Here is a 115343-nt window from a genome sequence, read left to right as displayed (position 1 = left end):
CCATTCCAGCTTTTGATATCGCAGCGGCGTGTTCAGGCTTTGTTTATGCTTTATCTGTTGCCGATCAATTTGTAAAAACGGGCGCGGCTAAAAAAGTATTAGTGATTGGTGCCGATGTACTGTCTCGCTTATGTGAGCCAGAAGATCGTTCAACGATTATTTTATTTGGTGATGGTGCGGGCGCGGTTGTGATAGGCGCATCCGAAACGCCAGGGATCATTTCGACCCACATTTATGCCGACGGTCGCCAAGGTGACTTATTGAAATGCGCTTTCCCACCACGCCAAGGCGAAACCTCTGAAGCGGTCGGTTTTATGACCATGAAAGGCAACGATGTCTTTAAAGTGGCTGTGACTCAATTGTCCCATGTGGTGACTGAGACGTTACGCATTAACAATATCGATAAGTCAGAAATTGACTGGTTAGTGCCACATCAAGCCAACTTCCGAATTATCAATGCTACCGCTAAAAAGCTCGATATGAGTCTTGATAAAGTCGTATTGACCTTAGCTAAACACGGTAATACTTCTGCCGCGTCAGTGCCCATTGCATTGGATGAAGCCGTACGTGATGGCCGTATCCAGCGCGGACAACTACTGCTGCTTGAGGCCTTTGGTGCTGGGTTTGCGTGGGGCAGTGCGCTCATTCGTTTCTAAGTTCTACATGTGTGTTCCACATGATTTTTCAATAAATTAAGTTAGCCATAGGTAATTTGAATATGGAAAATGTTGCTTTTGTATTTCCGGGTCAAGGTTCACAAGCCCTAGGCATGTTAGCCGAGCTTGCCGAATCTCATGCTGTTGTTGGACAAACCTTTGCTGAGGCGAGTGACGTCTTAGGTTATGATCTGTGGGCATTGGTTCAGCAAGGTCCTGTTGAAAGCTTAAATGAAACCGATAAAACTCAACCAGCCCTATTAGCTGCGAGCGTGGCGATTTGGCGTACCTACGTGGCTTCAGGCAAACCTATGCCTGCTATACTCGCGGGTCACAGCTTAGGCGAGTATTCTGCTTTAGTTTGCGCCGGTGTGATGGATTTTAAAGACGCGATTAAGTTGGTGGAATTACGTGGTCAACTGATGCAGCAAGCGGTTCCAGCTGGCACGGGTGCTATGTATGCGATTATCGGTTTGGACAACGAGAGTATCGCTAATGCCTGCGCCGAAGTGGCTCAAGGTGACGTGGTGAGTCCAGTTAACTTTAACAGTCCTGGTCAAGTGGTCATTGCAGGTCAAAAAGACGCAGTTGAGCGCGCTGCAGCAGCTTGTAAAGCAGCGGGCGCTAAAATGGCGGTGGCTCTACCTGTCAGCGTGCCATCACACTGCGCATTAATGAAACCTGCGGCGGATAAACTGGCCGTGGCATTAAACGATGTACAGTTTAATACCCCAACAATTACAGTGATTAATAACGTTGATGTGGCATCACCCACCTCTGCTGATGACATTAAAGATGCGTTAGTGCGTCAGTTATATTGTCCTGTCCGCTGGAGCGAAACGGTTGAGCTAATGGCCCAAAAAGGCATTACCCAACTGGTGGAATGTGGTCCTGGTAAAGTATTGACAGGATTAGCAAAACGAATTAATAAATCACTATCAGCCCAAGCGGTTAATGATGTTGCTTCATTAGCAGCATTAACTGAGTAAGGAGTTTATATGAGTTTCAACCTGAATTTAACAGGCAAAGTGGCTTTAGTGACAGGTGCGAGCCGCGGTATTGGCCGTGCGATCGCAGAGACACTGGTCGAAGCGGGCGCCGTGGTTATTGGAACCGCAACCAGTGAGAAGGGCGCTGCGGCAATCCAAGAATATCTGGGTGACAAAGGTTTTGGTTTAGTGCTTAATGTCACAGATAGTGAATCTGTTACACATTTATTCGCTTCGATCAAAGAAAAAGCGGGTGATGTTGATATTCTAGTCAACAACGCGGGTATAACCCGTGATAATCTGCTGATGCGGATGAAAGATGATGAATGGCAGGATATTATCGACACCAACCTGACATCGTTATTTAGACTGTCAAAACCTGTGATGCGTACCATGATGAAAAAGCGCTTTGGCCGAATCATCAATATCGGTTCAGTGGTAGGCGCCATGGGCAATGCAGGTCAAGTTAACTACTCGGCAGCAAAGGCGGGTTTGATTGGATTTACAAAATCTCTTGCAAGAGAGGTTGCATCTCGTCAAATTACAGTTAATGCTATCGCTCCTGGATTTATCCAGACCGATATGACAGATGAGCTGACCGAAGAGCAGCAAAAAGCTATCATGTCACAGGTTCCGATGGAACGATTAGGGCAAGCGCAAGAAATTGCCAATGCAGTGCTCTTTTTGGCCTCGGACTCAGCCGCTTACATCACAGGCGAAACTTTGCATGTGAATGGCGGCATGTACATGGTTTAAGGGCGAATGGCAGGGATTTCTGTCGCAACTGAGTAGTGATCTGTATCAATTGATAGTGAAATTTCGTGGTTAGACCACGAAAACTAAGCTTGCATTGTCAGCCAAATCTAATAAACTACTCGCAATCTTACGCAAGTGCGTAATTTGAATAGGAAAGAAAACTAATGAGCAACATCGAAGAACGTGTAAAGAAAATCATTGTAGAGCAACTGGGCGTTAAAGAAGAAGACGTTAAGCCAGCGGCATCTTTCGTTGACGATCTGGGTGCAGATTCTCTGGACACTGTTGAGTTGGTTATGGCTCTGGAAGAAGAGTTTGATACCGAGATCCCTGATGAAGAAGCTGAAAAGATCACTACTGTTCAAGCAGCGATCGACTACGTTTCTAAGAATCAGTAATTCTGAATTCTTGAAGACAGGCGGCATTTTTGCCGCCTGTTTTTGTTTTACCCCCGTCAAATTCTGCCTCCGTGCCATTCAATCGTCTCTGGATCGTGTTTTAATTGTTATCCACGAGATGCTCGCCGCAGATTGGCGAATTTTTCTAAATAAAAATTATTTAAGCAATTGTCTAATGATAGAAAACCCTGTGTCCTCTATCTGAATTAACAAATTAGCATTTAAAGGTGACTGCCGTGTCTAAACGTCGTGTAGTGGTAACCGGTTTGGGGTTAGTAACTCCAGTGGGCAATACTGTCGATACTACTTGGAAGGCTTTGCTTTCGGGTAAGAGTGGTATTGCACCGATAACCAAATTTGATGCCAGTGAATTTACCACTCGTTTCAGTGGTTCAGTAAAAGATTTCGATGTTGAGCAATACGTAACGAAAAAAGACGCCCGTAAGATGGACCTCTTTATTCAATACGGTATGGCGGCTGGCATCCAAGCTATCCAAGACTCAGGTCTGGACATGAGTAAAGAAAACCCTGGTCGTGTCGGTACTGCTATTGGTGCGGGTATGGGCGGTATGTGGTTGATTGAACAAGGTCACAGCGCATTGATGAATGGTGGCCCGCGTAAGGTTTCTCCTTTCTTCGTACCTAGTACCATCATCAATATGATTTCGGGTCACTTGTCGATCATGTTTGGCATGAAAGGGCCAAATTTCGCCGTGACGACCGCTTGTACTACGGGCGTGCATAATATCGGTTTCGCGGCGCGTACCATTGCCTATGGTGATGCAGACGTGATGGTTGCGGGCGGTGCTGAGGATGTCACTTCTCCTTTAGGCGTGGCAGGTTTTGGTGCAGCGAAAGCATTATCGACACGCAATGACGATCCGACTGCGGCGAGCCGTCCATGGGATAAAGACCGTGATGGTTTTGTGATCGGTGATGGCGCTGGTGTGATGGTGATGGAAGAGTACGAACACGCAAAAGCGCGCGGTGCGACCATTTACGGCGAATTAGTCGGTTTTGGTATGAGCGGTGATGCGTTCCACATGACATCGCCTCCAAGCGACGGAGCAGGCGCTGCGGCGGCTATGGTCAATGCTATTAATGACGCTAAGTTATCACTGGAGCAAATTGGTTATATCAATGCCCACGGTACGTCGACGCCAGCAGGTGATAAAGCGGAAGCGGCAGCGGTTAAGTCAGTATTTGGCGACCACGCTTATAAAGTACTGGTTAGCTCGACTAAATCGATGACGGGTCACCTATTAGGTGCTGCGGGTGCGGTTGAAGCGATTTTCACTTTGCTAGCACTGCGCGACCAAGCCGTACCGCCAACCATCAACTTGGATAATCCAGATGAAGGTTGTGACTTAGATTTTGTTGCCCATACAGCCCGTGACGTGAAGATGGATTACGCTCTGTGTAACTCCTTCGGTTTTGGTGGGACTAACGGTTCATTACTGTTCAAGAAAGTGTAAAACACGCATTTATGGTGTAAAACACAGTGAAAAAATGCGCCTGAGGGCGCATTTTTTATGGGTCAAATTCATTGCTCATGTGAGTTGAACTCCGTTATCTTATGGCTTTATTGTGATAGATGTCACTTTCTAACAGTATGATATCCATAGTGTTAACATTTGTTCATCAAGCTTGTTTAATTCTAGTGACCACAGATAATGACAGACATATTCAATCTTAATGGAGTGTGTCATGTTAAATCCCGCGGTGATCCCGCTTGTTCCCCTCATTGGCGCATTAACTGCCAATCTGACCGAATTGATCCGTGGTGAGTTTAAAGTGTGGCATCCAAACATGGACATTGGGATCAAGACTTTTACCTTAGCAATCGCTGCTTACGTGGTGGTTTGGTTTGCCTTATTGGTGACGGCGATTAACGTCGGTGGCGATAGCAATATGTCCTCGGGCCTCGAAGTGCTGGGTTTCTTTATGTTTGGCTTAGGCGTTTACACTTTTGCAAAGGGTACGCGTTTCGTCAGTAGTGAATTTCAGCTATGGATTTATCGTTTAGCGTTGCCGAGTTTATTGCTTTGCTGCGTGCTTATTAGCCACTTTGGTTAAATCGAATTTTTTGACGAGGTCAATCGTAATTATTTTTACGCTAATGGCGCTTTCTATCGTAAACTCAGCCTATTGCACGAAACATTGAGCCACAGTGGCTGAATAAGTTGAGGTTATATGGCTGGTATAGATAGACAAAGTACCCTGAGATTTTTGTCAGAGCCTGCGGATGTGAATTTTGGTGGTAAAGTTCACGGCGGCGCTGTGATGAAGTGGATCGATCTCGCAGCCTATGCCTGTGCAGCGGGCTGGAGCGGTAAATATTGTATTACTGCTTATGCGGGCGGTATTCGTTTTGTGCAACCCATTTTGGTGGGCAATATCGTTGAAGTCAGCGCAAAAGTGATTTATACGGGTAAAACTTCTATGCATATCGGTATCGATGTGCGAGCAGGCGATCCTAAAGTTTCTGAGCGCCATCTCACCACCCATTGTATTGTGATCATGGTAGCAGTTGATGAAGATGGCCTACCTACGCCAGTGCCTGAGTGGATACCACAGACGGAACATGATATTCATTTGCGGGATTCAGCACTGCGCTTGATGGAAATGCGTAAAAAGATTGGCGCCGAAATGGAAGCCCATGTGGTGAAATAGCCCCATAAATTAAATCAGCAAAGGCGCTTAAGGCGCCTTTGTTGTTTCTAGCGAAAAGTGCGTTTATCACTCGCTCCGATTTCACTCTGACGTTACCGTTGATGGATGTTAAACTGCGGCCACTATTTTGAATCGATTCACTTGTTTATCTATTTAAGGATCAGCTCATGGCAAAAGTCGCATTTATTGGTTTAGGCGTAATGGGATATCCCATGGCGAGGCATTTACTGAACAAAGGCCATGAGGTCACTGTTTATAATCGCACTTTTGCCAAGGCACAAACTTGGGTCGACACCTATGGTGGTCGCTGCTGTCCAACACCAAAGGAAGCGGCAGAGGGTCAAGATATTGTGTTTACTTGCGTGGGCAATGACAATGACCTGCGGGAAGTGGTATTAGGCAGTGATGGCGTTATTCATGGGATGGACAAGGGCACTGTGCTGGTTGACCATACTACGGCTTCGGCCGATGTCGCCCGTGAGCTTGCCAAAGTCTTAGCCGAAAAAGGCATTGATTTCCTCGATGCGCCTGTGTCTGGCGGTCAAGCAGGCGCCGAAAATGGCGCCTTGACTGTGATGGTAGGCGGCGATGACGCGGTATTTGTGCGTGTTAAACCCGTGATTGAAGCCTTTGCCCGCTGCGCCGAACGTTTAGGTGAGGTTGGTGCAGGTCAGTTAACTAAGATGGTGAACCAAATTTGTATCGCGGGTGTGGTGCAAGGTTTGGCGGAAGCGCTGCAATTTGCCCGTAAAGCGGGACTCGATGGCGAGAAAGTCATTGAAGTGATCAGCAAAGGCGCGGCGCAAAGCTGGCAGATGGAAAATCGCTACAAGACGATGTGGGGCCAGAGCTATGATTTTGGTTTTGCCGTCGATTGGATGCGTAAAGACTTAGGCATAGCCTTAGAAGAAGCCCGCCGCAATGGTTCACACTTGCCATTGACCGCTTTGGTGGATCAATTCTATTCAGAAGTGCAGGGCATGGGCGGTAACCGTTGGGATACGTCTAGCCTGTTGGCACGCTTAGAAAAAACGGCGAAATAAGCTTTACCTTAAGTTTTATCGTTATAAAAACTTAGGTTATCGTAGTGATAAAACTCTGGTTTCGCAGTGATAGGTTTTGCAGTGATAAAAATGCCCAGTCCCGATTGCGTTGGCAAATAGGACTGGGCATTTTTGTGTGTATCGTTTTTTGACTAGGATATTAAGAGCTAGGATATTTAATCGTTAGTCTTTCCAGCGAATATGGGTCACTAAACTGTGGGTTTCACCTGCCGCGAGCACGACTTTATCTTCTAATACATTGGCCGCTTCTAGGCAGACCATGGTCAGATAATCTTCTGGATTAAATCGGCCAAGGCGTTGTGACTTTTCAATCCATGGATTCCATAATACCGCTGATTGGCTGTTTTCACGGCTGACTTCGATTGTCCCCTGCGGCGTATGCAATAACTGCACTGGGCCCAGATCGGTATAGACACGATCTGTCTCGCGATCAAACAGCACTTCATCCGTGGTTTGCGGGTAAGGCCCTTGTGCAAATTCGATGTATTTTGACCCACTAAAACCGCTGGCTTTGAGTTGGTGGATATCCTCAATCGGGAAATAGCTGTGCAGCGCTTGGGTAAGCGTGACGGTTTCATCGCCTAAGTTGGTATTCACAAGGCTAATGCTTAGAGTGTCGCCTAGGGTAAATAACACGCAGACCTCAGTGTTATGCGGCCAATAGATTTTATCTTGCTCACTGATTTTTAAGCTAAAACGTAAATCCACTAACTGATTACGCATTTCTACCGATTCCAGCGCCCAAATGCGGGTACGGGCGAAACCGTGTTGGGGAAAGTTCGCTTCACTACTCATGCCAAACCAAGGCCAGCATACGGGTACTCCGCCACGGATCCCATTACCGGGTTGATAATCGTCAGCCGATGAAACCCACAGCAAAGGTGGTTTGCCTACGGGTTGAAAATAGTCTATTTGCGCGCCCTGCAAAAAAATTCTTGCCTGACATAACGCCGTATTCACTTCGACATAATCGAGCCCATTGGCGTGCTTTTTAGTAGTGACAGAACCCATAGTAACAATATCCTTAACTCTGCTGACATATCAGAAAAACAGGCAGTTAGCTTACAAAGTTTTCCGCGATAACATAAGGCTTTGTTGCGATCAATTTACGGTTTCGCTGTTCGTTTGTGTAAACAAAAGTCTGTGGCGGATACTGAGGTGCTTTCTTTTTCGGCAGATTTAGCTAAAGTGGTCAGAGCACCAAAGTGGTCAGATCACTTAGTTGAGTTGCAGTCTAACAAGAAAAGGGAAGCGATTATGCCAGTTTATCAAGCGCCGCTGCGCGACTATCAATTTATCCTCGATGAAATGTTACATATTTATCAGCAAGATGCACTTAAGGGGTTCGATGAAATCGATCCAGATCTTGTCGATGCGATCCTGCAAGGTATGGCCGACTTTAGTACTGAAGTTATGTTACCGCTCAATAGTGTCGGCGATCTGCAAGGCTGTAAGTTGGTCGATGGTAAGGTGATTACACCGGAAGGATTTGATAACGCCTATCGGCAGTTTGTTGATAATGGCTGGCCGACGCTGACCTGCGATCCTGAATATGGCGGCCAAGGTTTACCCGAAGTGGTGGGGATTTTTGCCACTGAGATACAAACGGCAACTAACATGGCTTTTGCCATGTATCCTGGTTTGACCCATGGCGCCTATGCCGCCATCCATGCCCACGGCAGTGATGCGCTCAAGCAAAAATATTTGAGTAAACTGGTCAGCGGTGAATGGACTGGGACCATGAACTTGACCGAGTCCCACGCGGGTACTGATTTAGCCTTATTACGCACGAAAGCCGTGCCAGTATCCGAAGGCGTTTTTGCCATTACTGGCGAGAAGATTTTTATCTCCTCAGGCGATCACCAACTCACCGACAACATAGTGCACCTCGTATTAGCCCGTTTGCTCGATGCACCTGAAGGCGTGAAGGGCATATCTTTGTTCGCCGTGCCTAAAGTATTAGTGAATAACGATGGTAGTTTAGGCGCACCGAACACTTTATATGCCAGTGGCCTTGAACATAAGATGGGCATTCACGGTAACTCAACTTGTGTGATGGTATTTGAAGCTGCGCTGGGCGAGCTTGTCGGCGAGCCACACCAAGGACTGCGAGCCATGTTTACTATGATGAACCAAGCGCGTTTAGGGGTTGGCGTGCAAGGTCTGGGTGTCTCTGAAATCGCCTATCAAAATGCGCTGGCCTATGCCAAAGACAGATTACAGAGCCGCGCCTTAAGCGGTGCCAAAGCACCCGAAAAAGCCGCCGATCCGATTTTGGTTCACGGCGATGTGCGCCGCATGTTGCTGTCGCAAAAAGCCTTCAATGAAGGCGCAAGAGCCTTAGTTGGACAACAAGCTTTATGGCTCGATGAAGCTGAGCGTCATAGCGATCCCGCAAAAGCCAAAGTTGCCTCCCAATTAGCGGCACTGTTCACGCCAGTGGTGAAAGGTTTTATCACTAACCGTGGTTTTAATGCCTGTGTCGATGCACAGCAAGTGTTTGGCGGACATGGTTATATTCATGAGTGGGGTATGGAGCAATTTGTGCGTGATAGCCGTATTGCACTGATTTATGAAGGCACTAACGGTATTCAGGCATTGGATTTAGTGGGACGTAAGTTGCTTAGCGACCGCGGCGCGGCGATGCAGCAATGGTCGGCGTTAGTGACAGAGTTTATTAAGTCACATAGCACGAATGCGGCGATGCAACCTTACGTGAGTGGTTTAATGGATTGTGCGGGTGATTTGCAAAAGGCTAGTGGTTATTTAGCTTCGCAGGCAGCGACCAACCCTGACATTATCGGCGCAGCGTCTATGGCTTATCTGGAGTTATTCGGCGTGACTGCACTGGCGTGGATGTGGGCCAGAAGTGCCGCGGTGGCATTAGCGGCGTTGGAGCAGGGCACCGAAGAAACCGCGTTTTACCAAGCTAAATTGAAAACCGCCGATTTCTATATGGCTTACTGGGCGGTACAAGGTCGCAGTTTGCGTAAGCAAATTGAGCAGGCGAGTGAAATGCTAACGCAATTAGATGAAGCTATCTTTTAAGCATTCATCTTATATGCTGAGTTAAGCCCTTGCTTAACAACAGTTCGAGAACAACCTAAAACCAGCGCACTGTCGCTGGTTTTTATTTTTATCCCACATTAACACTTCTATCTAAGGTCTTTGCGACTGAACCTCTGTTTCGTTTAAGTCATAACCAAATATCACAAGGATAATGTGAGCTGACGCTAGGGATTTACCTAACAGATTTCACATTCATGTAAATCCAAATGATAATCGTTGTCATTCGTAAATCATTCTTTATAATGACGGCCAATTCGTTTGAATACATTTGTAAACCCTTTGGTTTATTCCATTTTTATGCGCTCGCGCTGGGGACATTCTGTGAAGACTCGTTTCGCCTACTCATTAATTGCACTTGCACTCGCTCAACATCAGTCGACATTCGCCGCTGAAACTGTACTCGATAAAGAGGCTCCACAGCAGACCTTGTCTACGAGTTCATCTGTTGCAAGTCCTGCACCGACTCAAGCCACGACCGATGAGGAGATAAAACTCGCAGCACCTGAGCGTATTGCCGTCCATGGCCGCGCGATGCAAATGTACGTCGATAAAGAAACCACGATTGGCACTAAGACGGCGATTAATGTGATGGAATTGCCGCAGTCGGTGCAAGTGCTGACCGAGCAGTTAATCGTTGACCAAGCGGCACGCAATATTACCGATTTATACCGCTCAATCGCGGGTGTGAGTGAGTTTAGTTATTCCGGCGTGACCTTTCGCGGTTTCCGCGACGATGCCAACGTTTTTTATGATGGGGTAAGGGGCGATCCCTATTCGGGATTTTCTGTGCCACAACTCTTTAATGTGCAGCGGGTTGAAGTGTTAAAAGGCCCTGCATCGGCACTCTATGGCGGCGGTGAACCTGGCGGCATGATTAACTATGTCACTAAAAAACCGACGTTTGTCGAGAGCAAAGAGCTGACCTTAAGCACGGGCAGCGAGGACATGATGGGGGGCTCGCTGGATTTCACTGGCGGCTTAACCCAAAATCTTGCCTATCGTTTTGGCGCCTATTATCAGCAGGAAGATAGCTTTCGCAATAATGCAGATAGCCAAAATGCCGAAGTGGCGGGTGGGTTACTCTACGAAATCAGTGATGATACTAAGCTCACCACCACTTTCGATATTATTAAGCAGGATTTAGGCGGCAATCGATTGCGCGGCGTGCCTGTCGATAATGACGGTAACTTCCTCGTTGCGCCATCCTATAATGCCAATGAGAAGAGTGACTTCCAGAAGATGGATGCGCTGGTGCTGCAATCGATTCTCGATCATCAATTTACCGATAATTTCTCGGTCAAGACGCAGATCCGCTATCTGAATAATGATTCCACGCAGCAATATCATGAATCGAGAGGTTGGGTCGATGTAAATGGTGATGGTAAAGCCAATAGTGCAGATGGCACCATTAAGCGTGAATACCGAGTGCAAGCACGGGCAAATGATGAAATCAGTTTAACCAATGATTTTGTTTATGCATTCGATGCCTTAGGTTTTGAACATGAGTTCCTGTTCGGTGGCGATTATCACTATGTGGAAACCGAGTACCATTACAAGCTCGCGACCAGCAAGGAAGGCGTGGGTAACCTAAATATTTTTGACCTTAACTATGGTGAGACGGATCCTAGTACCTATCAATTAAAAGACATGGATACCGACGGTACCCGTGCTAACCGTTTTGGCCTTTATGTGCAGGAACACTTGCACTTTAATGAACAGTGGTCATTGATTGCCGGTCTGCGTTTCAGCCAGTTTGACGATTATGATAAAAAGACCGGTTTCTCCTTCAGCGATAACGCGATAACGCCAAGGGCAGGGCTTAATTATCGCCCAATCGATTCAATGTCCTTTTATTTGAATTACTCAGAGAGCTTCAATCCAGCATCTTTAACCGATCAAGCACAAGATATTGCTGACGGTTTCCTCGATCCAGAAACGGGTAATCAAATTGAACTTGGGATGAAAAATGAGTGGCTTGATGGCCAGTTTATGACCACGCTCGCCGTATATCGCATTGAAAAACAAAATGTCGCTCAAGCTAACCCTTTAAATACTGGCGATGACGATGGCATTCCCGCTTTACTTAATTTGGGTGAAGTACACAGTCAAGGCCTTGAATGGACGCTGGTGGGGGATTTAACCGATAACCTGACCGTCACGGCAAACTATGCCTATAACGAGACTGAAGTGGTTAAAGGGGTGACGAACGACAATTTAACCAATACCTTCGACAGTAAGCACTTTGCCAATGCGCCGCGTCATCAAGCGGGAATATGGACTCGTTACGATATCAATGCAATCGATTCGGCGATTGCCTTTGGTATGGATTACGTGGGTGAACAGTTCAGCCTCGATGGCCAAACGGTGAAGCCCCATACGATTTTTGATATGAGCTGGACGACCCAGTGGGATCAAACTCAAGTTCGCTTAAATCTTAAAAATATCTTCGATAAAGAATATGCCGTCAGTGGTTTTAGCGAGCGTAATGGCCATTTCCCGGGTGAGCCGCGTAATATCACGCTTGAACTGAGTCATAAGTTTTAATGCATTGATGTAAAAATAGCTTGTTCGTTAAGGATGATAAGCAAGCTGGAGCGAATGGGTTAATCTTGCGCGAATAACCGCCGTAGCTCTCTGTCTGTATTCGTGCCTTGAGCATGGATTAACCTTGTGTGACTTATCATCTTAATAGTGTTTACCTATTAAGATGATAGTTTCTATCCGTTATCCTTTCTGATTCAGCTTGTTTAGACTCGCCTTATATGAATTATTCGATAAGGTTTTCCTATGCACGCCGTCAGCCACTTAGCCTCCAAAGACCCTCAATCTAACGCTAGCCCACAGGTGGCCCTGATTGCAGAAGGTGGTGGTCAGCGAGGTATATTCACCGCAGGCGTACTCGATGCTTGGCTTGATGGCGGATTCGATCCCTTTGATTTATTTATCGGTACCTCAGCAGGTTCACAGAATCTCAGCAGTTTTTTGGCCCGCCAAAAGGGGTATGCCAAACGCTTAATCCGCGGTTTATCGCGCCATAAACGCTTCTATCGACTCGGTCGCGGGTTAGTCGGCGGCAATGTAGTCGATTTAGATTGGTATTTTGAGCAGACGCGACAAGGGATGTTTAAATTAGATCTTAACGCGGCGACAGCTTCACTCGGTCATCGGCAGTTACTGATCACAACTACGAATGCCAGTGATCGCAAGGGTTATTTTTTAAGTCCAAGCAGTAAAAGCCAGTGGCGCGAATTGCTTAAAGCTTCTAGCGCATTACCATTTCTGTATAAACAAGGGGTGAAACTCACGCCTTGGCTAAATGATAATGCCTGTAATAGTGACAACGCCTGTAATAGCGACAAGGCTTCTAATAACGGCGCGGCTAATCATAGCGCCTCTGGTCACGGCACAGCATTAAACGAAGGTATTGATAGTGATTTTTATCTCGACGGCGGTTTAGCTGCGCCTTTACCTGTGCGTGAGGCCTATCGTCGTGGTGCCCGCAAAATTGTGGTGATCCGTACTGTGAGCGAGGATTTTCAGGCGCAATCGGCTTGGGTTCACAAATTAAAATCTTGGATTTGTGTTTCTGGCTTTTGCCCGAAAACCATAGATTACTTAGTGCAGCACGAACAAGCCTATCAGGATGAATTGGACTTTATCGCTAATCCGCCAGAGGATGTGGAGATAGTGCAGATTTTTGCAGCTGAAAATTTGCAAAGTAAATTGCTGGGCAGTACCGATGCGGATTTACGCCATGATTATCATGCGGGGCTGAGTGCCGGAAAGCAGTTTTTAAGCTTAGATCCGATGGCGTTGACGCAGATGAATGTTCATTTTCAAACTCAAGTGCAAATCAACGCTCACACTCAAACCCACACTCAAACTCACTCTCAAATCAAGCCATTCAGTGCGTTGTCGGCCTAGTTTGGTATTTTAGCTAAGTCACCATTTTGTACGTGAGTAAGCAATAAAAGTAAAAAACATTAAAATACAAGCGCCACCCTAGGGTGGCGCTTGTGGTTGGCTGTATTAACCGGTTCATCAATCTAATTAATTTATATGATTAATCTAGCTCATCAGCTCAGTTTACTAACCTAGTTCTTCAAGGTTAGGCTATTAATAACTTGAGGTGTGTACAGAGCGTACTGCTCGGCCTGATGGGTCGATAATGCCGCGTAAGCTTTCGTCCCAAGCCAATGCTTCTGGCGTTGAACAGGCGACGGATTTACCACCTGGAACCGTTTCTGCAGCGCCGCTTAGTGGATAATGTTCCTCAAAGAAGCAGCGATAGAAATAGGCTTCTTTGGTTTCTGGTGTGTTGTATGGGAAACGGAATTTCGCGTTCGCCAATTGTAAATCATCCACACGCGCTGCCGCTTGTTCTTTCAAACCGTCAATCCAAGAGTAGCCCACACCGTCACTGAATTGTTCCTTCTGACGCCACGCCACTTCTTTTGGCAATTTATGCTCAAAGGCTTTACGCAGAATGTGTTTCTCAATACGGCCATCCTTAGACATTTTCGCTTCAGGGTTGATACGCATTGCCACATCCATAAACTCTTTATCGAGGAAGGGCACGCGAGCTTCTAATCCCCAAGCGGCCATGGCTTTGTTGGCTCGCAGACAATCGAACAGATGCAGTTTATCGAGTTTGCGGACTAATTCCTCGTGGAATGCCTGTGCGTTTGGCGCTTTATGGAAGTATAAATAGCCGCCAAATAGTTCGTCAGCACCTTCACCCGATAACACCATTTTAATGCCCATCGCTTTGATTTTACGCGCCATTAAATACATTGGCGTGGCAGCACGTATGGTGGTGACATCGTAGGTTTCTAAGTGATAGATCACTTCTTTAATCGCATCTAAGCCTTCTTGGAAGGTGAAATGGATCTCATGGTGAATCGTACCAATCGCTTCGGCGACCTTTTTGGCGGCGATTAAATCCGGCGCACCTTCAAGGCCGACGGCAAAGGAATGTAACTGTGGCCACCAAGCGTTGGTTTCGCCATCGTCTTCAATGCGGCGTTTAGCAAAGGTTTGCGTCACGGCGGAAATGATCGATGAATCTAAGCCGCCCGACAGCAACACACCATAGGGCACGTCTGACATTAATTGACGTTTGACCGCCGCTTCTAATGCGTCACGCAATTCTTCTTGGCTGGCTGGATTATCTTTAACCGCATCATAGCTTTGCCAATCGCGAGTGTAGTATTTCACCGCAGCGGCATCGCTTGAGTACAAATATTGGCCCGGTAAGAATTCCTCTACCGTTTTACACACTGGCATCAAGGCTTTCATTTCGGAGGCAACATAGAAGTTACCCGCAGCGTCACGGCCTGTATATAGCGGGATGATACCCATGTGATCGCGGCCGATAAGGTATCTGTCTTGGGCTTTGTCATATAACACAAAGGCGAAGATACCGTTTAATTTATCAAGAAATTCAGTGCCGTATTCTTGATACAGCGCCAAGATTACTTCGCAGTCAGAGTTGGTTTGATAGCTGTACTTATCGCCTAGCTGGGCTTTCAATTCTTTGTGGTTATAGATTTCGCCGTTGACCGCGAGGATCAAACTGCCATCTTCAGTCAGCAGCGGCTGAGCACCGTGTTCAATGTCAACAATCGCTAAACGTTCGTGGGCAAGAATTGCCTTATCACTGGCATAAATACCTGACCAGTCAGGGCCACGGTGGCGCATTAGCTTAGACATTTCTAGCGCGACTTGGCGCAGTTCTTTGGCATCAGATTGGATATCTAAAATCGAAAAGATTGAACACATAGTACAACTCCCACACTGTCTGTCATTTGAGGATGTCTCAATTGAGGTTTAATGTGCCAGCAATTTAGGTATTTGCCAAACACTATTTTTGACGTTTTATCTGTTTATTGGTGTTTTTGTTGATTTAGATGTTTATGTTTAATGATTTTATTTGAGAATAATTCATTTAATTTGCGTTATTTTTGATGATTTGTTTTTATTATCTGATTTGGCATGAGGGGTTTTGGGGAATTCACAATGTGTTTTAAAAAAGTATCGATGATAGAAAAACCGCTAAAAAAGACCATAAATAATGAGTTGGCTTGTTTAAGTGTTTTATTTTTAATCAATTAATGCGCCGAGTTTGACATCAACCAATGGCATAAGCCTATTCAGAATGGTGTTGTGGGATGGATATTTTGCGATAACGGCATTTTTTATGAGCTGAAAACAAAAAAGCACGTGAATGGTTCACGTGCTTGTAGGTCTTGTTTGGCGCTTTGGCTGGCGGAGGAGGCGCTCTATTCAGCTGGCGCTTTATTTCGCAGGTGCGACTAGCAGGCGGCAATAAGAGACGACTAACCCAGCTGTCTCTCGCAAGAAGCCAAAGACTTAGCCTGTTATTTTGTGTCCGTTACCAGCGTCGTTTTGGCTGGGCGCAGGCTATTGAATTCTGTGCCTTGATAGTATCCCGGCCAATCTTGGCTGTTGCCCAATGTGCGCGTGACTTGGTAGTAGATTTGCAAGTCTTGCAGCGCGCCGCTTAAATCCCAGTCTTCACGGTATTCATCGCAGACATTGTGATAACAGCCTTTCATTGTAGCTTGCATCTGAGTTTTATAAGCAGCCGTGGCTTCATCAACGGGGTCGCTACCGCCGCCGGCAAAGACGGCGGGCACGCCTAGTTTGGCAAAGCTGAAATGATCTGAACGGAAGAAACCGCCCGAAGCGGGATTTTTCTCACCCATGGCGATGCGGTTTTGTTGTTTAGCCGCATCGATAAGATAAGTTTCTAACTCAGATTTACCTTTGCCGACGATGGTAAAGTCTTTGGTTTTGCCATAGATATTAGTGCTGTCGAGGTTTAACACTGCCACGGTTTTGTCGATAGGATAAAGTGGATTAGCGGCGTAATAGCGTGAACCGAGTAAGCCCTGTTCTTCACCTGTGGTGGCAATAAAGGTGACCGAGCGCGCTAAACCATGGCCTTGTTTCGCATTGTCGGCTAATTGTCTGGCGATTTCGAGAATACCGGCAGTGCCTGAGGCGTTGTCCATGGCACCGTTGTAAATCTGATCGCCTGCTTTCGTCTCGTCTTTACCTATGTGATCCCAATGGGCGGTGTAGAGGATTTGCTCGTTGGCTTGTGTGCTGCCGGGAAGTGTGGCGACCACATTGTAGCTATTCGCGTATTCGGCTTTATTTTTAAAGGCGATGTTGGCCGTTTGCTCAAGGGGTAAATTGATTGAGCTGTCGGCGGCGCGTGCCATTAAATTAGGCAGTGATAAACCGGCTTTATCGAACAGTTGTGTAGCCGCGTCCAATGTAAGCCAGCCTTCGACTTGGATACGGCTATCTTGTTCTGCTTTACTGAGGACCAGATCTTGCTGTGGTCCAGTCCAACTATTTTCTATCACGGACCAAGGGTAAGAGGCGGGCTCGGTATCATGGATAATCAGTGCGCCGAGTGCGCCTTGACGACTGGCCTCTTCAAATTTGTAGCTCCAACGGCCGTAATAGGTCATGGCTTTGCCGTTGAATTTCCCCGAGTCAGGGCGAGCAAAGCCGGGATCGTTCACTAAGATCACCGCGATTTTGCCTTTCATGTCGAGATCTTGGTAATCATTCCAACCATATTCGGGTGCGTTCACTCCATAGCCGACGAAGACTAATGGTGCGTTCTCAATACTAATACCACCGTTATCGTGGCGACTGCTGAGCACTAGATCTTTTCGGTATTTAAAGGGTAATCCTGCCAGCGTAACTTGCTGCGCTTCATCTGCTGTATAGCTCACCATAGGCACTGGTTGTAAAAAGCTGCCTTGGTACGCGCCCTTGAGTCCCATCTCTGTAAAGGCTTTGGTCAAATAATCCAAGGTGAGTTTTTCACCGTGAGTGGTGGGCGCGCGGCCTTCAAATTCATCGGATGACAGGGCTTTAATATCATTTCTAAAGCGCGCTTCATTAAACTGCACTGGTTTGAGTTCAGCCAAAGTGCTGTTGTCATCGGGCTCTGGTGCATTAGGACTACAGGCACTGAGCATGGCCAGCGTACAGAGTGGATACAGACGTCGCATAGGTTAATCCTACTGTTGTTTTAATTAAGGTATTTTAGATTTATGTTAATCAATCAGAAGCGAGGCTTATCATGAAGCAAGCCGCTGTGAGCCACAAGGCTGAGAAGAAGGCGAATATGTTACTTAATGTTGCTTTACCCTATGCAATACGCCTTTGGGCGAGGCGTGTTACATAGGTAATGTTTAAAGGTCTGGCAAGGATGAATTGCTAGACGTAGGATTAGACATCTGTTTAGACCATTGTTTAAACAACATCTATATCGCCCGCGCAGGCAAACACATGGTTCGGGCGGAAGGGCTCTTTGTCGATATCTTCGAGCTTACTCACACCACTGGTGACCAGAATGGTTTCAAGCCCTGCTTGGAAGCCCGCCAAAATATCGGTACGCATATTGTCACCTATGATGACAGTGTCTTCCGAGTGTCCATCAATATGATTAAGTGCAGAGCGAATAATCCATGCGCTCGGTTTGCCCACGTAGAAAGGTTTTTTACCGGTAATACGTTCGATGGGTGAGCAGAGTGCGCCACAGGCAGGGCTGTAAGCTGGGCCGTGGGTATCGGGGTTAGTGGCAATAAAGCGCGCGCCGCGTGCGATGAAGCCTGCGGCTTTATGGATCATCTCCCAGTTGTAGGAGCGGGTTTCACCGACAATCACAAAATCGGGGTTAATATCGGTAATGGTAAAGCCTGCTTTGTAGAGTTCGTGGGTGAGGGCGCCTTCGCCAATGACATAGGCCTTGCTGCCTTCTTGGTGTTTTAAAAAGTCGGCGGTGGCCATGGCTGAGGTGTAAAAGCATTCTTCAGGAATATCAATACCGGCGGCACTTAAACGGTTTTGCAGATCCTTACCCGTTTGTACGGGATAGTTAGTCAATATCACTAACGGATTGCCTTGCTCTAAAATGCGCTGGATAAATTTGTCGCTGCCGGGGATCAGTTTATTGTCGTGCAGTAGTACACCATCGATATCGCAGATAATATTTTTCATCTAATAGTCTCTTGTCATGCCGAGCAAAAATCACTTTTCGTTAAGTTATCTAATGCCACATTGCCCCAGAAAACAATGCTTTTGTGGAAAATAGTTAAAAAAATAGAGACCCTAAGGTCTCTATTTTTTGATTGATACAACTTACGGTCAAGTGGAACTAATCGGGCGCGTAACCGCTTGGGCCGATAAGGTTGCCATCGAGATAGGCTTGGCCATTTTGCATGTTAAGACGTTGCTGACTAAACCATTTCACCACGAGTGGATAAATAGCATGTTCTTGCTCATGCACGCGGGCGGCGAGCATATCAGCGGTATCTTCTTCATAAACAGGCACTTTGGCCTGTAATATCACCGGGCCAGCATCCAGCTCAGGCGTGACAAAATGCACGCTGGCACCATGTTCGCTGTCGTTCGCGTCTATGGCACGTTGATGGGTGTTTAAGCCAGTGTATTTCGGTAGCAGCGAAGGATGAATATTGATCATGCGACCTAGGTAATGATTCACGAAATCATCGGTTAAGATCCGCATAAATCCCGCCAACACGATTAAATCGGGCTGGTACTTTTCAATCACTGTCATTAAACGTGCATCGTATTCAGAGCGAGATTCACCTTGGTGAGCTATCACGCAGCTGGTATCAATTTCGCCATGATGGGCGCGCACTAGGCCATAGGCATCGGGTTTATTACTGATGACTCCGACAACTTCGGCCTGCAGATTATCGTCGCAACCGTCGATAACCGCTTGCAGGTTACTGCCATTTCCGGAAATTAATACAACTACACGACAGCTCTGGGGCATTACAGGATCTCCACTTGCTCTTCATTGCCTTCACGATGTGCGATAGCACCGATAAGCCATGCTTGTTCGCCTTCTGCAGCCAGTAATGCAAGTGCTGCATCCACTTTATCGGCTGGCAGCGCGACTAACATGCCGACGCCACAGTTGAAGGTGCGATACATTTCGTATTCTGCAATGTTGCCATTTTCCATTAACCAACTGAAAACAGCGGGCCATTGCCATGAATCGCCTTGTATAACCGCTTTTAAATTATCTGGCAGTACGCGCGGGATGTTTTCCCAGAAGCCGCCGCCAGTAATGTGCGCCATCGCATGGACATCAGATGCTTCAATCAGTTTTAGCAATGATTTTACATAAATTTTGGTTGGCTCAAGTAGATGTTCAATCAGCGGTTTGCCGTTGAGATCTTGTTGAGGGTCTGCTTGGCTCACTTCTAATACTTTACGTACTAAAGAGTAACCATTTGAATGAGGGCCGCTTGAGGCTAATGCAATAAGTGCATCACCCGCTGCCACTTTGCTACCGTCAATAATGTCGGCTTTTTCAACTACACCCACGCAGAAACCCGCTAGGTCGTAATCTTCACCTTCATACATGCCTGGCATTTCAGCGGTTTCACCGCCAATTAACGCACAACCAGATTGGAAACAACCTTCGCCGATGCCGTTGACGACGGACGTTGCCGTTTCAACATCGAGTTTGCCTGTTGCGTAGTAATCGAGGAAAAACAGTGGCTCAGCACCTTGAACGATTAAATCGTTCACACACATGGCGACTAAGTCTATGCCGACTGTGTCATGTTTTTTATAGTCGATAGCTAAACGTAATTTAGTCCCAACACCGTCGGTGCCAGACACTAAAACTGGTTGCTTGTATTTAGTGGGGATTTCACACAGGGCGCCAAAACCACCTAAGTTGCCCATAACTTCTGGACGACGGGTACGTTTAACTGCTGCTTTAATGTTACTTACCAGTGCATTACCTGCATCAATATCAACGCCGGCATCTTTATAGCTCAGTGGGGTAGGTGTGCTCACGGAGGGATCCTCTCGGGTACATCGTTATTGGATTTTATGCGGCGGTATTCTACCAGCTTGTGCTAGGGGTCGAAAGTCATGATTTGGATTTATGCCCCTTGGCGCAGTATTTTTGGCCGAGTAAAACTGTATTTCAGCTTCTGAGGTCTTGAGATTGGTCACAAAATAGTAAATTAAGGTACGTATCTTAGACGATTGGGGATTATTCTTGGGAGATAGCTCACGATTAGACCGAATGGCAAAACTTTCTGTTTTACCTAGTAAACAAATCAACTAGAATCTGAAAAATTTGCCTAAAATAATACGCCGAAAAATAAGCAGGAGAGAAAAATGAAAGTTGTCGAGGTTAAACATCCTTTAGTGCGTCACAAAATCGGTTTAATGCGCGAAGGTGACATTAGCACTAAACGTTTCCGTGAACTAGCCGCCGAAGTGGGCAGTTTATTAACCTATGAAGCTACCGCAGATTTCGAAACTGAAACGGTGACGATTGAAGGCTGGAATGGTCCGGTTGAAGTCGATCAAATCAAAGGTAAGAAAGTCACTGTTGTGCCAATTTTACGTGCGGGTTTGGGCATGATGGACGGCGTACTCGAGCACATTCCAAGTGCGCGTATCTCAGTTGTCGGTATTTACCGTGATGAAGAGACCCTTGAGCCAGTGCCTTATTTTGAGAAGCTGGCCAGCGACATGAACGAGCGTATCGCCTTAGTTGTCGACCCAATGCTCGCGACTGGTGGTTCTATGATTGCGACCGTAGACTTATTGAAGAAACGCGGTTGTACTTCAATCAAAGCCTTAGTGTTAGTGGCTGCGCCTGAAGGGATCAAAGCGTTAGAAGCGGCGCATCCTGATATCGAGTTATATACCGCTGCTATCGATAAGTGCCTCAATGAGAAGGGCTATATCCTGCCAGGTCTGGGTGATGCGGGCGATAAAATCTTTGGTACTAAATAGCCAAAGTTGCTAAAGAATTAGAGTTGCTGATGCTCAATTGAGCGGATGTAGTCAGTAAGGGAGCCTAGGCTCCCTTTTTGTTCTTGTTCAATACAGTAATAACAACTTTATCTTAAGCTGCTAAAGTTTAGGATAAGGTAAATAATAATTATCTATTGAAGTTGTTTTTATTGGCTTATTTTGCAATTTTATTGATCGCACTTTACGTTTTGTGCAAGGTATATTGTCGGTAGAACAGGGATTAAGAGGAATTATGGGAAATTCGGCTCTCAACTGGTTATTATTGCGTCGATCATTTGAATTTGCGACCCTTTTGTTTGTCGTACTCCTACTTATTCTATTACCGTTTAAAATCGATAGAGAGCATAAATCCTTTGTGTCTTTTGTAAAAAACGAGCAACTTACACCGAGTTATATTGAACTGCTTGGTAAAAGCTTATCTCTGCACGATATTATTGATTTCAATAAATCCTCTTTAGCGCTTTTTCAGCTTGACCCTTCTAGATTAATGCTGCCGCAAGGGGGAGTGCTTTCCGCAGAAGAAGAACAAGTCTTACGCTACTTTGATTATCTCTATTCCAGTAAAAAGACCAATGCCGAAGATATATTCCTGTATGTGGGACTTTATCGCAGTGATGCCATGTATTTTGCCACCCCAATTCCTGAGGACGTAAAAGCGCGGCTGATTAAAGACCGTACTTCAACGAATGAGTTTTGTCAGAGTCTGCACTATTGCGCGAAAGACGCGACCCCAGAGTCCTTAGCCGATGGAATCGTATTATCCATTCCTTATCAAGATGAAGTCAGTGGAAAAGTCATTTTATCGATGGCATCACCGATTTCATCATCTAATGATCCTAATCATTTCATCGGTGATGTTATTGCCGACACGGCTCTAATGACGTCGGTTTTTATGCGTAATAAACATGTTGAATTGCAGAAAACGGATTATGGTACTGAGTTGGTGATCACGACAGATAGCCTTTGGGCTGAACTGACGCCGGAGTTCTTGTTTTATTCGATGACAAATCATTTAGATAACATGACTTCACTGACATATAAAATCAGTATATTTCGTTTCATTGTGTGGAATTTGCCCCTGTGGTTTTTGTTATCTATCGTGATCTTCTTCGTTCAAATTAATATCAATCGTTTTAGGAAACTTCATACTGAGCGCCAACGGTTTAGTGAAGCGATATTATTGGATGCTTTTACTCGAACCTATAATAAGAAAGTCTATGAGACCACAGTGTTTGATGTCGCGACTAAGGGGCATTATGCGGTGATTTGCGTGGATGGCGACAAAATCAAAACCATTAATGATACCTATGGGCATAAACTCGGGGATATGGCGATCATGCAAATTGTTGATGCGATGCGCAGTGTATTTCGAGAAAATGATTTGTTAATCAGAACCGGCGGTGATGAGTTTGTCGTTATCTTAGCCAATTGTACTTTTGAACGGGCCTTATTGTTGGCTGAACACTTACGTCAGGCGGTCGCAGAGCGGCAGTTTTTAAATGTGCTGACAGTCTCCTGCGGTGTAGCTGATTCGCAAGATTATGCTTCCTTTGAGGCAGTACTACAAGCGGCGGATAAAGCGTTATATGAAGATAAAAAGAATAAGCAAGGGAATCGCAAGCTTGACCCGACATCTTAATTATCACGTTCATTATTACGTTCATTATTACGTGAGTTATCGAGTGAATCAGTGAGTTAACCTGCTGCCCGCAATAAAGTGAATACCGAGATAAAAAACAGCGCGGAGAATGCCACGCTGTTGTTACTTTCTAATACGGTAATGTAAACATCTGCGATAACACTTACAACACCATTGCTGCAATCCAACCAAACACTAATAGTGGAATATTGTAGTGGATAAATGTTGGTATCACGCTGTCACGAATGTGATCATGTTGACCATCGGCATTCAAACCTGCAGTGGGACCTAAGGTGGAATCTGATGCTGGCGAGCCCGCATCACCCAGCGCGGCTGCAGTGCCAACTAACGCGATTGTGGCCGCTACTGAAAAACCAAAACTTAATGCCAATGGTACATATATCGTCGCGATAATTGGAATGGTGGAGAAAGACGAACCAATTCCCATAGTGATCAGTAGCCCAACCAGTAGCATCAAAAAGGCTGCGAGGGCTTTATTATCCCCAATAATCTCACTAAGCGAGGCCACAAGCGTACCCACTTCACCGGTTTCTTTCACTACAGCGGCAAAGCCTGCGGCTGAAATCATGATAAAGCCGATATTGGCCATCATTCGCACACCTTGGTTGAAGATATCTTGGTCGGCGACATGCTTCAAGGCACCCGAAAAACTGAAAATCATGAAGCCGACTAAGGCACCAAAAATCATAGAGTCAGTTTCGAGTTGTACGACGAGAGTGGCTAATATCGCCAGTGCAGCAATGATGATATTGCGTTTGTTGAGATTTTCTTCAGGTTCAGCGACCAACACTTTTGCCTCGTCGTAAGTCCGAGGTTTACGGTAACTGATGAATACTGCAGTGAGTAACCCTACGACCATACCCGCGGCAGGGATTAACATGGCTGGCGGAATTTGCTCGCGAGCAGCGGCTAAGCCATTGCTGGTTAAGTTAGAAAGCAGAATATCATTTAAGAAAATGCCACCAAAACCAATCGGTAAAATCATATAGGTGGTGACTAGGCCGAAGGTTAGAACACAAGCCACAAGGCGGCGGTCGATGTTCAGTTTGGTCATCACATGTAATAGTGGTGGCACTAAAATCGGAATGAAGGCGATATGGATCGGTAAAATATTCTGTGAAGCCATCGACATGACGAGTAGCGATAACAGCAGTAACCAGCGTACCCAGTTAGTGTTTGTGGGATTAGGATCTTGTCCAAGGCTACTAATGATGCTTCTAGAAATCAGCGTCGTTAAGCCTGAATGCGATAGTGCGACAGCGAAGGCGCCTAATAATGCATAACTGAGCGCAATTTGTGCGCCGCCACCTAAGCCTGTATTAAAGGCATCTATAGTTTGGTGCAGATCCATTCCGCCTACCAATCCCGCCACGAGGGCGCTCACGGTCAGGGCAATAACCACATTCACCCTAGCTAAACTGAGTGCTAACATTAAGCACACTGCAATTACGACTGCATTCATTATCAATTTTCTTAATTCTTTAAGCCAAAGGAGCTATTTTCGACTGCAAAGGCAGTGGATGTCCAGTTTGCCGAGGGCTTATCTGAAAAATATCTGAAAATGTGATCATGCTGGGTTTTGTCTGTTAGCCGAATGTGGATTGCTCCGCACACTGGATACGCAGATTGCTCTATCCTTAGTCAGGCAAAACGGAAATACCCTTGAAAAATGTGATATTGGTCTTAAATAGGTTGTAAGGCACAGCACACGACTTATAATGCCTAAGGATTTGATTGGTAAGAACACCTTTTAATCAGTAAGGATTTAACTTGACCTAGGTTGAGAACATACTGGCTAGAAGGCATCTTGCCTTACACTTAGTTCAACTCATAGATGGAGATATAAAATGAGCGTATTAGTAGGCCGTCAGGCTCCTGATTTTACTGCTGCAGCTGTATTAGGTTCTGGCGAAATCGTTGATAGCTTTAACTTGACTGCAGCCATCAAAGGCAAACCAGCCGTCGTATTCTTCTATCCACTTGACTTCACTTTCGTTTGCCCATCAGAGTTGATCGCTTTTGATCACCGTATGGAAGAGTTCACTAAGCGTGGCGTAGAAGTGATTGGTGTGTCTATCGATTCTCAGTTTACCCACAATGCATGGCGTAACACCCCAGTTGAAAAAGGCGGTATTGGCCAAGTTAAATACACGCTAGTGGCTGATGTTAAACATGAAATCTGCAAAGCATACGATGTTGAGCATCCAGAAGCGGGTGTGGCTTTCCGTGGTTCATTCTTGATCGACAAAGAAGGCATGGTTCGTCACCAAGTCGTTAACGATCTGCCATTAGGCCGTAACGTTGATGAAATGCTACGTATGATCGATGCACTGCAATTCCATGAAGAGCACGGTGATGTTTGTCCTGCTGGCTGGGAAAAAGGCGATAAAGGTATGAATGCAAGCACTGAAGGTGTTGCTGCTTACCTGTCTGAAAACGCAAGCTCACTGTAATTAGTCCTTTTCTAATCATAGTCGCCTGTTAAATGAAAAAAGCTGCCAATGGCAGCTTTTTTGTTTTTCATTGCTGAAGATCTATTGTTAACTGTTCAATTTATTCCACAGTACCGCTTTCTGCATCCTGCGCATCCACGGCCAGTAACGGCCAGCCACCTAATGATTTCCAACGATTCACTATGTTACAAAAAAGCTCCGCAGTACGTTCGGTATCATATAGCGCCGAATGGGCTTCTTTATTATCGAAGGGAATACCCGCCATAATGCATGCCTTGGCAAGTACGGTATGACCAATGGCGAGTCCGGCAAGCGTAGCTGTGTCAAAGGTGGCAAAAGGATGAAACGGCGAGCGTTTTAAGTCGCAACGTTCTATCGCCTTACTCACAAAACCATGATCGAATGCCGCATTGTGCGCCACTATGATACTGCGATGGCAGTCGGAGGCTTTTTGGGCTTTCTTCACGGCTTTAAAGATTTCTAAAAAGGCTTCTTTCTCGCTCACCGCTCCCCGTAACGGATTAGTGGGATCAATACCGTTGAATGCTAACGCTTCGGGTTCTAAATTTGCGCCTTCAAAGGGCTCAATGTGGAAGTGTAGGGTTTTATCGATTCCTATCACACCTTCATTGTCCATTTTTAGTAGGGTGACGGCAATTTCTAGCAACGCATCGGTTTGAGAGTTGAAGCCCGCAGTTTCGACATCAATAACTACGGGAAAGTAGCCTCGAAATCGGTATTTCAATTTGTTCGCGTCGCAAATGTCACTCATAAAGTACTCAAGAAAATTCACAGGGCGCTATTATGCTAAATGTGTTGGGGTGTGTCATGCTTGATTGGTGGTTTTATGAGCTAAAGGAACTAAATAGTTTGCCGATAAAGCCATGTAACCGATTAAACATGAGTAAAGGCTATGTGGCGAAAACTGATATTAGTATCAATTTTATGCGTTCCAGCAACTGCAATGGCAGAGTTGCGCCATTATGTCGCCTCTTTAAGTGATTCCCAGTGGCGAGTGAGTGAAAATACTCCCATCGTCTGTCGCCTTGAGCATGATATTCCTTCTTACGGTAAAGCAATTTTTACCAGTGAAGCGGGTAAACAGCAGAATATGACTTTTACCTTAGATATGTGGGTAAAACCTGATCAAGTGACGCAGGCGAAATTAATTAGCCGCGCGCCGCAGTGGCGTCCTGGTGTGGTATCGAAAGAGATCACTTCATTACATTATCAAAAGTACTTTAACGGGGAAGTGCCTAAGCGCGCAGCTTGGTCTATGTTAGCAGAGTTGAGTCGCGGTATGGAACCAACGTTCTACTATGCTGATTGGTATAATGAGTCGAATAAGATAGCTGTGGGTTTGTCTTCAGCTAATTTTGGCCGTAAATATACTGAGTTTAAAGCTTGTCTAGCGCATTTATTGCCCTATAGCTTTGAAGATATTGCTTTTACTGTATTAAATTACGATGAAGGCGGTACCGATTTAACTCGTTTCTCCCAGCAACAACTGTCTCGGGTGCAAGAATATTTAGCCTATGATCCCTTGGTAGAGTTAGTGCTGGTGGATGCGTATACCGACAGTTATGGTGGCCGTTCAGTAAACCAGAAAGTGTCGGATACACGAGCTGCGTCGGTAAAAGAGTTCTTTGTTGCCAGTGGTATTCCTCAAGATCGTATTGTCACATTCGGGCATGGTGAGCGTCGTCACGTGGCCTCCAATGATGATATGGATGAAAGGGCGCGTAACCGTCGTGTTGTTATACGGATCAGTAAACCTTTGTAGTGTTTGTTTTACCTAGGTTTTAAGTATTTTTCAATGCCAAGTTTATGACTTGGCATTGTCGTTTTTAAAAGAAGGAGAGTTCAGGCAGTATGCCACTTTAATCGAATGATTCGCTCAATTTGCGCGTATGGGTAAAAATAATGAGATTTTTTAATTTGTAGATATGACATATCCACCTCAACAAGTACTGCAGAAAGCGAGAGTGGGATAAGTACGAGTAATATAGATGAACTATAAAACTTGGCCGTTGCAATAATCAGGATAGTGTTTGAAATGCTAAAAAAAAGCCCGCTTAAACTAAGCGGGCCGCAAAAATAATGCATTTGCAATCAACAAATTGAAGGAAGGAAGTCAAGCATAAGAACCAGAAAAGAAACTGAAGTGTTGGGAACACACCAGTTTAAAAGTTCTTTGTTTTCGATATCTGCAAGCAGTTATCTCCTGAAAACAAGCACATTCTATTGGGAAACCTGTTGTAAAACAAACGAGAAAAATTGCCCATAAACATTAGTAATTCTAATGGCTATAAAGGTGATTTATATCACTTAAGTCACTATTTACCTTGATTAATAACTTATAACTCACTATTAATGCATAATAATACACTTCAATAAGCTTATCCTTGCTGCTATTTTGTTAAATTCACGATACAGCTTAAAAAACTTCATATTAAGTTACGCCATTGCCATGATTTTTTTTGCTTGTATAGTACTTGCTGAAAAGGCCTTAAGCCCGAAACCATAAGAAGGACGACAACACAATGGCATTAAGATTTCGCCTTGCAAAGCAAGGTTTGTTAGTGGCCACATTGGGGATGGCACTCGGTGCCTGCCAAAGTGGCAATGCACCTGAGCAAAATTCGACTGAGCAGGCAAGCGCAACTAAACTCGTTTACCCTGTTACTGAAAAAGATGACCTCGTCGAAACCATTCATGGTGTCGCAGTGGCCGACCCTTATCGTCATCTGGAGGCCAATACGCCTGAAACTGAAGAGTGGGTAAAAGAACAACAAGACTTTGGTCAAGCCTACCTCGCTAAGATCCCCAATAAACAAGCTGTGGTCGAACGTATTACAGAACTTTGGAATTACGAAAAAGTCTCTGCTCCGTTTGAAAACGGCGACAATCAATTTTACTACCGTAATGATGGCCTACAGGCGCAATCGGTTTTGTACGTTAAAGGTTTAGATGGTGTTGAAAAGCCTGTTCTTGACCCAAATAAACTGTCTGCGGATGGTACTGTTGCCTTATCCGGCGTTGCTGTGAGTAATGACGGTAAAATTTTAGCCTATGGTGTGTCAAATTCTGGCTCAGATTGGCAGCAATGGCAGTTCGTTGATATCGCAACCGGTAAGAAACTGGCCGATGAACTGAAATGGATTAAATTTTCTAGCGCAGTGTGGGATAAAGAAAATCAAGGTGTGTTCTACGCCCGTTATGATGCCCCAGCAGGGGGGGATGTCTTAGCTGACGTTAATTTTAACCAAAAAGTGTATTACCACAAATTAGGCACAGACCAACATCAAGATCTATTGATTTATGAGCGTCCACAGAATAAAGATTGGGGCTTTGGCATTGATGTCTCTGAGAAAGGTGAATACTTATTACTGTCGATTTCTCAAGGTACGGATAAGCGTAATCGTTTCTTCTATAAATCGTTATTTGAGCCTAAATCCCAAGTGGTGGAATTGATCCTCAAATTAGAAGCTGAATATGAGTTTCTCGGTAATGATGGTTCAGTGTTTTATTTCAAAACCGACTTAGAGGCGCCTAATGGTAAAGTGATTGCGATTGACACCCGCAATAGTGATAAATCGCAATGGCAAACGATTATTCCTGAGTCTAAAGATCCGATTAATAATGTCGCTATTATTAATGACCATTTAGTGGTGAGTTATTTACATGATGTGTTAGGTCAATTATCGATTTACAGTATGGGTGGTCAGAAGCGTCAAGATGTGGCATTGCCTGGTCTTGGCAATGTGGCAGGGCCTTTTGGTAAAGCCAGCAAAGATTATTTCTATTATGTGTTTAATAGTTATATTCAGCCTGAAACCACCTATAAGTTTGATTTTAAAACTGGTGGTTCAACTGTCATTGCTAAACCCAAAGTCTCGTTTAATCCCGATGACTATGTTTCTGAGCAGGTTTTCTATAGTAGCAAAGACGGTACGCGTGTGCCTATGATGCTCTCCTATAAAAAGGGCTTAGTGAAAAACGGTCAAAATCCGACATTACTTTATGCCTATGGTGGTTTTGCCATTTCGATGACACCACGTTTTAGCCCTGCCAATATCGCTTGGTTAGACATGGGCGGCATTTATGCTGTGCCGAGTTTACGTGGCGGTGCTGAGTATGGCGAAAGCTGGCATCAAGCGGGGATGTTCGACAAAAAGCAAAATGTGTTTGATGACTATTATGCTGCTGCGGAATATCTGGTAAGCGAAAAATACACCAACAGCTCTAAACTCGGTGCCTATGGCCGCAGTAATGGTGGTCTGTTGATGGGCGCTGCTGTGACTCAACGTCCTGAACTTTTTGCTGCCGTATTACCTGCGGTGGGCGTGTTGGATATGCTGCGTTTCCACAAGTTCACTATTGGTTGGGCTTGGACGAGTGAATACGGCAGTGCCGATAAAGCAGAGCAATTCCCAGCGCTATTGGCTTATTCGCCCTATCACAATGTAAAAGCGCAAGCTTATCCTGCGACTATGGTAATGACTGCGGATCATGATGATCGTGTTGTGCCATTACACAGTTTCAAGTTTGCGGCCATGCTGCAGGAGAAACAGCAGGGCAATAAACCAGTCATTATGCGTATTGAGTCAAATGCTGGTCATGGAGCGGGTAAGCCCACGGCGATGAAGATCGACGAATTTGCCGACATCTACAGTTTCTTGTGGCAGAGTTTTGGCTTAACCTTGCCACAAGCTATCGCAAAATAACTAACTATGTTAATAAAATGGGGTCGTTTGACCCCATTCTCTTTTACAATTGCCCCTATTCATCTGAAACCCGCGCTATTCCTATCTATATCTTCATCGGGTCATTCACAAGTCTTGTTTCCCTAGGTATAGTAAGCGTCAATTTTTCAACCAAAATTTGCTTATTTTCAAATGATGTTTCATTGGCCAATTTCAGTCTATTACGAAGACACCGACGCTGGTGGCGTTGTCTATCATTCGAACTACCTCAACTTTTTTGAGCGCGCGCGAACCGAGTGGCTAAAAGCCCTTGGCGTGAGTCAGACTGCGTTATTAGCCGACGACACTGCTTTTGTCGTAAAGCGTGCGGAACTCGATTTTCGCAAAGCAGCACGTTTTGAACAGAACCTTATTGTTGAAACTAAGGTCATAGAGTTGAAAAAGGCCTCGTTGATCTTTCATCAACGCTTGGTCGATAAACAGGGAGACTGTTATTGTGAAGGCACAGTGCTGGTTGTTTGTGTTGCGCTATCACGTATGCGTCCCCGAGCTATTCCCTTAAATATTGTGCAGGAGTTTGACAGTGCAAGCTGATATGTCGATTGTTGGGTTATTTTTACAAGCCAGTTTATTAGTGAAATTTGTTATGTTCACTTTACTTTGCTTGTCGGTGATGTCTTGGACGGTGATTTTACAACGCCGTAGCTTACTGACATCCGCAAAAAGTAAATCGGCGAAGTTTGAAGACAAATTTTGGTCAGGTGTTGATTTAAACCGTTTGTATAAAGAATTATCATCTCGTCCAGATAATAGCGGTTTAGAGTCATTATTTGTGACTGGCTTTAAGGAATATTCACGCCTGAATAAATTAAATAGCAAAGTGCCCGATGCCGTCATGGATGGTACATCGCGTGCTATGCGTGTGACCTTGTCTCGCGAAATGGAAAAGTTAGAAGCTAACTTACCGTTATTAGCAACGATTGGTTCGACTAGCCCTTATATCGGTTTATTTGGTACGGTATGGGGGATCATGAATTCTTTTATCGCTATTGGTTCGATGGAAAACGCCACCTTAGCTATGGTTGCCCCAGGTATTGCTGAAGCTTTGATTGCAACGGCTATGGGTTTATTTGCTGCAATTCCAGCGGTAATCGCCTACAACCGTTTCTCGACTCAAGTCGATAAATTAGAAATGGCTTACGCAAACTTTATGGAAGAGTTCTCCAGCATTTTGCATCGCCAAGCATACAGTGAGAAGGAAGGGGCATAATGCAACCAGCTTATCAGCGCAAACGTCGTCGCCCCGTTGCTGAAATCAACGTGGTGCCCTATATCGACGTGATGCTCGTGCTGTTAATTATTTTTATGGTAACAGCGCCAATAGTCACCCAAGGGGTAAAAGTGGAGCTGCCTCAAGGGGCTGCGGAAGTTTTACCCAATGACAGTAAGCCGCCCATTGTTGCTTCAATCGATGGTGATGGTGATTACTTCCTCAATAAAGGCGGTTCAACGAATGTGCCTATGGATTTGGAAGAATTGGCAACGGAAGTGGCTGCACTTATCGTGACTGAACCTGAGCGTCCTGTTGTGGTTAAAGCCGATAGAAATATTCCTTACGATAAAGTGATTCAGTTGATGGTGACACTGCAGCAAGCTGGCGTGCCATCAGTCGGTTTGATGACGGATTCACCCAAGGAGAAATAGGTGGCAGATAAGTCAGATGTAACATTACCTCTGTCAATTTCAGCGGGTATTCATATTGGCGTGATAATTATTCTGGCGTTAGGAATAGATTTTTCTCACAAACCTGAGCCTATGCAACAAGTTAGCGCACCAGCAATCAAAGCTGTTATGGTTGATCAGCAAAAAGTGGCTAATCAAGTTGAGAAACTTAAGCAAGAAAAGCGTGATGCCGAACGCCGTGAGCAAGAACGTCAAGCCGAGCTTGAACGCAAAGCTCAAGAAGCGAAACAGGCACGCGAGCGCGAACAAGCTCAGATTAAACAGCTAGAGCAAGAACGTAAGCTGCAGGAAATTGAGATTCAAAAAGCCAATGAAGCGACCAAATTAGCCCAGGTGAAACAGCAGCAGGAAAAGGAAAAGGCGGTCAAAGCCGAAGTCGACCGTAAGCTGAAAGAGCAGGAGCGTAAGGTTGCTGAAGACGCCGCACAAAAAGCAGCTGAAAAACGCAAGGTTGAAGAAGCTGCTGCAGTGAAAGCTGAAACTGACCGTAAGCAAAAAGCAGATGCGGAAGCTAAAGCGGAGGCAGATGCCAAAGCTAAAGCAGATGCCAAAGCTAAAGCAGATGCCAAAGCTAAAGCAGATGCCAAAGCTAAAGCAGATGCCAAAGCTAAAGCAGATGCTAAAGCTAAAGCGGATGCCAAAGCTAAAGCGGATGCTAAAGCCCTTGCCGATCAAGAGCAGGAAATGGCTGATGCATTAGCGGCTGAGCAAGCGGCGCTGTCGCAAACCATGAATAAGCAGATGCAGAGTGAAGTCGGTAAGTATCAGGCAATGATAAAATCAACTATTCAACGTAATTTGGTAGTGGATGAATCTATGCGTGGAAAGACTTGTACAGTCTCTGTGCGTTTAGCGAATGATGGGTTTGTGATCAGCAGCCAAACAAAAGGTGGTGATCCCAACGTTTGTCGTGCAGCAAAAGCGGCGATTTTGAAAGCGGGCAAACTGCCTGTGTCTCCGGATCCTGCGGTTTATAACTTGATGAAAGAAATTAACTTAATCGTTGAACCAACGTTTAATTAAAGGAGCACCATGAAAATATTGGCAAAATGGTTAGCACTGGCAGTTCTGCTGTGCACCACCCCCGCGAAAGCGGCATTGGATATTGTGATCACAGAAGGTGTTGACGCAGCGCGTCCCATCGCTGTGATGCCTTTTGTATGGCAAGGTCCTGGCGCACCGCCACAAGCGATTGCTGATGTGGTGATGTCTGACTTAGCTCGTAGCGGTACCTTTAAACCTTTAGACGAGCTCGGACTACCTCAGCGCAATATTGGTGCTTTGGCTCAGTTTCAACCTAGTTCATGGTCTAGCGTTGGCGCAGAAGCTGTGGTGTTAGGTACTGTGAAACCTTACGGAACCGATCAGTATTTGGTGAGCTTTGATTTAATCGATTTAGTTAAAGCACAAAACCAAGCATTGAAAGGCTCAGTCAGCGCTACAGAATTTTTGATGGACAGTCGCCAAACTGTGATTTCAGCAGCGCAATTTCGTCAATATGGTCATAGAATTAGCGATATCGTCTATGAAAAGTTAACCGGTATTCGCGGTGCATTCTTAACGCGGATCTCCTACGTCGTGGTCAATCATACTCAAAAAGCACCTTATCAGTTGATGGTTGCGGACTATGATGGTTTTAACGAGCAAATGTTACTGCGCTCACCTGAGCCATTAATGTCACCTACTTGGTCGCCTGATGGACGTCGTTTGGCGTATGTTAGCTTTGAAAATAAAAAAGCAGAGATTTTCGTACAAGACCTTTATACCCAAGTGCGCACTAAAGTGAGCTCTTTCCCTGGTATTAATGGTGCGCCGGCTTTCTCTCCTGATGGTAAATCTTTGGCTGTGACGCTGTCTAAGGACGGTCAGCCTGAGATCTATGTTATCGATATTGCGACAAAAGCGATTAAGCGTATTACCAATCACTATGCTATCGATACTGAACCATCATGGTATCCTGATGGGAAGTCGTTGATTTTCACCTCTGAACGTGGTGGTAGACCGCAAATTTATCGCGTAGAGTTAAGTTCAGGTAAAGTGAGTCGTGAAACATTTGAAGGTGAATGGAACCTTGGTGGTTCAATTACGCCAGATGGACGTAGTATGATTTTTGTTAACCGTACTAACGGTAAGTTTAATATTGCGCGTATGGATTTAAATACGCGTTTTATGCAGGTGCTAACCTCTACACGCTTGGATGAATCCCCAAGTGTGGCGCCTAATGGTACTATGGTCATATATGGCACTACACACCAAGGTAAGCAAGTATTAGCAGCTGTTTCTACGGATGGACGCTTTAAAGCGAGATTACCCGTGGGTCAAGGCGAGGTGAAATCACCTTCTTGGTCTCCGTTTCTCTAATGTTATACCTTGATTTAATCACATTTAATTTTATAAGGAACACGTAATGGATCTGAATAAGTTGTTAAAAGCTATGTTGGTAGCACTTCCAATTATGGCTATTAGTGCATGTAGCTCAACTTCAGAATCAGAAACTGATGCAATGGGCTCAACAAACGGTTCAGGTAGCGAACTGAATGGTGGCATTCAAACTGGTGGTGTGGGTGGTATGTTGTCATCTGAAGAGCAGCAACGTCAGCAGTTAGAAGAGTTGAGAAAAGAACACATCATTTACTTCGATTTCGACCGCAGTGAAGTTCAAACTGAATTCGCCGCTGTATTAGAAGCTCATGGTACTTACTTAGTTGAGCACCCAAGTGTGCGCGTACTGATTGAAGGTCATGCGGACGAGCGTGGCACTCCTGAGTACAACATTGCTCTGGGCGAACGTCGTGCTAAAGCCGTTGCTAAATACCTACAAGGTATGGGCGTACAGCCAAGCCAAATGAGCGTAGTCAGCTATGGCGAAGAAAAACCACTTGATTTTTCTCGCACTGATGAAGGTTTTGGCAAAAACCGTCGTGCAGTTTTAGTTTACTAAGATTGAATCTCGGAGAGTAACACAATGAAACGTGCCGTCTTAATTACGGCAATGTTCCTTGGTGCGGGCGCTGCAGTTGCAGCGCCTGCTCCTGTGGAAGATATTGCTGGTGGTTCGGGTGATGACAGACTTGCTCGTATCGAACGTATTGTAAAATCGAGACAACAAAGTGAGCTCGAGATGCAACGTCGTCTTGATACACTACAGCAGGAAGTTCTCGATTTACGCGGTTTAACCGAACAACAGAATTATCAGATTGAGCAGATGCAAGAGCGCCAGCGTCAGTTATATGATGAGCTTGCTAATTTATCCTCAAAGGCATCTGCCGCACCTGCAGCTGCAGCGACATCAATCCCCTCTGTGGTATCGACCAATGCTGCCGCAAGTAGTTTAAGTGAAACTGCAAGTTATGAAAATGCCGTTAACTTAGTCTTAAAAGAGCGTAAGTATGACGATGCCATTCCTGCCTTCCGTGCTTTTATCAAACAATACCCAGACTCTGTGTATGCCGCGAATGCGAACTATTGGTTAGGACAGCTATTATTTAATAAGAGCGAATTTGCAGAAGCCAAACAAGCCTTCAAAACTGTGGTTGATCGTTTTAGTGATTCTAATAAACGTGGCGATAGTTTAGTGAAGCTTGGCATGATCGCCGAGAAAACCGGTGATAAAGCTGGTGCGATGCAATACTACCAACAAGTTGTCAAAGATTACGCAAACAGCGCCGCAGCACGCATTGCACAGCAGCAACTGGCTGCAATTAAAGCGTAATTAACTAAAAAACATACTCTTAGTCTGTTTTTCATGCAAACGACAAAAAATTGGGAATTTGCGCTTGCATGAGAAGATGAAAAAGGTATTATAGGCGCCCTCAGAGCGGCGAGGTCGTTCGGGGCGTGAAATACCAGTAAATGGGTCGTTAGCTCAGTCGGTAGAGCAGTTGGCTTTTAACCAATTGGTCGAAGGTTCGAATCCTTCACGACCCACCACTTACTCTAATGAATAGAATAAGTTAGTGGTATTTAGTGAGATAGTCAGTAGTATAATGGGTCGTTAGCTCAGTCGGTAGAGCAGTTGGCTTTTAACCAATTGGTCGAAGGTTCGAATCCTTCACGACCCACCACTTATTATTCGCATTGTTGATGCCGAAATAAGTGAACATTTTTATCGTAATACCTAGATGGGTCGTTAGCTCAGTCGGTAGAGCAGTTGGCTTTTAACCAATTGGTCGAAGGTTCGAATCCTTCACGACCCACCACTTATTATTCGCATTGTTGATGCCAAAATAAGTGAACATTTTTATTGTAATACCTAGATGGGTCGTTAGCTCAGTCGGTAGAGCAGTTGGCTTTTAACCAATTGGTCGAAGGTTCGAATCCTTCACGACCCACCACTTTACTGAAAGTGCATAAATCAGCGTTATACCTCGATGGGTCGTTAGCTCAGTCGCTTTTTTATAAAGCTAGGGCAGTTGGCTTTTAACCAATGAGTCGAATGGTTCTAATCCTTAATGACACACCACTTTACTGAAAGTGTATAAATCAGCGTTATACCTCGATGGGTCGTTAGCTCAGTCGGTAGAGCAGTTGGCTTTTAACCAATTGGTCGAAGGTTCGAATCCTTCACGACCCACCACTTATTATTCGCATTGTTGATGCCAAAATAAGTGAACATTTTTATCGTAATACCTAGATGGGTCGTTAGCTCAGTCGGTAGAGCAGTTGGCTTTTAACCAATTGGTCGAAGGTTCGAATCCTTCACGACCCACCACTTTACTGAAAGTGCATAAATCAGCGTTATACCTCGATGGGTCGTTAGCTCAGTCGGTAGAGCAGTTGGCTTTTAACCAATTGGTCGAAGGTTCGAATCCTTCACGACCCACCACTTATTTCTTCAGCTGTACCTCTCTCGAATTTCCCCCCTGAATGTCCCACGTTAAACTCCAATACTGAGTACAGAATTTAATACCTTCGTTTTACTTATTCCACTGCAAAATATTTTTCTAACATAATTATTGGCATTAGCAAGTTCGACTAATGCGGCATCTTTAAAAAGAAATGTATCTTGAGTTTGGCGATTATATTAAAGCTGACATTATGTGCAGTGATGATGACAATGGTGCGTATAATTCTGGGGGGGTCTAGGCAGTTTATGTACCGAGCACTATTTATGGAAAGCTCTAATCCCACAGGGTTGTGATAAAGACTAAAAAGGAGACCTTAGGTCTCCTTTTTGCATTAAGCGGATTACATATCTATAGCGCTTAATCTAACAGATTGTTTTCACGAACATATTGCTCGAAATCTGTGCAGCCACCTATGTGCTTCTCATCGACAAAAATCTGCGGTACGGTTTCAACTGGCTTACCGACAGTTTTTTCTAAATCTGCTTTAGAGATGCCTTCTGCATGGATATCGACATATCTGAACTTAAAGTCATCACGTTTTTCAACGAGATGCTCAGATAATTGCACAGCACGAACGCAATAAGGACAGCCTGGACGGCCAAAAATAACAACGAACATAATAGCTCCTTAGGATTACTTTAGTCGTTTTATACCATAGGCCTAAGTGAATTGATAATGTCAGCCGCGTTTATTTTCAGTTTGATAGCGACCTTGATAATCAAAATAGCTTTCGAGCAGATCCCAGCCTTTTTTATGTTTCTTCAGCAGCAAGAGATCGGGCATGCGGAATTTATCCGCATCGCTGATTAACTCTGTCACCTTAGTGTACTTTTTCGGTTTTAATCCCGGTGTACGGCTATGGGGAAAGATGAATAAGGCATATAGGGCTCGCCACTGGGCCGGCGTTTGTAATTTAAAGCGGCGATTGAATTCATTACCGTCGATATCAAGGTACTGCACTTTCAGATTGCCGTCATCGTCGATGAGGCTCATATGCTGGCAGCGGAATAAATGATGGTGCTGCTGGCTGAGCACTTGGCGTAGGCGTTTATCGGGATCGATGAGGGTCGATTGGCAGTGCTGGCAAATGCGCGCCGCGATATCATTCTCTTCGCCGCAATCAGGGCAAGATTTAGATCTAAATCGAAAGTTACACTGCAGCTTTTTACCTTGCTGTTCGACTATGCCCTGACAGCGGCGACCAAAGTGTTCGATAATGTCGCCATCGTCGTCTGTGAGTCCCCAGAATATATTGGCAAAATCGCATACTGGGCAATGCACTTGCACAGGTACCGATTTACTGTTGGGTTTAGCTTGGCCGACCTCGGGAAAATACAAGTCATAACCATTGGCAGCATAGTCGATGATAAGACAATCTTTTTTGCCTTCAGCGATTCGCAATCCACGGCCGATCATTTGTTGAAACAGACTGACTGAGGCTGTCGGGCGCAAAATAGCAATCAAATCCACATGGGGCGCGTCGAAGCCTGTCGTCAACACAGCCACGTTGACTAAAAACTTAAGCTCTTGGGCTTTAAAGCGTTCAATCGTCGCGTCACGTTCATTGTCGTGCGTTTGTGCCGTGATAATGGCGCTCTGCGCAGCGTGAGCTTGGTTGAGTATGTTAAAAATCTCATTGGCGTGACGTACCGTTGCCGCAAAAATGATAATACCTTTTCTATGTTGGCTCAGTTCAATGAGTTGTTTCACAATCGCAGTGGTCGCGCGGCCGTAATGTCCCAGTAAATCGTTAACCTCGGCTTCGGCATATTCGCCATTCTCGTTTGCTTTAAGTTGGCTGAAGTCGTACTGGGCACTTAGGCCATCAAACAGGGTTGGCGCTGTGAGGTAACCTTGCTTAATGAGCGGCCTTATGGGCAGCTCGAACACACAATGTTCGAACACGGCATGTTCGGGAGACCCTACTTTGCCGTGATAGTGTTGCTGATAAATCCAGCCAGTGCCAAGGCGATAGGGCGTGGCGGTGAGACCGAGCAATCTTAATTGGGGATTTTTCGTGCGTAAATGGTTGAGTACTTGCTGATATTGGCTGGTTTTTTCTAGGCTGACTCTGTGGCATTCATCAATAATGACTAACGAGAACGGCTGATCGAACTGCGTTAATCCCCGCGCCGCCGATTGAATACTGGCAACGACGGTTTTTCCGTCGGTGGCTTTTTGATTGAGTCCCGCCGCATAGATACTGGCTTGTGCTGTGAGGAGGCCGACTTTCTCGGCATTTTGCGCAACTAATTCTTTCACATGGGTGAGCACTAAGACTCTGCCTTTGGCGATGCGTGCCAGTTCGGCGATCACTATGCTTTTGCCCGCGCCTGTGGGTAATACGAGTACGGCGGAAGCTTGGCTTTGCCTAAAATGGGCGATGGCGGCATTAACCGCTTGCTGTTGATAGTCTCTGAGTTTGACTGACACGCTGATAAAAAATCTATGCTGAATAAAAGTGAGGCTGCAAGCTTAACATAACAGGCAAAAAAAATGCCCCTGGTTGGAGGGGCAAGCTAGAGAAAGGAGCAATCACACGCACTCTCTCAACAGGGTTCACTTTTAACCTGAGGTTTAAAAAGGGAGGTTCAGGTTACGCTTAGCCTATTGGGCATAGACTAAGTGTTGTGGACGTTATTCTTAACTCGGATATTACTCAGTACGATTTAAGCGTGATTCAATCAAGGTCTCGATCACAGCTGGATCGGCCAAGGTTGATGCATCCCCTAAGTTGGTCACTTCGTTAGCGGCAATCTTACGCAGGAAGCGGCGCATAATCTTGCCTGAACGTGTCTTAGGTAAGCCCGTCGCCCATTGGATGAGATCTGGGGTTGCCAGCGCACCAATTTCTTTACGGACCCATTGACGCAGCTCTTGACGTAGCTCTTCGGTTTCTTCAGTGCCGCGGGTTAGCGTGACATACGCATAAATACCTTGGCCTTTAATATCATGTGGGTAGCCAACTACTGCAGCCTCGGCAACCAGTTCGTGTGATACCAGCGCACTTTCAACCTCTGCTGTACCTAATCTGTGGCCGGATACGTTAATCACGTCATCGACGCGGCCTGTGATCCAGTAGTAACCATCCTCATCGCGGCGGGCACCGTCACCGGTAAAATACATGCCACGGAAGGTTTTAAAGTAGGTCAGTACAAATCGTTCGTGGTCGCCATACACAGTACGCATTTGGCCCGGCCAAGAATCGAGTAACACTAAGTTACCTTCGTTCTCACCTTCTAAAATATTCCCCATGTTATCCACTAAGGCGGGTTGAACGCCAAAGAACGGGCGGGTAGCTGAGCCGGGTTTAGTATCGGTCGCGCCTGGCAGTGGGGTGATCAAAATGCCGCCCGTTTCAGTTTGCCACCAAGTATCGACGATAGGGCAATGCTCATGACCTATGACCTCATGGTACCAACGCCATGCTTCTGGGTTGATAGGTTCACCTACCGAGCCCATGATCCTCAAGCTGCTACCATCGAACTTATCGAAGTGTTGTTTACCTTCGGCCATCAATGCGCGAATTAACGTTGGCGCTGTATATAGAATGTTCACTTTATGGCGGTCAATCATTTCGCCTAAACGGGCAGGGCTTGGATGATTTGGTACACCTTCATGGATAAGCACAGTCGCACCATTGGCAAGTGGGCCGTAAACCATATAAGAGTGGCCTGTGATCCAACCCACATCCGCGGTACACCAGTACACTTCACCCGCTTTGTAGTCGAACACATATTCATGGGTCATAGATGCATAAACCATGTAGCCGCCAGTGGTGTGCAATACGCCCTTGGGATTCCCGGTTGAACCTGAGGTATAAAGCAAGAATAACGGTGCTTCTGCGTCCATTTCTTCTGGTTGGCAGTGCTCTGATGCGGTTTCCATCAGTGAATGCCACCACACATCACGGCTTTCTACCCAATCTACTTTGCCACCAGTACGCTTCAGCACTATAACTTTTTCAATAGTAGTGACATCAGGGTGCTTTAAGGCATCGTCAATATTGCGCTTTAATGGAATTGCACGGCCACCGCGCATACCTTCATCGGAGGTAATGATGACTTTGGATTTTCCGTCAATCACGCGAGAGGCGATTGAATCCGGTGAGAAACCACCGAAGACCACTGAGTGCACAGCACCGATACGGGCACAGGCAAGCATAGCGACTGCGGCTTCTGGCACCATAGGCATGTAAATTGTGACTATATCCCCGCGGCGCACGCCTTGGCTGCGCAGTGCGTTGGCAAACTTACACACATCTGCATGTAATTCACCGTAGGTAATTTTGCGTTGTTCGCTGGCGTTGTCGCCTTCCCAAATAATCGCCACGCGATCACTGTGCTCGGCTAAGTGACGATCTAAACAGTTGGCAGAAGCATTCAGGGTGCCATCGTAAAACCAATTGATCGATAAGTTATGGTCATCAAAAGAGGTTTTTTTAATTTTGGTATAGGGTTTTATCCAATCAATACGCTTGCCGTGTTCTCTCCAGAAACCTTCAGGATTGACAATCGACTCTTGGTACATTGTTTTATATTTATCGTTGTTTACAAGTGCATTGGCAGCGATATTGCCGGAGACTTTGTAGAGAGACTGCGAGCTCATAGGGCTTCCCTTTTGAAAAATTGCGTGGACTGAGTATGGTATGCAAGGGGGCGGCAACTCCATTAGACCTTGGTCTAGTGTTAAATTTTCCTTTATATTTAGTCTGTTGCATTAAAAATCCGGCTAGATTTTAGACAGGTTTTATCGCACAATAATCAGAAAAAAGAGCAAAGTATGAATTTAACCTTAGTCGTTGCTGTTATTGCCGTCTGTTATGTCTCGCTTTTATTCCTATTGGCTTGGGGGGCGGAGCGTTGGTTTACTCAGATCACTAAAAAGCTTCAGGTCGTTATCTATGGTCTGAGCTTAGCGGTTTATTGCTCCTCGTGGAGTTTTTTAGGCACAGTTGGGCAATCGGCTAAGGATTTTTGGTCTTTCTTACCGATTTTTATCGGGCCTATTCTGATTTTTACTTTAGGTTTTGGCATGTTACGCAAGATGGTATTAGTGTCTAAGGCGCAAAATATCACTTCCGTGGCCGACTTTATTGCCGCCCGTTATGGTAAGTCTCAAACTTTAGCGGCTTTAGTCACCTTAATCGCCTTGTTTGGCATCATGCCCTATATCGCCTTACAGCTTAAGGCGATGGTGTTCAGTCTTAATTTGTTTCAACCCGCTGACGATCCCCTCGATGGCGTGACGATTCCGTTACTGATCACTTCGCTGTTAGCCATATTTGCCATTTTATTTGGTACTCGCAAACTCGATGCGACCGAGCATAATCCCGGCATGATGCTCGCGATTGCATTTGAGTCTCTGGTGAAACTTGCCGCATTTTTGTTGGTCGGCATCGTCATCAGTTTCGGAGTGTTCGATGGTTTTGGGGATATTTGGCAGCAGGCCAATGCGCAGTCACTAATTAATTATCCCAATCCACGTATTGAAGCTTTAATGCCTGAGTTACTCGTCGGAATGGCGGCCTTTTTATGTATGCCAAGGCAGTTCCATGTAATGGTGGTGGAATGCGCCGATGAGTCCGTGTTGTCAAAAGGGCGTTGGCTGTTTCCCATTTATTTAGCCCTTTTTGGTTTATTCGTTGGACCGCTCGCCTTGGCGGGGAAGATCATCCTCGGCGATTCAGTGTCGGCCGATACCTATGTGATTAATTTACCGCTGGCGTTAGATCAACCTTTGCTGGCGGTGATTGCATTACTTGGCACACTTTCGGCGGCAACTGGCATGGTGATAGTGGCGGTGGTGACTATCAGTGTGATGGTAAGTAACGAATGGCTGGTGCCAGTGATGCTGCGCACAGGCCATATCCGCGAGAAAAACTTCAGTCAGTTCTCGCACCTGTTACTTAATGCCCGCCGCTTAGCGATCGTGATTATTCTTGGCTTAGGCTATGGCAGCTATTTGGCATTATCAGACAGTGATTCCTTGTCCCATTTAGGCATGTTGTCTTTTGGGGCTTTTGCCCAACTTGCGCCAGCTTTAGTCGGTGGACTCTATTGGAAACACGGCAATCGTGCTGGGGTATTTTTAGGACTCGGCGTGGGCTTTGCGTTGTGGTTCTACATCATGTTGCAGGGCATGACCGATGTGCAAAGCTCATCGGCGTTCTTGTCTAGTGTCGCGAGCGAGAAAGGCCTGCTAGATGCGATAACGCCTAATGTGCGTGATGCGCTGACGGCTCTTTTTGCCAATATTGCCTGTTATATTTTGGGTTCTATTTGGTTTAGAGCGGGTGTGGCTGAGCGTATTCAGGCCAGTGCTTTTGTGAGTCCGGGTAAATTAAAAAACAGCGCCAATAAGAAAAATGGTCCGATTTCACAGCAGGACTTACTGATACTGGCGAGTCGCTTCGTTAGCCCAACACGCGCCTACGAGAGCTTTAGCCGTTTCTCGATTGATGCGGTAAAAAGTGATAGTTGGCATAAAGCGGCGCCGCCGGAGTTGATTTCCCACACTGAACGTTTATTGGCGGGGGTGCTTGGCGCTTCAAGCGCAGCGCTAGTGATGGATTCCGTGCTGCAAGGGCGCGACTTAGCGCTGGATGAAGTCTTTAGTCTGGTCGATGAAGCCTCATCGAAGATTATGCTCAGTCAAGACATGCTGCGCGGCGCGATTGAGCACGCCTATGAAGGCATGAGTGTTATCGATAACGATCTCAATCTCGTGGCATGGAATTACAAATATGTGGAGCTGTATCAATATCCCGATGGATTTTTGCAGCAGGGCATGCCCATCAGTGAAGTGATCCGCTTTAATGCGGCGCGGGGTTATTGTGGTGAAGGGGAAATAGAACAGCAGGTTGAGCAGCGGGTGCAGCATATGCGTAATGGCACACCGCACACTTCTGAGCGCCATCGCAGAGACGGCAAAGTGATTAAAATTCAAGGCAATCCTATGCCAGATGGCGGCTTTGTGATGACCTTTACCGACATTACTCAGTATCGCGAACAGGAGCGCGCGCTGCTCGAAGCCAATGAAACCTTAGAAAGCCGCGTTAATGAGCGAACCTATGAATTAGCCATGTTGAACAGTGAGTTACTCGAGGCTAAAGCGCAGGAAGAAATCGCCAACGCCTCTAAGAGTCGCTTCTTGGCTGCTGTTGGCCATGATTTAATGCAACCACTTAATGCTGCGCGATTGTTCACTGCGTCGTTATCTCAGTATCCCAATCTAGATCGTGAGGCCAGAACCACCTTATCCCATGTGAATAGCTCGCTAAAAATTGCCGGCGAATTGCTCACCGACCTATTGGATATTTCTAAACTCGACTCAGGTATGGTGGATGTTAATCGCCGTGACTTTGCGATTTCAGAACTGATCAATGGGTTATCGGTGGAATTTGAAGCGATGGCAGCGGACAACCAAATTCGTTTTAAGATGGTCCCATGCAGCGCAACCGTTAATTCTGATCCTTCGCTGTTACGGCGTGTCCTGCAAAACTTTTTAACCAATGCCTACCGTTATGCTCGCGGTGGCAGAGTGTTATTTGGTTGCCGTCATCGAGGTCATTACCTTGAAATCCAAGTGTTAGACACGGGTTGTGGTATTGATGAAAAAGAAACCCAAGAAATTTTCAAAGAATTTAAGCGGTTGAATAATCCTAAGAGCAACAATGTTAGCGGCTTGGGCTTAGGTCTGGCGATTGCTGATCGCATCAGTAAAGTGTTAGAACACGGTATTCAGGTTTCGTCCCATTTAGGGCGCGGCTCGGTCTTCTCCATTTGTGTTCCGCTTGGAGAAACTGTGCGTCAACCACAAGTGAAAGCGTTGCCGTCGCTGCTGCAGCCGTTATCGGGTATCAAAGTGTTGTGTATCGACAACGAAGAGGCCATTTTAGCTGGATTAGAAAGCTTATTAAGCCGCTGGCAGTGTGAGGTTATCTGTGCAAAAGATTTATCTGATGCACGCATTAAACTAGGACTGAAAGGCGTCGCGCCTGATATTGTGCTCGCGGATTACCATTTAGATGATGGCCAAAATGGCGTCGATGCGATGGATGGTATTCGTGCCCTATATGGCAAAGACTTACCCGGCATTTTGATTACCGCCAATACTCGCAAAGAACTGGTGGAAGATGTGCAACGCCGCGGCTATCACTATATGGCGAAAATGATAAAACCTGCCGCGCTACGTGCCTTGATTTCTAGCTTGGTAAAATAAGCTTGGTATACGTGTTCGGTAACATGAGTTTAGTGACGTCGGCACGTTTAACGAAATGCCAAGATAATCGCGCAGTTTTTTATGCGGCTTATCTTGGCTAAACGGTTTGGCACAGGTTTGTGGGTGTAACTAAATACATGACTAGAGTTTGAATACGGCCAGTTTATTGTTTAAATTCAGTGATAATTCGGCCAAACTTTCACTTTCTTGAGCCAAATAAGTTGCCGATTCAGAGACTTCGAGCGCTGAGTTATTAATCCCGCACACGTTTCTGTTCATGTCTTCTGCGACCACACTTTGTTCTTCTGCGGCGGTGGCGATATGGGTTGCCATGTCACTCACATGTTTTATATGAGCAACGATAAGCGATAAATCCTTACCCGCTTTTGCTGATTGACTCACACTGTTTTCTGCCAGTGCACGGCTTGCATCCATTGCCTTAGCGGCGCTCACGGCCCGTTGTTGCAATAATGAAATCGTGTTTTGAATTTCTTCGGTCGATTGCCTAGTGCGACTGGCAAGTTGCCTCACTTCATCGGCGACTACAGCGAACCCTCGCCCTTGCTCGCCAGCGCGGGCGGCTTCAATTGCCGCATTCAGTGCCAGCAAGTTGGTTTGGTCTGAAATCGCGCTGATAACAGAGGTGACCTCGCTGATCTGCATGACTTCCTCTTTAAGCATATTCACTTGATCCGTCGCTTGCTCCACTTCTTTGGCAAGAGCATGAATACCATCTACGCTGGCGTGAACATCTTGGTCGCCAAGGCCAGCTTCCCAAGTGGCTTCTTTGGTATCTTTGGCTGTGCTCTCCGCATTATTCGCGACATCGGCGATAGTGGCGCTCATTTCATTCATGGCGGTTGCAAGTTGGGCGAGTTGATCCCGCTGATTATTTACCGCTTGATTAGTTTCCTCTGCAGTTGAGGCGATACGAGCCGAGGCCTGGGCAACATTGTCAGCGCTATGACTCGCTTGAAGTAAAGTGCTACGAATGGAGTCTATGCTTTGGTTTATATTGTGGGCTAAGATGCCAAGTTCATCTTTACCATAGATTTTTAGCTGAGTCGTTAAATCACCTTTTGTGATGGCGAGCATAGCCAGATTCACATCATCCAATGGCTGAGTAATAGAGCGGCTAATGGCATAACCTAGCCAAGCCATAAGCACAATAATGACAAATGTAATGCCTCCCATGGTGAGGTATTCATTCCAAATGGTGGCTTCGATATCTTGGAGTAACATACCTGAGCCTAAGATCCAGCCCCAAGGTTTAAATCCCATGACAAGTGAGATTTTCTGCGCTGATTTGCCATTTGCCATTCGCCGTCGTCCAGAGGTATTCGACTAATCCTTGTTTGCCATCACGGCCGAGTTCGACCATTTCGAACCAATAATTCTCTTCGCCTCGATTCCCCATTTGTTGGCCAACCAGTTCTTTTTTGATGGGATGAACGATAACGTGCCTCGATTCATCAATCACAAACAAGTAGTTATCACCATCAAAACGCATGTCGTTCAACATGTCTTTAGCGGCTTGCTGTGCTTGCTCTAGGGGGAGCGATTGCGACAACGCTTGGATACGGGTGCTGGCGAGGGACAATACGGCATTAAGTCGTGCCTCACGCTCTGCCATCAGGTTGTGCTTTAGGGCTGTGACGGAAATAGTGAGTAAAATTAAGGCACCTGCGAGGGCGATAATGAGCTGTAGTGCGAGTTTTCGATTAACGGGGATGTCAGCGAGTTTGAACATATGATCTCCTTTTCTTTGTGTAGCGATTTAAGCCATTCCCTCTGTTCAAGTTGTTGTCAGCTTTTGGCGAAAGATATGTTGTGTAAAGTGAGTGATATAAGCATCGTTGACTTTGATAAAAATTCCAGTTGGCGGATTAAATAAATGCACTAAATTACAGAGTTTTAATGGAAATTGTGAGCAATATTGCAATTGCAACCTTAGCGCGTTTATCTATCGAGAGGATGCGAGATTCGAACAAGGGAAGGGCTGCTGAGTCTGATATAAGCCAGGCAGTTCGAACCCCTAGCGCACAGTGCGCAGGGGTTCGTTTATTCGACATTAAAGGCTTATTGAGTTGAAAGAGCGTTAAGCTAAAAGATGGCCAAGCGTTAAAGTATCAACCGTGGCTGATAAGCTGCGGCTCGGCACTGCTTGATGATACTTTAATACCTGCTGCGACTTGCTTCATCGCACTGGTGAGTTGGCTTAATTGTGCTGAGCTAATGATATAGGGCGGCATGATATAGATAAGGTTGGCGAAGGGACGCACCCAGACGCCTAAATCAACAAATTGTTGCTGTAGCTCTGCGGTATTGACGGGTTCGTGCATCTCTAACACGCCCACTGCGCCGAGCACTCGCACGTCTTTTACGCTCGGTAAGTCAATCGCATCGTTAAGTTCTAAACGCATTTGCTGTTCGATAGCAGCCACTTGCGCTTGCCATTCATTACGGTTAATTATGTCTAAGCTTGCACACGCCGCGGCGCAGGCTAGCGGGTTACCCATAAAAGTAGGGCCATGCATAAACACGCCTGCGGGAGATTGGCTTATGCCTTGGGCAACTTTATCGGTACATAGCGTTGCCGCTAGGCTGATATAACCGCCCGTCAGCGCTTTGCCTAAACATAAGATATCAGGGGTAATATGGGCGTGTTCATAGGCAAAAAGCTTACCTGTTCGACCAAAGCCAGTGGCTATTTCATCTAAGATCAGCAGGACATCAAATTCATCACATAGGGCACGAAGACCCGCTAAATAATCTGCGCTGTAGAAACGCATACCGCCAGCGCCTTGCATTATCGGCTCTATAATCACTGCGGCAATATCATGGTGATTAATGCTTAATATGTCGCGCATTGCGGTTAAATCATCGGCTTGTAAGGCTTCGCCAAAGGCGGTTTGTGGCGCGGGCACAAATGATTGTTTCGTAAGCGCATCGCCAAACATAGTGTGCATGCCGCCTTCGGGATCGCATACGCTCATCGCGGCAAAGGTATCGCCGTGGTAACCCTTCTTAACGGTAAGAATGCGTTGTTTTAGCGGTCGCTCTTCTCCATGTACACTTTGACCTTGCCAACTCTGACCTTGCCAAAATTGCAGCGCCATTTTAATTGCCACTTCGACTGAGATAGATCCAGAGTCGCACAAAAAGACCTTTGTCAGCGGTTCGCAGGTCATAGCGATAAGTTTTTTACACAGTTCAATGGCGGGTTCATGGGTGATACCGCCAAACATCACATGGCTCAGTTGATGCAACTGTTTTTCCATCGCGGTTAATATCTCGGGATGTGCATAGCCGTGCACACAGGCCCACCACGAGCTAGTGCCATCGACCAACTTGCGGCCATCAACTAATTCCAATTCACAGCCTTTGGCGCTGTGTACACCAAAAACAGGAAGAGATCGGGTCATTGAGGTGTAAGGATGCCAAATATGGGCGCTATCAAAGTCAAAATCGAGTAAATTGCGCATAAATGCTCACTTTTTTGGTGATAAAGTAGCCATTAGTAAACTGGGTTCACTGGTTGGCGTTGACAGTTTAAGGGCTGAGGTTATCCTAGCCAAGATAAAAAACAGAATAAAAAGGGTGTTCAATGTCGCAGTTGCAAGTTCGTCATGATTGGAAGCGGGAAGAAATCGAAGCCTTATTTGCGCTGCCGATGAATGACTTATTATTTAAAGCACACAGTATTCACCGTGAGGTATACGATCCTAATGAAGTGCAAATTAGCCGTTTATTATCGATTAAAACCGGTGCTTGCCCTGAGGATTGTAAATATTGCCCGCAGAGTGCTCGCTATGACACAGGTCTAGAGAAAGAGCGTTTGCTGGCAATGGAAACTGTGCTGACCGAGGCACGCAGTGCTAAAGCCGCGGGTGCCTCTCGTTTCTGCATGGGCGCTGCTTGGCGTAATCCAAAAGAAAAAGACATGCCGTACCTTAAACAAATGGTGCAAGAAGTTAAAGCCTTAGGTATGGAAACCTGTATGACGCTCGGCATGCTTTCTGAAGATCAAGCGAACGATTTAGCCAGTGCTGGCTTAGATTATTACAACCATAATTTAGATACTTCGCCTGAATATTACGGCGATGTGATCACGACACGTACCTATCAAAATCGTTTAGATACACTGACACATGTGCGCGCTTCTGGTATGAAAGTGTGCTCGGGCGGGATTGTCGGCATGGGTGAAAAGGCGACGGATCGTGCAGGCTTACTACAACAGCTGGCTAATTTACCGCAGCATCCTGATTCAGTACCAATCAATATGTTAGTCAAAGTGGCGGGCACGCCGTTTGAGAAGCTTGACGACCTAGACCCACTCGAATTTGTGCGCACTATCGCTGTGGCGCGTATCTTAATGCCGCTTTCCCGCGTACGGTTATCGGCAGGCCGCGAAAATATGAGTGATGAGCTGCAGGCCATGTGTTTCTTTGCCGGCGCTAACTCGATTTTCTATGGTTGTAAATTGCTGACCACACCAAACCCAGAAGAAAGCGATGATATGGGGCTATTTCGACGTTTAGGCTTACGTCCCGAGCAGGGCGCAGCGGCAAAACTGGAAGAAGAAAGTGCTGTTTTAGCCAAAGCGGCGGCCTATCAAGATAAGTCATCGGCACAATTCTATGACGCGGCTGCTTTGTAATACTGCTGAGCGCATGTTGTCCGACAAACAGGTCGAATAGCCTGTAAACCTTGTTGGCTGCAGCCTATTTTGATTGCGGCCGATAGCTTTATTGGCCGCACTCCATTTTTCAAGCAGCATTTTTAAGACAATCATTCTTGAGGCTAAATCGATGAGTTCTCTGCTCGAGATGAAAATTGCCGCCCGTCAGCAAGCCTTACGTGAGCAAGGTTTATTACGGCAACGTAAAATGTTGAGTGTTGATCACAGCTTTGATATTAACGCACCCACTTCGAGCCCGTGCTTTGTGTTCGAAGGGCGATCCTATGTTAATTTTAGCAGTAATGATTATTTAGGCTTATCCCGCGTTCCTGAGTTGGTTGAAGCGCTGCACCTTGGCGCGCAGACCTACGGTGTGGGTAGCGGTGCATCGCCCTTAGTGACAGGGTACAGTGATGCGCATGTCACACTTGAACGTGAACTCTGCGCCTTAACGGGGCATGAAGCGGGATTACTATTCTGCTCGGGCTTTAGTGCTAATACGGCGTTAATGAAAACCTTGTTTGATCAGCAAGATACTGTGATTGCCGATAAACTTGTGCACGCCTCAATTATCGATGGTTTGCAGGACAGCGGTGCGCAGCTTAAACGTTTTTTACACAATTCGCTTGAGAGCGCTGAGCGGCTTCTGACTCGAAATCACGCATCGGCGTTAATCACAGAAAGCGTGTTTAGCATGGACGGGGATTGTGCGCCGATCGTGCAGTTATCGGCGCTTTGTCGTCAACAGAATACTTGGTTGATTGTTGATGATGCCCATGGTTTTGCGGTGCTCGATGGCTATCAAAATAGTGATGCAAGAGATAAAGCCGCCAAGCTTATCGATGTGCAAGTGGTGACCTTTGGTAAGGCATTAGGTTGCCAAGGCGCAGCGGTTTTGGGGAGTCAGGCGCTGATCGACTTTTTGGTCAGTAATGCCCGCGAATATATTTATTCGACCGCCTTATCGCCCGCCAATGCCGCATTAGCGTTAGCCGCAACTCGGTACTGCACTGCACATCCTGAGTTACAGCAAAAGCTGCTTGAGAATATTTCGCTATTCAAACAGTTATGCCTCGATGCTGCCGTGCCCCTTTTAGGTTCGGATACCGCAATTCAGCCGTTGATCATTGGCGATGCGCAGCAAACCCTGCAGGTCGCCGAAACGTTAAGAGCCGCGGGCATTTGGGTTGGGGCTATTCGCCCGCCGACGGTGCCTGTAGGGTCGGCGCGGTTACGCATTACCTTAACGGCGACCCATACCGCTGAAGATATCGTTGCTTGTGTTGAGCAATTAGCCCAAGTGCTTAGTCGTGTTGGTATTCCGCTTGTCACTGAGCGACAAGCTGCGGATGATTACAGATAAATGTACGCTATAGAACGCGTTATTCTATTGAATTTTAAGTTTTTATGGTTGAGTGTTAACTGCAATGCCAAGCCCGATTAAATCCAGCAAGCCCAACGCGAGTGAACTAAGCTCTAACGTGCTCAAATCTAGTGAGCCCAAATCTAGTGAGTCCAACTCTTGCGCGTCAATATCTCACGAGATGAATGTGAGTGAATCTGCTGTAATGCAAGCTTTTGAAAAAAAAGCGATTGAAAAACAAGCTTTTGAAAAACCAGCTATTGGAAAAAGAGCAATTGATAAAGAATCCTATGTTCACGGCGCTCAGATTGCTGAACGATTCTCAGCGGCGGCCCATAGTTATCAAGACCATAATCAGTTACAGCGTCTGAGCGCCACCAGTTTACTCAGTGAGTTTACCGCCAAAGGTCATCTGTTAGATATTGGCGCAGGCCCTGGGACAGATTTTGCGGCGTATCACTGTGCGCATCAATCTGCACATCACTCAGATCATGAATCGGCACATCAATCAGGGTGTCAATCAGCACATCACTCTGAGCATGGTTCGATACAAAATCCACCGACAACTGTGTTTGCTGTGGATATCGCCCTTGGCATGTTACACAAGCTAAAACAAACTTATCCCGATTATCATGGCGTTTGTGCCGATGCCGAGTGTTTACCCTTTGTCGATGGCTGCATCGATGTGATTTATTCGAATCTGGCTTTGCAGTGGTGTGCGAATTTTCCCGCCGCGGTAGCTGAAATGGCGCGCGTATTGAAGCCGGATGGCGAGTGTCATTTGAGCTTAGTGGCGCAGGGGAGTTTGAATCAATTAGCCGAATTAGGCTTAAGAGTGAATGACTTTTCGACACTGGAGGCGCTAAAAACTGCATTTAAACTCGATACATGGCAGTTCTTAGAGGTGCAGCTCATTCCTATGACAGTGCATTTTGATACTCTCAAAGCATTGCTCTATTCCATCAAAGGGGTGGGCGCCTCGGTGCAATCGGCCAGTTCAACCCATTCAGCCAATTTAATCAGTTTAGATAATTCAACGATTCAGTCAGCAGGAGAGGTTGCTGGCGCAACAGCCGCTGCAGAACCTGCTCTGCGATTGCGCGGTCGCCAAGATTGGCTGGCAATGCAGGCCAAAGCCGAATCCTTACGTGTACCCCAAGGTTTGCCATTAACCTACCAGATAGTGCAGATACGTGCTCGGCGCGGGATGTAACAGTTTCACACTATGTTTTAGCTACAACAATATTCATGCACACATACTTAGCATTGATTAGCGATAGGGACTTTGATTTGTGGACTTGTGGATTTAAAGGTCTACAGGTTTGCGTTTTAGCTCTATGGAGAGTGCACTTCACAAAAGTACACTCAATAGCGACAGATAAGGATCTAATATGTTTTTTGTAACAGGTACAGATACCGACAGTGGTAAAACCTTAGTCTCATCGGCGCTGTTAACCGCGGTGAACCGTTTGGGCGCGATCGCCAGTGCTGACTCGGCTGTGAGTATTTTGGCGTCTAACACGCTGTCTACCTTAGGTGTTAAGCCCATCGCCTCGGGCTGCGCACAAACCTCCGAAGGCTTGCGTAATGCCGATGCACTGCAGTTGATGACTTCATCGTCGCTGAAACTTACTTATCCTGTCATTAATCCTTTTACCTTTGAACCTGCGATTGCGCCGCATATTGCTGCCGCCCAAGTGGGCGTGAGTTTAGCACCTGAAGCCATTATCGAAAGTTTGGATTTAGCGGCATTTGCTCAAGCGGATTTTTGTCTGATTGAGGGTGCGGGTGGCTGGCGTTTGCCCTTAGGCGAGGGCCGATATTTATCGGAAGTGGTACAGAGATTAGAACTGCCAGTGATACTCGTGGTAGGCATGAAGCTCGGTTGCTTAAATCACGCGCTGCTCACTCAAGAGGCAATACTGGCCGATGGGCTTAAGATTGCAGGTTGGGTCGCCAATTGTGTCGACCCGAATATGAGTATGTTTGCGGAGAATCTGACGAGCCTTAAAGAGATGATGTCAGCGCCTTTCCTCGGCAGTGTGCCTTTTCTTGATGATCCCAGTGCAGAAAATGCCGCCGATTATCTTAATACTTCACCGCTTTTTCAAAGCGTTGAGACTAATGCATAGGCAGTGCCTAACTAATGTTTAGCCGCTGAGCGGCTTAATGCTTTCATCTAAGCGTTACCGCTAATGTCTTTAGACAAAAAAATAAGCCTCACATTACGTTGAGGCTTATTTATATCAAGGCTGCTGATTAATGCTCGCAAATGAGTGACTGCACATTAAAGCTAAGCGTTGCTATCAGCTATTGATCTGTTGCTTCAATGCCGTTGAGGCTTTAAAGCTGGGCTGATTGTAACCGTCGATTTCTATGGCTTCGCCCGTTTGTGGATTACGGCCCGTTTTAGCGACATGGTATCTCAGTTCAAAGGTGCCAAATTGCGGCAAGAAAATTTCTCGCCTTCGCTTAAGGCGACGTGGATCTGTTGCAATATCTGCTCAACCACAGGTTTAGTGCTCGCTTGCGATGCATTGAGTTCGGCGGCAATACGTTGGATAAGTTGTGCTTTGTTCATAGAAACCTCTGAAGTCAGCTTAGGTTCAATCGAAGGGGAGTTATAACAAGCTCGCCTTAAGATTGAAAGTCATAGCTAGCTTAGCGCGGTTGATTGGTGTTTTATTGACAGACTTGTGATGCTTTTGGTGGCTGAGCGTTGCGAAAGTGGCAGCCGTTTGTCAGTATTGAGTGGCCTAAAGGCTGAGTTAAAAGGCTTAAGCGCAAGGCGTGTTGCGCTTAAGCCATGAGTAACACTATTCAACAGCTGGCTGATGAGATACCAACTTTTTAAAGCTCGCCTATGAAAAGAGCGTTTCTTCCAAGGTACGGCCTTTCAGCAGCATCTTGTATTGCCACTTATGTTGGTTGAATAGGGTAAATAGGCGCATTTCAATATCACTGCTCTGTGCTTTTTCTTCATCCGTTGTGAGCTGAATAATAAACACCTTGCTCTGTTTTGAGCTTACGTTCACCACGCCCGCCAGTTTCGCCACTTCCGCTTGCAGCAAATCACTGTCACAGCTTTGCATGGTTAACGTCAGGTAATCGCTGTCGGTCGATGCATGCATAGACACGGCTTGGCTCAGTTGCCCCTTATCTAAATACAACACCTGATCGCACAGCTTTTCGAGCTCATCGAGATTATGGGAGCTGATCATAAAAGTCGTGGTGGGCGATAAGGCTTTAACCAGCTCGCGGACTTTTTTCGCGTTGGCAGGATCGAGCCCCGCGGTCGGCTCATCCAATAGCACTAACTCTGGCGAGCCGATTAGCGCCTGTGCAATCGATACGCGTTTACCCATACCGTGGCTGAGGCTTGGTGGTTTTTGCTCGGCGACATCCGCCAAATCGACTAAGGTCAATACGCGAATGGCCTCTTGTCTGGCTTGTTCTACGCCCATGCCCTGCAGACGCGCGAAAAAGCTTAACTGGCTAACAATGGTCAAATTGGGATCGAGCACCGCATCTTGGGGTAAAGCGGCAATTTTGCCTAAAAGTTTAGGGCTATTAGGCGCTTCACCGAGCAGGGTTATTGTCCCTGCACTTGGCGACAAATAGCCGCATAACAGGCTAAAAAGCGTGGTTTTACCCGCGCCATTTGGACCGACAAGGGCGATGGGCGCACCCGCTTCTAGGCTGAAGTTAACATCATTCAGTGCCTTTTTGCTGCCGTAAAGTTGCGACAGCCCTTGGCATTGGATCAGACTCATAGCGAGCTCCTTTGCATATAAATTCTGCCGAGCAAGAGGGCCGCAGCGGTTTGGATCAGTGGAATAGGTGCATAAGCTAAGCTGTTGAGTCCATTAGTATTGAGCATGTCCGAAAGCTGGGCTCCGGGTAATACCCATTGCAGCTGTGCCAATACGCTAGATTGGCTGCCTAACACCATGATGGCGATGGAAATCACTGTCCATAAAATGGTCGCAAACACCATAGCTTGGCGTGCCGTGCGCGCATACAGGGACAATAAGGTCATCACTGCCGTATAGGGCAAGATCACTATGATGAGGTTAAGGCCAACTAAGGCGCCAGAGCTTAACGCCGACAAAAAGAGCTGGCTGTCACGGCTGAGTGCGAGGGCGACAGTGGCGATAATCGTTAATAGGATCAGCAAGCCTTGGATCAGGATTTGGCCAAGAAAACGCCCGAACAATAAGCTGTCACGGCTAGTGCGTATGGTTAAAAAACGCAGCGTGCCACGGGTTTTATCGGAGGAGAACTGATCGGCGGCGATCAAAATGCTGAACAGTGGAAACAAATACAGCGCAAAGCACCAAAACACCGCCATTTCGGCCACGGGCCACTCAAAGAGCACATTGAGGGTATTGGCACCAAATAAGCTGTCGATGATATCTTTTACATTGGGCTGCAATAACATGGCCGATGCACTTTGAATGGGGTAAAGCAGAAGTACACCCCAAACTAAACCAAAGGCGACCAAGGCGATGATCCCGCGGGTATTAAATAAAAATTTGCGCAGTTCAAACATGGCGATAATAAACATGTTGTTGAAACTGCTGGGTGGATTATTGGTCATGTGCTGTCTCTATTCTTTTTGCGCTAGGTTCAGGGGCTATGGTGCTTGGCGCGACTATGTTGGTGCGGTTAAGTTTCTCACCCTTGGGTAGACAGTGGATTGGTCCATAAGTGCCATGTTGCCCACATAGCACTTATTATCCATCGGTATTTATCAGTCATTATCTATCGCTAATTAGCTCAATGAGACGATTAATTCATCGAGCTTTTGCGTCAGTTCGGCGACTTGTTGTTCTAGCTCTGTCACTCTGTTCACTAATTCAAGCGGCTCTGCGTCTACAGACACTGCGACATGGGCTAAGGTATGACTTGTGCTATGGGATTGGCTAGCACTTTCGTGTGGTGAGGCGGCAGAGAATAATTCCACATAACGGGATTCACGGCGGCCGGCTTCTCTGGGTAATTGTTTTAAGAAGGGCTTTTCACGGCTCATCAATTGGCGGATGCAATCTTCCACGTCGATCACGTCTTTAAATTCGTGTAGGCGATTGCTGCGGGTCCGTAGTTCTCCTGGTGTTTGTGGGCCGCGTAATAGTAACAAACAGACGATGGCGAGTGCGGCGGGGGAGAGTTGAAGTTCGCTGAATTCGGTATTGCAGAATCTGTGCTTGTATTTAACGACGCGGCTGCCAAATCCCGACTGTTCGCTGATCAAACGTTTCCGATTAAGGGAGTCAACGGCGATTTGCACTTGGGTTTCGCTGAGTTCGAGTACCGGCTCGCGGCTGGTTTTTTGATTGCAGGCTAAGGTCAAAGAGTTTAGCGAGAGTGGATATTGCTCAGGGGTGGTGATTTCTTTCTCAAGCAGGCATCCGATGACTCTGGCTTCGTGTAACGTGAGTTCCATATAAGCTCCAAAGAAAAAAGCATGGCTTTGTTTATAACAGAGCCATGCTTAATATCCTAGGAGTTGTCAGTCAAACTCAGCCTTAGTGATGGTAAACTGTACAATTTTAACGCTAAGTACTGAATAGAGTTGATTATTCTGCGGTTTCAGTCAAACGCAAACCATCATTATCTATGCTCAGTTGACCATTCTTAAATAAGCCACCTATGGCTTTTTTGAAGGCTTTTTTACTCATACCAAGCTGATCGTAAATGATTTCAGCATCGGTTTTATCGGTCAGGGCTAAGAAACCGCCAGCCTGTTTGAGTTTGATCAGAATGATGTGGGCGTGCTTATCTAACTCTTGTTTACTGCCTTGTTGCAGCACAAGATCGATTTTGCCATCGCGGCGCACTTGTTTGATGAAACCTTTGAGTCTTTGGCCGAAACGCAGTTTTTGGAACACTTCGTTTTCGTAAATCACGCCCCAATGGGCATGATTAATAATGGCTTTGTAGCCTAAATCTGTGGTGCCGCCGATGTATAAATCGACCTGCTCACCAACTGTGTACTCAGGCTCAGTCTTATCGAGGAACTTATCGATTTTTGATGAGGCCATGATGCGTTCATCGGCGCGGTTGGCGTGTACATAGACCAGATATGAGCGGCCTTCTTCAATAGGCTTATGTTGCTCACCGAAGGGCAGTAATAAATCTTTATCTAAGCCCCAGTCTAAAAAGGCGCCATAAGGGCCGGTTGCAACGGCTTTTAAATAGGCAAATTCGCCTACCTGTGCCAATGGACGGCGAGTGGTAGCAATCACGATATCTTCAGAATCTAGATACAGAAACACGTCAAGCAGATCACCGACTTGGCAGTCTTTTGGGGTGACTTTGTTTGGCAGCAGTACTTGCCCTAATTCGTGGGCGTTTAAATACACGCCAAAGCTGACTTGTTTTACAACCTCAAGTTTGCAGGTTTTACCTATCTGTACCATGGATCTCTCTGTGCATAATGGAATGTGATTCGGTTGCGATTATACACTTCGGTGCTGAAACTGCAGCATTATTGTCTTTGAGCTTTATCTTAGCGTGTGTGAGTCGCCACTTAGCGCAGGCTTGACCACGCATTGTGTCTCGGAGGAACCACTGATTTATGGCGGGTTTGGCGCCGTGATATTGGTTGTTTGGCTTCGCTTAATGTTGGCAAATGTGTATCACTTGAGTGACACACAAAAATCAGGGATATTTACAGGGGTAAATGTCAATAAAAGTGACAAAGGTGATATAAAAAATATTGAACAGACTCGTACGACGTTTATGGGTTAACTAACTAATATTACTCTATTTAAAACCAATGGGTGGCGGGTGATTGTTAAGCAGGTGTTTATTATATTTTAATGTAAAAGATTAAATGAGATTCTTGCTTGCATTCTGTGACATTGCGCGGTTTAATTGCGCCGTTCAACGACTTTGCTCGTTGCAGACATTACAAATATTACGTGAGTAATAAAGGTTTTATGGTTCACCAGTCATTAACCGTGTAATTAACAGTAGATGTAGTTACATGGGGTTAAGAGGGTTTTTATTAGCTAATGCACAAGCATCCATTTTTTGCACTTTGCCTAAAAGTGTCACAATGCCAACGCTCGATTGTCGTACCATACGATGATACTGGCCTTAAGCATCTCACGTTGATCCGCATCAATTCTGGCCGCGAAGAAGCCAATAGTCCCCTGTTAAAATAATCTTGCCTAGCGATAAGCTGGTTTGGCGTGTTCGCTAGTTCAGTGTTATCGGTTTTCGTTTTCTACTTGTGTTATCGGTTTCTGAAGGTCTTAACCTCTTTTGAACGTCTTTAAGCTACTTATTAGCTTGATGTTTTAAGGATGCGACTCAGGATCTTATTTGGCTTTTTGGCTGTATTTTCGCCTTTTAGGCTGAGGATAAATGCAAGCGAGGCAAGTAAAGATAGCTTTACTGGGATAAGGGAATAATCTTTCTCTTCAATATGATACGATGTAATGCGCTAAGATGAGTTGTCTCTTGCGCCATTAATGAAAATCGCGGCAATGTCACTTACACTAGCGTGACGTTGCGGCATTAAGGAGAAGGTAAAATCTACCTTCGTGTATGTCAGGTAAGGTGTCCCTTTGCCTGGGTTTGTCGAACGGGCGGTTGTGCTATTAAGCCATGACCGTTTAACCCATTTTTTAATAGACGGGCTAAATAATAATGAATGATTGGTCTATTGATGATGCTCGTGCTGGGTACAATGTTACTCACTGGAGCCAAGGTTTTTATGGGATCAGCGATCAAGGTGAGGTGACTGTGTCACCGGATCCTAAAAATCCTGAATACAAGATTGGCTTAAATGAGCTAGCCAAAGACATGGTCAAAGCGGGGGTCGCTTTACCTGTATTAGTTCGTTTTCCGCAGATCCTGCACCACAGAGTGAATAGTTTGTGCCAAGCATTCGACCAAGCGATACAGAAGTACGAGTATCAGGCGGACTATTTGCTGGTTTACCCGATTAAAGTAAACCAACAGCAAACTGTGGTGGAAGAGATCCTAGCGAGTCAGGCATCAAAAGAAGTACCACAACTGGGTTTAGAAGCGGGCAGTAAGCCTGAGCTGATGGCTGTGTTAGCCATGGCGCAAAAAGCCAGTTCAGTCATTGTATGTAATGGTTATAAAGATAATGAATATATCCGTTTAGCACTGATTGGTGAAAAGTTAGGCCACAAGGTTTACATCGTTTTAGAAAAACTGTCTGAACTGAAAATGGTGTTAGCTGAATCTAAACGTCTGGGCGTGACACCGCGTTTAGGTCTACGTGCGCGTTTAGCCTTCCAAGGCAAAGGCAAGTGGCAGGCGAGCGGTGGTGAAAAATCTAAGTTCGGTTTATCTGCTGCGCAAATTTTGTTGGTTGTAGAGCAACTTAAGCAACACGATATGCTGGATTCGCTGCAATTGCTGCATTTCCACTTAGGTTCGCAAATCGCTAATATCCGTGATATTCGCCAAGGTGTGAGTGAAGCGGGTCGTTTCTACTGTGAATTACGTGAATTAGGCGCAAGCGTTAACTGCTTCGACGTCGGTGGTGGTTTAGCGGTGGATTACGATGGCACTCGTAGCCAAAGTAATAACTCGATGAACTATGGACTGACCGAATACGCCAACAACATAGTTAACGTATTGACTGACATCTGTAATGAATACGAGCAACCTATGCCACGTATTATTTCAGAATCGGGTCGTTACTTAACGGCGCACCATGCTGTGCTTATCACCGATGTTATCGGTACTGAAGCTTATCAGCCTGAAGATATTCAACCGCCAGCGGAAGATTCACCACAGTTATTGCATAACATGTGGCATTCATGGTCTGAGATCAGCGGCCGCGCCGATCAACGTGCTTTGATTGAGATTTACCACGATAGCCAAAGTGACTTACAAGAAGCGCATTCGCTATTCGCTTTAGGTCAATTGACCTTAGCGGAGCGTGCGTGGGCTGAGCAAGCTAACCTGCGCGTGTGTCATGAAGTGCAAGGGCTATTGAGTGCGAAAAACCGTTATCACAGACCTATCATTGATGAACTCAATGAAAAGTTAGCCGATAAGTTCTTTGTTAACTTCTCATTATTCCAGTCATTACCGGATGCTTGGGGTATTGACCAAGTGTTCCCAGTATTGCCGTTATCAGGCCTAGATAAAGCCCCTGAACGCCGTGCTGTCATGCTCGATATCACTTGTGACTCTGACGGTATTGTCGATCAATACGTTGATGGTCAAGGGATTGAAACCACGCTGCCAGTGCCAGCATGGAGTGCGGATAGCCCGTACCTGATTGGTTTCTTCCTTGTGGGTGCATACCAAGAAATCTTGGGTGATATGCATAACCTGTTTGGTGATACAAACTCAGCAGTGGTTCGCATCGAAGATAATGGTGTGACTAACATCGAATCTGTATTGGCGGGTGACACGGTTGCTGACGTATTGCGTTACGTTAACTTAGATGCGGTGGCCTTTATGCGCACTTATGAAGAGTTAGTGAATCTGCATATCGCCGAAGGTGAACGCGCACAAATTTTAGAAGAATTGCAACTAGGGCTGAAAGGCTATACCTATTTAGAAGATTTTTCTTAATTTCTAGCGTGTTAAAATAAATCAGCCTTGGGTAACCTCGGCTGATTTTTGTTTTTATAAGGACAGATTTTTCGCTTTTATTGCCGTTTTAGTCGTGTAAAATCGCGTTGTTCTAGGATCAAGTAAAGGATGAGTGACGATCATGAGGTCAAAGGGTTGATGTTTTTTGAAGGTTCAGAAAAAAAACTCGAGATTATCGTGACGGCGTCTGTGCCGAATTTACGCGAACTCGATGTGAGTTTTTGGTCTGCCTTAGTCAACTGTGCCCACGCCGAGATACTGTCGCAGTTAAGTAATGCGGACTGTGATGCTTATCTGTTGAGTGAATCCAGCTTGTTTGTATGGCACGACAGATTTGTCATGCTCACCTGTGGTAACAGTACCTTAGTGGACGCCGCTTGTTATTTTATCGACGCGCTTGGCGTGCCTGCCATGGCCTTGGTGAGTTATCAGCGTAAAAACGAATACCAAGCCCATCTGCAAACCACGAGTTTTGCCGAGGATATTGGCAAACTGCGCCAACGTATCGCCGGTAAAGCCTTTCGAGTGGGCCATCTTGACAGCCATCATCACTATTTTTTCTGCTCTGACAGTGATTATCGAGCACCAAAGGATGATCAAACTAGTGAGCTGTTGATGTATCACATTCGTGGCGAATTTGCCGACTATCTTAATGGCGGCTCGCAGAGTAAAGATGAGATTTGCACTGCACTCGAACTTAACGATTTACTCCCTGAATTTGAGATTGACGCCCATTTATTTGATCCATCAGGCTTTTCGATGAACGGTATTTGGGGCAAATATTATGTTACTTTGCATATTACGCCTCAAAGCGAGAATGCGTGCGCTAGCTCCTATGTGAGCTTTGAAACGAATCTGGATTTAGCGCAGTATCCGCAAGATCTATTGGGGCGTCTATTAACCTTGTTTGCTCCTGTCAGTTGGGACACAATCCGCTTTAATACCGACGACTCAACGCAGGGATTTCCTGCCCATTTATGCTTAGGGCGGTGTTCATTAACGACCGAGCAAGGTTATGACATTGGTTTTAGCCACTATCAGCAGCTTCAGGCTGAAGTGCTGATCCCTGAACTCATGTGAATTTTTGGCGTTTGCTTAAGGAAACCCTATGACAGATCTCAGTGATATCCGCCGCGAGTATGCCAAAGGCGGCTTAAGACGTGCCGACTTACCGCAAAACCCGATGGACTTGTTTGAATTGTGGATGACGCAGGCGAGGGATGCAGAGCTTAGCGATCCCACCGCCATGTGTGTGGCGACTGTGGATGAGCACGGCCAACCTTTTCAACGAATAGTATTACTTAAGCGTTTTGATGACACAGGTTTCGTATTTTTTACTAACCTTGGCAGCCGCAAAGCACAGCAAATTGCTGCTAATAATAAAGTCAGTTTGCATTTCCCTTGGCATCCTCTAGAGCGTCAAGTATCTGTGCTCGGAGAAGCGCAGGCACTGTCCACCGCTGAAGTGCTTAAATACTTTATGACCCGTCCTAAGGACAGCCAAATTGCGGCTTGGGTATCGCAGCAGTCGAGTAAACTCAGCGCTAGACAAGTACTTGAAGGAAAATTCTTTGAAATGAAGGCAAAGTTCGCTAAGGGCGATGTGCCTTTACCCAGTTTTTGGGGCGGTTACTTAGTGAGACCTTCGAGTATCGAATTTTGGCAGGGTGGAGAACACAGGCTGCATGATCGTTTTATTTATTCTCGCCATGATGCAGAGTGGGAAATCGATCGTTTAGCGCCTTAGTACGGTGCATAGTTCGATAGCTCGGCATAAAACTGAGCTCGTGAACCTAACAACAGAGTTAAAAGACATTGAGTGATTATAAAATTTGGGTTGATGCGGATGCATGCCCTAATCCTATCAAAGAAATCCTGTTCCGGGCGGCGGAGCGCAAAGCCCTGCCGCTGGTGCTGGTGGCTAATCAAATGATCCGCGTACCGCCATCTCCCTATATCAGCCAAATTCGAGTCGGTGCGGGATTTGATGTGGCAGATCAATATATTGTCGATCATGTGGAACCGACGCATTTAGTGATCACTGCGGATATCCCCTTAGCGGCTTTAATCATTGAAAAGGGCGCCTTGGCGCTCAATCCCCGTGGCGAGCTTTATACCGTCGATAACATAAAACAAAAGCTGACGATGCGCGATTTTATGGAAGATTTGCGCGGTTCTGGCGTGCACACTGGCGGGCCTGATTCGTTTTCTCAAGCAGATAAACAGGCTTTTGCCAATAGCTTAGATAAATGGTTAGTGCGCGTATGAATCATAGTTTACTGGTCGCTAATGGATAAACAGAGTATCTTTAGCTTAAGTTAGGTGATGTTGATCACGTTTAACTGGGCAGGATTTTAGCCTGTTGCGGATGTCGAATTTCTTTACGACATGGCTTTTAAACTCACTCTTTAAGGACGGATACGATGAAAAAATGGATGGGAATTGTCGCCTTATCTGCTATGGCCAGTTTTAGCTGTGCCGCGCAATGGCAAGTGATGGAACAAGATTCGCGAGTCAGTTTTATTTCGGTAAAGAAAGGTGATATAGGTGAAGTCCATCACTTTAAACAACTCAAAGGTACGCTAAAAGATAACGGTCAATTTGAATTAACAATTCCACTAATCGGTGTGGCAACGGGTATTGATGTCCGCGATGAGCGGATGCAAAATTTGTTATTTGAAGTGTCTTTGTATCCAGAGCTGAAACTGTCATCACAAGTAGACCCTAAGATACTAAAAAATCTTGGCGTCGGTGAGAGTAAAGTTTTTGATATTGATGGAAAAATTGCGTTACACGGCAAATCGCAAACTAAGGCTTTTTCGGTGATTATCACTAAAGTTTCTGATAACAAACTTTTAGTGAACAGTTTTCAACCGGTAATTGTTAATGCTAATGAGTTTGATCTTGTGGCTGGGATTGATAAATTACGTGAAATTGCGGGTTTATCGAGCATTAGTCAAGCTGTTCCTGTGTCATTTGTACTAACCTTAACTCAGTAACTTCAATAAGATTGGTATAGATCAATACGTCTGTTATCGAAGATAGGCTAGAGTTAAATAAGTGGCGTATGCGAGATCTTGATAAGAAGCCGAGCTTTTGGCTTCTTTGATATTTTCTGATGTGCTATTAATAGCATCACAATAGATATTAAGTTAATGAGTTTAAAGGGTAAAAAATGGTCACAGATAAAGATGGTTACATGCATTTGGTCCAGTATTTAACTGAACATCTTGGCTTATTTGAAACACCAAGTTCAGAGGTAGTTTCAGACGATACTGTGATGGAATTATTTGAAGAGCAATTGTCGGCACAGATCATTATGGTGTGTGGCCAAAATCCATCGTTGTCTTTTACGCAACGTAATGTGATTATCCGTGAAGTAGATGCAATTGTGTATGATTTAGAAGAGATTTTAGCTTCAGTTGCCAACCATAAAGCGACTCCCGCACAGACTTTATTTATTACTGAGTTTTCTAGTTTGATTAAGAATTTGTTCGATCAAGAAATCGCTAAACTTCAAGTGAGTGCTTAGTCAGAATAGCAATTAGATTATTTATTAATGCATGATTTTAGGTAAGTCATGACTAATACTATTTTTTAGCAGCGTAAATCACCATCGTTTGAGTACCATGTGTTTCCTCACACTTATTGTTAACCTCGAGCAGTAGCAGCCTTGAGTGTGAGGTAAATATCTGCTCTTTGCTTCACCTCATGTTATTTCGTATGGTCACCATTTTTCATCGAGTTCTGCGACTAAGTTTTGTTGCTGGGTTATGCGAGTTATCGCTGTGGATTCGCTCCTTTTGGCGTCATTTGCATTGCTGATGTGTATGTATAAAATGGTGTTAGCTTAAAATAAAAAGCCCATCTTTCCCGCATTTATGTCATTGTCTGTGTATCTTTAGTGTATGAGCTTTAAATATTTTTCCCTTCATGTATTGATAAGGAGTGTTCAATGCTAACGATTTCTTCGGGTCATGCTGATGATATATTGGCAGTGGTCGCATCTGGCCGTGTTAACCATGGGGATGTTGAAGGCTATTTGGTTCCCGCCATAGAAGCCAAGCTGCAAGACCACGCCAGCATTCGCCTTTGGTACGAGTTTTCCCCTGAATTTGAAGGTATATCCGTTGGGGCCCTGTGGGATGATGCGGTATTAGGTTTATTTCATTTAAGTGATTTTTCAAGGGTCGTGATGATTGCCAATGCCACTCAAACAAATGCTATGGTTAATGCGTTAGCCTGCATGCTGCCATGTCCGGTAAAGGTATTTACCGCCGATGAACATAGCCAAGCCAAGGCATGGTTAGATCAATAACGCACCTTATGTTTATTGCGGTTCTAAATCTGTACTCAGTGGCCAACGACATTGAATGTGTGTGCCTTGGTTCAAGTGGCTACTGATGCTAAGGCTGCCATTGAGATCATTTTTAAGCCACAGATTTATACAGGTCAGCGTTCCAAGGCAGAGTTCTTGCGCTAGTTCTTGCCGTAACTGTGCGAGTTGCGGCTCTGTCATACCGATCCCATTATCGATAATACTGATGTGTAACTCTTCGCTCGACTTGTCGATATTAATGGTTATTTCACGCTGTTCATTGTGAGCTTTAAATGCATGATTCAACGTGTTGGTGATTAGACGATAAAACAGCTGCAAATATTGCCAAGAAGGGCCATCAATGATGATATTTTCTTCACAATTTAACGCTATTTCCACATTTGTTTTAGCTAATTGTACCTTTAGCAACCCTAAAAGATGACGCATAAATTGTGCGAGATGCAGTGGCCGAATATCGTTTTGATGATTCGTTAATAACTGGGCAATATGTCGCAATTTATCTGCCTGAGTCACCATGATTTCGGTAATCTGATTTTGATCGTTAGCATTATCTATTGGCTGAAGTTGGCACACTTTGGCGAGTAGCTGATCTTGTTCATGCATAATTTGCGTCATCATTTCAGCTAGAAAATTTTGCATTAGCTGTTGGCTTTGTTCACGACTGAGATTGAGTTGATGATGCTTCTCAAGTAATTGGGTTGATTTGTCTTGGAGCAGATAGAGTTCATGGTTATGTTGATTACTGAGACGAACTTGTTCTTGTAGGTGATTAAGCGCCTCGACTTGCCCTAAAAGTAACTTTTCTTGTTCTTGCTCTTTAATTTTTTGTAAGGTGATATCAAAGGCAATAGCACCGACTGCAATAACGGTATCGTCATCATCTTTGATCTTAAATTTAGTCACGATATAAATAAGATTGCCTAGGGGCGATGGAATAGCTTCTTCGAAGTTTATGGCTTCATGATTATGCAGAACGCGTCGATCATTTTGTTGATATTCGTGGGCAAATTGGCTGGGAAATATCTCAAAATCAGAGGTGCCAATAATGCGTCTGCGTTCTATACCTAAGATTTCACAATATTTGTCATTGACGAGAATATATTTACCGTGAAGATCTTTGATATAGATGAGATTTTGAGAAAATTTAAGCAAAGCCCTCAATTGTTCTTTATGGCGCTTTAACTCCAGTTGAAACAGGTTTTGGCTCTGCAATTGCTGTTCTAGTGCCAGGTTACTCGCATCTAAGCTCGCCATTGCCACTTCAAGTTGTCGAGTACGCGACAGGAATGTTTTTGCCAATAAGCCAATTTCGTCATGGCTGTTATTGGCTTTGAGTTCGATAGAGGCGGAATCATTACGTTTTAAGGCTTGGACGATTTCAATAATGGGGGTAATAAATAGTCGGTGCTGGAGTAAAAATAATAGAATTAAGCCTAATAGTTGAATACAGACTAAATAAACGCCGACCTTTTCGATTAAATGTTTAGCGGTATCCTGCAGCGGTGAAATTGGGGTGACGACAAGTACCTTCCAATAGGTATTTGGCATGAGAAATACCGAAACGAGGGATGCCGTTTTAAGGATTGGATCATGGACCAAAGTTACCGACGTCAGTAATTTCGGGGCAGTAAAATGATTTAAGGCATTGTTATTTACGATGGCCGCTAACATGTCACGCTCATTTTGATGACTTAGTCTCGTTAGATGCTGCATCTGTTCTTGGGTAAAAACGCGCTCGGCAATCGCCGCTTCTATAAAGGCTTTATCTGCACTCTGTAATGCGACTTCGACGGGGCTGAAATCTGGCTGTTGGCTGGCGAGATGATTGAAGGTGACGAAAGAATGATTGGTATTAGTTTGATGCTTAAGATTGTTATTGGCATCTGGATAGGCGAGTACTTGGTTTTGATGATCTAAGGCTATGACATAGCCTCTGACATTAATCATAGTATTGCGTAATAGCACATTGAGCTTTTCTAAACTGATATCCACAGTGGCGGCACCAATAAACTGATGGTCCATCCACATAGCGCCTGAGGCTGTGATCATTGACTCATGGGTTGTTGGATCGAAATAAGATTTTGACCAGAAAATTTTACCAGCAGGAAAATAGCGCGTCGGGCGATACCATTCTTCGGTGTGGTAGCTTGGGAACGTGTCTTTGTTATAGGAATCAATGGCGACTAATTCATCGTTTACATTGTGTGCCCAAAACAGGCTATCTCGAAATTTTTGCTGATTAAACGCGCCGGGTTCCGGCCAGACGCCGCCGCCAGAAATGATGCGTTGTTGACTATCGAGTTTCAGCAACGTGGGAATGGTTTTCACCAGTTGCTCATGATCATAGCGGTAAAGTTTGGCAATACTGGAAATAGAGTCGACTACGGTTTCAACCTGTGAAGTCATTTCTTGCAGTTTGGCAATAATCAACTGGCCATAGTTTTGGTTTAACACGGCTTGCTGATCAAGAACTTGTTGGCGTTGAATGCTTAGCATCACCCAAGCTGTACTACAAATCAAAATAGCGGCAATGACGAGCTGAATAAGGCTAAATTTGAATGGCAAACTGTTTTGCCATTGGGTTAATGGCGTGTGTGGCTCAGATGTCGAACTTTTTCCCATAATCCCCAGTTTCCAAATCACCACTTTTCATTGAGCCAGTGTAGCGCTTTCTCACTGTTTTGCTATTGGCATATGTTTAAGTTGCGAGGATTGAATAGGATAAGTGGAATACAATCGTCAATAAAAAGGCAGGTTTTATGCCTGCCTTATCTCAAACTCGTTATTTATAAAGAGATGGTTTATTTGAACTACTTAGGACAGGCACAATAAAGAGTAACCAAGCGACTAAGAAGCCACTGAAAGCCACTACCATCCATTCGGGCATCGTTACCCCCATAAAGACCCAAGGTACATCAGTACACATGCCAGTAGGCATCATAACGGCAGGGAACCATTCGTGTAATGGCATCCAAGCTGGAAATTCAGGTAAGAATGAACAGGTTGAAAAAGGGGATGGGTTGGCTTGCATATCTACGAGCGATAAGGCTAGTTTTAATCCCCAAGTTGCACTGATGGCCCAGAGCACGGCAGCTAAGATCCTGACTATTCGATATTTGGGTGCTGTCATGCCAATGAGACCTGCTGCCAATAAACCAAAAATAGCGAGTCTTTGGTAAATACACATGACACAGGGTTCCAGTTTCATGACATATTGAAAATACAGTGCGGCTGCTTCTAACCCAAGGGCTGTGCCTGCGAGAATAAACCAAGATGAACGGGAATGGGCAAAGCGAGTCATTACAGTCAAAGTGAGCTCCATATCAACAAAAAACGCCCTCAGACATGGGGCGTTTTTTGGACTCTACTTATTAAATAAAGTTCAGTCAATAAAGAAGATTAATGTCCAGTCATCGGTTCTAAAACTTCACTAGCGCTGTGATGGATGATTATCTGGGAATCATAGAAATATTGGGTGGCTTGTTCTAAGAAACCCGTTTGAATCGCCATGACACCTACGATTGACAGCACGATAGTGTAAGGCAATGCCATCCATACCATTCTGCCATAGGATAAGCGGATAAGTGGTGCTAGGGCAGAGGTTAGTAGGAACAAGAACGCCGCTTGACCATTGGGTGTGGCAACCGAAGGTAAGTTAGTTCCAGTATTAATCGCAACGGCCAGCAAGTCGAATTGATCACGGCTGATTTGACCGTTAATCAATGCCGCTTTCACTTCGTTAATGTACACAGTGCCGACGAACACGTTATCACTCACCATAGACAGCAATCCGTTGGCGATATAGAAAATCACCAACTGAGTATTGCCTTGATAACTCAGTGCCCATTGGATCACTGGTGCGAATAAGTGCTGGTCGATAATCACGCCAACAACCGCAAAGAAGACAGCTAATAACGCGGTAAAAGGCAGTGCTTCTTCGAAAGCTTTACCGAGGGCATGCTCATCGGTAACGCCGTTAAAGGCTGTGGTTAAAATAATCACAGAAAGACCAATTAGGCCCACAGAAGCCAAGTGTAATGCAAGTCCTGCGATCAACCAGACACCCACTAAGGCTTGGACGATTAACTTCATGTTGTCTTTATTGGTACGGCGCGCATCTTCATGGGCGGCATATTCACATAAGATCCGATGAACGGCCGTTGGCAACTTAGCGCCATAACCAAAAATGCCAAATTTTTCAACTAAGTAACAAGTTAAGATACCCGAGATTAATACAGGAACAGTAACGGGTGACATACGCACGGCGAATTCACCAAATTGCCAATTTGCTTGCGCGGCGATAATAAGGTTTTGTGGTTCACCGACCATAGTACACACGCCGCCCAGCGCAGTACCCACACCCGCATGCATTAACAGATTACGTAGGAAACCACGGAATGCACTGAGTTCTTCTTCATTTAACTGATCTTCACCATCATCATTTTTACCTTCAGAGGTATGATCGTGATCGGCGCCGAAATCTTTTCCAGAAGCGACCTTGTGGTAAATAGAATAGAAACCCACAGCGACCGCGATAATGACGGCAATAACCGTTAACGCATCTAAGAAGGCTGATAAAAAGGCTGAAGCCAAACAAAACATTAATGACACTAAAATTTTAGAGCGCACTTTAGTAATGATTTTTGTGAAGCCAAATAGCAGCAATTGCTTCATGAAATATATACCAGCGACCATAAACACCAAGAGTAATAATACTTCGAGGTTGGCTTCTATTTCATGTAAGACTTGGCTTGCCGATGTCATTCCGATCGCGACGGCTTCAATTGCCAATAATCCGCCAGGCTGTAATGGATAGCATTTTAATGCCATTGCTAAGGTAAAAATAAATTCTAGAACCAATACCCAACCAGCCACAAAGGGGTCGACATAGAAAAAGAGTATTGGATTGATAATTAAAAATGACAGTATTGCGGTTTTGTACCACTTAGGAGAATTTCCTAAGAAGTTCCCAATAAACGCCTGACTCATTGTCGCCGGCATGGCAGCCTCTCTTCTAATTATGTTAAAAATTGCACGTGATTATTATCAATACCTGCGTTAGTTAAATGAGTCTAGCCTAAAGAGAAAGCTAATGTAATGAGTTACTGATACCGACATTTCAAAAAGCGGAGCTAAGCGGCAAAATTGGCCCATCCTGTATTGACCTTGGTCGTTTTTTTGAACGATTCTGTGACATTTACACGGCGATAACACAGTGATTTTAAGTGAATGGTTTCCATTTTTTACCGCTCTGGTATGATCAGTGACCATTACGACGCACAACAACTGGATAAGTGGGCTGATGATTATCAATGCCAAAGGACCTGCAAGTTTTGCAGAGAAGTATATTGTGAGATCAATTTGGGAAAACAAATTTCCTCCAGGGTCCATTTTACCGGCTGAACGTGAGCTTTCAGAATTGATTGGTGTGACTCGCACCACTCTGCGTGAGGTGCTACAGCGCTTGGCGCGTGACGGTTGGTTGAAAATTCAGCATGGCAAACCAACACGGGTTAACAACTTTTGGGAAACCTCAGGCTTAAACATCCTTGAGACTATTGCTGATTTGAATCCCGAGGGTTTTCCGGTATTGGTTGACCAACTCTTGTCAGCTAGAACGAACGTCAGTGCTATCTATTTTCGCGGTGCTTTACGTTATAACCCGGATACCGCTGTGGAGGTACTTGCAAAGATTCACCAGCTTGAAGATACGGCTGAATCCTATGCTGAATTTGACTACTTACTGCATCACACCTTAGCGTTTTCGTCTGGAAATCCACTTTACGTTTTGATATTAAACGGATTTAAAGGTTTGTATAGTCGAGTTGGGCGTTATTACTTTACCAGCTCAGATGCGCGTTTATTAGCATTGAACTTTTACAAAGAATTAGAACTGTTGGCTCAGGCGAAAAATTACCTCGATGTCTCTGCGCTAATGCGTACCTATGGCATGAATAGCGGTAAGATGTGGTTACAATTACGCGAAGATATGCCAGCTTCTATTGCTCAAGATCATTAATCTCTGTGAGTGATATCGTGTTAAGATAGCGCTAAATAAACAAAAAGGCCGTTTCAATTGGAAACGGCCTTTTTATTGTGCTTATTATTCTGGTTTATTGGCTTCAGGGCAGGATGCTAAGACGCTAATACTCGCATCTGCATTTTTTTGCTCTAAGGTGACAGTGAAACCCCATAATCGATGTAAATGCTTTAATACTTCTTTATGGCTATTGGCTAAGGGAATATCGTTATTTGGCACATAATGTAAGGTTAAGGATCGATCACCGTTGATTTCCACATTATGTACTTGGATATTTGGCTCAATATTAGACAGGTTATATTGTTGTGATAGTAACTGGCGAATATCTTGATAGCCCCGTTCATCGTGGATCGCGGATACCGAAAGATAATTGCGTTTCTCATCATCATGGATACCAAACAATTTAAATTGGCGGATAACTTTAGGTGAGAGATATTGGCTAATAAAACTTTCATCTTTAAAGTTTTGCATCGCAAAATGCAACGTTTCTATCCAATTACTGCCGGCAATGTCGGGAAACCAAGCTTTATCTTCATCGGTTGGATTTTCACAAATACGCCGAATATCGGTGAACATGGCAAAGCCTAAAGCGTATGGGTTGATGCCACTGTAATAACGACTGTTGTAATCGGGTTGGGCCACAACGCCTGTATGGCTTTGCAAAAACTCGATCATGAAGCGGTCAGTGACCACGCCATCGTCGTACAAGTGATTCAAGATAGTGTAATGCCAGAAGGTTGCCCAGCCTTCATTCATCACTTGAGTTTGTTTTTGCGGATAAAAATATTGCGCCATTTTACGCACAATACGGATTATTTCCCTTTGCCATGGTTCAAGCAAAGGAGCGTTTTTCTCGATGAAATATAAAATATTTTCCTGCGGTTCGGCGGGGAAACGACGTTTTTTCGATTGAGACTGCTCATGTTGATGGGTCGGAATCGTGCGCCATAAATCATTTACTTGGCTTTGAAGGTAAGCCTCGCGATCCTTTTGTCTTGCTTGTTCTTCCCTGAATGAGATTTCAGAGGGACGTTTATAACGATCGACACCGTAGTTCATTAGCGCATGACAGGAGTCTATGACGCTTTCGACTTGTTCTACACCGTATTTTTGCTCGCAGTCACTGATGTAGTTTTTAGCAAAGACAAGGTAGTCAATAATCGAGCTCGCATCTGTCCATGTCTTAAATAAGTAATTGTTTTTAAAAAAGCTGTTATGTCCGAAACAGGCGTGAGCTATCACCAGCGCCTGCATTGTGATGGTGTTTTCTTCCATTAAGTAAGCGATGCAGGGGTTAGAGTTAATCACAATTTCATAGGCGAGCCCCATTTGGCCACGTTTGTAACCTTGCTCGGTTTCGATAAAACGTTTGCCGAAAGACCAATGGGTGTAACCTATGGGCATACCTATGCCAGCATACGCATCCATCATCTGTTCTGCTGTGATGACTTCAATTTGATTTGGGTAAGTGCTGAGTTTATAGAGCGCTGCCACCCGCTCAATTTCCTTGAGGTAGTCCTGAAGTAGCTCGAAGCTCCAGTCGGGACCATCGCTCAGTGGTGTCCAAGATGTTGATTTAGTTATCCCCATAGTGCCCCCCTTAAACCGCTTGTTTCTTGAATAGCTCCCTAAAGACAGGGTAAATATCTTCGGCTTGACGTATATGCTGCACGGCGATGTTGTCGTAATGCTGTTGCAGGGATTCATATTCGCGCCACAGGGTTTGATGGGCGCGATTGGTGATTTCGATATAGCTGTAGTAGCGCACCAGTGGCAATATTTTTTGTTCTAACAATTGCCTACAGGTAGGTGAATCGTCGGCCCAGTTATCCCCGTCGGATGCTTGGGCCGCATAGATATTCCATTCATCGGCGGGGTAGCGGGCTTGTTGAATTTCATGCATTAATTTCAATGCACTGGACACAATGGTGCCGCCCGTTTCTTGGGAGTAAAAGAACTCGTGTTCATCGACTTCTTTGGCTTGGGTATGGTGGCGAATGTAAACCACTTCTAAATTTTTATAGGTACGAGTGAGGAACAGATACAGCAAGATATAGAAGCGTTTTGCCATATCTTTAGTTGCCTGATCCATTGAGCCAGACACATCCATCAAGCAGAACATCACGGCTTGACTAGAAGGGATTTCCCTTTTGGAATAGTTATTAAAGCGTAGATCGAAGGTATCGATAAACGGCACTCTGGCAATCTTTTGTTTTAACTCCTCAATTTGGGCTTTTAAATCCAAAATCAACTCGGCCTTAGTGCCTGGAATATTTTCCAGTTCGGCAAGTTCTTGTTCTAACTCTTTTAACAATTTCTTTTTACTGGCTGACATAGCAATGCGACGTGCAAGGGATGAACGTAATGAACGGACAATATTGATGTTAGCGGGGACGCCATCATTGGTGAATCCCGCACGGTAGATTTGGTATTCCACCAGTTTATTAAGGCGATTTTTTTGTAGATTGGGGAGTTCTAAGTCCTCAAACAATAACTCTAGATACTCGTCTTTAGAGATTTCGAACACAAAGTCATCGTCGCCTTCACCCGAGTTTGAGGCCTCACCTTTGCCCGAACCGCCGCCTGAACCACCAGGTGGTCGGTCAATTTTATCGCCACGGGTAAATTGGTCATTACCGGGATGCACTCTATCCCTGACACCGCCTTTGCCTTGGTGAAACATAGGTTCACTGATATCCCGTGTTGGGATACTGATTTTTTCGCCTTTATCTACATCCGTTACGCTGCGACGAGTCACAGCATCGCTGACGGCTTTTTTAATTTGTTGCTTATATCTATTGATAAAGCGTTGGCGGTTGACTGTGCTTTTTCCTTTCGCATTCAACCGTCTATCGATAAAGTTCGCCATACGCACCTCCCAAAACCCAGCGAAGGCTTTGGCAACACCAAAGCCCTGTACTTAGTTAGCGCAAGTTTAAGAAGATTTACGAACTCGTAAATACCACTCAGACAAGAGTCGGACTTGTTTTTTGGTATAGCCTTTCTCCATCATGCGATTGACGAAATCATCGTGTTTGCGTTGATCGTCGTTCGACGTTTTGGCGTTAAAGGAAATAACAGGCAGTAAATCTTCTGTGTTGGAGAACATTTTCTTCTCGATCACAGTGCGAAGTTTCTCGTAGCTGGTCCATAGCGGATTGTTACCCTCATGGTTCGCGCGGGCGCGCAGCACAAAGTTAACGATTTCATTACGGAAATCTTTAGGATTGCTGATCCCCGCGGGCTTCTCAATCTTCTCAAGTTCAGCATTAAGGGCGGCGCGGTCGAATAGCTGACCTGTTTCTGGGTCGCGGTATTCTTGATCTTGTATCCAAAAATCGGCGTAAGTGACATAGCGGTCGAAGATATTTTGGCCATATTCAGAGTAAGACTCTAAGTAAGCGGTTTGAATTTCTTTACCGATAAACTCCACATATTTAGGGATCAAATAACCTTTTAGGAATTCAAGATAACGTTCGGCGGTATCGCCGGGGAACTGTTCTTGTTCAATTTGTCGTTCGAGGACATAGAATAAATGTACTGGGTTGGCGGCGATCTCTGAATGGTCGAAGTTAAATACCCGCGACAAAATCTTAAAGGCGAAACGGGTGGATAGTCCATTCATGCCTTCATCGACACCTGCGTAATCACGGTATTCTTGGTAAGACTTAGCCTTAGGATCGGTATCTTTCAGGCTTTCACCGTCATATACCCGCATCTTAGAGTAGATGGAGGAGTTTTCAGGCGGCTTGATGCGTGACAACACACTAAATTGCGCTAAGGTTTCTAAGGTGCCGGGAGCGCAGGGTGCTTTCGATAACTCAGAGTTGATTAGCAGTTTTTGATAGATTTGCAGCTCTTCTGAGACCCGTAAACAGTAGGGCACTTTGACTATGTAAACACGGTCGAGGAAGGCTTCGTTGTTTTTGTTGTTTTTGAAGGTTGACCACTCGGACTCGTTTGAGTGAGCCAGAATAATCCCGCTATAGGGCAGGGCCGATAAGCCTTCAGTGCCGTTATAGTTACCTTCTTGCGTCGCAGTCAGTAGTGGATGCAGCACTTTAATTGGTGCCTTAAACATCTCGACGAATTCCATCACCCCTTGGTTTGCACGGCACAATGCGCCTGAATAGGCGTAAGCATCGGGATCATCTTGGGAGAAATGTTCGAGTTGCCGAATATCGACTTTACCGACAAGGGACGAAATATCTTGGTTGTTTTCATCACCGGGTTCAGTTTTCGCTATTGCCACTTGGTCCAGAATGGATGGAAAGACTTTTACCACGCGAAATTTGGAGATATCGCCACCAAACTCATGCAGACGTTTTACCGCCCAAGGCGACATGATGGTTTTCAGATAACGGTTGGGAATGTTGAATTCATCTTTTAACAGCTGTCCATCTTCTTCCACATCAAACAGGCAGAAGGGGTGATCGTTGACTGGGCTGCGGACTCCATTCGCGCTCAGAATGTAAATGGGCACTTTTTGCATTAGGGCTTTGAGTTTTTCGGCGAGTGATGACTTACCGCCGCCCACTGGGCCCAGTAGGTATAAAATTTGTTTGGATTCTTCTAATCCTTGAGCCGAGTGCTTTAGGTAAGCCACAATTTGCTCTATGGCGTCTTCCATGCCGAAGAAATCTTTAAATGCGGGATAGCGTGAAATAAGTCGATTCGAAAAAATACGGCTAAGTGTTGGATTTTTTGCGGTATCAATGACTTCTGCTTCACCAATTGCAAGCAGTAGTCGCTCTGATGCTGACATGTAAGCGCTGCGATCTCCCTTGCAGATGTCCAGAAACTCCTGCAAAGAATATTCTTCATCGAGTTTTTGTTCGTAGCGCTTTTGGTAATGCTCGAAAATGCCCATATAAACCCCCTGAAACGCCAGTGATGTCATGGAACGGATAACTGGCTAGCCAGCCTCCTACTCTAATCTTAGACACAAACTCACTATCTGTGTCAAAAAAATATCAAATAAAAACAATAACAAATAGTTGCAAACGCAATTATTGCACTTGTAGTTAGCGGAGGATAAATCGGTGGGATAAGGGATGGGCGGCAAACGAGGGGCATAAAAAAAGAGCCACTAGGGCTCTTTTTACTGGGATTAACCCACTGCTCATTCGGCAGTAAACAACATTAGGTTAAATGAATTAACCTGCGAAGTTTTGGTTAACGAAGTCCCAGTTAACTAATTGCCAGAAGTGGGCAAGATAGTCAGGACGCACGTTACGGTAATCGATGTAGTAAGCGTGTTCCCACACGTCAACTGTCATGATTGGCGTTACTGTGCTGTCAGTCAGTGGCGTCGCTGCATTGCTAGTGTTAACGATAGCAAGAGTGCCATCGGCTTTTTTCACTAACCATGTCCAAGCGCTACCGAAGTTGTTTACTGCTGAATCAGTAAATTGCGCTTTGAATGCGTCGAATGAACCGAAAGCGGCATTGATTGCATCAGCAACTGGGCCTGTTGGTTCGCCGCCAGCATTAGGGGCTAAGCAGTTCCAGTAGAAAGTGTGGTTCCACACTTGAGCTGCGTTGTTAAATACGCCACCCGTAGAAGTCTTGATGATATCTTCTAAAGATTTGCCAGCGAAATCAGTTCCTTCGATTAAGCCGTTTAGCTTCACAACATAAGTGTTGTGGTGCTTGCCGTAGTGGTATTCTATGGTTTCTTGAGAAATGTGTGGTTCTAGTGCGTTCTTTGCATATGGTAATGCGGGTAATTCGAAAGCCATTAGTATCTCTCCATGGTCTTAGGTTATCGTTTCTTAAACGTGCTCACTTAGGACTATTGTACCGATAAAATTTGTGATGTGAATCATTGTTTAGCTAATTGGCTAGATAGACGCCATCGAAAAATCAAATGTCGACATAACCTTACAAACTGTGGGATTTTGTTCTGCGTCTAGCTGACGTACAATAGTCGCATTGAGTCAACGTCATCCTACTTAGGAATCAAAATGGAAACAGTAGAGAAAATTAAGCAGCAGATCACGGAAAACCCTATCATTGTTTATATGAAAGGCTCTCCTAAGTTACCAAGCTGTGGCTTCTCGTCACAGGTAGCTCAGATCATGATTAACTGCGGCGAGCAGTTTGCATTCGTGGATATTCTTCAGCATCCAGACATTCGCGCAGAATTACCTAAGTTTGCTAACTGGCCGACTTTCCCACAATTGTGGATTGAAGGCGAGTTGATCGGTGGGTGTGATATCGTAGTGGACATGTTCCAAAAAGGCGAATTACAACCTTTGATCAAAGCGGCTGCCGCTAAGATCAAGACTGAGGAGTAAGAGTTAATTCTTACTTCATAAAAATATTGCTTCATAAAAAAGCCGCCGTGATTGATATCACGGCGGCTTTTTTATGGTGGTATCTTAAGAAACTATCACTTTTATAAAGTGTTAATTTTTCAATGGCCTACTTCGAAATTGATCGTGTCTTCAAGCCGTGATTAATGAGGTGTCACATCAGACTCGTGGTGTTTATTGTGTGGCTTAGTCGCGGGTAATAGTAAGTTCATGGTAATAGCGACAATACCGCACAAGCTAATACCAGTCAGACTGAATGAACCTATGCCAAATGCCATGCCGCCGATACCAAAGACTAAGGTAACACCGACAATACTTAAATTACGTGGCTCAGATAAATCCACATGATTACGAATAAGGGTGTTGAGGCCAACTGCGGCAATGGAACCAAATAGCAAACACATAATACCGCCCATCACTGGGACGGGGATAGTTTGCATCAGCGCACCTAGTTTGCCAACGAAGGCTAAAGTGATAGCGGTAATGGCAGTCCAAGTCATGATCTTAGGATCAAAATTTCGGGTTAAGGTTACTGCACCTGTCACTTCTGAGTAAGTCGTGTTCGGTGGACCACCAAAGGCTGCGGCTGCAATTGTGGCAATCCCGTCACCTGTTAGCGTGCGATGCAGACCGGGTTTTTTCATAAAATCTTTACCCGTGACGTTGGATATCGCCAGAATATCACCTATATGTTCTACCGCAGGGGCGATTGCCACTGGGATCATAAATGCGATGGCATACCAGTTTAATTCTGGCGCGACAAATTTAGGAATAGCAATCCAGCTTGCAGCGGTCACAACGGCAAAATCAACAATACCAAAGGCTAGGCTTAAGCTGTAACCTACTATAATACCTGCTAAAATCGGCATCACTTTGAGTAGGCCCTTTGCGAAAATCGCCACCGCGATAGTGGTACCAAGCGATGCGAGCGAAATAAATAACGCCGTATTTGTAGCGACTAAAGTCAAGTTACCATCACCACTCTTGCCTAATGCCATATTCACCGCCACGGGGGCTAAGCCAAGGCCGATAATAATGATCACGGGTCCCACTACGACTGGGGGCAATAGTCTGTGGATAAAGTCAGTGCCGCGCACTTTAACTAAGGCGCCGAGCATGACGTAGACCACGCCCGCGGCCATAATGCCGCCCATTGTGGATGGAATTCCCCAAGTCTGCACGCCATAAAGTATGGGGGCAATAAAGGCGAAGGAAGATGCGAGGAAGATAGGCACTTGGCGTTTAGTAATCAATTGGAAGAGTAGGGTACCGATACCTGCGGTAAACAATGCCACACTGGTGTCGAGCCCTGTGAGTAGCGGCATTAGCACTAGGGCACCGAAGGCCACAAATAGCATTTGCGCGCCCTGTAGGGGGATAGCGAGTCGTCTCATTTATTATTCTCGTTAATTTAGGGTAAACCGCCAAATGATAACAGTTTGTCGGATTTTGAGCAGGAGAAAATCGCCTGTTTTGCCGACGTTGATCACTGTTTGGGTTTTCTGTGCTATGGCTGGCACGGAAATGGGGCTAAATTTTGGCAAGACTCGCTTAAGGCGCTAACTATGGTACAATTTGCCTCATCTGACGCTACTTCAACTACTCAAAGATGCTGAAATTCCTATTGAAGCCGAGCTTAATTGCATTTCTATATTGTCTGTTCACGATTAATAGCGTCAATGCTGTTGAGGTGAGTAAATTAGATGAGGCCAATGTGCCTGTGTCTTCGCGCGCAGTTGCTGAACGCGACAAAGCCTTAAAAAGTGCACTTGAGCAAGTCATTATCAAGAACACTGGGACGGCGCGATCCCTCGATAACAGCCTAATCCAATCTCAGCTCAGTAATCCTGATACCTTGCTGAGCCAGTATGGTTATATCGAGCAAAATGGCCAATTGCTGTTGACCGCGAGTTTTGAGCATCGCCGCATAGTGGCGTTACTGCGTCAGGCACAATTGCCTGTTTGGGGAACTCAACGCCCGTTGACCTTATTTTGGGTCGCTATGCCTGGTGATGGCGACACTATGATATTGGGTGACTCATCTGCGTTAGCCGAACGTAAGATTTTTAGCGATTTTTCCTATGCCCGCGGTATACCTGTACTCTTGCCTATCTTAGATCTTGATGAGTTGATGGGTATTAATCCTAACGATATTAAAGGGATGTTTGCCGACATAGTAGCTAGTGTATCTGGCCGCTATCAAGCTGACTTTTTGGCGCTAGTGGCAATTGATGCCGCCGGTAATCAGGTTCGTTATCGTTTAAATCTTTATACTAAGGCTACCATTGACTCTTTGACGCCACCGTTATTCAGTTACAACGGTACTGCTGAAAATTCGGCCCAAGCGATTACCGCTATGATGGCGGCGTTAGGTGAATACTATTTTACTAAGTATGCGATTGCTGATACTGGTACTCAGCTTGGTGCGAGTGTTACCTTCGTTAATATCCAAAAAATGGCGCAATTAGTTGAAGTTGAAAAATATTTGAAGCAACTCAGCGCGATTAAAAATGCCACGTTAACGCATATTCAAGGTAATACCGTGACTTTTTCGTTAGATTTATTCGGCTCAGAGACGGACTTACAACGCTTATTAAGCTTAGAGCCGCGTATTTCTGTGGTCGCACCTGTGAGTGCAGGTGAATTTAGCCCTGTCTCTAATCAAACTGGCAAACCTGTGTATGAATGGCGTTTACATTAAGATGTTATCGGCCGTGCTTAGTTAAGCACGGCATTGTTTTTATTTAATATTGAGAAGACCGAGTGCCCTTAAACTCACCTCTGCAACTCTCGTTACCTGTGCATTTGCCAGACGACGAAACCTTTAATAGTTATTACCCCGCCGCGGGTAATGATGAACTTATTCAAAAATTGAGAGCGAATGCCGAAGGGCATGGTGAAGCCGCCATCTATTTGTGGGGCCCAGTTAAATCGGGTCGAACCCATTTAATGCACGCTGCTTGCGCGCACGCTAATGAAGTAGAGCGTCGCAGCTTTTATATTCCCTTAGGCATACATGCGAGTATTTCGACCGCATTGCTTGAAGGCCTAGAACAGTTGGATTTGGTTTGTATCGATGATGTCGATGCCATCGCCGGCCACCCCGTTTGGGAAGAGGCGATTTTTGATCTCTACAATCGCGTCGCAGAAAATAAGAATTGCGCCTTAGTAGTCAGCGGCAGCTCGTCTCCTGCGGATGCTGGGTTCCTCTTGCCAGATCTTGTTTCACGTATGCAATGGGGGTTGAATTACCAACTGCAACCCATGGCAGATGATGAAAAACTTGCCGCACTGCAACGCCGCGCCGCTATGCGTGGCCTGCAATTACCGGAAGATGTCGGGCGTTTTTTACTGAACCGTATGGCGCGGGATTTGCGTACCTTGTTTGATGTATTAGATAAGTTAGATAAAGCCTCATTAGTGCATCAGCGTAAGCTCACGATTCCGTTTGCCAAAGAGATGCTGCACCTTTAGATACAGCATGGTTTGTGTTCGTTCTGAAGATACAAAACCTACTGGCATTAAAGCCAAAAAGAGTAAAGCCCGTCATGTTGAATACATACGGGCTTTTGTTTATCTAAAATTTAAAACGCTATTGTTGTGGATGTTGGTGACGGTCACCACTTAAGCGAAGTTCGGCTTCAAAACGAGACTCGGCATTAATTGCAGCTGCATTGCTTTCGCCTTTGAGCTGCGTATTCGCAGGCGATATTGCCAATGTTTGACGCCAGCTTTGACCTTGCACCATATTAATTGGTTCGGGTAGGCTTTCGACCAGACTGATCCCATTAAGCTCCGGCAGCATTTCATCAATCACCAACGCAGCGCGATTTTCTAGACTGTCTTTTGCAATTCGTCCCCTTTGTCCCCAGTCAATAATCAGCGAATCCGCAGTTAAAATCGCAGGTTTATTGGTGACGGCGACATCACGCAATATTTGATAGCGATAACTCATCATGGCTTCCTCAAATAACATGGCCGTGTCTTCACGGGTACTGGAATAGGCATAGAAGTCGCTGGCGATATCGGCAGAAAAGAAAGTACTGACATCCGATGCTTGATAGGTCTTTTGCACATTACTCGCCGCTGCGCCGAGGAAACTAACATTGGCAAGTCCCATCATTTCAGTACTCGTTAATGGGTAGGTTTTGCTGACTTGATCTGAAATTAGACTCTTGTTGGCATTGCGGCGGCTGTAGTCATCTAACAGTCTTGGCCCTGTGAGTGTGGCATGCACGCTGCGTGGAAAAAAGTCATTGGCATGGGCGAGCTCGTGATACAACAAGGAGGCCAGATCGGGATTGATTTGCGCTAATGTGCGGTTTGCTCTGACCGTGATAGGCACGCCAAGGGAGGCATATTGGTTATCTTTTACATAACGCCAAGGCATCACAAAGTTAAGATCATTTCCAAAATTACTGCGGTAATCCGGCGCTTCATTAATAGTGTCGCGTTGGCTTGGCGTAAGCCATAAATCATTGGGATCGAGATAAATCGCCCCTGTGACTACCCAATAGAAAGAAGGGCGTACATCATAGCTAATCACCACGGCTGTAACGGATTGTAACAGGCGGGCAAAGTCGCTATTGGGGTCCATCTGGGCTAAGAAAGCGGCAAAGTTATCACCCATCCAATCGTGGGAAACCAGTACTCGATTTAGAATCGTCTCGTGATTGAGATCGCTTGAGGTTTGACCTATCAAAGGTAAGGTATTGATAGTGCAGCTATCATTAAGCTGATTGGAGTAAACACAGTTTGCTAGCACATTGGCGTAAGGTGAAGTCGGACGATAGGCATGGGTGCGCGCAACAGGGGTATCGAAGTATGGTGAGCTGATCGCTGGCGCCGAGGTGGTTAGCACAAAGACATCATCGTTAAGCTGATTGCCATTGACGTTGACATTCACTTTGAGGCGAGTGATTGTATCCTGGGTGACCGTTGGCGCGGTAAACAAGGGTCTAAACGGATCGCTCACATCGACCATTAAATCTGGGCCGGATGCTACACACCAAGAGATATTTGCTGCGCTTAATTCCGATTGTTGTCCGAGTCTTAAGCTCACATTATTGCCTTCAACCACTTGGTGATCTTGACGGACGTTTAGCACACCCGTCGATGCGGGATCGACATTAATACCAATTTCTCCGGTGACGTCTAGATTACTGCCCGTCACATGCAAGCTAAAACGGTAGCCGCCTGCGGTGGGAGTATCAAGGGCTAATACAGGGCTATTTTGACTGACGAGTGCTATGTTAGGGCCATCGATTTGCTCCCAACGGAAGGTTAAGTCTTGGCTGTCACGATTTAGGATATTGGCAATAATTGTACTGGATTGACCCGCAACATAATTTGGCTCGGTTTGAAAGCGAATTGAGGATGACGTGGTGGTAATGAGTGGCGAAATACTATCTGTGCAGCGTGCTAGTGAAGTGGAGGGGGGTGTGACTACACTATCATCTGGTTGACTATCACCACCGCCCCCGCATGCAATGAGTAGGCCCGAGCAGGCCATAAATCCGAAAAATTTCAGTGGTATCGACATTCCCATTACACCATTCTCCCTTGTTAACTCTGCTGTGCTATTTAGACTTTTGTGGCGCCATGGGACGCTTATACTGTGAGAAACTGACTATAGCACGGGCACTTAGTTGCAAAAAGTCAGTGTAAGTATAATAAGTGTTAATTTTGTCGTGATGGGAATTGACGTCGGAACGGAGGTTAGAACTAAGGTTAAAATGGGTATTCAGACTGAGATCATAAGGGACATTTAAGCCAAGGTTTGGTCTTGCGATATAAAAATGCCGCCATACCCAGCAAGGTGAGACGGCACTGAAAATACATTGAACGGACTATTCTTTAGATTTTTTCTTCAGGCCTAATCCCAGTTCACGACCACGTATGCGGGCATAAAATGGGAAAGCGATTAGCAGTACGCCAATCAATAATACTTCGATTAAGGCAAAAGCGAAGGCATCATTGGTGACATAAAGCAGGGTGAGCCCATGTAACATATATAAGCACAGAATAAAACTCGCCCAAGCATAAGTGTATGGATTACCTTGGAAAACTCCCTTTGCGGGTAGTAATAACGGCACTATCCATAAGAGACTAAATAGCAGGGTGTATTCACCGCTAATCCCTTGGCCAACAAACCAACCGCCTAATAGCAGCACTAGCGCAAAGTAGCCTAAACGGCTAAGGATAAATAAGGTGTTGGACGTCATAAGTCTACCTAAGGGTTGAAAATAAAAGCCATTTTGGTTTAAAAATCATGGGTTAAAGAATAGTGAGCACATTCTCAGGAGGACGGCCGATGGCTGCGCTTTGATTGGCGAGCACAATTGGCCGTTCGATGAGTTTAGGAGTGTTGACCATAGCCTCAATCAACTGCAATTCTGTTAGTGATGAGTCTGCAAGTCCCAAGGCTTGATATTCTGCTTCCTTGGTGCGCATTAATTCGCGAGCACTGATGCCTAGTTTAGCCAGAATGTCGCCGAGGTCTTTAGCAGTAGGGGGATTTTTTAAGTATTCCACTAGGGTAATGTCGCAGCCTTGTTGCTCGAGTAAAGCTAAGGTTTCACGGCTTTTTGAACAACGTGGGTTATGGTAAATCGTCGCTTGGGTCATAGTACTAGAGGCTCAATACGGGCTGAAATAACAATGGCGCGGATAATAACAGAAAAACCCGCGCCCCGTCAGTGTGTTCGGGGCGCATAAATGGGTAATTGTCTTTAATCTATTTGTAAAACAACTTATTACTTAAGCGCATCCATCTCTTTATCAGCCATTTTAAACTGGCGAATACGTGCTTCAATACGTGCAAGCTGTAATGGATTATTTTCGGATGCACGGTAGGCAAAGTTAAGTTGATCGATTGCGCCCTTATAGTTAGCACCTAAGGCCATCAGCTCTGCGGTGGAAAAATATTCCAATGCTTGATTGCCGGTTTTTTTATACACCATAGTCAACAATTGATAGGGCAGTTCATTTTGTTTATCGAGGAAAATCATATCTTCCAGCAAAGGGATTGCTTTGGTGGCTTGATCGGCTTCGATATATATATTGGCTAAGTTGGCATTGATCACTTGAGACGTTGGTTTCATTTTACGCTGGGCTTCGAGCATAGTAATCGCTTTTGCATAGTCCTTACGTTCGATCAGTAAATCAGATTTAGTGTCTATATAAAACAGGTTGTTATCATCGATTTTTAACAGCTCATCGACGATTTTTTCTGATTCATTAAACTTCTTCAATCTATATAAAGCCAGCGCTTTGCCATAAAGTGCCGCCTCTTTGAAGCTATAGGTCTGTTTGTTGAGTTGCCGATCAAACATGCTTAATACTGCTTCGTCGCTATAGCTGGAAAAACGGACTTGAATACGGGCTTTTGCTAGCTGAAAATTAAGATTATCAGGGATATAACGTTTAGGGTATTGCTCGGCACGGTTACGGGCTTCAGTGATCCGCGATTCAGGTAATGGGTGAGTTAGTAACATTTGTGGTGGTGTTGTGGTAAAGCGATAACGACTGGCTAATTTACCAAAGAAATCCGCTGCAGCATTAGGATTAAAGCCTGCATCCACTAGAATTTGCATTCCGATGCGATCGGCTTCCTTTTCATGCAAACGGGTGTAGTTGATTTTCGATTGTGTCGCCATGGCTTGGGTTGTCGCAAGCGCCGCCATACCTGCTTGTGGTACTGCAATAGTTAACAAAATGGCGCCAAGTAAACCGGCAATTGTTGCAGGATTACTTTTTTGCTGTGCTTCAAGGGATCGGGCAAGGTGACGTTGAGTAACGTGAGTCACTTCGTGGCCTAATACTGAAGCCAGTTCGCTTTCATTGTCGGCATTGAGAAATAAGCCTGTGTGCACGGCAACATGGCCGCCAAAGAAGGCGAAGGCGTTGATTTCATCATTTTGTAATAGGAAAAAATAAAACGGCGTTTTTACGCCTGTGGCATGGGCGACCAGTTTATTGCCAAGCTCGGTAAGATATTGACTCAACACGGGGTCATTTAGCATAGGTGCCGATGAGCGAATGATGCGCATATAAGCATCACCGTAAACCATTTCTTTTTCAAGGCTGAAGGTGTTAACTGCGGCCGTACCTAAATCCGGTAAGTCATTGTTGGCAAAGCTTTTGGCGGCGAAGGTTAGCAGCATCAAGGAGAGTGCGCCTGCAACAAAAGGTTTTAATCGAGTCAAAAAAGTCAAGTTACGCAAGCGGATCCTTTTATTTCTAATTATCTCAACTAAAGGCAGATACTGCACTTAGCTTGTAGTTTGAGGTGCAACTTAGGATAATGGCCCAAGTTCGTCTATAGCAAGTTCATTATGATTTTTATTGATTTAACGCTCTTTCGTTGTCCAGTACCCTTAGTGAAAGTGAAGCTTGCATTGAAGCCAATGCGAGAGGGTGAGCAGTTGCATATCTTACTCTCAGACTCTGGTTCGCGGCGAGATGTTCCCCAATATTTAAAAAAACAAGGGCATGTCGTGCAAGAGTTGCGTAATGATGCAAGTCTGTTAGCCTTGATGGTCACCAAAGTTGATCTATCTCAGGGATAAATTGAGGATTTTTATGTTTAAATCCTCTTAGACTAGCATCAAGCGCCTAATTTTGAGCCAGAGTGCCGCTCAGTCTAGGTTGTTTACTCCTATCAGTTTATTTTTTGATTTAGCTGACGTGTAGGAGCGAAAGTCTAACTGAGTAAAGTCTCGAATAGCATCATGATAAATAAACTTTCCTGAGCGTTTGGGAAGCCTCGCCAGCCATCACTATATTGGAATGATCCATGTTTACTGTTTTTTCTCGTTGGTACCAAGAGCGCTTTAGTGATCCACAAGCTGTGACCTTAATGGCTATTCTTGTCGGGCTCGCGCTAGTGATTTATTTTGCGGCAGGTTTACTTGCTCCGCTGTTGGTCGCTCTTGTGTTGGCATTTCTATTGGAATGGCCTGTGGCGCAAATGCTTAAATTGGGGATTAATCGCACCGCTGGTGCGTCCTTGGTTATTGTGTTGTTTTTGGGAATCGTGGTTTTACTGACATTTGGCTTAATTCCGAGTGTGTGGCGTCAAGGTGTTAGCTTAATTGCCGACTTGCCTAGCATGATAGATAAAGGCCTGCTGACAATACAAACACTGATCAATCAATATCCACGATTTATCAATCCAGAGCAGTTAGATCTGATGGTTGGTGAGCTTAAAAAACTGCTCGATACTCAACATGTGTTGGATATTGCTAAGCAATTAATCGGTTATTCAGCTTCTTTACTCGTCTTGATGGTGTACGCGATTTTAGTGCCCTTACTGGTGTTTTTCTTTTTAAAAGATAAAGATCAACTGATTAGCGGCAGTAAGCGATTTTTTCCCGCAAATCGCCAGCTAGCGCGTAAAGTGTGGTTTGAAATGCACCAACAGATTTTTAATTACATTCGTGGCAAAGTGATCGAAATCGTGGTTGTTGGTGTCGCAACTTATATTTTGTTTGCCTTGATGGGACTGCGATATTCGGTGTTGCTCGGTGTGTTAACTGGGTTATCGGTATTGATCCCTTATGTCGGTGCAACCTTAGTTACATTACCTATCACCCTAGTGGCATTTTTTCAGTGGGGTTTTAGTTCTGAATTTGGCTATTTAATGTTGGGTTACGGTATTATTCAGGCGCTCGACGGTAATTTACTCGTGCCTATTTTATTCTCCGATGCGGTGGATTTGCATCCGGTGGTCATCATAGCGGCCGTTTTAGTCTTTGGCGGTTTATGGGGTGTATGGGGAGTATTCTTTGCCATTCCATTGGCATCGTTGGTCAAAGCCGTGATTAACGCTTGGCCTAAAACAGAGCTTGAGGCTGACAATAAACTTGATGCGAGTTGATGCCTACCTGTCTAATAGCTATTTGTATCATTGGTTATAGTGGGCGAGTTAACCGTTATCGCTAATTCCTTCTGGCATTTGAATTAAGTGCCAGAGGCGTTTTGGTTGAATGTTGTGCCTTCACAATTTAAAGCATCCTCGTCTAGTACTCTGTACCCATTCACTTATTGTCATTCCTTTTTATTATCACTTTGTCTTAAGTATCACCATGAATCGAGCTTTTAGTTTTAGATTAAGGGGGATTTATTCTGTCGCTTGCCAGTTTAGGGATTTACATTATGTAGCCTCTAGGTTAGGTAGATGTAAAACTCTTATATAAGCATGTGGTTACATGATGCAGCGCACATTTTACCCTTGAGTATGTTGATAAAGTTGTGTCGCTTAGTTTGGGTTTGCTTATTCGTTCATCCTTAGCTAAGTTATATCGAGTCGTGCTATTTATTTTGGTTGAGAGATGGAAGTCACCCTGACAAGAATTTCCACTGACAATCGCCATTGGAGGATACTATTGTGAGCAAAAAACTATTAAGTGCGCTTTTCGGGGCAAGTCTTGCAGCGTTAGCGCTGTCGCCAACCGCATTTGCTGCAGATCAAAAATTGTCTGATTTCCATGCTGAGTCGGGTGGATGCGAAAGCTGTCATAAAGATGGTACACCTTCTGCGGATGGTGCCTTTGAATTTGCACAGTGCCAAAGTTGTCATGGTACCTATGCTGAAATGGACGCTGTGCATAAGCCACATGACGGTAATTTAGTCTGTGCAGATTGTCATGCGGTACATGATATGAATGTCGGTCAAAAACCTACCTGTGAAAGTTGCCATGATGATGGTCGTACCCCAGCAACTGTTCTGAAAAAATAATCTCAAAAATACGTTTAGAAAAGTTGGTATATACCTTCATGTCTAAATAAATAACGCCAGCAAATGCTGGCGTTATTTTTATCCGTTTACTAACCGATTACTCGTCTTTTGGCTGACCTTGGATGATCTTCTTGCCGGAGAACATGGCTGAAATAATCCCTGGTTGACGTTTTACTTCAGTATAAATCACCGCGAATACATGTAATAACATCAGCAGTAACAACAGATAAACCGCATAGACGTGCACTTGACCTGCCAATCCTTTCATTGGTTTAAGTGCATCCGCTTTTTCTGCGTTCACACCCGTTGCATCATAGGGTTTTAAGCTTGTTGGTTCGACATTGGTATCAGCAAGATAACTTTGTACAGCACTACCTAGCGGCGGATAATAAATATCTGTACCTGCACGCAAAAGTCCAGTGATCATTATGGTCACTAATAGCAACATGATGGCCAGCACGGCAAATTTACCTTTAGGGTTATGACCTAAATACTGCGGATTTTTCCCCGCGGCTAATTCAGTCTTATAAGCTATTAATTCGCTTTTGCTATTAGCATTGGGAAACATGTGGCTGAAACGCGCATATTTGTTACCGATAAAACCCCACACAAGGCGGACGATGAGGTTTATTGCAAACGCATATCCTATGCACACGTGTAAAGTTTTCAAGCCAATTTTACCTGTTAACTCAGATATGCCTAGCTCAGTGCGATACATCATGATGCCACCGACTAAGATGAGTGCGAGCACAAGAATGACATTAATCCAATGAAATAATCGTGTCGGTTTGTCCCACACAGGATAGGATTTTATTTCAAAAGCGGTGGGGTTACTGCTGGACATGGAATTTCCTTATTTTTTGTGTTGGTATGATCTTACGCTTTTATCCTAAAATTTCAGTAATTTTTTTCAGTTTCAATTAAGACTTCTGATTGATAGTGTAGTCAACGAAAGTGTTAGAAGTTTTTGATTTGCGTACGGTAAATATTTTTTACGTAAGTCTTTTTAATCTGTTTTATCTAATGCTAATATCGTGACCACGGTAGACTTGGAAGTCTATTGAACGGATGTTGAAGTCGTATTTGGAGGATCTTAGATCCTTAAAGTGAATAATCGTTAACCAGACAGGGAGTGAGCAGGATGTTCAAAATATTACATTGGATTGTAGTGTCACGATCGCAAGTATTGATGGAATTGCTCGCAGGACGTTGGCCGCAGGAGTTTCTCGTTAAGTTGACCCAAGTCAGCCCTGATGAGATGTGTGAGAAAATCAAAGAAAATAATGCCTCCATGGTCGTGATCGATTTAGCGACTGTTGATCTTCAAAAAGCCCACCAATTTCAGCGTTTACTTGCCCGTGAGCAACCGAGTGTACGAGTTGTCTATTTACAGTTCCCTAAACAAGTGGATGCACGTTTCTTAATGCAAGCTGCCACAACTGCAGGGGTGTTTTATCTCGATGCAGGTTTAACTGAGATAAGCCTAGGACTCTCGAATATTTTACGAGGTCATAGGGTCATCCCAATTCAGCTCATTAATGGGGTAAATGATGATTTTGGGTTGTTCGAAGACACTGAACCGTTAACTATCCGTGAGCGTGAAGTATTACAAGCATTGTTGACGGGAAGTACTAATTTAGATATCGCCAATCAGTTGTTTGTCAGTGAAAGCACGATAAAAACCCATTTGTACCGAGTATTCCGTAAAATTGGAGTGTCTAGCCGTGGTCAAGCGATTGCGTGGGCACAAACCTATTTGCACGATGTGGTGGTTTAAGTCGATATCAGTATTGATATACAAACGGATATACGTTTAAGTTAAGTCTTATCTCAGATAAAAGGGGCTAAAGCCCCTTTTATTATTTCTCAAAAGTAGTCTTAAGCCGAAAGCCTATTAACGTCCAAGCCAAGCCGCTATTTTGCTTTTGTCACGAATGGATAGGGCGACAGTATCCTTAGGCGCGGCAGTTATCATCAATTCACCCGTCATCAATTCATCCCGTCTAAACCAATGTAAATTCAACGATTCACCCAGCGGATACTGCTGTAGCTGCGCCTCAAATTGTCCTGTGACTTGTAGGTTATCCGCGGCAATTAACACATCACCTGCACTTAACCCTGCAAGGTGTGCAGGGCTGCCTTGGGTGACTGTCACGATTTTTAATCCTACAGGTGCTGCTTGGGTTTTCGCGCCGAATGCAATCTCATAACCTTTCGCTTGCCCGCCGCCCACATCTTGCGCACCTTGACTGGATCGAAGACTCAAGTTGACCCCAAATTCGGCGAGTAAAGCCGCTAACGGAATATCGTCCGTACTATCTAAGTAGGCAAACAGATCTTGGCAATCACGACCAAGGAGTCGTTCAACGATGGCTTGATGGCAAGTATCTGTGGTGCCTTTATCTTGCAGAGCATATTCCTGCCATAAAATCTGCATAACATGGTCGAGATTGTATTTGCCCTGGGTTTCGCTGCGCAGGGTTAAATCTAAATACAGCGCAAACAGAGCCCCTTTAGTGTAATAACTGATGATGGCATTTTGTGCGTTTTCATCCTGCTTGTAGAACTTAGTCCAAGCATTAAAGCTTGAGTCCTTAACACTTTGTTTAAAGCGTCCCTGGCTGCGATAGACACGGGTGAAGGTTTCACTCAGCATATCTAAATAGCTTTTTTCATCTACCAGACCTGCACGATAGGTAAGAAAGTCATCGTAATAGGAGGTGATGCCTTCATAGGCCCATAATTGTGGCGTATAGGTTTCTGCATCAAGTTTATAGGGTAAAAAGCATTCAGGCTTAATGCGCTTAACGTTCCAGCTGTGGAAATACTCGTGGCTGCACAGGGATAAATAAGTGCGATAGTCATTATTGATTGGCATATCTAGCGACAGCGGTAAGTCTTTGCGTGAACACATTAATGCAGTAGAAGCTCTGTGCTCTAAACCGCCAAAGCCATTGTCTAATATTGTGGTCATAAACAAATAACGCTTAAACGGTGCAGGCGTACCAAAGAAGTTAATCTGATACTCACAAATGGTCTTTAAATCTTGGCAGAGCCTTGGCATGCAAGCACGGTGGCGACCATTGAGTACGATATCATGCCTCACGCCACAGGCATCAAAACTTCCTAAGGTGAATAAACCCATTTCCACCGGATGATCTATGAGCTCGTCATAGCTTTTAGCTGAAAATTGGCCGAAGGCAAAATCGTCACCACTGGTGCGAGTCATGCTGGTAGCAAGGCGCCAGTCACTTAATGTTGACTCTGTGGGTGGATCTATAGAGACGGTGTGTAAAGTGTCTTCAAAATCATGGGCAGATAAAAACACGCTACTGCCGTTAAAGAAGCCGTGGGTCATGTCCAAATGCGCGGTGCGCACCGACAGATCCCAAGCATACACTTGATAAGTCAGAATAATTTCGCTGCTATTATTGTCAACCGACCAAGTTTGTTTATCTAGTTGGGTGAGCTTAAGCGTTTGGCCTTGTGCATCTTGTGCATCTTGTGCCTTGAGTTCAATGATATTTTTGGCAAAGTCGCGCACCATATAACTGCCGGGCAGCCAAGCGGGTAGGCTAAATACCTGCACTGGCTTGGGTTGTGATAATGTCATAGTGATAGCGAATAAATGGGCTTTCGGATCGATGGGGATTATCTGGTAATGGATCATATTTATCCTGCAAAACCTGAGTGTTTTAATGGTGGCCATGCTGCCAAAAATGCCTGCAACTGGCAAATGAAAAGCAAAATATCTGCAGACACAAAGTATTGAATTGCTAGTATACTATGCCAACTAACCCAAGGAGGACGCCCCATGGCCGAAGAAACGATTTTCAGCAAAATTATTCGTCGCGAAATTCCCGCGGATATTCTGTATCAAGATGAACTTGTGACTGCCTTTAGAGACATTTCCCCTAAGGCGCCAACGCATATTTTGATTGTGCCGAATCATTTGATCCCAACGGCGAACGACATGAAAGCCTCTGATGAGCCGGTACTTGGCCGTATGATGACGGTTGCGGCTAAATTGGCGGCTGAAGCGGGTATCGCTAAAGATGGCTACCGACTGATCATGAACTGCAATCAACACGGTGGACAAGAAGTCTATCACATTCATTTCCACCTTGTGGGCGGGGAGCCTCTGGGGCCCATGTTGAGCCAAGGCAAATGAAGGTCAATTCGGATTTTTTCCCGTTGACCCAAATGGCGCAGCGGTTTGTGGATCAATTAGCTCAGTGTCGTCGCCTCGGTTTAACCGTATTGGAGGCGAGTGAGCACCATGTGTTGATTGAGTTGCCCTACAGCACTGAATTAATTGGGTATCCCGATACCGGTGTTATCCATGGCGGGGTGATCACTACTTTAATGGATACCGCGTGTGGCAGTGCAGTCGTGAGCGCTATTTTCCATAAATTCAAATTATTAGAAATATCACCCACGCTCGATTTGCGGGTGGATTACATGAAGCCCGCTCAGCCCCATAAGCCAGTGTTTGGATTTGCTGAATGTTACAAGTTGTCTTCTAATATTGCCTTTACCCGTGCAATTGCTTACCAAGACAGTATCGACGATCCCATCGCCCATGCCGTCGGCTCTTTTATGCGGATAAGCCCTGAAATGGTTGGTGATGCCTTTAGGCAAGCGTTAATGGGTGAAGCCGTGCCTGCGATAGGAGAGAGTGATGAGCGCAAATAATTCGATACTAGATGCAGCCAGTACAACTCAAAACGCACAGGTTAAAGCGCCTATTGATGTGCAAGGTATAGTTAAACGCGCCACTGAACTTAATGATTTTGGCCATTTACTTGAACACGTTCCCTATGCCAAATTTATTGGCATGAAGGTGGAGCGTTTTGGTGATGAACTGATTTTTAAATTGCCCGCTAAAGACGACAATATCGGTAATCCTGTATTGCCCGCTATTCATGGCGGCGTGATTGCGGGCTTTATGGAAATGTCAGCGATAGTGCAGTTAATGGTATTTATGCAAACGGCAAAGGTGCCTAAAGTCGTTGATTTTTCAATCGACTATTTACGTGCAGGTCTGCACAAGGATAGTTTTGCTGAGTGTCGTATTACCCGTCAGGGTCGACGAGTCGCCAACGTGAATATTGATTGTTGGCAAACCAATCGTAAGCAGCTTATTGCTACGGCACGGGCACATTTTTTGATTGATTAATCTGATTAAGTTTAGATTGATGAAGCATGACTGATTCACTATTTTAGATTGAGAATGCTTTATTTAACCTATGTTATTAAGCATGAGTTCAGCACTGTTCGATTAGTTTGTCGTTTAATGGGAAATGATGCGCTAGCTGCGTATTTTGTGGCGTGACTAGGAGAAATATATGAAACAAGTTTATACAGGGTTATTACTGGCCGCAGCGCTTACCTTAGGTGCTTGTGCCTCACATACCGCAGGGATTTCAGTGAGCTCACTGGGTGAAACCCGCGTCGATAACTCCAGCTTTGCCAGAGATATTGCGGTACAGAGTGTGGATGCACGCCGAGTCGGTGATTTAGTGCAGGGCTCAGCGTTGATTGTTAGCAAATCCTCTTCCGATATGCGTGTGCAATATAAATTCACTTGGTACGATGCCAGCGGCTTTACTATCGAAGATGAAGCGACCAGCTGGAAATCTGTGAAATTACATGGTAAACAGCAATTGCAAGTCGGCGCTGTTGCACCTAATGCCCTAGTGGTTAAATTTGATGTATACGTGCGTGAAACCTTTTCAAACTAAGCTTGAGTTTACTTCTGTTTAGTTTATTCCGTGTTTAATTGATTTTTTGATATTAAACCCGTTCTAAAAAGGCTTACTTCTTTTAAGGAGCAAGCCTTTTTATTCTTTTTACATCAACGTTCAATGACCTTAAAGTCACTCAAATGTTATTAGCTTTCGTCTTTTTGACATTGAAAGTTGCGATAAATTACCCATTTTTAAGTAAAAAGGTTTACGACAAGGTGAAATCCGGACTTTAGTCCTAAATACATTCAGTGATTGAGCACTACTATCAGCATATTACCACATGAGGATAGAAAGATGACTGCTCATATTAATGCTCAACCTACTGATTTTGCTGAAACTGTTATTATGCCGGGTGATCCACTCCGTGCTAAATATATCGCTGAAACCTATCTCACCGATGCCGTAGAAGTCACGAATGTTCGCAATATGCTTGGTTACACGGGCTTTTACCAAGGACAGCGTATTTCCGTTATGGGTCATGGTATGGGTATTTCATCTATGGTGCTCTATGGCCATGAGCTGATTAATTATTTTGGCGTGAAACGCATTATTCGTATTGGCAGCTTAGGTGCAACACAAAAACATGTACAAATGCGAGATGTCATTTTAGCCCAAGCCGCAGGCACGGATTCACCTACTAACGCTAAGCGTAGTAGCGGCTACCAAATGGCAACTTCTGCGACCTTTTCTTTATTGCATAAAGCCTATACAACAGCGAATGAGAAAGGCATTAGTGTAAAAGTTGGCAATATCTTTAGTGGCGATCTTTATTACGATCCCGATGAAGATATGATCCCCGCACTTGAACGTTTTGGGGTATTAGGTATTGATATGGAAGTGGCGGGGCTTTATGGATTGTCACACCAACAAGGTATCGAATCATTAGCCATTTTAACGGTATCGGATCATTGTTTAACCGGTGAAGAAACAACGGCCGAAGAACGTCAACTCTCTTTTAATAATATGATCGAGCTCGCGTTAGAAACCGCCCTCAATTAGGTTTAAAGCCATCCTTTGAACCCTTAGCATTTCACTTATGGAATGACATAATGAATAATAAAATTACTTTAACAGCCATCAGTTTTCTCGCCAATTTTATTATGGCGGGCTTTGCGACCCAATTTGGGATGTTGATTGAACCCATAGCTGAAAAATTTGCCGCTAATGTTAACGAAGTTGCATCAATTTTTTCATTGCTCAATGGTGGTGCACTCGCGGGGACGATTGCAGCATTTTTCTTTATTGAAAAAATGGGTATCAAAAGAATGACCTTGATAAGTTACAGTCTGGTTGCTCTTTCTGCTCTGGCTTTACATCTAACCAGTTCCCTACAAGTTGTGATGGTAGCAATGACCTTAATTGGTTTTTGTGGCGGTATCGGTTTATGTATTGCTGGTACGATTGTGGTGTCTGTGTGGCAGGAGAAATTACAAAGCACAATGTTAGTGGTGCAAGATGCGACATTTAATATTGCAGGCGTTATTTTTCCATTGATAACGACTTATGCATTAACAAGTTCATTATCATGGAGTTATAGCTATTTAGCCGTAGGTTTAGTGGCGTTCGGTACAGTCATTATTACCTTGTTCACTCATTTCTCTATTTGCGAGCAATCTTCTACAACACAAGAGAAACAACAGTCTGAATGGAATCTCGGCATTATTAGTGGAGGTATTGGTTTATTTTTAGGAATGCTGGCTTTATATACTTTTTTAACTTGGGCACCTTTATTTGTAAAACAAAAATTTGATATTCCGTTTGAAGATGCCGGTAATATTATTACCCAGTATTGGTCCGCTGCGCTAATTGGGGCGTTAATTTCGACTGTGATTGTGACTCGTGTAAAAATTCACCATTTCTTAGTCGGTATTATTGCTTTAGCTATGGTGATCACCGCTGCCATTGTCAGTACCAATAATCTTAATTGGATAGCTTATTTAACCTATGGTTATGGTTTTGTGTGTGCTGCTCTTTATAATGCATTTATTGCTTATGGCGTGTCTTTTGTAAAAAAAGCTAGCAGCAAAAATGTGTCATATATTCTTATTAGCGGAAGTGCAGGGGCGATGTTTAGCCCAGCCATCAGTTCTTTCTTTGAACGTATTATCGGATTACAAACAGTGATGTATGTGATACCTCTGCTTTACGCAGCGATATTTATGCTATTGATCGTTTCAAGTCGGATGAAATCGGCTATGGAACAACACTCGCCATCGGTAAGTTAATTTACCTGTGCATCCATCCCACACTCGGTTGTTAAATTAAGTCGAGTGTGGGTTATGTTGAAAGCGGTTATATACCTGCTTCAACAAATTTCTTGAGTGCGTTGAGATCACAAATCCGAATGCCATCTTTTTTCCGCTCAATTAAGCCTCGTTCCTCAAGATTTTGTAGTGCCCGACGGTAGACTCGGTCGGTAGTACCAAATCGTTCAGCCTCTAAATAGCGTTTACTAAAGCCATCTACGGGCAAGTCATTTAAGTATTCATGATAAATATCAAATGCCACGTTATAACTGATGGGATAGAGCAGTCGCCGAGTAAAAATATCCACTGTGTCTTGGTAGTCAATCGCAATTGCACTAGCAAAAAATAGCGCGAGTTGAGGGTGTTGACCGAGGCAATGTTGTAGTTTTTCAGCGCTAATCAACATGATTTCTAAGGGTTCACTGGCAATAATGTCTAGTTGACAATGGTACTGGGTGAAGAACTCCATTTCGCCAAACAGCTGTGAATCACAATCAATAGTACCTAATTGAAAACACCGACCATTTCTCGCGGTATGGCCGAGTGATACGCGACCTTGCTTCACCAATACAAGTGATGCCATCGCTTCCCCCTGCATCATGAGGTGAGCGCCTTTTTTGAGCATTTTTATATCGCTGATACAGCTAAGTACAACCGCTTCAATAAGTGGATAGTCTTGCTCCCATCGCTGGCTATAACGTCCTTTCGATAAAGGTTTTAGCTGCATCGACTATGATCCTCTTACTGTGTTCGAAATTGCGACCTTCTATAGCATTATCATGATAGGCGGTCAAATGGACGAAAGGATTTAGGCGGCTACTAAAGATATTTTCATCATACGAACTGAAGGGCAGTGGTTTTCGCGACATTTAATTGAATCGCAGAGATAAGAGTGCCCACTTTTTATTTCCGTCATGTATACTAGGCGCCGCCAAGGGGTGTTTGTTGTGCATTAATGTTACTCTGATTTTAACGTTAACGGCTGCAAACTGAGATGTCATCTGACGAACCCTTAGAACCTGATCCGGCTAATACCGGCGTAGGAATGGGCCAATCAACAGCACACTTCTGAATCGCTTATTCGTTGCCGGATCTCAAACATTATATTTGAGGTCCTATGTCAAACCGTAAAACGTCAAACCATCAATCTCCATTCTCAACCGTATCGCCAAGCTTATTTTTAACCCGAGCGCCGCTGGCGTTAGCCATCGCCGCAGCGCTGAGCCCCCCTGTTTTTGCACAAACCGACGCTATCGATAAACCCGATCCCAGCACTGAGATGGAAGTCATGGTGGTGACGGCGGATTTTCGCAGTTCAAGCTTAGAAAAAATGCCCTCCAGCATTACCGTTATCGACAGTCAAAAAATTCAAGATGAAAGTGCGCAACACTTTGAAGATCTGCTTAATTCTATCGCCAATTTTAACTGGTCAGGTGGAAGCTCTCGGCCGAAATATTTTCAAATTCGCGGTGTAGGGGAGCAGGAACAATACCAAGGCGCACCTAATTCTTCCGTGGGTTACATCATAGATGATATCGATTTATCCGGTATTGGTATGGTGTCGAGCATGTACGATCTACAACAGGTCGAAGTGTTACGTGGACCACAGGGCACACGTTATGGCGCGAATGCTTTAGCGGGACTGATTTATCTGAAAAGTAACGATCCAACTGATGTTTTTGAGCATGGCGGCGAAGTGTCGTTAGGCGATGATGATTTGCGCACTTTTAGCGGTTTCAGTTCTGGCCCATTAACGGATTCTGGCAAGCTGCTTTTTCGTGTGTCAATGCAGCAACATCAGCAAAATGGTTACCACGATAACCTGTATTTAGGTCGTGATGATACCAATGGTCGCGATGAATTCAGCGGCCGCGCTAAGCTGCGCTGGTATGCGACAGATGATTTGCAGTTTGATTTAACTGTGCTGCATGCCGATTTTGATAATGGCTATGATGTGTGGAGTTTAACTAATTCACCAACTCAGACAACATCGGATCAACCGGGTGTTGATAGTCAGCGCACCACAGGCGCGGGTTTTAAAGCGACCTATTCTGGCGCAGAAACCTTTGAGCTAACCTCGTTAACCTCTTTTGCCAATACCGATCACCATTACAGTTACGATGGCGATTGGGCTAACTCAGAATATTGGGCCTCTAAGCAATGCAATGATGACAATGGTAATCTGGCGCTGTGTCAATACGATTATTTTTGGGATAAAACAGGTCAGCGTAAAACCGCGTCGCAAGAGTTTCGCCTAAGTTCTACCGAGCAGGGCCGTATTTTTGCAGAGAGTACTGATTGGTTGCTTGGTGTGTATGCCATGAATCTGAAAGAAGATAACCAATTGTATTCTGAATACAATGCTTCGCTAGATGAAGTCTTAGACTCAGAGTATGAGGCGACAAACTATGCACTGTTTGGCCAGCTTGATACGGATTTGGGCTCAAATTATGCTTTATCTGTGGGGCTACGTTTAGAGCGCCGCAACAGCCATTACTCTGATACGAATAACGATAATTTCGACCCGAGCGAAACCATGTGGGGCGGTCATATTGCTGTGAGTAAAGTGCTGAACGACTCACACAATGCTTATATCCGAGTCGCACGCGGTTACAAGGCGGGCGGTTTCAACATGACTTTGCCCGTCGAATTGAACGATAAAAAAGAGTTTAGTACTGAGACGCTCTATAACTATGAAATCGGCCTTAAATCCCATTGGTTAGCGGGACTTATCGATACTAATTTGGCGCTGTTCTATATGGACAGACAAGATCAACAGGTGGCTGCATCACAGCAAGATCCCGATAAACCACAGCGTTTTATCTTGTTCACTGAAAATGCAGGCAGTTCGAATAACTATGGCGCTGAGTTAGATGCAACCTGGTATGCCACGGATAATCTGCAAGTTTACTCAAGCTTAGGTTGGTTAGAAACGGCCTACGGTGACTACCAGTATCAGGATAAATATGGTACTGAGGTGGATTTAACTGGCCGCGATCTGGCCCATTCTCCACATCTTACCTACAGCCTTGGCGGGACTTATCGTGCTAATTCGGGTTGGTTTGCTAACCTGAATCTTAGCGGTAAGAGTGAATTCTATTATTCAGACAGCAATGAATCCCGCTCTGAACCCTACACTATCGTCAATGCCCGCGTAGGTTATGAGGCGAGCGCATGGTCGGCATATTTGTGGGGACGCAATCTGTTTAATGAAGAATACGGTGTGCGTGGCTTCTATTTTGGCAATGAGCCAGATAACGGTTGGGCGGAAAAGCAATATATTCGTTACGGCGATCCGCGTCAGATTGGCGTAACCTTTAACGTTAAGTTTATGTAATAGCTCATTTTAAAGTGAGCATAATCATTTAAGTGTTAACTGAACTGTAGCCCAGTATTTGGGCTACAGCCTTACTTCTGAATATCAAGGAATTAAAATGAAACTGACCGCAGAAATTAGCATGTATCCCTTTAATGAAAATTACCTCGACCCTATCAAGTGGTTTATTGGCCGCGTGGATAGCTATCCCAATATCGAGCGCGTGACTAATGCGATGGCCACTCAAGTGTGCGGTGATTATTTAGATGTGATGACTATGCTGGCGACCGAGATGCAAGCGGCCAATGAGAAGTGGGGCAAGGCGGTATTTGTGTGTAAGTTTATCGGTGGTGAGCTGAATTTAGCCCACAGCGAATAATGATTGACCGCCATGTAAGCGACAAATAGGCAATGAGAACAACACTATGACAGATTTATGGTTAACCTTGGTCGAGAGCGTTAATACGGCCTTTGGTGAAGTCCATGTGATGACCGTATGGGAAGCACTCGCGGTATTGCTGGCGATGGCATATTTACTGCTGGCGATGAAGGCCAGTGTGTGGTGCTGGGCGGCGGCCTTTGCCAGTACAGCCATTTACACTGTGTTGTTTTGGAAGGTGTCGCTACTGATGGAGTCTGTGCTTAACGTCTATTACATGGCGATGGCGCTCTATGGATATTGGCTCTGGACCCAAGGTGGTGATAAGCATCAAGGCGTAAAAGTGACCACTTGGCCATTGAAAACCCATTTAAAGTTGATCGCAGCGACGGGCGTGATTTCGCTTTTGGTTGGTCACGGTATGGCGACGTATACCCAAGCCGCATTCCCGTATCTAGATGCGGCGACAACCTGTTTCGCCGTGATGACGACTTATTTAGTGGCAAAAAAGGTACTTGAGAATTGGCTTTATTGGGTGGTTATCGACATAGTGTCGATTTACCTTTACCTCAGCAAAGGCTTGATGCTGACATCCTTGTTATTCGTGCTTTATGTGGGGCTGGCGGTCGTGGGGTATTTCCTGTGGCGAACCGCGTTAGCCGACGCCCGTGAAGCTAATACCTTGAAGTTACTCAGTTAATGCTCGATATAAACGCCTCGATGCAACGCTCAGCAGGCGAGCCATTCAAAGCACTTTACCCCTTACTCAAAAGTGCAGGGTTAGTTAACGTGTTAAGTATTCATGAGCTTGCGGGCGGCTTAAGTAATCACAACTATAAAATCACTACGCCCACAGGCAGTTATGTGCTGCGGGTGAATGCGGATGCGGCGGACAGTTTTTGCAACCGCCAGCAGGAGCGTTTTTACTGGCAGCAATTGGCTCAAGCTAAACTTGCTCCTGAACTGTTGTGGGTGAGCGAAGATGAGCGTTATTACCTCAGTGATTTTATTGAAAGTGATTATATTGAAAGTGACGATATTGAAAACGAGGTCTTAATCCACTGGCCAGCGTTAGAGCGCCAAACGAGTGCTGCTGATTTTGTGCTGGGGCAATCGACGTTTAATTATTTACAGTATCCGGCAGCAGAACAAGAAACGAATCCTAACCAAGCCCATTGTTTGCTATTGGCGTTATTGCTGCAATTACGCGATCTGCCTACAGGGCCTTACGCTATTAGTATCACTGAGCAGTGGCAGGAATATCACCAACAAATGCTTGCCTATCAGGCTTCTGCAACATTTTGTGAGCCAGTATTAAGGCGTGCTGTGCCATTGAAGCAGGGTAGTGATATTGGTGATAGCAATACTCACGATTGGAATGAGCGGGTGGCTAAGCTGCTTGCAATTCAAATCGAAATCAAACATTGGTGTGATGAGTTAGCAGCCTGCATAATAAAGCCGCAGTTTTGCCATCGCGATCTTAATCCCCATAATTTGTTACTCAAAAATAACCGCTTGTGTTGTATCGATTTTGAGTATGCGACGGCATCGCATCCACTGTGTGAGTTAGCTGTAGTGTTAGCGACCCATGGGTTAACGCCCTATCAGCAAAGTGTGTTGGTGAAACAGTATCTGAGTGGACATCCTTATGTTACTGCACAAGCCGTAACGGCAGTGCCTGCCGCTATTGACATGTATTGGGTATTTGCTTGCTACTGGGCATTATTGATGGCAGCGCAAACAGAACCCAGTCGTAGCGCCGACTACCTTGCTTGGTTTGATTGCTTCTGGCCGCTGATCACCCCCAAATAGCCATTATTGCGTGTGCTTAGTTTCCATCTGATGATAATGGCTCATTCCCTTATGGCATTGACCGCTCGATTGGTAGGACATGCGGGTAGAACATACTGAAAACCTTTATTAGACAAACTTGTTTGATATAAAAAGCAACTTTATATAGTCTCAAGCGTCTTATTAGCAACAATTCTAGGATGGATTATTCAGTATGAAAAAAGGCGTGATGCTACTTGTGTGTCTCTTAGGCTTAAGCGCCTGCTCCACTAAATTCAGTTACCATTTCCTCGACTGGGCCATCGGCTGGGAGCAAGAGGATTATGTTACCTTAGATAAATCTCAGCAAAAGGCATTTGATGCCCTCATTGAAAAATTTGTCATTTGGCATCAATCCAAAGAGTTAGCTCATTATGTGGTGCAATTGACCGAAGTCGAAGGCCTCATAAAAACCAATACGTTAACGCCAGTGCTATGGGCAGATCATGTGAATATTGCTAAGCGGCATTGGTTTCGATTGTTTGAGTTCGCCTTGCCCGAGCTTCTACCTATCATAATGTCTTTGTCCGATGAACAGGTGAAGCAGATCCTCACAAAATTACGGGAGGAAGAGCAGGAGCTCGTTAAAGAATTTGCGGGTAAAACCCCTGAACAGTTACAAAAAGATGCCGATGAAAACCTTCAAACCCAATTTGATGATTGGCTTGGAAGTGTAACTGCGGAGCAAAAAGTGCTTATTCACCAATATAATCAACAGCGTTTATCCACCTTAGATATGTGGCTTGAGTACAGGCACGAATGGTTACGCCAGTTTGAGGTTGCACTGGGTCAGCGTGCCGATAAAGCATTATTAACCGAGCGTTTAACCTTGCTGATGACGCAGCCCGATGAGCTTAAGTCAGAACAACATAAAGTGTTTTTACGTAAAAATACTGAGGCATTTGGGACTTTGTTGTTGGCGATGAATGCGAGCTTATCGGAGCAGCAGTCTAAGCATTTTTATAAAAAGTTAGGTGGGCTCATTCAAGATCTCAAGGAACTGAATCAGGAAGCGATTGAAAAAGAAGCCTAGGCCATGAAAGATTTATTGCCTTGCTAGGGTCTATTCCTGCAAGCCAATAAATTAGTCAAAGAGAGACACTATGCCACTTGCATCCCTTTACCAAAAATTGCTCAATATGAGTCGCTATTTCGATGGCGTAGCGCCATTAGCCCTCAGGATTTACCTTGTGCCCGTGTTGATGCAAGCAGGCTATAACAAGCTCGCTCACTTTGAAGATACGGTTGCTTGGTTTGCCAATCCCGATTGGGGCTTAGGTCTGCCAATGCCGGCGGTAATGGCAGGATTGGCGGCGGGAACCGAGTTCTTTGGCGCTATCTTGTTACTGCTTGGGCTCGCGACGCGACTGATTTCTATCCCTTTGATGGTCACTATGTTGGTCGCCGCATTCACTGTGCATTGGCCAAATGGTTGGTTAGCGATTGCCGATGGTAGTTCTTGGCTTGCGAATGACAGAGTGCTTGAGGCAGGGGATAAACTGATAAAAGCCAAAGAGTTATTGCAGGAGCACGGTAACTATGACTGGCTGACCAGTTCAGGTAATTTTGCTGTGCTTAATAATGGTATTGAGTTTGCGATCACCTATTTTATTATGTTGTTGACACTTTTTACCTTAGGCGGTGGTCGTTACACTAGCCTAGATTATTTCATCGCTAAGCGCTGTAGGATTAAGTAAGTCTTTCTCAAGCGGGCTCAATTGTTAACTGCATCGGATTTTCAAGCGCATTTAATTTTTAAGTACACTCGATGGTAAGTGCACTCAACAAGTTAAATCCCACTCAAGCGGTGGGATTTTTTTATGCCTCTTTGTCAGCAATTTGCTATGCTTGAGCGCAATTTATATCGAACTAGGATAAGAACTTGGACGCTATTGAACTTTTACTCACTCGCCAATCAACTCCACGATTAACTGCTCCTGCTCCAGATGCGAGTCAATTAAAAATCATCTTAGATGCTGCCATTCGTGTGCCAGATCATGGCGCCTTAGCGCCATGGGAATTTATTATTGCCGCAGGACAAGGGTTAGAGACCTTGGCAGATATCTTTGTTGAGGCAGCGAAAGCGAGCGGCGCCGACGAGGATTTTGTCAATAAAGCTAAGGGCATGCCAATGCGTGCGCCTATGGTGATTACTGTCGTGGCGAAAACGCAGCAACATCCCAAAGTCCCCGTACTTGAACAGCTTATTGCAGCGGGTTGTGCGACCATGGCGATGCAGCAGGCTGCCTTTGCCTTAGGTTTAGGGGCAGTGTGGCGTACAGGGGATTTTGCCTTTGATGCGAATGTGAATGTTGCTTTAGGTCTTGAGCCACACGATCAAATTGTCGGCTTTTTGTATGTGGGTACGCCAGCCGTTACTGCTCCTAAGAAACCGCAAAAGGACGGCAGTCAGTACGTCCGTTATTTATAAATCCGCCCCTCTTTTTTAGTGGAGAAATTCTATGCAAGTTGCGCGTACTCCTAGACTCATCCTGCGGCAGTTAACCCCAGCCGACGCTTCTTTTATGTTAGTCTTGCTCAATAGCCAAGGCTTTATAGAGAATATCGGGGATAGAGGAGTACGCACACTTGTGCAGGCTAAGGATTATATCGTCAATGGACCGATGAAAAGTTATGCCGAGTGCGGTTTTGGTTTTTATGCTGTAGTGCTCGCCGAGAATGGATTCACTATTGGCATCTGCGGTTTAATCAAACGGCCGACACTGGACAATGTCGATATAGGCTATGCTTTTTTGCCGCAATATTGGGGCAAGGGCTATGCATTCGAAGCGGCTAAAGCCGCTTTTGACTTAGGTAAAAGTTTAGGTATTGAGCGTATTGTCGCGATTGTGAGTGCCCATAATAGTGCTTCAAAAGCTTTGCTGAACAAACTTGGATTACACTTTGAGAGTTGTTTGCAGCTCAGCCCAGATGATGAGCCTGTTGAACTGTTTGGTTAATCTTAACCTATTGTTTATATTGGCTTTTATTTTATTGTAATTCCGTCTTCTTTAATCTAGAATTTCGCAAAATTTATCGTTGAGATATGGCAATCATATCTCTTATCGACGCCCCTCGAAAATCAGGCTCACTTAATCCCTCCTTGAGCCCTTGAGTACAGCAAAAGCGTAGCCCTTTTTTGGATGTAGCATAATGGTTTCGCAATTAAGTGAAGCAATGCTGGACGTGATCGCTGATGCCTTGGTAGACAAAGGCTATATCTTTTTATCTGACTTAGTTCCTTCCTGTATTAGCCAAGTACTATTGGAAAAAATTCAATCAACTGAAATATATGAATTAAAAGCTGCCTCTATCGGTCGAGGTTCTGAACAGCACTTAAATCCAGACATTCGCCGTGACAGAATACAGTGGCTAGAAGAGCAAAATGAGCCCGATGCCCAGTATCTTGAGTTGATGACACAACTCAAAAATGGCTTGAATCGTCGCTTGTTTATGGGCTTATTCGATTATGAAAGCCACTATGCGGTATATCAGCCTGGGGCCTTTTATAAAAAACATGTTGATGCGCTAAAAGGCAGCCAAAATCGTATTTTAACCACAGTGTTTTTCTTAAATCCTGACTGGAAAGCGGCAGATTGTGGTGAGTTGATTATCTATGATGAAGCCGATATTGAGATTGAGCGCATCGCGCCTAAAATGGGCCATTTTGTGATTTTCCTCAGTGAGCGTTTTCCCCATGAAGTGACTAAAACCTTGGCCCAGCGTAATAGCATTGCGGGCTGGTTTAGGGTCAGTAACAGCGTGCATGGTTTTTAACTTTAGCTTTTAACTTCACCTGATAACAAACGCCTAAATGCTGCCCACAGGTTTAGGTGTTTTTGCTCTCGATTGCCGCTTTTGGTCATCGTCATCATCAATCATCAATCATCAATCACCAATCACCAATCACTTATCGCGACTGCGCAATGTCATTGGCTATTTCTCGGACATTGATTGGCCATCACGGCGTGTTCTTCCGCAGCAGTATTTATTCCAACCTGTTTTAACTGCCTTCTACTCATTTTTTCAATTTTTTTTACATTCTTAAGCTTTAGGTAATCTAAGCCGCCGACAATGGAATGAATTTGTCCAATCATGCTGAAAATAGGGTATTTTTTTATTCTCGTTTAATGTTAGGCTAGATAAAAACGTGCGCTACAACACACTTTTCTATCATCTAACGGAGGCGATACTGTGGGCTGTGAAGATAACTTAGGTTGTTTAAGTGGTGAGCATATTGTACTTGAGCCCTTATCTTTGTCCCATGTGGCGGCATTGAGTCTCGCCGTTACAGATGGTCAACTTTGGCGTTTATGGTTTACCAGTGTCCCTGAGCCAACTGAGATGAAGCTCTATGTGGCTAAAGCACTCGAAGAAAAAGCGCGGGGCCTGAGTTTTCCCTTTGCGGTGCGGGATAGAGTGTCAGGGGAAATCGTCGGATGCACGCGAATTTGCAACTGGGAGTCTGATAATCGTCGTCTTGAGATTGGATACACTTGGTATGCTAAACGTGCCCAGCGCACTGGGATTAATACTGAAGCTAAACTGCTGTTATTGACCTTTGCTTTTGAAACCTTAGACGCCATTGCCGTTGAGTTCCGTACTCACTGGCATAATCAAGCTTCGAGACAAGCCATTGCAAGACTGGGCGCTAAGCAAGATGGTGTATTGCGAAATCATAAGATTCTTAAGGACGGCACTATCCGCGATACCGTGGTGTATTCCATTATTGATACCGAGTGGCCAACGGTGAAAAACAGTCTGCAATTTCGATTGCGACAACGACCGCCAACACTCTAATGATAAATAGGAAAGGCCCATGGCAAGCATTATAACTCGAGTAGATGTGACTCATGTCCATGAGGTTGCAGTGTTATTCAATGAGTACCGACAGTTTTATGGGCGTAGGGATGATCTCGCGGCTGCGGAGCAGTTTATTCATTCAAGAGTGTCAGATGGCTCATCAGTGATATTTATAGCCAAAGATAATCAAGGGCTTGGATTAGGTTTTGTTCAAATGTATCCCAGTTTTTCATCGTTACGCTTGGCCCCTATGTTGATCCTCAATGATGTGTATGTGACTCAACATGCCCGATGTGTCGGTATTGGGCGGGCGTTAGTGCTACAGGCCGCCAGTTATGCCAAAGCGCATAATATGAGTTATTTGATGTTAGAAACACAGCAAAAAAACCAGCGCGCGCAGGGCTTGTATGAAGGTTTAGGGTTTGTGCGTAACCAAGATTTTTATATCTACGAACTTGAGCTCCACCGAGGGCTTGAGTAGGTTTATTTATGGCGATTAAAAGGAAAAGTAACATGTTAACTCAGGTAAAAACGTTAGTATTAGGTGGTTTAGTCTTAAGTGCCAGTACTGCAGTTTGGGCTGATGAAGCAGAAAAAGCGTTTAGTAAAGAAGCCATTGAATGTGCCGCTTACTATCAAATTAGCTCAGAAGCCATTGGGGCGATGAATGCACCGCAAATGCAGGCTGTGGGTGAGCGTTTAAAAAGTTCTAAAATTGAGTCTGAGAATTTAGCTAAGAAATACAGCTCTGAAGCTGAGGTCACTCAAGCGGTTGCCGATGCTAAAGCCCGTCAAATCGAAAGCTTAGGGGGGTCAAGCAACTTAGGTGCGTTAATGGGTAAATATAAAGAAGAATGTAAAAACCTGTTAGCCGATCCACAAAAGCGTTTAAATTATTGGACTATGGCGACGATGTAATCGTAGGTTTTAATCAGGGTAATCGTTTACGGATTGTGAAGAAAAGGAGCCTGATGGCTCCTTTTTTGCGTTAAAGTACAAGCACTAAGGAGCAGATGGGGCATTCATATTGAGTCGGTTTCCCCTAGATTTTAGCCCCGTTTGGTTTAGGGGCTTAGAACTAAGTTGCTTATTTTCAGCTCGGCTGAAACTCAACCGCAGTTTTTAGGGTCTTAGTTACATGGTCAAGTATTTAAGCCTTGGGTTTAAATTTTCCTCAGTTTTAAATTCTTAGTTCAGTTTACGATATTCAAAGATAATCAAATATGAGTACTAAATAGGAGCACTATGGTATTAACAATAATGGCAGCGACTGTTTTGAGTGCTGGAGTCTGTGGCTACCATTTAATCTATGGTAAGCGGGTTTTATTGGCGCCGCTCTTGAAGGCAAATGTGTCACAGCAAAGCAAGCAAATGCTACTGTGCTTATTTCACTGCCAATCGGTATTTTTTGTGGTTTCAACGGCTGCACTTTTAGCCTGTGCACTAAAGGTAATCCCTGGGATGTATGCCTTTAGCCTGTTGTTATTCCTCGGGATGAACTATGGGATCTTTGCGATTTGGCAGTTTTACATTGCCACTCTGAGTCCACCAAATAGTGGCCAGATGATCATAGTGCAAGCGCTGATTTTCTTACTCATTGGTATTTTGGCTATGCTAGGGCCACTCTTGTCTGCCGCATAAATTGCTCATGATAGTTTGTAAATCATCGCGATTGAAGCATCAGAGTTTGAAAAACAAACAGCGAATTATGGGGTTAATTGAATACCGTATTGGGCGGCGAGTTCAGCGAGTTTGCCATTATTGATGAGCAGTTCAATCCAGTGTGAGAGCCTTTTGCTATCGAGCTGTGAACTGGGGTTGAGTAAAATGCCATTAGTGTATTTTTGGTCCCATTTATCTGATATTAAAAGTAATTTCCTCTCTTCTGGATGAACCTTTAAATAATACTGTAAGTAAGAGTTAGTCACGGGTGCTATGTCGGCGCGTTCACGCAGAATGCTTTCGATAGAGGCGTTATTGTGACTGACGAACAAGGGACGAAATTGCTTTGCCAGCGTGTTCGCATCGGTTTCAAAGTGGGCAAACTAGTAGTGATATCCTTTGATAAACGCAATTGACTTGTTGGTTAAGTTTTTGAAATAGCTTTGGTTATGAGCTTTAGTTTTAAGTGCAATAAAGACTTCACCATCTATCATATGTAGCGGAATAAACTGAGTCGCTATTTTTTGCCATCCCCAAGCGGGATTCTCAAAGAGCATCATGTCGAAGCGACCTAAGGAATAGGCTTTATATCTGTGCTCAATACTGGTGACGGCAAATTTAAAGACCACTTCTTGTTGTACTTGATTTAGTGCATTAATGATATCGAGTGTGAGACCTGTGTAACGCCCGTCTTGTTGTTGATGGACATAGGGAGCAAATTGATAACCACCGACATGAATTGTCGGAATTGACTTGGGAATCGCTGGCGACTGAACTTTATCTTGGGCGATAGCCGTGGTAAATGCGCTAATGCTTAAGGCTAAACAAAAGAGTAGACGACACAACTGGCTCAATATCATAGTCACCCCTTGTTATTTTTAGCATGAATGATTTTTTACAAGTATACACAATTTAATTTGTTCAATGCTGTCGATAAAGTGCGAATTTTAAATCTGTCATAGTAAGCTAGCGCAAACAGGATGAGGGAGATTTCACATTGAGCAAGATAAAATCTCAAGTGTGTGGTTGGGTTGAACAGGGACATATCACGCAAGAGCAGGCGAATAAGCTTTATCGACAGGTGACAGTCTTGCCGGATGGGTCGAGTTGGCGTCGCTTAATCGCTCATTTATTACTCTGGTTCGGTGCGTTAAGTTTTGCCTGTGGGGTGATTTTTTTCTTTGCCTATAATTGGCAATCTTTGGGGCGATTTGCCAAATTTGGACTGATTGAAGTGGCGATAATACTCGCTATCAGCGCATTTGCTTGGCTCTATTATCGTGCCAACATTTATTCCCCTGTTAGTTCTTATCGTAAAGATAGCACTTTTGGTGCGACGACAGCCAATGGCGTGCTACTGGCCGCAAGTGTGTTAGTTGGTGGCTTATTAGCGTTAGTTGGGCAAACCTATCAAACGGGCGCCGATCCTTGGCAGTTATTCGCGCTATGGGCATTCGTTATCTTACCCTTTGCTTGGGTGGCGGGATTTGATGGTTTATGGCTGTTGCTGGTGGGACTGCTAAACCTTAGCATAGGGATATTTCTGGATTCCTTTTCCCATTTCTGGGGATTATTTTGGGGCGCTCAAGGACAATTGCTGATCTTTATCTGTTTGAATTTATTTACCTATTATGCTTTTGTACTTTTAGACCACAAAGTCGCGGGGCGCTGGCATGCGCCAATCCTTGAATATGCCTGTTCATTGTTTGCGATGGGCTGTTTTACTTGGTTAATCACTTGGCTTATTTTCGACGATTTCCTTGAACTTGATAGCTTCAGCACTGGGATCTTCTGTGGTTATTTTGCCCATCTGATATTCGGATTCGTTATTTTTCGTTATAGATTACCACGCATATATCCCTTGGCCTTGGGCGGTTTTAGCCTGATTGCCGTAGGTGCCGCGTTACTGATAAAGCTGATGTTTGAGGATAATGACCCCATAGGTGGATTTTTGTTTATTGGGCTTTATATCATTTTGGCAAGCACAGGTTTGAGTATTTGGTTGAGGGAGCTAAGCCGGAAACTTAAACCTCAGTTTGTAGGAATCGCCACCCAAGGGAGCGTGGGCGTGGGAGATGTTCATGAGCAACAATAATGGTTTACAGGATAGCGAAATGATCACTCGACCCTGCACTGATAGTGTTACGTCAATCGACGCTTCGAGTGAATTAAGTCTAATCAAACTCTGGCAAGCTTTGTATGCCGAAGGCAATGTTAGTGCTGCTCAAATGCCAGAAGACCATGATATCCCTTGGTATATTGCCACTATGCAGGCGTTTGCTGCTTGGATAGCGGCGTTGTTTTTATTGAGCTTCATGATGGCAGTGTTTGGTGCCATTTTTGAGCATGTTGAAGAAGATGTCATTTTATTTATCGGCTTAACCTATTTAGCCTTGGGGATTGGGCTGTATTTTTTACCGCGGCAACAGATTTTTATTGAACAATTTGCTTTTGCCGCCTGTTTGAGTGGTTTGATCAGTGTGGCATGGGGATTATTTGATTTAATTAACAATGATTTTAGCCTCACATGGTATCTCTGTATGGCGGGTATTACATTGTTATTGTGGGGCTTGATTGCCCATGGGCTAGCCCAGTTTGTATTCGCTTTTTGCTTAAGTTGGTGCGTGATTGGCCTGATGGCAAAATTTGAACTGCTCAATTTTAGCCCGAGCCTTTTTGCCGTAGTCATTAGTCTAGTGTTATTAAATATCAATCAGTTCGGGCGTCATTATCGCAGGGCTCGGATGCTCATCTATGGTTTCGCACTCGCGTTGCTTTCGTTGCAGTTGATGCACGCTTTTAGTATGGACAGTATTTTTGAAGCCTTATTTAGCCCTTGGCAGCAAAGCCTGTGGCTGACACTGACTCATCTGTTGATTATTTTCGCTATTTGCGGATTTTTATTGGTGACAATCTTGCGCGAGCGCCAGCAATCACTAAGCTCACCAGCGGCGCTGGGGTGTGTTATCGGTTTAGTCATCGTTAGCGGTTTATCTTTACCTATGCAGGGTTTATCAACGGCTATTCTATTGATCTTGCTTGGTTATTATTGCAACGAGTCTTGGTTGAAAGGTATGGGAATGGTGTCGGCGCTGTTATTTGTCAGCGGGTATTATTATTCCCTAGAGACAACTCTGTTACTTAAATCTGGTTATTTGATGGGCTTAGGCGCCTTGCTGTTGGTGGCAAGGTTAGTGATGTGGTGGTTATTTCCTGCCAATGAAAATGCCAAGGAGACTGTGTGATGGGCAATGTGATGGGAAAACTGTCGGCTTCACATAAATGGGCGCTTGGGCTCGTATTATTCACAACAGTGGCGATTCTCGCTGGCGTGAATTGGCGCATTTTCAAATTCGAACAGCTGCTTAATCACGGCCAAGTGGTGCGTTTTGCATTAGCACCGGTCGATCCGCGCTCATTAATGCAGGGTGATTACATGGCGCTTGAATATGCAATTGCGCGCGATGTGCGTAGCGCCTTAGCGCCGCAACAAATGCAGGGGCAGTTATTGCTGGCTGTCGATGGGCAAAAAGTGGCGCGTTTTGTGGACTTTTATACCGACCAAGCACTTGGTAAAGATCAACTACGAGTGCAGTTTCGTGTCCGTGGTAATCAAATTAAGCTCGCATCGAACAGCTTTTTCTTTGAAGAAGGACAAGCCGATCATTTTAGTGCAGCTAAATACGGTGAGTTTAGAGTGAATTTGCAAGGTGAGTTACTGCTCGTCAGTTTACTCGATGAAAAGCTTCAGCCCTTATAACCCTGTGTCAGGATTGCCATCCATTTGTTCTGCTTACTTGATTAACCTCGATTTATCTCTGGCCGCACTGTGTAGTGCGGCCAGCATCTCCCGTACTGCTTTCTTCCTAGTTCTGATCGCTAAATCGCACGAATAATATCCACCTTAAGTTGCAACTTTGATGCAACCAATTTGTAACCTTGACCGCCTATAGTATCGTCAGTCTTCGAGGTGATATCACCTTGAAGCATCTAAGCGCATCAATTAAATACCAAATATTAAAACAATACATTTAGGGGTCTCAATGTTTAACACTAAAACTGTGCTGGCGTTAGCCATCAGCAGCGTTTGTGGGCTTGCCCATGGCGCGGATAATTTGATCATTTCTGAATATGTCGAAGGCAGCAGTAATAATAAAGCTATCGAACTGTATAACCCAACCGCGGGCGCTATTGATTTAAGCCAATACCAATTGCGCTTCTATTTTAATGGCAGCACAAACGTCGGCACGACCATTGCGCTCACTGGCTCATTAGCGGCAGGGGCGACTTATGTGGTTGCCGATAATGACTCTTCTGCCGATATCCTTGCGGTTACAAATCAACAGAGTAGCGCCAGCTTCTTTAACGGCGACGATGCGATTGAACTGACCTATCAAAATCAAGTCATTGATAGTTTAGGCCAAGTCGGTGTTGATCCCGGCGCCGAGTGGGGCAGTGGTGATCTCTCCACTCAAGATAATACCCTGCGCCGTAATCCTGATCTGCTGATTGCCGATCCTATCAGTACCGATGCAGTAAGCTTTAGCACTTGGCTAGGTTTTGCGAAGGATGATGTTTCTGATCTTGGTAAATTCAGTGCGGGTACGCCAACCGATCCCGTCGACCCTCCACCAAGCTCTTTAGTGTGCGGCGAAGAAGCCACAGCAATTCATGCGCTTCAAGGCGCGGGCGCTGCCAGCCCTGTTAATGGTCAAACTTTAGTGGTTGAGGCGGTTGTCGTCAGTAATCAAGAAGCTGGTCTTAAGGGCATTTTTGTACAAATGGCCGATAACGAAGCCGATAGTGATCCCAAAACCTCGGAAGGTGTGTTTGTGTATACCGGCAATGCGCCTACAACTTATGTGGCAGGCGATCGTATTCGTTTAAAAGCCAAAGTCACTGAATATCAAGGCTTAACTGAACTAACGACTTTATCAGAACACAAGTTGTGTGCTACAGGACAAACGTTACCAAAGGCCGCGCTAGTGACCTTACCAGTTAACAGCAGTGATGATTTTGAGCCCTTTGAGGGCATGCGTGTTCGTTTTAGCCAAGATTTAGTGGTGAATGAAGTCTATAACCTAGGCCGTTATGGCGAGATTTCATTAGGCAGTCAGCGGCACTTTATTGGTACGCAGGTGGCTGCGCCGGGCGCGGATGCGCTAGCTGTGAGTGCAGCCAACCAACGTGACAGTATTTTATTGGATGACGGTTTAACGGCGCAGAATCCTGATCCTGTGCAATTCCCCGCTCCTGGTTTGAGCGCATCAAACACTGTGCGTGTAGGCGATAAAGCCACATCGCTCACAGGTGTAATGCACTATGGCTTTAATCTGTATCGCATTATGCCAATCGAAACGGTGAACTTTGTGGCGGAAAACCCACGCCCAGTTGCGCCCACATTGGTTGATGGTGGTAATCTAAAAGTCGCTAGCTTTAACGTGCTTAACTACTTCAATGGTGATGGCCAAGGTGCAGGTTTCCCAACCGCGCGTGGTGCCAATACCTTAAGCGAGTTTGAGCGTCAAAAGGCGAAGATTGTCAGCGCCATGGTGGGCATTAGTGCCGATGTATTTGGTTTGATGGAAATTGAAAACGATGGCTTTGGCGCTAATTCAGCCATTGCCGATTTAGTCGCAGGTTTGAATGCCGCTGTGGGTGAAGCACGTTACGCTTATATCGTGCCAACAGGCATGAATGCGATTGGCACCGATGCCATCACAGTCGGCTTGATTTATCGCAGTGATAAAGTCACGCCGCAGGGCGCTGCACGTATTTTATCCAGTGCAAATTCGCCATTAGATAGCGATCAACAGCCCCTGTTTGACGATAGCAAAAACCGTCCAATGCTGACGCAAGCCTTTAGCGTGAACGGCAGTGAAGAAGGCGTAGTTGTTGCGGTTAATCACCTTAAATCTAAGGGCAGTGAATGTGCGGGCGAACCTGATCTTAACGACGGTCAAGGCAACTGTAATATCACTCGTACCCGTGCGGCGACGGCTGCAGGTCAATGGATTAGCGAGCAATATCCAGATCAAGGCGTATTGCTGATTGGTGATTTGAACGCCTATGCGAAGGAAGATCCATTAACTGCTTTAGGTAATGCAGGCTTTAGTGAGCTGTTTGCCAAACTTGAAAAGCCAAATCCTTATTCCTATGTGTTCTCGGCTGAATCGGGTCAGTTGGACCATGCTTTAGCAAACGCTGCCCTGGTGGATAAAGTGGTGGATGTGACGCAGTGGCATATCAATACCGACGAACCACGCGTTTTGGATTACAACGAAGAGTTTAAGACGCCCGCTCAAATCCAAGACTTATTCGCAAGTGATGCTTACCGCTCATCGGATCACGATCCTGTGGTGATTTCACTCTTACTTGAAGCGGAAAAAGTCGCGCCAGTGGCCAGTTTCACTCAAGTGGTGAATGGCGCTGCAGTGCAACTGACATCCACTTCAACCGACAGCGACGGACAAATCGTGTCAGCTGAGTGGAGCTTTGGTGATAACACTGCCGCAGTGGGTGAGGTTGTGACCCACAGTTACAACCAAAGCGGCGAGTATCTGGTTACGCTAACTGTGACTGATAATGATGGCCTAACCCATAGCACGTCGCAAATGGTGACAGTGGTTGCTGACAACGTGAAACAACCACCCGTTGCGCAAATTCAGCGTATCAATTTACTGTTCGTCGATATGTTTATCTCGACTAGCTATGATACCGATGGCGTGATCAAGCAACATAAATGGACGTTCGACAATGGCACCCGCGCTAACGGTCAAGTGGTATTACGCCTTGCCCGCCGTGGACAACACACAGTTGAACTGACCGTTAAAGATAACGACAAGTTAACGGATACTACGACGCTGACTTATCGTTAAGCCAGTCTTTTTATTCCGTTGATTTTAAGTGACGCCAAGCTCGCAGCCGCGGGCTTTTCTTTTTGCCCAAAAGCAAAATAAAGTTGTTGTCAGTTGTGACGCATCAATTGTCATTGTTTCCCCAGTGACTCGTCACCTCTTTATTTAACAAGAAGCCTCCCTGAGGGCTCTAATAAAATATCCCTGTTTTAGAAGGTTACAGGTGCAACAATGACAATCCTCATTAACCCTTCAGCTGTTCGTTTAGCTAAAAAGATATTTGCCCCAAAGCAAGATAATTTTGTCGTCAGTTTGCAGCATGA

The 115343-nt window shown here is 45.0% G+C and carries 98 protein-coding genes, 8 tRNA genes, 3 pseudogenes and 1 riboswitch (1 of these 110 running past the window's edge); of the genes and pseudogenes, 75 read left to right on the top strand and 34 right to left on the bottom strand.

The features are described 5' to 3' along the window. The 8 genes from AAA952_RS06625 to AAA952_RS06590 all read left to right on the top strand — a co-directional run. Window positions 1–656 carry the 3' portion of a beta-ketoacyl-ACP synthase III gene (locus AAA952_RS06625; protein WP_006081228.1) on the top strand. Its footprint begins 304 nt before the window's first position, so only the last 656 of its 960 coding nucleotides appear in the window; the start codon falls outside the window, past its left edge; its stop codon occupies window positions 654–656. A gap of 62 nt (window positions 657–718) precedes the next feature. Beyond that, window positions 719–1645: an ACP S-malonyltransferase gene (gene fabD, locus AAA952_RS06620; RefSeq protein WP_113938794.1), complete on the top strand. Its 927-nt coding sequence runs from the start codon at window positions 719–721 to the stop codon at window positions 1643–1645. A gap of 9 nt (window positions 1646–1654) precedes the next feature. Next, complete coding sequence (gene fabG, locus AAA952_RS06615; protein WP_338255476.1) at window positions 1655–2401, top strand: 3-oxoacyl-ACP reductase FabG; 747 nt, start codon at window positions 1655–1657, stop codon at window positions 2399–2401. A 164-nt stretch (window positions 2402–2565) separates the two neighbouring features. Continuing rightward, a complete protein-coding gene (acpP, locus tag AAA952_RS06610; protein ID WP_006081231.1) occupies window positions 2566–2799 on the top strand; it encodes an acyl carrier protein in 234 nt (77 codons plus the stop codon). Window positions 2800–3035: 236 nt separating this feature from the next. Continuing rightward, window positions 3036–4274: a beta-ketoacyl-ACP synthase II gene (gene fabF / locus AAA952_RS06605; RefSeq protein WP_006087466.1), complete on the top strand. Its 1239-nt coding sequence runs from the start codon at window positions 3036–3038 to the stop codon at window positions 4272–4274. 232 nt (window positions 4275–4506) lie between these two features. Next, complete coding sequence (locus AAA952_RS06600) at window positions 4507–4875, top strand: hypothetical protein (protein ID WP_028760367.1); 369 nt, start codon at window positions 4507–4509, stop codon at window positions 4873–4875. Between the two features lie 117 nt (window positions 4876–4992). Continuing rightward, the gene (locus tag AAA952_RS06595) at window positions 4993–5472 is read left to right on the top strand and encodes an acyl-CoA thioesterase (protein ID WP_105252855.1); all 480 of its coding nucleotides are present in this window, start codon (window positions 4993–4995) and stop codon (window positions 5470–5472) included. A gap of 167 nt (window positions 5473–5639) precedes the next feature. Next, window positions 5640–6515, top strand: a complete 876-nt coding sequence (locus AAA952_RS06590) for an NAD(P)-dependent oxidoreductase (RefSeq protein WP_338255471.1) — start codon at window positions 5640–5642, stop codon at window positions 6513–6515. A gap of 183 nt (window positions 6516–6698) precedes the next feature. On the opposite strand, the gene AAA952_RS06585 is transcribed toward AAA952_RS06590, so the two are convergent. After that, window positions 6699–7547: a D-hexose-6-phosphate mutarotase gene (locus AAA952_RS06585; RefSeq protein ID WP_338255469.1), complete on the bottom strand. Its 849-nt coding sequence runs from the start codon at window positions 7545–7547 to the stop codon at window positions 6699–6701. A 246-nt stretch (window positions 7548–7793) separates the two neighbouring features. Here AAA952_RS06585 and AAA952_RS06580 point away from each other — a divergent pair, with 246 nt between their 5' ends. From AAA952_RS06580 to AAA952_RS06570, 3 genes are all read left to right on the top strand, one after another. After that, on the top strand, window positions 7794–9584 hold the full coding sequence (locus AAA952_RS06580; protein ID WP_338255467.1) for an acyl-CoA dehydrogenase C-terminal domain-containing protein: 1791 nt from the start codon (window positions 7794–7796) through the stop codon (window positions 9582–9584). Window positions 9585–9902: 318 nt separating this feature from the next. After that, window positions 9903–12149, top strand: a complete 2247-nt coding sequence (locus AAA952_RS06575) for a TonB-dependent siderophore receptor (RefSeq protein WP_311988410.1) — start codon at window positions 9903–9905, stop codon at window positions 12147–12149. Window positions 12150–12392: 243 nt separating this feature from the next. Next, complete coding sequence (locus AAA952_RS06570; protein WP_338255465.1) at window positions 12393–13529, top strand: patatin-like phospholipase family protein; 1137 nt, start codon at window positions 12393–12395, stop codon at window positions 13527–13529. A gap of 192 nt (window positions 13530–13721) precedes the next feature. Here the strand turns inward: AAA952_RS06570 and asnB are convergent, their stop codons facing one another. From asnB to purM, 5 genes are all read right to left on the bottom strand, one after another. Beyond that, entirely contained in the window at window positions 13722–15386 is a 1665-nt protein-coding gene (asnB, locus tag AAA952_RS06565; protein WP_105252850.1) for an asparagine synthase B, read from the bottom strand. Window positions 15387–15985: 599 nt separating this feature from the next. After that, window positions 15986–17662, bottom strand: coding sequence for a M28 family metallopeptidase (locus AAA952_RS06560; protein ID WP_338255462.1), 1677 nt, complete (start codon window positions 17660–17662; stop codon window positions 15986–15988). A 244-nt stretch (window positions 17663–17906) separates the two neighbouring features. Beyond that, window positions 17907–18653, bottom strand: a complete 747-nt coding sequence (locus AAA952_RS06555) for an HAD-IIA family hydrolase (protein ID WP_028760358.1) — start codon at window positions 18651–18653, stop codon at window positions 17907–17909. 157 nt (window positions 18654–18810) lie between these two features. Then, the gene (gene purN / locus AAA952_RS06550) at window positions 18811–19455 is read right to left on the bottom strand and encodes a phosphoribosylglycinamide formyltransferase (protein WP_113938787.1); all 645 of its coding nucleotides are present in this window, start codon (window positions 19453–19455) and stop codon (window positions 18811–18813) included. Further along, window positions 19455–20492: a phosphoribosylformylglycinamidine cyclo-ligase gene (purM, locus tag AAA952_RS06545; protein WP_113938786.1), complete on the bottom strand. Its 1038-nt coding sequence runs from the start codon at window positions 20490–20492 to the stop codon at window positions 19455–19457. The genes purN and purM overlap by 1 nt, the downstream gene beginning before the upstream one ends. Window positions 20493–20822: 330 nt before the next feature. On the opposite strand from purM, the gene upp reads away from it, so the two are divergent. Both upp and AAA952_RS06535 read left to right on the top strand, forming a co-directional pair. Then, a complete protein-coding gene (gene upp / locus AAA952_RS06540) occupies window positions 20823–21449 on the top strand; it encodes a uracil phosphoribosyltransferase (RefSeq protein WP_006081245.1) in 627 nt (208 codons plus the stop codon). Window positions 21450–21702: 253 nt separating this feature from the next. Continuing rightward, on the top strand, window positions 21703–23109 hold the full coding sequence (locus AAA952_RS06535) for a GGDEF domain-containing protein (RefSeq protein ID WP_338255457.1): 1407 nt from the start codon (window positions 21703–21705) through the stop codon (window positions 23107–23109). A 163-nt stretch (window positions 23110–23272) separates the two neighbouring features. Here the strand turns inward: AAA952_RS06535 and AAA952_RS06530 are convergent, their stop codons facing one another. Next, the gene (locus AAA952_RS06530) at window positions 23273–24592 is read right to left on the bottom strand and encodes a Na+/H+ antiporter family protein (protein ID WP_113938784.1); all 1320 of its coding nucleotides are present in this window, start codon (window positions 24590–24592) and stop codon (window positions 23273–23275) included. A gap of 385 nt (window positions 24593–24977) precedes the next feature. Here AAA952_RS06530 and AAA952_RS06525 point away from each other — a divergent pair, with 385 nt between their 5' ends. Then, the gene (locus AAA952_RS06525; RefSeq protein ID WP_006081247.1) at window positions 24978–25583 is read left to right on the top strand and encodes a peroxiredoxin C; all 606 of its coding nucleotides are present in this window, start codon (window positions 24978–24980) and stop codon (window positions 25581–25583) included. 100 nt (window positions 25584–25683) lie between these two features. Here AAA952_RS06525 and rnt read toward each other — a convergent pair whose 3' ends face one another. Then, window positions 25684–26355 (bottom strand): ribonuclease T, encoded by a 672-nt coding sequence (rnt, locus tag AAA952_RS06520; protein ID WP_338255454.1) that lies wholly within the window; start codon window positions 26353–26355, stop codon window positions 25684–25686. Window positions 26356–26496: 141 nt separating this feature from the next. On the opposite strand from rnt, the gene motY reads away from it, so the two are divergent. The 17 genes from motY to AAA952_RS06435 all read left to right on the top strand — a co-directional run bounded on the left by motY (window position 26497) and on the right by AAA952_RS06435 (window position 36857). After that, entirely contained in the window at window positions 26497–27366 is an 870-nt protein-coding gene (motY, locus tag AAA952_RS06515; RefSeq protein WP_113938782.1) for a flagellar protein MotY, read from the top strand. 760 nt (window positions 27367–28126) lie between these two features. Next, entirely contained in the window at window positions 28127–30310 is a 2184-nt protein-coding gene (locus AAA952_RS06510) for a prolyl oligopeptidase family serine peptidase (RefSeq protein WP_338255450.1), read from the top strand. A 171-nt stretch (window positions 30311–30481) separates the two neighbouring features. Further along, entirely contained in the window at window positions 30482–30883 is a 402-nt protein-coding gene (ybgC, locus tag AAA952_RS06505; protein ID WP_006081251.1) for a tol-pal system-associated acyl-CoA thioesterase, read from the top strand. Continuing rightward, entirely contained in the window at window positions 30873–31559 is a 687-nt protein-coding gene (gene tolQ / locus AAA952_RS06500) for a protein TolQ (protein WP_028760350.1), read from the top strand. Before ybgC ends, tolQ begins: the two co-directional genes overlap by 11 nt. Further along, window positions 31559–31993 (top strand): protein TolR, encoded by a 435-nt coding sequence (gene tolR / locus AAA952_RS06495; RefSeq protein ID WP_113938780.1) that lies wholly within the window; start codon window positions 31559–31561, stop codon window positions 31991–31993. The genes tolQ and tolR overlap by 1 nt, the downstream gene beginning before the upstream one ends. Continuing rightward, window positions 31994–33055 (top strand): cell envelope integrity protein TolA, encoded by a 1062-nt coding sequence (gene tolA / locus AAA952_RS06490; RefSeq protein ID WP_338255444.1) that lies wholly within the window; start codon window positions 31994–31996, stop codon window positions 33053–33055. It abuts the gene before it with no gap. A 9-nt stretch (window positions 33056–33064) separates the two neighbouring features. Continuing rightward, entirely contained in the window at window positions 33065–34393 is a 1329-nt protein-coding gene (gene tolB / locus AAA952_RS06485) for a Tol-Pal system beta propeller repeat protein TolB (protein WP_028760347.1), read from the top strand. A gap of 46 nt (window positions 34394–34439) precedes the next feature. Next, the gene (gene pal, locus AAA952_RS06480; protein ID WP_113938779.1) at window positions 34440–34973 is read left to right on the top strand and encodes a peptidoglycan-associated lipoprotein Pal; all 534 of its coding nucleotides are present in this window, start codon (window positions 34440–34442) and stop codon (window positions 34971–34973) included. Between the two features lie 24 nt (window positions 34974–34997). Continuing rightward, on the top strand, window positions 34998–35744 hold the full coding sequence (ybgF, locus tag AAA952_RS06475; protein WP_028760345.1) for a tol-pal system protein YbgF: 747 nt from the start codon (window positions 34998–35000) through the stop codon (window positions 35742–35744). Window positions 35745–35886: 142 nt separating this feature from the next. Continuing rightward, window positions 35887–35962: transfer RNA gene (locus AAA952_RS06470), tRNA-Lys, on the top strand. A 58-nt stretch (window positions 35963–36020) separates the two neighbouring features. Further along, a tRNA-Lys gene (locus tag AAA952_RS06465) sits at window positions 36021–36096 on the top strand. Window positions 36097–36155: 59 nt separating this feature from the next. Further along, window positions 36156–36231, top strand: a tRNA-Lys gene (locus AAA952_RS06460). A 59-nt stretch (window positions 36232–36290) separates the two neighbouring features. Next, a tRNA-Lys gene (locus tag AAA952_RS06455) sits at window positions 36291–36366 on the top strand. Between the two features lie 38 nt (window positions 36367–36404). Next, window positions 36405–36494 (top strand) — tRNA-Lys (locus tag AAA952_RS06450). A gap of 38 nt (window positions 36495–36532) precedes the next feature. Next, window positions 36533–36608, top strand: a tRNA-Lys gene (locus AAA952_RS06445). 59 nt (window positions 36609–36667) lie between these two features. After that, a tRNA-Lys gene (locus AAA952_RS06440) sits at window positions 36668–36743 on the top strand. Window positions 36744–36781: 38 nt separating this feature from the next. Then, window positions 36782–36857: transfer RNA gene (locus tag AAA952_RS06435), tRNA-Lys, on the top strand. Window positions 36858–37236: 379 nt separating this feature from the next. Here AAA952_RS06435 and AAA952_RS06430 read toward each other — a convergent pair. From AAA952_RS06430 to acs, 3 genes are all read right to left on the bottom strand, one after another. Next, window positions 37237–37497, bottom strand: coding sequence for a GrxA family glutaredoxin (locus tag AAA952_RS06430; RefSeq protein WP_338255440.1), 261 nt, complete (start codon window positions 37495–37497; stop codon window positions 37237–37239). Between the two features lie 60 nt (window positions 37498–37557). Then, complete coding sequence (locus AAA952_RS06425; RefSeq protein ID WP_263163140.1) at window positions 37558–39312, bottom strand: DEAD/DEAH box helicase; 1755 nt, start codon at window positions 39310–39312, stop codon at window positions 37558–37560. A gap of 222 nt (window positions 39313–39534) precedes the next feature. Further along, the gene (gene acs, locus AAA952_RS06420; RefSeq protein WP_219233758.1) at window positions 39535–41487 is read right to left on the bottom strand and encodes an acetate--CoA ligase; all 1953 of its coding nucleotides are present in this window, start codon (window positions 41485–41487) and stop codon (window positions 39535–39537) included. 174 nt (window positions 41488–41661) lie between these two features. On the opposite strand from acs, the gene AAA952_RS06415 reads away from it, so the two are divergent. Next, on the top strand, window positions 41662–45102 hold the full coding sequence (locus tag AAA952_RS06415; protein ID WP_338255435.1) for a hybrid sensor histidine kinase/response regulator: 3441 nt from the start codon (window positions 41662–41664) through the stop codon (window positions 45100–45102). 141 nt (window positions 45103–45243) lie between these two features. On the opposite strand, the pseudogene AAA952_RS06410 reads toward AAA952_RS06415, so the two are convergent. Both AAA952_RS06410 and bioA read right to left on the bottom strand, forming a co-directional pair. Further along, window positions 45244–46852, bottom strand: a pseudogene (locus AAA952_RS06410) (methyl-accepting chemotaxis protein). Window positions 46853–47231: 379 nt separating this feature from the next. Continuing rightward, entirely contained in the window at window positions 47232–48587 is a 1356-nt protein-coding gene (bioA, locus tag AAA952_RS06405) for an adenosylmethionine--8-amino-7-oxononanoate transaminase (RefSeq protein WP_338255433.1), read from the bottom strand. 122 nt (window positions 48588–48709) lie between these two features. Here bioA and bioB point away from each other — a divergent pair, with 122 nt between their 5' ends. The 4 genes from bioB to bioD all read left to right on the top strand — a co-directional run bounded on the left by bioB (window position 48710) and on the right by bioD (window position 53278). After that, the gene (gene bioB, locus AAA952_RS06400) at window positions 48710–49762 is read left to right on the top strand and encodes a biotin synthase BioB (protein ID WP_212599785.1); all 1053 of its coding nucleotides are present in this window, start codon (window positions 48710–48712) and stop codon (window positions 49760–49762) included. Window positions 49763–49913: 151 nt separating this feature from the next. Continuing rightward, entirely contained in the window at window positions 49914–51146 is a 1233-nt protein-coding gene (locus AAA952_RS06395; RefSeq protein ID WP_338255431.1) for an aminotransferase class I/II-fold pyridoxal phosphate-dependent enzyme, read from the top strand. A gap of 64 nt (window positions 51147–51210) precedes the next feature. After that, window positions 51211–52359 (top strand): methyltransferase domain-containing protein, encoded by a 1149-nt coding sequence (locus AAA952_RS06390; protein WP_338255609.1) that lies wholly within the window; start codon window positions 51211–51213, stop codon window positions 52357–52359. A gap of 178 nt (window positions 52360–52537) precedes the next feature. Then, window positions 52538–53278, top strand: a complete 741-nt coding sequence (gene bioD, locus AAA952_RS06385; RefSeq protein ID WP_338255429.1) for a dethiobiotin synthase — start codon at window positions 52538–52540, stop codon at window positions 53276–53278. A 174-nt stretch (window positions 53279–53452) separates the two neighbouring features. Here bioD and AAA952_RS06380 read toward each other — a convergent pair. From AAA952_RS06380 to AAA952_RS06360, 5 genes and pseudogenes are all read right to left on the bottom strand, one after another. Then, window positions 53453–53727, bottom strand: a pseudogene (locus AAA952_RS06380) (HU family DNA-binding protein). A gap of 280 nt (window positions 53728–54007) precedes the next feature. Continuing rightward, entirely contained in the window at window positions 54008–54919 is a 912-nt protein-coding gene (locus AAA952_RS06375) for an ABC transporter ATP-binding protein (protein ID WP_338255427.1), read from the bottom strand. After that, a complete protein-coding gene (locus AAA952_RS06370; RefSeq protein ID WP_338255424.1) occupies window positions 54916–55746 on the bottom strand; it encodes an ABC transporter permease subunit in 831 nt (276 codons plus the stop codon). The genes AAA952_RS06375 and AAA952_RS06370 overlap by 4 nt, the downstream gene beginning before the upstream one ends. Window positions 55747–55920: 174 nt before the next feature. Continuing rightward, window positions 55921–56592 carry a YceH family protein gene (locus AAA952_RS06365; RefSeq protein WP_338255422.1) on the bottom strand — a complete coding sequence of 224 codons (672 nt, stop codon included), beginning with the start codon at window positions 56590–56592 and terminating at the stop codon, window positions 55921–55923. A gap of 133 nt (window positions 56593–56725) precedes the next feature. Further along, window positions 56726–57568, bottom strand: coding sequence for a CvfB family protein (locus AAA952_RS06360; RefSeq protein WP_006086322.1), 843 nt, complete (start codon window positions 57566–57568; stop codon window positions 56726–56728). Between the two features lie 597 nt (window positions 57569–58165). Here AAA952_RS06360 and AAA952_RS06355 point away from each other — a divergent pair. The 8 genes from AAA952_RS06355 to AAA952_RS06320 all read left to right on the top strand — a co-directional run bounded on the left by AAA952_RS06355 (window position 58166) and on the right by AAA952_RS06320 (window position 65058). Further along, a complete protein-coding gene (locus AAA952_RS06355; protein WP_011846564.1) occupies window positions 58166–58318 on the top strand; it encodes a hypothetical protein in 153 nt (50 codons plus the stop codon). A 487-nt stretch (window positions 58319–58805) separates the two neighbouring features. Beyond that, window positions 58806–60719, top strand: a complete 1914-nt coding sequence (gene speA, locus AAA952_RS06350; protein ID WP_338255415.1) for a biosynthetic arginine decarboxylase — start codon at window positions 58806–58808, stop codon at window positions 60717–60719. A gap of 159 nt (window positions 60720–60878) precedes the next feature. Next, window positions 60879–61820: an adenosylmethionine decarboxylase gene (locus tag AAA952_RS06345; protein ID WP_113938980.1), complete on the top strand. Its 942-nt coding sequence runs from the start codon at window positions 60879–60881 to the stop codon at window positions 61818–61820. A 28-nt stretch (window positions 61821–61848) separates the two neighbouring features. Further along, window positions 61849–62487: a pyridoxamine 5'-phosphate oxidase gene (gene pdxH, locus AAA952_RS06340; protein ID WP_131523902.1), complete on the top strand. Its 639-nt coding sequence runs from the start codon at window positions 61849–61851 to the stop codon at window positions 62485–62487. 68 nt (window positions 62488–62555) lie between these two features. Continuing rightward, on the top strand, window positions 62556–63008 hold the full coding sequence (locus AAA952_RS06335; protein ID WP_006081277.1) for a YaiI/YqxD family protein: 453 nt from the start codon (window positions 62556–62558) through the stop codon (window positions 63006–63008). A gap of 155 nt (window positions 63009–63163) precedes the next feature. Then, window positions 63164–63739 (top strand): YceI family protein, encoded by a 576-nt coding sequence (locus tag AAA952_RS06330; protein ID WP_028760327.1) that lies wholly within the window; start codon window positions 63164–63166, stop codon window positions 63737–63739. A 176-nt stretch (window positions 63740–63915) separates the two neighbouring features. After that, on the top strand, window positions 63916–64272 hold the full coding sequence (locus AAA952_RS06325; RefSeq protein ID WP_113938764.1) for a DUF3802 family protein: 357 nt from the start codon (window positions 63916–63918) through the stop codon (window positions 64270–64272). A 423-nt stretch (window positions 64273–64695) separates the two neighbouring features. Continuing rightward, a complete protein-coding gene (locus AAA952_RS06320; RefSeq protein WP_028760325.1) occupies window positions 64696–65058 on the top strand; it encodes a SpoIIAA family protein in 363 nt (120 codons plus the stop codon). A gap of 12 nt (window positions 65059–65070) precedes the next feature. Here the strand turns inward: AAA952_RS06320 and AAA952_RS06315 are convergent, their stop codons facing one another. The 3 genes from AAA952_RS06315 to nhaB all read right to left on the bottom strand — a co-directional run bounded on the left by AAA952_RS06315 (window position 65071) and on the right by nhaB (window position 70080). Further along, a complete protein-coding gene (locus AAA952_RS06315; protein WP_338255411.1) occupies window positions 65071–67701 on the bottom strand; it encodes a PAS domain-containing protein in 2631 nt (876 codons plus the stop codon). Between the two features lie 160 nt (window positions 67702–67861). Next, a complete protein-coding gene (gene dsbB, locus AAA952_RS06310) occupies window positions 67862–68389 on the bottom strand; it encodes a disulfide bond formation protein DsbB (protein WP_113938979.1) in 528 nt (175 codons plus the stop codon). Between the two features lie 89 nt (window positions 68390–68478). Then, window positions 68479–70080: a sodium/proton antiporter NhaB gene (nhaB, locus tag AAA952_RS06305; RefSeq protein WP_028760322.1), complete on the bottom strand. Its 1602-nt coding sequence runs from the start codon at window positions 70078–70080 to the stop codon at window positions 68479–68481. A gap of 301 nt (window positions 70081–70381) precedes the next feature. Between nhaB and fadR the strand changes: the two genes are divergently transcribed. Continuing rightward, complete coding sequence (gene fadR, locus AAA952_RS06300) at window positions 70382–71098, top strand: fatty acid metabolism transcriptional regulator FadR (RefSeq protein WP_028760321.1); 717 nt, start codon at window positions 70382–70384, stop codon at window positions 71096–71098. Between the two features lie 84 nt (window positions 71099–71182). Here fadR and AAA952_RS06295 read toward each other — a convergent pair whose 3' ends face one another. The 4 genes from AAA952_RS06295 to sodB form a co-directional block, all read right to left on the bottom strand. Beyond that, complete coding sequence (locus tag AAA952_RS06295) at window positions 71183–72709, bottom strand: SpoVR family protein (protein ID WP_173496550.1); 1527 nt, start codon at window positions 72707–72709, stop codon at window positions 71183–71185. Between the two features lie 10 nt (window positions 72710–72719). Beyond that, a complete protein-coding gene (locus AAA952_RS06290; RefSeq protein ID WP_006081286.1) occupies window positions 72720–73988 on the bottom strand; it encodes a YeaH/YhbH family protein in 1269 nt (422 codons plus the stop codon). A gap of 66 nt (window positions 73989–74054) precedes the next feature. Continuing rightward, entirely contained in the window at window positions 74055–75989 is a 1935-nt protein-coding gene (locus AAA952_RS06285; protein WP_131523897.1) for a PrkA family serine protein kinase, read from the bottom strand. Window positions 75990–76275: 286 nt separating this feature from the next. Further along, window positions 76276–76860: a superoxide dismutase [Fe] gene (gene sodB / locus AAA952_RS06280; protein ID WP_028760317.1), complete on the bottom strand. Its 585-nt coding sequence runs from the start codon at window positions 76858–76860 to the stop codon at window positions 76276–76278. A gap of 225 nt (window positions 76861–77085) precedes the next feature. Here sodB and grxD point away from each other — a divergent pair, with 225 nt between their 5' ends. Beyond that, window positions 77086–77418, top strand: coding sequence for a Grx4 family monothiol glutaredoxin (grxD, locus tag AAA952_RS06275; RefSeq protein WP_011846572.1), 333 nt, complete (start codon window positions 77086–77088; stop codon window positions 77416–77418). Window positions 77419–77579: 161 nt separating this feature from the next. Here the strand turns inward: grxD and AAA952_RS06270 are convergent, their stop codons facing one another. Beyond that, window positions 77580–78830, bottom strand: coding sequence for a uracil-xanthine permease family protein (locus tag AAA952_RS06270; protein WP_338255398.1), 1251 nt, complete (start codon window positions 78828–78830; stop codon window positions 77580–77582). A 215-nt stretch (window positions 78831–79045) separates the two neighbouring features. Between AAA952_RS06270 and AAA952_RS06265 the strand changes: the two genes are divergently transcribed. Then, complete coding sequence (locus AAA952_RS06265; protein ID WP_105252829.1) at window positions 79046–80137, top strand: DUF2066 domain-containing protein; 1092 nt, start codon at window positions 79046–79048, stop codon at window positions 80135–80137. A gap of 62 nt (window positions 80138–80199) precedes the next feature. Further along, a complete protein-coding gene (gene hda, locus AAA952_RS06260; protein ID WP_168823935.1) occupies window positions 80200–80910 on the top strand; it encodes a DnaA inactivator Hda in 711 nt (236 codons plus the stop codon). Window positions 80911–81028: 118 nt separating this feature from the next. Here hda and AAA952_RS06255 read toward each other — a convergent pair whose 3' ends face one another. The 4 genes from AAA952_RS06255 to AAA952_RS06240 form a co-directional block, all read right to left on the bottom strand. Next, entirely contained in the window at window positions 81029–82984 is a 1956-nt protein-coding gene (locus tag AAA952_RS06255; protein ID WP_338255394.1) for a hypothetical protein, read from the bottom strand. Between the two features lie 301 nt (window positions 82985–83285). Further along, entirely contained in the window at window positions 83286–83660 is a 375-nt protein-coding gene (locus AAA952_RS06250) for a DUF2069 domain-containing protein (RefSeq protein ID WP_028760312.1), read from the bottom strand. A gap of 52 nt (window positions 83661–83712) precedes the next feature. Next, the gene (arsC, locus tag AAA952_RS06245) at window positions 83713–84063 is read right to left on the bottom strand and encodes an arsenate reductase (glutaredoxin) (RefSeq protein WP_131523894.1); all 351 of its coding nucleotides are present in this window, start codon (window positions 84061–84063) and stop codon (window positions 83713–83715) included. A gap of 128 nt (window positions 84064–84191) precedes the next feature. Next, complete coding sequence (locus tag AAA952_RS06240; protein ID WP_105252826.1) at window positions 84192–85661, bottom strand: M48 family metalloprotease; 1470 nt, start codon at window positions 85659–85661, stop codon at window positions 84192–84194. 111 nt (window positions 85662–85772) lie between these two features. Between AAA952_RS06240 and AAA952_RS06235 the strand changes: the two genes are divergently transcribed. The 3 genes from AAA952_RS06235 to cctA all read left to right on the top strand — a co-directional run bounded on the left by AAA952_RS06235 (window position 85773) and on the right by cctA (window position 88177). Then, a complete protein-coding gene (locus AAA952_RS06235; RefSeq protein WP_028760309.1) occupies window positions 85773–86006 on the top strand; it encodes a sulfurtransferase TusA family protein in 234 nt (77 codons plus the stop codon). A gap of 227 nt (window positions 86007–86233) precedes the next feature. Next, window positions 86234–87316: an AI-2E family transporter gene (locus AAA952_RS06230; RefSeq protein ID WP_338255386.1), complete on the top strand. Its 1083-nt coding sequence runs from the start codon at window positions 86234–86236 to the stop codon at window positions 87314–87316. A gap of 510 nt (window positions 87317–87826) precedes the next feature. Then, window positions 87827–88177, top strand: coding sequence for a tetraheme c-type cytochrome CctA (gene cctA, locus AAA952_RS06225; RefSeq protein WP_105252823.1), 351 nt, complete (start codon window positions 87827–87829; stop codon window positions 88175–88177). A 97-nt stretch (window positions 88178–88274) separates the two neighbouring features. On the opposite strand, the gene AAA952_RS06220 is transcribed toward cctA, so the two are convergent. Further along, a complete protein-coding gene (locus AAA952_RS06220) occupies window positions 88275–89021 on the bottom strand; it encodes a cytochrome b/b6 domain-containing protein (protein WP_263255307.1) in 747 nt (248 codons plus the stop codon). Between the two features lie 297 nt (window positions 89022–89318). Here AAA952_RS06220 and AAA952_RS06215 point away from each other — a divergent pair, with 297 nt between their 5' ends. Further along, window positions 89319–89954 carry a LuxR C-terminal-related transcriptional regulator gene (locus tag AAA952_RS06215; protein ID WP_219233747.1) on the top strand — a complete coding sequence of 212 codons (636 nt, stop codon included), beginning with the start codon at window positions 89319–89321 and terminating at the stop codon, window positions 89952–89954. 117 nt (window positions 89955–90071) lie between these two features. Here AAA952_RS06215 and AAA952_RS06210 read toward each other — a convergent pair whose 3' ends face one another. After that, window positions 90072–91847, bottom strand: coding sequence for a M61 family metallopeptidase (locus AAA952_RS06210; protein ID WP_338255378.1), 1776 nt, complete (start codon window positions 91845–91847; stop codon window positions 90072–90074). Window positions 91848–91991: 144 nt separating this feature from the next. Between AAA952_RS06210 and hinT the strand changes: the two genes are divergently transcribed. The 6 genes from hinT to tsgA all read left to right on the top strand — a co-directional run bounded on the left by hinT (window position 91992) and on the right by tsgA (window position 96152). Then, window positions 91992–92348: a purine nucleoside phosphoramidase gene (hinT, locus tag AAA952_RS06205; RefSeq protein ID WP_006081303.1), complete on the top strand. Its 357-nt coding sequence runs from the start codon at window positions 91992–91994 to the stop codon at window positions 92346–92348. Continuing rightward, window positions 92345–92872 (top strand): PaaI family thioesterase, encoded by a 528-nt coding sequence (locus tag AAA952_RS06200; protein WP_028760303.1) that lies wholly within the window; start codon window positions 92345–92347, stop codon window positions 92870–92872. Before hinT ends, AAA952_RS06200 begins: the two co-directional genes overlap by 4 nt. Next, window positions 92859–93356, top strand: coding sequence for a PaaI family thioesterase (locus AAA952_RS06195; protein WP_168823948.1), 498 nt, complete (start codon window positions 92859–92861; stop codon window positions 93354–93356). The genes AAA952_RS06200 and AAA952_RS06195 overlap by 14 nt, the downstream gene beginning before the upstream one ends. A gap of 169 nt (window positions 93357–93525) precedes the next feature. Next, window positions 93526–93921: a YcfL family protein gene (locus AAA952_RS06190; RefSeq protein ID WP_338255369.1), complete on the top strand. Its 396-nt coding sequence runs from the start codon at window positions 93526–93528 to the stop codon at window positions 93919–93921. Between the two features lie 300 nt (window positions 93922–94221). Continuing rightward, window positions 94222–94926: a purine-nucleoside phosphorylase gene (gene deoD, locus AAA952_RS06185; protein WP_012196924.1), complete on the top strand. Its 705-nt coding sequence runs from the start codon at window positions 94222–94224 to the stop codon at window positions 94924–94926. A gap of 50 nt (window positions 94927–94976) precedes the next feature. Next, window positions 94977–96152: an MFS transporter TsgA gene (gene tsgA, locus AAA952_RS06180; RefSeq protein WP_131523888.1), complete on the top strand. Its 1176-nt coding sequence runs from the start codon at window positions 94977–94979 to the stop codon at window positions 96150–96152. A gap of 67 nt (window positions 96153–96219) precedes the next feature. Here tsgA and AAA952_RS06175 read toward each other — a convergent pair whose 3' ends face one another. Then, window positions 96220–96900, bottom strand: coding sequence for a Crp/Fnr family transcriptional regulator (locus tag AAA952_RS06175; protein ID WP_338255362.1), 681 nt, complete (start codon window positions 96898–96900; stop codon window positions 96220–96222). Window positions 96901–97097: 197 nt separating this feature from the next. Further along, window positions 97098–97236, top strand: a riboswitch (TPP riboswitch). A gap of 54 nt (window positions 97237–97290) precedes the next feature. Here AAA952_RS06175 and AAA952_RS06170 point away from each other — a divergent pair. The 13 genes from AAA952_RS06170 (at window position 97291) to AAA952_RS06110 (ending at window position 108142) form a co-directional block, all read left to right on the top strand. Next, on the top strand, window positions 97291–99510 hold the full coding sequence (locus tag AAA952_RS06170; RefSeq protein WP_338255361.1) for a TonB-dependent receptor: 2220 nt from the start codon (window positions 97291–97293) through the stop codon (window positions 99508–99510). 97 nt (window positions 99511–99607) lie between these two features. Further along, window positions 99608–99868 carry a hypothetical protein gene (locus AAA952_RS06165; RefSeq protein ID WP_338255358.1) on the top strand — a complete coding sequence of 87 codons (261 nt, stop codon included), beginning with the start codon at window positions 99608–99610 and terminating at the stop codon, window positions 99866–99868. Window positions 99869–99914: 46 nt separating this feature from the next. Then, window positions 99915–100568: a nicotinamide riboside transporter PnuC gene (pnuC, locus tag AAA952_RS06160; protein WP_028760296.1), complete on the top strand. Its 654-nt coding sequence runs from the start codon at window positions 99915–99917 to the stop codon at window positions 100566–100568. Further along, on the top strand, window positions 100568–101680 hold the full coding sequence (locus tag AAA952_RS06155; protein ID WP_338255356.1) for a phosphotransferase: 1113 nt from the start codon (window positions 100568–100570) through the stop codon (window positions 101678–101680). The genes pnuC and AAA952_RS06155 overlap by 1 nt, the downstream gene beginning before the upstream one ends. Window positions 101681–101873: 193 nt before the next feature. After that, window positions 101874–102731, top strand: coding sequence for a DUF6279 family lipoprotein (locus AAA952_RS06150; protein WP_113938746.1), 858 nt, complete (start codon window positions 101874–101876; stop codon window positions 102729–102731). 70 nt (window positions 102732–102801) lie between these two features. Beyond that, a complete protein-coding gene (locus AAA952_RS06145; RefSeq protein ID WP_338255352.1) occupies window positions 102802–103395 on the top strand; it encodes an HvfX family Cu-binding RiPP maturation protein in 594 nt (197 codons plus the stop codon). A gap of 185 nt (window positions 103396–103580) precedes the next feature. Next, on the top strand, window positions 103581–104129 hold the full coding sequence (locus AAA952_RS06140; RefSeq protein ID WP_338255351.1) for an NAD(P)H nitroreductase: 549 nt from the start codon (window positions 103581–103583) through the stop codon (window positions 104127–104129). Window positions 104130–104160: 31 nt separating this feature from the next. Continuing rightward, window positions 104161–104658, top strand: a complete 498-nt coding sequence (locus tag AAA952_RS06135) for a GNAT family N-acetyltransferase (protein ID WP_338255348.1) — start codon at window positions 104161–104163, stop codon at window positions 104656–104658. Between the two features lie 193 nt (window positions 104659–104851). Further along, a complete protein-coding gene (locus tag AAA952_RS06130) occupies window positions 104852–105475 on the top strand; it encodes a 2OG-Fe(II) oxygenase (protein ID WP_028760290.1) in 624 nt (207 codons plus the stop codon). 417 nt (window positions 105476–105892) lie between these two features. Further along, complete coding sequence (locus tag AAA952_RS06125; RefSeq protein WP_131525840.1) at window positions 105893–106498, top strand: GNAT family N-acetyltransferase; 606 nt, start codon at window positions 105893–105895, stop codon at window positions 106496–106498. A 19-nt stretch (window positions 106499–106517) separates the two neighbouring features. After that, window positions 106518–106982 carry a GNAT family N-acetyltransferase gene (locus tag AAA952_RS06120; RefSeq protein WP_028760288.1) on the top strand — a complete coding sequence of 155 codons (465 nt, stop codon included), beginning with the start codon at window positions 106518–106520 and terminating at the stop codon, window positions 106980–106982. 32 nt (window positions 106983–107014) lie between these two features. Then, complete coding sequence (locus tag AAA952_RS06115) at window positions 107015–107419, top strand: hypothetical protein (RefSeq protein WP_105252762.1); 405 nt, start codon at window positions 107015–107017, stop codon at window positions 107417–107419. Between the two features lie 327 nt (window positions 107420–107746). Next, window positions 107747–108142 (top strand): hypothetical protein, encoded by a 396-nt coding sequence (locus AAA952_RS06110; RefSeq protein WP_105252761.1) that lies wholly within the window; start codon window positions 107747–107749, stop codon window positions 108140–108142. Between the two features lie 65 nt (window positions 108143–108207). Here AAA952_RS06110 and AAA952_RS06105 read toward each other — a convergent pair. Continuing rightward, window positions 108208–109023: pseudogene (locus AAA952_RS06105) on the bottom strand (substrate-binding periplasmic protein). Between the two features lie 137 nt (window positions 109024–109160). Between AAA952_RS06105 and AAA952_RS06100 the strand changes: the two are divergent. The 4 genes from AAA952_RS06100 (at window position 109161) to AAA952_RS06085 (ending at window position 115041) form a co-directional block, all read left to right on the top strand. Beyond that, on the top strand, window positions 109161–110258 hold the full coding sequence (locus AAA952_RS06100; RefSeq protein WP_338255342.1) for a DUF2157 domain-containing protein: 1098 nt from the start codon (window positions 109161–109163) through the stop codon (window positions 110256–110258). Further along, a complete protein-coding gene (locus AAA952_RS06095; protein WP_338255340.1) occupies window positions 110245–111408 on the top strand; it encodes a DUF4401 domain-containing protein in 1164 nt (387 codons plus the stop codon). The genes AAA952_RS06100 and AAA952_RS06095 overlap by 14 nt, the downstream gene beginning before the upstream one ends. Next, window positions 111408–111923: a GDYXXLXY domain-containing protein gene (locus tag AAA952_RS06090; RefSeq protein WP_105252757.1), complete on the top strand. Its 516-nt coding sequence runs from the start codon at window positions 111408–111410 to the stop codon at window positions 111921–111923. Before AAA952_RS06095 ends, AAA952_RS06090 begins: the two co-directional genes overlap by 1 nt. A 283-nt stretch (window positions 111924–112206) precedes the next feature. After that, window positions 112207–115041, top strand: a complete 2835-nt coding sequence (locus AAA952_RS06085) for an ExeM/NucH family extracellular endonuclease (RefSeq protein ID WP_338255338.1) — start codon at window positions 112207–112209, stop codon at window positions 115039–115041. Window positions 115042–115343: the final 302 nt, after the last annotated feature.

This window comes from Shewanella sp. M-Br (assembly GCF_036245925.1).
GTDB classification, from domain to species: Bacteria; Pseudomonadota; Gammaproteobacteria; order Enterobacterales; family Shewanellaceae; genus Shewanella; species Shewanella oncorhynchi.
This window is presented reverse-complemented; position numbering and strand designations above follow the sequence as displayed.

Bases quoted from the DNA above. Each gene is read 5' to 3' on its own strand.
- fabD (WP_113938794.1), top strand. From the start codon at position 719: ATGGAAAATGTTGCTTTTGTATTTCCGGGTCAAGGTTCACAAGCCCTA.
- fabG (WP_338255476.1), top strand. From the start codon at position 1,655: ATGAGTTTCAACCTGAATTTAACAGGCAAAGTGGCTTTAGTGACAGGT.
- acpP (WP_006081231.1), top strand. From the start codon at position 2,566: ATGAGCAACATCGAAGAACGTGTAAAGAAAATCATTGTAGAGCAACTG.
- AAA952_RS06600 (WP_028760367.1), top strand. From the start codon at position 4,507: ATGTTAAATCCCGCGGTGATCCCGCTTGTTCCCCTCATTGGCGCATTA.
- AAA952_RS06595 (WP_105252855.1), top strand. From the start codon at position 4,993: ATGGCTGGTATAGATAGACAAAGTACCCTGAGATTTTTGTCAGAGCCT.
- AAA952_RS06590 (WP_338255471.1), top strand. From the start codon at position 5,640: ATGGCAAAAGTCGCATTTATTGGTTTAGGCGTAATGGGATATCCCATG.
- AAA952_RS06585 (WP_338255469.1), bottom strand. From the start codon at position 7,547: ATGGGTTCTGTCACTACTAAAAAGCACGCCAATGGGCTCGATTATGTC.
- AAA952_RS06580 (WP_338255467.1), top strand. From the start codon at position 7,794: ATGCCAGTTTATCAAGCGCCGCTGCGCGACTATCAATTTATCCTCGAT.
- AAA952_RS06575 (WP_311988410.1), top strand. From the start codon at position 9,903: ATGCGCTCGCGCTGGGGACATTCTGTGAAGACTCGTTTCGCCTACTCA.
- AAA952_RS06570 (WP_338255465.1), top strand. From the start codon at position 12,393: ATGCACGCCGTCAGCCACTTAGCCTCCAAAGACCCTCAATCTAACGCT.
- asnB (WP_105252850.1), bottom strand. From the start codon at position 15,386: ATGTGTTCAATCTTTTCGATTTTAGATATCCAATCTGATGCCAAAGAA.
- AAA952_RS06560 (WP_338255462.1), bottom strand. From the start codon at position 17,662: ATGCGACGTCTGTATCCACTCTGTACGCTGGCCATGCTCAGTGCCTGT.
- AAA952_RS06555 (WP_028760358.1), bottom strand. From the start codon at position 18,653: ATGAAAAATATTATCTGCGATATCGATGGTGTACTACTGCACGACAAT.
- purN (WP_113938787.1), bottom strand. From the start codon at position 19,455: ATGCCCCAGAGCTGTCGTGTAGTTGTATTAATTTCCGGAAATGGCAGT.
- upp (WP_006081245.1), top strand. From the start codon at position 20,823: ATGAAAGTTGTCGAGGTTAAACATCCTTTAGTGCGTCACAAAATCGGT.
- AAA952_RS06535 (WP_338255457.1), top strand. From the start codon at position 21,703: ATGGGAAATTCGGCTCTCAACTGGTTATTATTGCGTCGATCATTTGAA.
- AAA952_RS06530 (WP_113938784.1), bottom strand. From the start codon at position 24,592: ATGAATGCAGTCGTAATTGCAGTGTGCTTAATGTTAGCACTCAGTTTA.
- AAA952_RS06525 (WP_006081247.1), top strand. From the start codon at position 24,978: ATGAGCGTATTAGTAGGCCGTCAGGCTCCTGATTTTACTGCTGCAGCT.
- rnt (WP_338255454.1), bottom strand. From the start codon at position 26,355: ATGAGTGACATTTGCGACGCGAACAAATTGAAATACCGATTTCGAGGC.
- motY (WP_113938782.1), top strand. From the start codon at position 26,497: ATGTGGCGAAAACTGATATTAGTATCAATTTTATGCGTTCCAGCAACT.
- AAA952_RS06510 (WP_338255450.1), top strand. From the start codon at position 28,127: ATGGCATTAAGATTTCGCCTTGCAAAGCAAGGTTTGTTAGTGGCCACA.
- ybgC (WP_006081251.1), top strand. From the start codon at position 30,482: ATGATGTTTCATTGGCCAATTTCAGTCTATTACGAAGACACCGACGCT.
- tolR (WP_113938780.1), top strand. From the start codon at position 31,559: ATGCAACCAGCTTATCAGCGCAAACGTCGTCGCCCCGTTGCTGAAATC.
- tolB (WP_028760347.1), top strand. From the start codon at position 33,065: ATGAAAATATTGGCAAAATGGTTAGCACTGGCAGTTCTGCTGTGCACC.
- pal (WP_113938779.1), top strand. From the start codon at position 34,440: ATGGATCTGAATAAGTTGTTAAAAGCTATGTTGGTAGCACTTCCAATT.
- ybgF (WP_028760345.1), top strand. From the start codon at position 34,998: ATGAAACGTGCCGTCTTAATTACGGCAATGTTCCTTGGTGCGGGCGCT.
- AAA952_RS06430 (WP_338255440.1), bottom strand. From the start codon at position 37,497: ATGTTCGTTGTTATTTTTGGCCGTCCAGGCTGTCCTTATTGCGTTCGT.
- acs (WP_219233758.1), bottom strand. From the start codon at position 41,487: ATGAGCTCGCAGTCTCTCTACAAAGTCTCCGGCAATATCGCTGCCAAT.
- AAA952_RS06415 (WP_338255435.1), top strand. From the start codon at position 41,662: ATGAATTTAACCTTAGTCGTTGCTGTTATTGCCGTCTGTTATGTCTCG.
- bioA (WP_338255433.1), bottom strand. From the start codon at position 48,587: ATGCGCAATTTACTCGATTTTGACTTTGATAGCGCCCATATTTGGCAT.
- bioB (WP_212599785.1), top strand. From the start codon at position 48,710: ATGTCGCAGTTGCAAGTTCGTCATGATTGGAAGCGGGAAGAAATCGAA.
- AAA952_RS06395 (WP_338255431.1), top strand. From the start codon at position 49,914: ATGAGTTCTCTGCTCGAGATGAAAATTGCCGCCCGTCAGCAAGCCTTA.
- AAA952_RS06390 (WP_338255609.1), top strand. From the start codon at position 51,211: ATGCCAAGCCCGATTAAATCCAGCAAGCCCAACGCGAGTGAACTAAGC.
- bioD (WP_338255429.1), top strand. From the start codon at position 52,538: ATGTTTTTTGTAACAGGTACAGATACCGACAGTGGTAAAACCTTAGTC.
- AAA952_RS06375 (WP_338255427.1), bottom strand. From the start codon at position 54,919: ATGAGTCTGATCCAATGCCAAGGGCTGTCGCAACTTTACGGCAGCAAA.
- AAA952_RS06370 (WP_338255424.1), bottom strand. From the start codon at position 55,746: ATGACCAATAATCCACCCAGCAGTTTCAACAACATGTTTATTATCGCC.
- AAA952_RS06365 (WP_338255422.1), bottom strand. From the start codon at position 56,592: ATGGAACTCACGTTACACGAAGCCAGAGTCATCGGATGCCTGCTTGAG.
- AAA952_RS06360 (WP_006086322.1), bottom strand. From the start codon at position 57,568: ATGGTACAGATAGGTAAAACCTGCAAACTTGAGGTTGTAAAACAAGTC.
- AAA952_RS06355 (WP_011846564.1), top strand. From the start codon at position 58,166: ATGCACAAGCATCCATTTTTTGCACTTTGCCTAAAAGTGTCACAATGC.
- speA (WP_338255415.1), top strand. From the start codon at position 58,806: ATGAATGATTGGTCTATTGATGATGCTCGTGCTGGGTACAATGTTACT.
- AAA952_RS06345 (WP_113938980.1), top strand. From the start codon at position 60,879: ATGTTTTTTGAAGGTTCAGAAAAAAAACTCGAGATTATCGTGACGGCG.
- pdxH (WP_131523902.1), top strand. From the start codon at position 61,849: ATGACAGATCTCAGTGATATCCGCCGCGAGTATGCCAAAGGCGGCTTA.
- AAA952_RS06330 (WP_028760327.1), top strand. From the start codon at position 63,164: ATGAAAAAATGGATGGGAATTGTCGCCTTATCTGCTATGGCCAGTTTT.
- AAA952_RS06325 (WP_113938764.1), top strand. From the start codon at position 63,916: ATGGTCACAGATAAAGATGGTTACATGCATTTGGTCCAGTATTTAACT.
- AAA952_RS06320 (WP_028760325.1), top strand. From the start codon at position 64,696: ATGCTAACGATTTCTTCGGGTCATGCTGATGATATATTGGCAGTGGTC.
- AAA952_RS06315 (WP_338255411.1), bottom strand. From the start codon at position 67,701: ATGGGAAAAAGTTCGACATCTGAGCCACACACGCCATTAACCCAATGG.
- nhaB (WP_028760322.1), bottom strand. From the start codon at position 70,080: ATGCCGGCGACAATGAGTCAGGCGTTTATTGGGAACTTCTTAGGAAAT.
- fadR (WP_028760321.1), top strand. From the start codon at position 70,382: ATGATTATCAATGCCAAAGGACCTGCAAGTTTTGCAGAGAAGTATATT.
- AAA952_RS06295 (WP_173496550.1), bottom strand. From the start codon at position 72,709: ATGGGGATAACTAAATCAACATCTTGGACACCACTGAGCGATGGTCCC.
- AAA952_RS06290 (WP_006081286.1), bottom strand. From the start codon at position 73,988: ATGGCGAACTTTATCGATAGACGGTTGAATGCGAAAGGAAAAAGCACA.
- AAA952_RS06285 (WP_131523897.1), bottom strand. From the start codon at position 75,989: ATGGGCATTTTCGAGCATTACCAAAAGCGCTACGAACAAAAACTCGAT.
- sodB (WP_028760317.1), bottom strand. From the start codon at position 76,860: ATGGCTTTCGAATTACCCGCATTACCATATGCAAAGAACGCACTAGAA.
- grxD (WP_011846572.1), top strand. From the start codon at position 77,086: ATGGAAACAGTAGAGAAAATTAAGCAGCAGATCACGGAAAACCCTATC.
- AAA952_RS06270 (WP_338255398.1), bottom strand. From the start codon at position 78,830: ATGAGACGACTCGCTATCCCCCTACAGGGCGCGCAAATGCTATTTGTG.
- AAA952_RS06265 (WP_105252829.1), top strand. From the start codon at position 79,046: ATGCTGAAATTCCTATTGAAGCCGAGCTTAATTGCATTTCTATATTGT.
- AAA952_RS06255 (WP_338255394.1), bottom strand. From the start codon at position 82,984: ATGGGAATGTCGATACCACTGAAATTTTTCGGATTTATGGCCTGCTCG.
- AAA952_RS06250 (WP_028760312.1), bottom strand. From the start codon at position 83,660: ATGACGTCCAACACCTTATTTATCCTTAGCCGTTTAGGCTACTTTGCG.
- arsC (WP_131523894.1), bottom strand. From the start codon at position 84,063: ATGACCCAAGCGACGATTTACCATAACCCACGTTGTTCAAAAAGCCGT.
- AAA952_RS06235 (WP_028760309.1), top strand. From the start codon at position 85,773: ATGATTTTTATTGATTTAACGCTCTTTCGTTGTCCAGTACCCTTAGTG.
- AAA952_RS06230 (WP_338255386.1), top strand. From the start codon at position 86,234: ATGTTTACTGTTTTTTCTCGTTGGTACCAAGAGCGCTTTAGTGATCCA.
- AAA952_RS06220 (WP_263255307.1), bottom strand. From the start codon at position 89,021: ATGTCCAGCAGTAACCCCACCGCTTTTGAAATAAAATCCTATCCTGTG.
- AAA952_RS06215 (WP_219233747.1), top strand. From the start codon at position 89,319: ATGTTCAAAATATTACATTGGATTGTAGTGTCACGATCGCAAGTATTG.
- AAA952_RS06210 (WP_338255378.1), bottom strand. From the start codon at position 91,847: ATGATCCATTACCAGATAATCCCCATCGATCCGAAAGCCCATTTATTC.
- hinT (WP_006081303.1), top strand. From the start codon at position 91,992: ATGGCCGAAGAAACGATTTTCAGCAAAATTATTCGTCGCGAAATTCCC.
- AAA952_RS06200 (WP_028760303.1), top strand. From the start codon at position 92,345: ATGAAGGTCAATTCGGATTTTTTCCCGTTGACCCAAATGGCGCAGCGG.
- AAA952_RS06195 (WP_168823948.1), top strand. From the start codon at position 92,859: ATGAGCGCAAATAATTCGATACTAGATGCAGCCAGTACAACTCAAAAC.
- AAA952_RS06190 (WP_338255369.1), top strand. From the start codon at position 93,526: ATGAAACAAGTTTATACAGGGTTATTACTGGCCGCAGCGCTTACCTTA.
- deoD (WP_012196924.1), top strand. From the start codon at position 94,222: ATGACTGCTCATATTAATGCTCAACCTACTGATTTTGCTGAAACTGTT.
- tsgA (WP_131523888.1), top strand. From the start codon at position 94,977: ATGAATAATAAAATTACTTTAACAGCCATCAGTTTTCTCGCCAATTTT.
- AAA952_RS06175 (WP_338255362.1), bottom strand. From the start codon at position 96,900: ATGCAGCTAAAACCTTTATCGAAAGGACGTTATAGCCAGCGATGGGAG.
- AAA952_RS06170 (WP_338255361.1), top strand. From the start codon at position 97,291: ATGTCAAACCGTAAAACGTCAAACCATCAATCTCCATTCTCAACCGTA.
- AAA952_RS06165 (WP_338255358.1), top strand. From the start codon at position 99,608: ATGAAACTGACCGCAGAAATTAGCATGTATCCCTTTAATGAAAATTAC.
- pnuC (WP_028760296.1), top strand. From the start codon at position 99,915: ATGACAGATTTATGGTTAACCTTGGTCGAGAGCGTTAATACGGCCTTT.
- AAA952_RS06155 (WP_338255356.1), top strand. From the start codon at position 100,568: ATGCTCGATATAAACGCCTCGATGCAACGCTCAGCAGGCGAGCCATTC.
- AAA952_RS06150 (WP_113938746.1), top strand. From the start codon at position 101,874: ATGAAAAAAGGCGTGATGCTACTTGTGTGTCTCTTAGGCTTAAGCGCC.
- AAA952_RS06145 (WP_338255352.1), top strand. From the start codon at position 102,802: ATGCCACTTGCATCCCTTTACCAAAAATTGCTCAATATGAGTCGCTAT.
- AAA952_RS06135 (WP_338255348.1), top strand. From the start codon at position 104,161: ATGCAAGTTGCGCGTACTCCTAGACTCATCCTGCGGCAGTTAACCCCA.
- AAA952_RS06130 (WP_028760290.1), top strand. From the start codon at position 104,852: ATGGTTTCGCAATTAAGTGAAGCAATGCTGGACGTGATCGCTGATGCC.
- AAA952_RS06120 (WP_028760288.1), top strand. From the start codon at position 106,518: ATGGCAAGCATTATAACTCGAGTAGATGTGACTCATGTCCATGAGGTT.
- AAA952_RS06115 (WP_105252762.1), top strand. From the start codon at position 107,015: ATGTTAACTCAGGTAAAAACGTTAGTATTAGGTGGTTTAGTCTTAAGT.
- AAA952_RS06110 (WP_105252761.1), top strand. From the start codon at position 107,747: ATGGTATTAACAATAATGGCAGCGACTGTTTTGAGTGCTGGAGTCTGT.
- AAA952_RS06095 (WP_338255340.1), top strand. From the start codon at position 110,245: ATGAGCAACAATAATGGTTTACAGGATAGCGAAATGATCACTCGACCC.
- AAA952_RS06090 (WP_105252757.1), top strand. From the start codon at position 111,408: ATGGGCAATGTGATGGGAAAACTGTCGGCTTCACATAAATGGGCGCTT.
- AAA952_RS06085 (WP_338255338.1), top strand. From the start codon at position 112,207: ATGTTTAACACTAAAACTGTGCTGGCGTTAGCCATCAGCAGCGTTTGT.